The organism is Acinetobacter sp. LipI_23 (assembly GCF_058243045.1).
The window spans coordinates 2,305,680-2,419,209 of the sequence record NZ_JBZAYJ010000001.1 but is presented as its reverse complement, the minus strand read 5'-3'; the positions used below and the strand labels follow the sequence as shown (position 1 = coordinate 2,419,209).

The following is a 113,530-nucleotide window of genomic DNA, read 5'->3' as shown; positions in this document are numbered from 1 at the left end:
TAATGGTGGCAAATTCGCCTTCGGCATCAATATTCTTAATATTAAAGTTGGTATGTAGATTTAAGGCTGGAATAAAGCCTTCAATTTGTTTTGCCTGATAGATGTTGGCGTATTGGTCTTCACGAATATTCAGTGATACCCAAAGCTCGCGATCTTGAATAATACTGACAATCGGTACCCCCATCGCTACCAATTCAGAGGGTTTGCCATAGGTTTTAGACACGGTACCGTCAATAGGTGAGAGTAGTTTGGTTTCAGCTTCAAGTGCATTGACTTCAGCAACAGCTGCTTTTGCAATTTGCACTTGCGCATCTGCTGAACTTTTTTGCTGTGGAGTGCTGCCACGTTCAGCCCGAGCATATTGTTGATATGCGGCTTCTGTCATTTGAGCAGCTGATTGCGCCGCAGCATGCATTTCATCGCGGCGTTGGCGTGAGATGACACCTTGTTGGTACAAGTTTGCACCACGTTGATAGGTGGTTTGTGCCAAAGTTTGCTGTGCTTTCAGTGCTTGCCAGTTGGCGTATAAACTCGCAATATTTTCTTCCTGAGAGCCACGATCAGCGGTGGACTGGAGTGCTAAAGCAGCTTGTAAGCTGGCTAATGCTTGCTGTTTTTTGGCATCGACTTCAGGGCTATACAGTCGAACGAGTTCTTGGTTTTTACTGATCTTCTGTCCGTCATGGACATAAATTTCATCAATTCGACTTGGCACTTTGGTACTGACATGGATCGTTTCTGCCTCAACCCGACCTTGGATTTCAACCGTTTTCGGTTGATAGGCCTTCCACAGTCCAAAAGCAATCACGATGAATAGAATAATAAGAGCAAGGCCCCCAATCAGCTTGATCGCTTTGGACTTTTGCTCGGTGTTCGTATTGACTGATGCTGGCTCAATCTGTTCGCTCTCAGTCTGTGCCTGCTCTTGAGTATCATTTGTGGTTAATTCCTCTGTTGATGGCACCGCTTGATCTTCTTGTTTTTCAGGTTTTTGCGGACCAGATTGGTTTTGATCTTGATTCATTAAATGGCTCTCATCAAAGAATTAACGAATAAATCGCGTATTAGGTTGCAGAAGATAAGTTTGGAACTGATGGATCGAACCATGACTTTGTAGAAGCGTCGCCAGTGACATGACATATTTATAGGCATTCAGTGCGGTTTCTGCTTTTAAAGCACTGAGCATATTTTGTGCATCGATCACTTGGGTCGCTGTTCCCATATCTTCTTTAAAGGACAGTTCTTGTATACGTAAATTTTCTTGTGCTGCTTTTATATTTTGCTGTAATAACAGATCACTTTGCTGCGCTGTGGTGGCTTCGCTATACGATTTATAAATCACATTTTCAATTTCTTGTTTAGTCCGTGCTGTCATCAGTTCAGAAGCGTAGCGTTGTAACTCTGCTGCTTGGACATTTTTGTTTTTATCAATGCCTGAGAACAGATTGTACTGTGCGGCTAAGCCAACGATCCAGTTATTTTTATCGTCTAGACTGTATTCACCAAAGGCAAAAATATGTGGTTTCTTGGCGGCGTTTTGTGCCGTGACATTGGCTTGTGCCAGTTGAGTGTCCATTTGCAGTTTTTGTACTAAGGCCGATTGATCTGCATATGACCTGAGTAGAGTATTTAAATCTTGGTTTTGGGTACTGTTAATAAAGAGTGGTGTGGTTAGCTCAGTAATTTGGCTGCTTTGTAAAAGGTTATTCAGCTGAAATAAACTGGCTTTTAAATTGGCCTGACTGGCTTGTTCACTCCGCTGTGCATTGTTTTTTGCCACTTCAAATTGCATGCGCTGGCCTTTACTAATAAAGCCCTGTTGTTCAAGTTTAAGTGCATTGTCATAGTGTTTTTGCATTGCATGCCAATTATATTGGCTAGACGCGAGCAACTGTTTTTGCAGTTGAACATTGAAATAGGCTTGAATCAGTTCAAAGCGTTGTAGGTCTTGCTGTTGTTTTGTATTGAGTTCGCTACGTTTTGCTTTGATATTGGCGACTTGTTTCACACTTGAGGTTAACCCACCTGTATAAAGCGGCATCATTGCAGAAATGGTCGGGCGTATGACTTGATCTTCTAAGGTAATTTGCGAGCTATTCGGAATAAGCCCGACACCTTTGTGAATGGTTTGATCAATACCTTGCTCTAAACCACTTAAATCGCCCAAATTTGGATAGGCGTTTTGCCACTCATCAATTTTCGTGGCTACACCATCAGTCAGTGTTTGTTCTAAATTATTTTTGAGTGCACCAAGAGGCACATCAAGCTCATTATGAAAAGCATAAGCACGTACGTTCAGATCGATACGGGGTAGCCCCAAACCTTTGACCGCTTCAGCCTCTAGTTTTGAGGCTTGTTGTAAGGCTTGTGTGGCCTGTGTGCTAAACGAGTCTTGTAAAACACTTTGCTCAGCTTGTTGATAGCTGATAGATGCAGCAAAAGTTGTCGAGCTGATTCCGAGACTGAGACCGAACATGCTTAATGACAAGATTGATGGCAGTGATGTACGCAATAGGAATTTGTTGGCTGGTGTATTAAGCATGTTGAATAGTCTTTGTGGCATGAACACGACTCTTTTCTATGTTTTTGCACATTATACGCATAATCTAGCTGTGCTGAATGCTGACTCAGTTACTGAATTGTTTAATTTGCAAATGTATATCAATAGATTAGCGACATTTTTAAGCAAAGGAAATGCTTACGTTTGAGCTTAGATGAATGGGAAAGCGCCACTGTAATTGATTGAGCAGTGCTGAGTTAAAACTGGATCATTGATCTTGATTGAGTTTTTGACTGTAAAGGTGAGATTACATTGAAATATTTTCAGTTGAATTTACTGCAAGCACTGGCTATCTGTGGTTAAATGCCATCATTTTATTGTGTTTCACTTTGAAAGGAAAAATCATGCGCGCGTACAACTTCTGTGCTGGTCCTGCTGCATTACCTACTGCCGTTTTAGAAAAAGCACAAGCTGAAATGCTTGATTGGCAAGGCAAGGGTCTTTCCATCATGGAAATGAGTCACCGTAGTAAAGACTATGTTGCTGTGGCTGAAAAAGCAGAAGCAGATTTACGTAAACTCATGAACATTCCAGAGAACTATAAAGTCTTGTTCCTTCAAGGTGGTGCTTCACTTCAGTTCTCCGCGATTCCTTTAAACTTGTTGGGTAAAAACAGCAAAGCGGACTATATCCATACTGGAATTTGGTCTGAGAAAGCACTGAAAGAGGCGCAGCGCTATGGCGATATCAACGTCATTGAAGCGGGTACGCAAATTGATGGAAAACTTGCCATTACAGACTCAAGCACTTGGAACTTATCTCAAGATGCGGCTTATGTGCATTATGTAGACAATGAAACGATTGGTGGTCTTCAGTTTGCGGCTATTCCAGAAACCAATGCGCCATTGGTTGCAGACCTGTCTTCGAGTATTTTGTCTGCACCTGTTGATGTAACTAAATTTGGTATCATTTATGCAGGTGCACAAAAGAACATTGGCCCAGCGGGTTTAACCTTGGTTATTGTTCGTGAAGATCTGTTAGATCAAGCCAAACCTGAAATTCCAAGCATCTTGAAATATGCTTCACAAGCGAAGAATGATTCGATGGTCAATACACCATCGACCTATGCATGGTACTTGTCCGGTCTGGTGTTTGAATGGTTGCTTGAACAAGGCGGTGTTGAAGCGATTCATAAAGTGAACCTTGAAAAGGCGAAACTACTTTATGGTTATATCGATGCAAGCGATTTTTATGCAAATCCAATTGCTGTTCAAAACCGTTCAATTATGAATGTGCCGTTTACTTTGGCGAATCCAGATTTAGAAAAACTTTTCCTGAAAGAAGCTGAAGAAAACCATTTGTTGAATCTTGCGGGTCACCGCTCAGTTGGTGGGATGCGCGCAAGTATTTATAATGCTGTTCCACTAGAAGGCGTTCAAGCCCTAGTGAATTTTATGGATGACTTTGCGAAACGCAATGCTTAAGTCATAGCGCCAGAAAAGCCAACTTGAAAGTTGTAATGCCAGTTAGTTAAGAAACTGACTGGCATTTTCTTTTAGACTTTATCTGATCCGCGGAAGCGTCATCCGCAACCTGCCTAACTTTTGGCTTGGGCTGTGTTCTAACAAAAGTTGTTTAAACGAAGCAAGTGAACAGGTTTTGCGGATGACAAATATTTTCTTTGCGAAGCTTCGCTTCTCATTTGGCTAAACAAAAGAACAGAACGAACTCCATAAGTTTGATTTAAAACAGTAAGTCTCCGTTGAGAAGAGCCCAACAGTTAATGCATTCTTTTGAAATGCATTAACTGATCAGTCGTACATTGTTTGATGGGCTTTTTTTATTGGTTTTTTAACAGATTATCTAAAACAATCGTGACATTTTGGTGTCATGCCCATGAATTATTCATTTTATTTGTTGCCTAGTACGGACGCCCACCTGCAAGACTAATACGTTTGAGTAAGCGACGTTGATCGACAGGAAAGGGGCGACGTGAATGTAGTGTCACCTGATTATCCCAAAAGACAATATCTCCAGTTTCCCAGTGATGTTCATAGCGAAACTCAGGTTTGAGGATGTGCGTACGAAGTGCAGCAATCAGTTCACTGCCTTCGGTATCATCGACATTGAGTAATTCAACTTCCGAACGGGTATTGAGCCAAAGCGCTTTACGCCCAGATTCTGGATGTGTGCGGACTAAGGGATGCGGATAGGCATGACCTAAAATGGGTTGATCTTTAAAGCGATAATAAGGGCTGTCTCCATAACCCGTATTGCCAGTATTACTTTGCGCACGGACGAATGGGTTATAAGTAATCAGCTGTAGCTGGTCGATCTGCTTTTTGACGTCATCGGGAAGCGCATCATAGGCTTTGATGGTATTGAACCAAGAGGTTTGTCCGCCGTCTTGAGGAAGCTCAAGGGCATAGAGCAGAGAGCCAAAAGAGGGAAGAGGTGTCCACTGGTGATCGGCATGTGGGGTGAGTTCGCCATGACCAGTATAGTCGCCTTGACCGACCGCATTGGAAACAGGAACCACATCGGGTGGAACACCAGTGTCAGTCTGGCTAGCCAGCACAGGATTGTCTGCACTTGGGCGGAAAATAGAACCAAAATAGCTGGCAAAGGCTAAATATTGCAGATCATCCAAAGTTTGGTTTTTAAAAATTAAAATCAGATGTTCAGCCAAAGCTTGTTTTAAGCGATAGATGGTCTCTCCTGCTTGGGCTTTACGGGCATCTAAACCAAAAACCACAGCACCTAAGGCTTCTTCCGCCAGTGGGATAATTTGTATTTCTTCTGGATTTTGAAATTGTTCAGGTTGATGCCAACGCGGGGCATCATGAATCGCTTGTGAAAGTTGAGTTAATGCGGTCATTTTGATTATTTTCTCTAGATATGCGGTCTAGAGAAAATGTAATCAAAATATGTGTAATCTTAAAATTAAAAGAAGTTCTAAACTTATGAAAAAATTTAAAAAATACTAAGCTGATGATTATATTGCTTTTCTTTTATAATGAAATATTGAGCTCAAAATATGCAGATTTAATGAGCGCAAAATGCCTGATTAAAATACTCAAACAGGTCAGGCGTATTCAGCCAAAGGCTAATAGCCAGAGCAAACAACGCAATAATGCTAATGCCGATACCGCATTTGAGCCATAAAAATGAATTAGTCATGGACAACCGCCTTTTCATCGACAAAGAAATGTACCAGTACGCCAAAAACACTCAGAATAATAGAAAACAGCCAAATCAAGTCATAATTACCTGTCACGTCATGGTTCACACCACCCAGCCATCCACCGAAAAATGAACCGACTTGATGAGTAAAGAACACGATGCCGCTCAGCATGCTCAGATATTTAATACCAAACATATTGGCCACAATACCGTTGGTCAAAGGCACTGTAGATAACCATAATAAACCCATCACTACACCAAAGCTATAGATGGTGACTGTGCTGAGTGGGAGCATCAAAAAGGCAATAATGGCAATGCCTCTGAGTCCATATAAGCCCATCAGTAACTTTGGTTTAGAATACTTCCCACCTAGCCAGCCCGCAGTGTAGGTGCCAACGATATTAAATAAACCGACCAGCGCTAAGAAAACAGTTCCTGTAGTTGCATTAAAACCATGGTCAATCAAATAGCCAGGTAAATGGATACCTATAAAGACCACTTGGAAGCCACAGACCAAAAAACCAAGTGATAGGAACCAAAATGGTTTATGGTTTTTCGCAATGACTAAAATATCTTTAAAACTGAGCTGAACTTGATTGGTTGACGCATTCGGTACAACAAAGGCGGGAGCTTTGAGCATCCAAGCCAGTGGAATAATCATCGCAATTAAAAGTGCACTAACGACCAACGCCGCAGACCAGCCAAAGTTTTGTAACAGCAGTAAGGTTGACGGCAGCATAATGAACTGCCCAAAAGAACCCGCTGCACTGGCAATGCCCATAGCAAGGCTACGTTTTTCAGGCGGTGCAGCACGACCCACCGCGGATAACAATACAGAAAAAGAGGTCGCAGATAATGCTAGGCCCAAAATAAGACCGACACTTAAGTTGAGTAACCAACCCGTAGAGCTGACTGCCATGAGCAGCAAACCGATGGTATACAACACACCACCGACGGCAACCACGATTTTAGAGCCATATTTATCTGCTAATGCACCTGTAAAGGGCTGTGCAGCGCCCCAAATCAGGTTTTGCATCGCAATCGCTAGACTAAAAACATTATGTCCCCAGCCAAACTCATCACTCATAGGCACAAGGTAGAGTCCAAAGCCATGTCGGACACCCAGTGATAATGCCAGAATTATTGCACTTCCAATGAGCATATAAATCAGCGGTTTGGAAAAACGAGTTTCTGACATATTTCAACCAAAAAATGAGCTTAGAGTTCGCTATATTAAGTGAATTATTTGCTGAAAGCGATGATAAAAAATTGACTATTTGATCAATAAAAACAATGAATATTCATGAAAAAAGACGACTTGGTGTCGTCTTTTTGGTAGTTGTTTGAAGCTTAGAATCGGTAGCCGACACCTGCATACGCCAGAATGGGGTTAATTTCAATATCGGCTGTGGATTTGATCAGTTCACCGTGCGTAGCATCTTTGACGGTAATCGTGGTTTCATTTTTAAGATGAGCATAGGACACCGAGCCGACAGCAAACCATTTATCATTAAAGTCATAGGTGAAACCGACGGTTGCAATAGGGGCGAAGGCATCAGTTGCTTCTAGCTTAACTTTGGGATTGGCTGAACTTTTTTTCCCTTCAAGTGATGCGCCAGCATTTCCTTCTTTAATATTGGCAATCATATGACCTGCTGCAATCAAGTCTTTTTCAGTTTGTGGGTTAATTTCCAACTCATTAAAGTAGGCATACATCATTCCAACACCGACATAAGGGCGGAATTTATTCACACCTGTTTTACCAAAGTGATATTGGAACTCGAAAGCAGGTGTCCACGCGCGTGCAGATGCCGCAGGGCCATATGCTTCTAAGTCAGTAATGAAAATATCATTTTCAAGTTCTAAATTTCCTCTCTGTACACGACAAATTTCACAGAACCCTTATCCTATCAGGATTCTGCCTTCTTAAAATTGCCAAAATTTCCTTAAACTCTTCTTTTTTCCCAAAACCAATTAAACGCTGAATCGCCATTTGAACATAGTCTAAACCATAGCGAAATAAACTCATTGAGAGTCGTCCATGCTTCTTTATTTTTATCGCTTTTTTTTGATCATGTTGCCATTCACCCGTTAAGTAACACCAACAGAAGCTTATAGCTAACACCGCAATCAATTTTTTCACTCGTCTAGGGTCTGTCAAGCGCGTATTTTCAAGATTAAACCCGCGTCCTTTGAGACAACTGAATAAGGTTTCAATTTCCCAGCGTAATGCATAATCCTGAATAGCATTGGCATTAAACTGAGGAGAAACGACGAGTAAAAGCTCTCCATTTTCTAACTGTAGTGCACTTATATATAGTTTCACCCGACCAACCAAAATCCGTCGTTTACGACATTCAATTTGACCAACTTTAAGATGGCGAAATAAATCACTAATTTTATGATTCTTTCCTAAATGATTGGTGACAATGAAGTTTTTTTAACACGAATGCAGAAGTTGATGTCTTGTTCAATTAACCATGTAAACCACTGCTCACCGATAAACTCTCTGTCTGCGAACACATTCACAATACGGTCTTTACCAAAAATGGCTATAAAGCGTTGAATCAAAGCAATGCGCTCTTTCGTATCTGAATTTCCACGTTTATTAAGCAATGTCCAAAGGATAGGTATCGCTATTCCACGATAAACGATTGCGAGCATCAGGATATTAATATTTCGTTTTCCCCATTTCCAATTGGTTCTATCTAAAGTCAGTTGCACTTGGTCGAATGAAAACATATTGAAAATCAACTGAGAAATTTGACGATAATCAAAATACTGACCTGCAAAGAAGCGCTGCATACGTCGATAAAATGATTGTGGTAAGCACTTGATGGGCAAGGCTTTAGATGCAGAAGAAAGATTACATGTTTGCTTTAAAATAATCACAAGCATGATGAGCGCAAAGCACTTTAAATGTGACTTGTTCCATTTTAGAGATTTGTTTAAGATAAGATATAACTCATTGAGATGTATCATAGTATTCGTCGTTAGAAAACAATTATTGTGACATTATTTCAATGAGTTATCTATTTTTGTCGTGTACAGAGAAATTTCCTAAAGCTCCGCCCATAGGTGTTGCAGTTGCTGAGAAAGGCGCATAAATTTTTCCTTTACCTTGTAAATCGACTTTTGGTGGAATCCCTGCTTTCATTTCAAAAGAAATATTGTCGGTAAAAAAGTAATTGGTCATGATGCCCAATGTAGTGACATCATCGGCTTCTAAACCCGTACCTGGATTATCCCATTGACTGAGTCCACGGATTTCAGCAGTTCCACTTAGTGCTGAGGGGACATCAGCATTAATTAAAGCTAGCCCATCAAGAGTAGCCTTTAAGAGAGGATTGACGCTACTTCCTGGCTTGATATTGTCGAGCACCGTTTGTGCTTTGATATCTCCAACTTTTGCAGTTTCGCTTTCTTTAACCGATGTGTTAACTCGGAAGGGTTGGGCTTTACCTTGTGGCATGACGTGTAAAGCACCGACCGATACAGAAAAGCGTTTAAATCCATCACCATCGTGTAGACTAAAATAAGGTGAATCTGCATGTGTGAGCATAGGCAAGGCAGCAATAGACGTTGCTACACAAAGCAATGTTTTTTTCATTCTGGGACTCCATGTCCAAATTAGCTATTCGTTTTTATAGTGCGTATTATTAAGGTTGCTGCTACGATAAAGCTGTTGTTTTTAAAGGATATGTGTTTTTGACATTTGTGAATGTCAAAACCCATTTTGTGTGATCGTGTTACTTGCTTGCAATCTTTGTTACAGGTGAATGAATGTAATAGAGCGCTACTGTTGAATATTTTTTGATTCTAGCTGTTTGTAAAATAAAGAATAAATTTCACATCTAATATTTGCTTAGTCATAAAAAAGACCACCAGTAGGTGGTCTTTTTGACAGATGGCATCATATTTTATGCCAATGACAGCATTTAAGACTGAAAACGTGATAAATCTTCTTCAGGACGTGCAGTTAAAACTTCAACCCCGTTTTTAGTGACCAATAACGTATGTTCATACTGTGCAGACAAGCTATGGTCTTTGGTCACTACCGTCCATTTATCCCCCAATAATTTAGTTTTCCAGTCACCACCATTGACCATTGGCTCAATGGTAAAGGTCATGCCTTCTTCTAAAATCATGCCTGAGTTTGGTTGACCATAGTGTAAGACTTGGGGTTCGTCATGGAACACAGTTCCAATACCGTGACCACAATATTCACGCACGACACCAAAACGTTCCGATTCGACATATTGTTGAATGGCATGACCAATGTCGCCAATGGTTGAACCCGGCTTCACTGTTGCTATTCCACGGTACATTGCTTCTTGTGCCACTTTACATAAACGATTCGCGAGAATAGAAGTTTCGCCACCCACGATGTACATCATGTTGGTATCGCCGTGGAAACCATCTTTAATGACCGTCACATCAATATTTAAAATATCGCCTTTTTTCAACACTTTTGCATCTGAAGGAATGCCGTGACAGACCACATGGTTTACAGAAGTACAAATCACATGTTGGAAAGCAGGGCGACCTGGTGCTGCACCGTAACCTAAACATGCTGGAATCGCGTCTTGTTTATTGACAATATAATCGTGACAAATCGTATCTAACTCAAGTGTAGTCACACCTGGTTTAATATGTGGCTTGATCATATCCAAGACTTCAGCCGCCAGTCGCCCAGCCACACGCATCTTTTCGATGTCTTCAGCGCTTTTGATGAGTCGACGGGGTGCTTCGTAAGTACTGTTCATGATCTCTAAAAACTTTTGGAAATTTGTGTGTGACTATGGTATAAATAGCCGCCCATTTTATCAAATGCTTTTTCGTGAATAAATTTCACGGGCTTTGTGCGATGGGGCAATAAAATCCGCACATATATCGACACATTTCTCTGGGTGCCCGTTAGGGTGGAGGATGCGGATATATGGAGGCCTAACCCAAACTTTAAGGTAAAGAAAATGGCAGATTACAACGTAAGCATGCGCGACCTTCTTCAAGCAGGCGCACACTTCGGTCACCAAACACGTTTCTGGAACCCAAAGATGCGTCAATACATCTTTGGTGCGCGTAACAAAATTCACATCATCAACCTTGAGCACACTGTTCCTGCGTTAAATGATGCTTTGAACTTTGTTAACAACCTTGCTAGCAAAAAGAATAAAGTATTGTTTGTTGGTACGAAACGTGCTGCTTCTAACATCATCCGTGAACAAGCACAACGTGCTGGTCAACCATATGTTGATCACCGTTGGTTAGGTGGTATGTTGACGAACTGGAAAACACTTCGCCAATCTATCAACCGTCTTAAAGACCTTCAAACTCAATCTCAAGATGGTACTTTCGCTAAGCTTACTAAACGTGAAGCTTTAGAGCGTACTCGTGAGATGGAAAAACTTGAACGCGCTTTAGGCGGCGTTAAGAACATGGGTGGTTTACCTGACGCATTATTCGTAATCGACGTTGATCACGAAGCAATTGCAATTAAAGAAGCTAAAAACCTTGGTATTCCTGTAATCGGTATCGTTGATACAAACTCTAACCCAGACAACGTAGACTACGTTATTCCGGGTAATGACGATGCGATCCGTGCAGTTACTTTGTATGCTTCTGCTATGGCTGATGCGATTCTTGCTGGTAAAGAATATGCTCAATCACAAGCAAATGCACAAGCTAAAGTTGAAGAAGCTAAAGAAGCTCCTGAGGCTTAATGCGTTTGACGTAAGCTTGTCATTTTTGCGACATGTGATGGTGGCAAAGTAAGCGTCATGTATGCAGACGGCCCAAGAGACAGCTCTGGGCCGTTTCTGTTCTAAAAAGAATTCATTTTCTACCGTATTTAGGAGATTGACATGACTGCAGTTACAGCAAGCATGGTTAAAGAATTGCGCGACCGTACTGGTCTTGCAATGATGGAATGTAAAAAAGCATTAACAGAAGCGAATGGTGACATCGAATTAGCGATTGATAACCTTCGTAAATCTGGTCAAGCTAAAGCGGCTAAAAAAGCGGGTAACATTGCAGCTGATGGCGCAATCACTATCGCTCAAGACGGTAACAAAGCGCTTCTTTTAGAAGTAAACTGCCAAACTGACTTCGTTGCTAAAGACGAAAACTTTGCTGGTTTCTCTGCTCAAGTTGCTGCTGCTGCTTTAGCTGCTGGCGAAACTGATGCTGCTAAAATTGCTGAATTGAAACTTGAAGATGGTGCAACTGTAGAAGAAGCGCGTATTGCTCTTGTTCAAAAAATCGGTGAAAACATCCAAGTTCGTCGTGCTCAAATCATTGAAGGCGAAAACCTTGCAGTTTACAAACACGGTTTAAAAATCGGTGTTGTTGTATCTTACACAGGTGATGCTGCGACTGGTAAAGGTATTGCAATGCACGTTGCTGCATTCAACCCAGTTGCTATCTCTGCTGAAGGTGTATCTGCTGAACTTATCGCTAAAGAGAAAGAAATTGCTGAAGCTAAAGCAATCGAATCTGGTAAGCCTGCAAACATCGTTGAGAAAATGGTCACTGGTTCAGTTGAGAAATACTTGAACGAAGTTGCTCTTGATCGTCAAATGTACGTAATCGACAACGACAAGAAAGTTGCTGACGTTCTTAAAGCAACTGGTACTACAGTTGTTCAATTTGCTCGCTTTGAAGTGGGTGAAGGTATTGAGAAAAAAGCTGAACTTTCTTTCGCTGAAGAAGTTGCTGCTGCTCAAGCTGCTGCAAAATAATTGAAAAATTATTTTGAGTAAAAAAAAGCCCCTTTGGGGCTTTTTTTATACAATTAATAAAAATAAAACGGGGAAGTAGATAAGTGGCCAACAAAACCAACCTGAGTATTGGTGCGGTGATCGTACTTTTGATTGCTGCGTATTTCGGAATCGATCTTCAAGAAAATCAATTACAAACATCGACACCATCAGTCGCGGTAGAGCCCTCTACACAGACCAGCCAACCGCAAAATCAAGTGCTTGATGGCACAGCAAAAATTGCCCAAGCGTTTCAAAGCCGGAAAAGTAATATTCAAGTTCAATCACAAGGGCGTGTTGTGGCAGTGCTTAAGGATGATAATGACGGTTCTCGTCATCAAAAATTTATTGTAGAACTCCCTAATACAATGACGGTTTTGGTTGCACATAACTGATGTGGTTCTAGGATTTTAGACCACGCCTATAAGTGATAATCTACTCCCCAATAAGCATGGGAAATGCTTGTTTTTGGAGTCAACCATGACACGAAGAAAACGTCGTAATCATTCAGCAGAGTTTAAAGTTAAAGTTGCTCTCGCAGCAATTAAAGGCGACCACACACTCGCTGAACTTTCTACTCAATTCGATTTACATCAAAACCAAATCATCGATTGGAAAAATCAACTGCTTGAGCAATCAGTCAATATTTTTTCACGACCAACAGCACAACAAGAACCAGAGATTGACCTCAAAGCTCTACATGCCAAGATAGGACATCAGGCATTGCAAATTGATTTTTTAGAAGGTGCGCTCAGAAAAATAGGGCAGCTGAGCGGCAAAAAATGATCGATAAGACCCATCAACTTTCGGTACGACAACAATCGCAATTGATTCAAATCAATCGCAGTACGTTGTATTACAAGCCCAAAGAGATTTCATCAACTGATTTGAGTTGGATGCGTCTAATCGATGAAATTCATCTCGACTACCCCTTTATGGGCAGTCGAATGATACGAGATATGCTACAGCGTCAAGGACATCAAATAGGTCGGCGTAAAGTCCGACGTTTAATGCGCTTGATGGGAATACATGCCTTGTATCCAAAACCCAATACCAGTAAGCCTAATCTTGCACACCGTATTTTCCCATATCTGTTGAAAAACATGGTCATCGATCACTCTAATCAAGTCTGGTGTACAGATATCACGTACATTCCTATGGCTAAAGGCTTTGTCTATCTGTGTGCAATTATAGATTGGCATAGTCGTAAAGTACTGGCTCATCGAGTATCGATCAGTATGGAAACAGACTTTTGCATAGATGCGTTGCAAGAAGCAATTGTGAAATATGGTTGTCCTGAGGTGTTTAATACAGACCAAGGCAGTCAATTCACAAGCGAGGCATTTTTGAATGAGTTAAAATTGCGAAATATCCGTATCAGTATGGATGGGAAAGGACGATGGATGGATAATGTGATGATTGAGCGTTTATGGCGCAGCGTGAAGCATGAGGAAGTCTATTTGAAGGCTTACGATACGGTTAAACAAGCGAAACAATCAATTGCTGAATATTTGGATTTTTATAACATGATACGTCCTCATTCAAGTTTGAATAAGGCAACACCGGATGAATTTTATGATCAACATTTACTAAAAGTAATGGCAGCATAATTTAAATATTTAGAGCGGATTTATCATTTATAAAACTGAATTGAGTGGTCTAATTAACGGAACCATGTCATAATATTGATTTAGCACCCCGTATTGAACGCTTACAAAAAGGGGATACCGTTGGCTTCAATGGTGAATACGAATATAGTGAAAAAGGTGGGGTGATCCACTGGACACATCACGATCCACAACAGCGCCATGAAGGTGGTTGGTTAAAACACCAAGGAAAAACCTATCAGTAGTAGAGCAATTTTGTTCTATACGTTTTGCTGAATCGCAGTATGCTGAGTGTTCAGGAGAGGCCAACTCATGCACGAAATCAGACCCAGTGAATTTGTAAATTACCATCATGTTCAAGAACTTGATGGTCTTGAAATGTTAAAAGCCTCCTATCAACATACGCAGTTTTCAAAACATACCCATGAAGGCTACTGTATTGGTTTAATTGATGAAGGTGCACAGTCTTTTTTACGCACAGGAAATCAGCATATTGCGCCGCAAGGCGATATTATTTTAGTGAATGCTGATGAGGTGCATACGGGTTCTTCTGCTGTTGAAACTGGGTGGTGTTATCGAGCAATTTATCCGACTCCTGAAATGATCCAAGAGGTGAGTCAAGATTTTTTTCATGAAGCCGGCACTATGCCGTGGTTTCCGCAAGCTGTGGTTCATGATGAAGGACTAGCCGAACAATTGAATTTGCTCTTCGATTTGTTGTTACAGCCAAAAAACACACTGTTTAAGCAGAGTTTATATATTTCAACTTTGGCTTATTTATTAAGCCGTTATAATCAATCTAAGAAAATATTAAAAGACTTACCCGAAGCACAGCGTAAAGTGGTCTTGGTACAAGAACTACTTGCTGCGGAACCTGAAAGAGAGCATCAACTGGCCGAGCTCGCCGCTGTCGTCGGGATGAGCCCATGGCATTTATTACGTCAATTTAAAAAGTTTACTGGACTTCCACCTCATGCATGGTTGGTACAGTTTCGATTACGTAAATCTTTATATTTACTTAAACAAGGTTGCGAGATTGCGACAGTCGCACAACTCTGTGGTTTCTCTGATCAAAGCCATTACACTCGTCATTTTAAAAAGTCTTTGGGCTGTACGCCTGCGCAATATCTGGCACATAAAATTTAAAATAACAGCAATTTCATACAAGAAAGCCATCTAAGGTATGCCGCATATTGACTCCAATGAATTGAAAAATGGAGTCTGCTGTGCAGTCGCAATTGATCCAACATAAAAGTTTAGGTTTTTTCCGTGGTGTACAAGATATGTTGCCGCTTTCTGTTGCGGTTATTCCATGGGGAATATTGGCTGGCTCAGCGGCGATTAATGCGGGCCTGAGTGTGATGCAAGCTGTAGGCATGTCAGCGTTAGTGTTTGCAGGTGCGGCACAATTAGTCAGTTTGAGTATGCTTATGACGGGTGCATCTTTACTGAGTATTCTGATCACCGTGTTTTTCCTAACCAGCCAGCACTTTATTTATGCACTGAGTCTAAGAGAGGAAGTGAAGCCGTGGTCGCTCAAAAGAAGACTGAGCATCGGTTTTTTGCTAACCGATGAACTCTACGCCACCGCGATGCTGAAGGAAAAGCCGTCTTATGCCTATATGTTGGGTGCAGGATTCAGCTTTTATGTCAGTTGGGTGTTGTTTAGTCTAATGGGTATTTTGCTTGCAAATAAAGTACCTGATCTTTCAACTCTCCACTTAGAATTTTCAATTGTGGTGGTGTTCTTGGTTATGGCGGTGATGTTGATTCAAAATAAGGCCGCAATTTATGGCGTGGTGAGTTCATCGATCATGGTGCTGATTTTGAGTTGGTTCGAGCTTGGATCAGCTATTTTGCTGGCTGGATTTAGTGGCATGTGGGTTGCTGCGCTCTTTGATCAAGCAGAGGACTAAAACATGACCTGGTTATTTGTTTTGAGTTTGACCTGTGTGACCTTTTTTAATCGGTATTTATTTTTAGAGCCTAAAACTCAAATTCGACTGCCTAAATTTGCGACACGCATGCTGAAATATGCGGCGCCTTGTCTGATGGTTTCGATTTGTTTGCCACTGGTTTTTTTCGAAGACGGGCACTGGAAAGGGATACTTCAAAATAGTTATTTTTATGGGGCAATTTTTACGTTGTTAATCACTCTTTTGACGAGAAAATTATTGCTTAGTATTTTGCTGAGTTTAGGATTTTTTTATGGTCTGAATCTATTATTCGATTTCTAGCATTTCATCAGCAAATAGGCCCATCAAAGACCGAAAAAAGGATAAAAAAGTGTGCGAGCCCGATCTTTTTCATTGCTTTTAAATTTGTGTTGCTCTAAATGCTCACCATTTGCGATTTTTTCTATGTCTATCAAATTGGCGTAGCTTTGATTGGGTAACTAAAAAAGTTGAAAATAGAGCAAATGAGGCGGGGTTTGAGAACTTTGAAGAAATAACAAGGTTTTCTTTTGAGTTTTGGTTCATAAAACTGCCCTAATTATACAAAAACAAGCAGGGCAATAGTGAATCTAATATCGCAAAAATGGCGCTTAATTTACTAGGTAATTCATAAAATCATTCTAATTTGACGAATGCATAAAACTACAGTTCAGGGTAGGCAGAAAAATTGGCTTTGATCAGATAAGAATGAGCTGAGAAAATATTTAATTTTGCTAGTCTTCCACCGCTGTAAAAATGTGAGCGCACTCACTTCAAAAAATCGGATCGATTAGATTTCGCATCTTATTCAAACTAAGCATCTGGGAGGGATCAAATGATGGAGATCGAGCTGTTTACGATTGTGTAAAACATTAGGCAAAGATAGGACAATAAAAAAGCCACATTACTGTGGCTTTGCTGTCAAATGCATGCTGTAGGAAAGAATCTTAAGAGTTGGGTCCATCAATACGTTCAATGCTAACTTTAGCAGTACCTGCATTGGTGATACCCAGTTGCTTAGCAGCGCCATAAGAAAGATCGAGTACACGGTTACCATGGAATGGGCCGCGGTCATTTACTTTAACCACAACACTTTTACCATTGGTTTTATTCGTTACACGAATAAAGCAGTTTAGTGGCAAGCTACGATGAGCTGCAGTTAATGCATTCATATCGAATGTTTCACCACTTGCTGTTTTACGACCGTGGAACTGACGACCATACCAAGACGCCATACCCGTTTGACTAAACTTACGGACTGTATTTGATGCAACAGTATTTAACTTTTCAATCACTGAAGGCTCTTCTTCAGGGATCTCAATTTTTGCAGCGATTGTTTCGCGACGAATTTTATCACCTGAACGTTCAGTGATTGAAAGGCTATTTAAATTTGAGAAGTGTGAGTTGAAGCCTTGAGCATCTTTATTCAAGACACGCGCAGCTAGGCGAGAGTTATCGTTATCATTGGTAAATGATGACTGAACCATCTCTGCTTGCGATTGGCTCAGCGCGATGGTCGAGGCAATGGCCAGTATATATTTAAGTGAAGACTGCATTTATAAACTCCAAAAGACAATACTTTTTTCTTTAAACTAAGTGGTTGAAAGATAAAAAAACTTGCCTGTTAATTCACTTTTGCAACAACATTTGACGAAATGGATAATATTCATGCAGTCATAAGCATGTCTAGTGTTTAATTAAAATAATGATAAAAACTACATAAACCGAACAATTTTTGATTAAAAAATAACCAATATTGTAACAAGGTGTGAAAAATGCCGAAATTTGCATCATTTTTAAATATTTTTTTATTGACATCTCAAGGTTGAGTAAAAAGCTAGCCTTATCGGCTAGCAATTTCAGCCCCTAATTGCCAGACTGCAGTCGCATACATACGGCTCTTGTTATAGGTCGTAATCACTTGAAAGTTAGGGTAAGTGATGTAATAACTTTGCCCATAATTTTCCTGTAGTTGGATCACATTCACCATATCTAAATCATCGATTTTGACAATCGGATTGGTCGGTTGAATGCCCTGATTTTTTAAAACGCCATAAGGTGTCGGTAAAGTTAAATCTTTAGCAATGACCGCTTCAGGATTTGAGCCACTATAGCGTGCTGCGAATCCAATTGGCTGATTACGTTGCCAGCCATGATTTGCTAAATAGTTGGCAATTGAACCAATCGCATCGACTGCTGAATTTCGTAAATCGACATGACCATTGCCGTCATAATCGACACCAAACTTTGGAATATTGCTAGGCATAAATTGTGGGTAGCCCACCGCACCTGCATACGAACCTACAACCGAGTTGGTTGGCACGCCATCTTTATAGCTCCACGCAATTAAGGCGCCGAGTTCATCTTGGAAATATTGCTTACGACGTTCGTAACCAAAACCTAAAGTGGCTAAGGCATCACGGGTGACAAAATTACCTTTGTTCGTCCCAAAACCTGTTTCTACCCCTAAAATGCCGAGAATGACTGATTGCGATACACCAAATTGTTGTTCGGCGCGGTTTAAAGTATCTGCGTACTGTGCTTTAAAACGGACACCACGTTGAATGGTGCTTTCTGCCATAAAGTTGGTTTTATATTCGTACCACGGTTTACTTTCACCAGGGCGGTTCATAATGTTGATGATGTTGGGTACATTTTTAGAACCACTCATCGCCCAATCGACTTGTTCAGCAGACAGACCATAATTTTGCATGGTTTTTTGTTTAAAGCTAAAATAGTCAGGATGAGAAGCGAAATCGTTGGCTTGGCAAAAACTGGTGATCGACAAAGCGCCAATCAATAAAGGTAAACGTTTAACTTTGTTATAAAAGTTTAAATTTAACATAGAAGTCTAATTTCCAGAGTCGTTATTGGCAGTGGAGCAAAGCGAATAGGGTAAAGCCCATAGTTCGCGTTTCTGTTATGTCGAAATTCTTGTGAACGGAGTCTATCGTGAATAGGCTTTAAGATAACATTGTCTGTACTGAAGCGGGCAAATAGGTATACAAAAAAAGACAAACTCAGCCTATATAAAGGACAGATTATTCAAAATGGCACAGTTTTTCAGGCAGAATATTTACGTGACTATATAAGTCAAGTTTTACTGACTGATATAAAAAGTCTTCCTTATATAGAGGCAATTAAAATTGTAGTGTTTAGGGTCTAGTGACAATGACAAAAAGATCTGGTCTCAGCTTATATATGGACTTTATATATGGCTTTATATAAAGACTAAGAAATTACAGCTTAGAAACCAAAATGACCCTACACAAGTAGAGTCATTTTGATCTGAAAAGTCTCGAAGACTTTTAGTACTTAAGCATGAAATAAGGTGTCGTGATATTCAGCCAGAGCTAAAAGTTCATCTTTGGTTAAATTGGGGATGATTTTATTGGCAGCAATATGCACTGCTTTAATGACAGCTGCAGAACCGATATCGGCTGCTTTACGCTTAATCATGCCCAAATCGAGGGTTTTATTAAAGTCATTCATGAAGTGGCGTACAGTCGCTTCAGCAAACTGTTTATACAGTTCGGTTAACGCGGCTTTATCTACTTCATTGCCTGCTTTAATTTCAGCATAGTTATATTTGAGGCTGGTCACTAAGCTTGCATCTAACGCTTCACCCACACGGAACTGACCTTCAGCATCTTTAAACAAGCTTTTTTCAGAAAACTGAATCGATGCTTGAACCACATCATTCGATGATTTGCCTAAAAGCTGCTTCAACAAAACCGCAACTGTTGACTTAATATAGCCAGCCAGTTTCTCGGCTGTGTCACGTTTATCACTCGGTGGAAAACGGCGAACTAACTCAGTCAAAATGGCATCAATAATTTCATCATTGATGAGGAGTGCTGTTTTATCTCGAAGTGGATATAAAGGTTCACTTGAGTCTTTCTTCTGCTGAGCAGTTTGAATAGTCTGTAAAAGTTCAGTCGATGGAATAAAACCAAAAAATGGCATCGTGTATTAACCTCAATGTTCTTTATTTTATTGTCGCGCCAATCGAATTGGGCGGGGCATCCATGACACATCTGACACACGACAAGGGTTAATGTCTAAACCACCACGGCGTGTATAAGCTGCGTACACCATCAGCTTTTCAGGTTTCAAATTTTGCCAAATATCGGCAAATATTTGTTCCACACATTGTTCGTGAAAACCGTTGTGCTGACGATAAGAGATAATATAAGCCAGTATGCTGTTATAACAAGGCTTTTTACCTTTATATCGGATAAATACCGTGCCCCAATCAGGTTGTCCAGTGACTGGGCAGTTACTTCTGAGTAAATGTGAGTAAATCTGTACTTCAACATCTTCCGCAGTATCATCTAATGCCAATAGATTTGCATTGGGATGATTTTCCAATTGGGTCGGAGTCAGTTCATCAATACAGATACCTTCAGGTTGACTAATTTCCACATCATCGACATGAAAAAGATCAATATTCACATCTGCGCCAGCCGCTGCCGATAAATCCTGTTCGACTGTTTCTTTAAACGTAGCTTTAGACTCAAACTGAGTAAAGTTCATGCTATTAAAGTAAAGTTTTAATGACTTTGACTCAATGAGGTTGGGCGAGGTGGCAGGCAGATTGATGCGACCAATGGCAACTTGCGGAACACCATGGTTATTTAACCAAGAAATTTCAAAAACATGCCACCAGTCTTTACCTTGTTGAATACCTTCAACATGTGCATAGTGCTCACGTGCTGTAGCACGGGCTATAGGAAAAAGAATATCGGGTTGATAAGTTGTAGGGTAATTGGTGTCTTTACCCAAAAGAGAATGTTCTACACTCATTATTCACGCATTCCTGAACCACGAGAAAGTAAATAGTAAGCAATGCCATAAAGCACTGCACAGCATATGGTCATAACAGACAGGGAGACGACGACGTTAACATCGCTATGACCTAAGATGCCGAAACGAAAAGCATTGACCATATATACAATTGGATTGATCAACGATAAATTTTGCCAAAAAGGGCTGAGTGCTGAAATGGCATAAAATACGCCACCTAAATAAGTTAAAGGCGTCAGCACAAAGGTTGGGATGATGGAGATGTCATCAAAAGATTTCGCATACACCGCATTGATAAAACCACCCAGTGAAAATAAGAACGAGGTGACCAAGACGGTGTAAATCGTAACAAACCAATTGGTAATATAAAGGTCAGTAAAAAATAAACTCATAGCTGTCACAATAATACCGACCAAGACCCCGCGACAGACACCACCTAAGACAAAGCCCCATAAAATGGCATGCAAAGGTACAGGACTCATGATTAGCTCTTCAATACTTTTTTGAAATTTGGCACTAAAAAAGCTCGAAGAAACGTTAGCATAACTGTTGGTAATCACCGCCATCATAATCAGTCCAGGTACGATGAACTGCATATAGCTAAAACCGCCCATCTCGCCAATACGAGAACCGACCAAATTGCCAAATATCACAAAGTACAAACTCATGGTAATGGCAGGTGGAAGCAAGGTTTGCGGCCAGATGCGCATAAAGCGGCGAATTTCTTTATGTACTAGAGTATATAAAGCTACGCTAAGTTGATTTAAGTTCATGGCGTAGTTCCTTCGAGATTTTTTTCGACCATCTTCACAAACAGTTCTTCTAAACGGTTGGATTTGTTTCGCATACTGCGGACTTGGATTCCTTGCGATTCGAGCAATTGAAATAAGTCATTGAGGGTATGTGCTCTATCCATAGTCACTTCTAAAGTCACGGCATCGACTAAATGGAAACGAACCCCAATGATGTCGATATGAATCGGTTCAATCGGTGCGGCCAAATCAAAAATAAAGGTTTCTTCATTGAGCTGATTGAGGAAATTTTTCATGCTGGTGTCTTCTTTAATGACACCACGGTCAATAATGGCAATTCGACGACACAGCATTTCCGCTTCTTCTAAATAGTGTGTGGTTAAAATGATCGATGTGCCTTTATTGTTCATTTCTGTGAGGAAGTCCCACATTGAACGCCGCAGCTCAATATCAACCCCTGCTGTGGGTTCATCTAAAATAAGGAGTTTCGGTTCATGCATCATGGCACGGGCAATCATCAGGCGACGTTTCATACCACCTGAAAGCATACGGGCTTGAACACCGCGTTTTTCCCATAAGCCGAGTTTTTCTAAATATTCTTCGGCACGAACTTCCGCAATTTTTTTAGGAATACCATAATAGCCCGCTTGTGTGACTAAGATATCGAAGGTTTTTTCAAACTGACCGAAGTTAAACTCTTGAGGTACAACTCCTAAGCACTGCTTGGCTTGAGAGGGGTGTGTATCGAGATTATGTCCAAAAATTTCGACAGTGCCTGAGGTTTTCTTGGTCAATGAGCTGATAATACCAATCGTTGTAGATTTGCCTGCACCATTTGGTCCAAGAAGGGCATAGAATTCGCCTTCAGGAACAGTTAAATCGATGCCTTTTAAAGCCTGAAACCCATTTTTATAGGTTTTGGACAAATCTCTTAACGTCAATGCATCAGTCATGAAATTCTCGAATGATTAATAGTGGCACTATTGTGAGCGATTATGTCTAATAAACCAAGTAATCTACTCGCAATTCTGTGTTGCAGATATGGAACATTGTATAAAGCATAAGCAGGAAAATCACTCTAAGCTATATAGATGCTTTACCTTGTGATTTTTTTTGATATGATGTGCTCGCGCGCTCATAGCTCAACTGGATAGAGTACAGGTCTCCGAAGCCTGTGGCGTGGGTTCGAGTCCCGCTGAGCGCACCAATATTTTATTATTTATCAATGGTTTATATTTTTATACGCATGTATTTAAATATGCTTTTGAGGGGAGAAATTCCCAATTCATTCCCATGAAAATAAAGAGAAGCAAGTAAAAAACATAAAAAACCCTATATTTAGGTAATTAAAAAATATTTGGGGACTAGCGTTTTTTTGAGGTAATAAAGTAATATTTTTCTATAATCATATTTAATACAATAACTTATAGTGTTTTTAAAAAGTGATTTAGAGGTAATATTTAAGTAATAAATTACTGTGTAAAAAAGTGATTTTTATTTATTTATGTATCTAATAAAATCAATGACTTATAAAATATTACTTCAAGAATTACAAAAAATTACCTTTAAAAGTAATGTATTTTTATTTTTAAATTCAATAGCTTAAAAATACTTATTACTTTATTACTTCAATAAAAGTCCATTACGTAGAAAATACATTTTTATGTGCTCAAAAGATGGGAGTAGATTAAATAACGTGCTTTAGATATGTACGGTGAAATATTTGTTTCTGCTTTTTGGGGACTTGATTACATTTGAAATGCGAGCCTTTTAGATTTGAAATCCCAATGGGTGCTTTTGTAGTGAAATGCAGTATTACAAAATTAGCCTAAGCCTTCAAATACCCTAATAACGGTACACCTTTCCTTAAATTTTTCTTTTGCTTGTCCCTGCAGTAAATCAGCCACCTTTAGAGTGGGCAGGTGGGGTGGGGCAACTGCGCTGCTCAATAGGGAACAGAGCTAGGAGGCAAAAATCTTGCTTATCATTAAATTAATTTGAATATAGGCTCGACTGTACACAAGTTTTTTTACGGTGTTTTTATATTGTGGATAGTGTGCTGCTATGTCAAGATAGCAGCGCACTATTTTTATATTAAAACTAGAGGGTTAAGTATGTCGGGAAATATCGTAGTGACTTTTTATAATATGATGGCGAGTGTTAGACCAATCTCTAATAAGGCCTCATTACCTAAAGTCAAATTTGATATTCTCAAATACTTTGAACAGTTAAAAACTTGGGGTTATGAGAACTTTCATTACCGTTTCTTGAATGAAAAATTCTGTGGAATTTTATCGAATATTGAAATTGATAAATCGGCTTATGTGGTGCGTCTAGTTTTCATCGTTGCCGATGCTGAAGCAGATGATCCGTGCGTTCGAGATCTAAAAACAAATAAACCAAGATTACTGAAAAGAGCCAATACGGAAGCTGCCGAAAAAAGAGTGCATATTGTGATAAAGGTGGATAAACAGAATCCGACCTTAGCTCAATTTGCCGCAGAATATGAGAGAGGCGTAACTGCAAGAATTTTCATTAATACGCTGAATTATTTTACTAGTCATGCAAGAAGTGATACTGCCAAAAAACCTTTTTTTGTGGGTGAGCACCCAACTAAAAGAGATGAAAATGGTAATCCTGAACCATTGGGCTATCGTTTAATGTTTGAATATCAGTCGGAATTTAGCGAAGAAATTATCGAGGCATTTGCGAATGGTAATATTAAACATGTAGACTTTTATCGACCTGCCAAAATTAACCCACAATTTGATAGTCAGGGTAAATTTCAACAAGATGCGCTCAAAATTAGTCTTAAAGTTGGGGTGAATGTAGTACCAAGTACCGCAACAACACTTAAACAGAAAACAGATGCAATTATCCAATCATTCAATAATTTAATTGGTCAGCATACTGATTTGAAAGGCACCGTATTTAAAATCAATTTTACTGATTCAAATGGGACAAATCGCTTTGCTGAGTATGATTCTGATGTTCAAGAATTTACATTAGTGAAGAAAAAATTCTTAGATGAAAAATTGCGAAAACCCATGACGGATAAGGTGATTTTGAACCGTCCTCTATGTGATAGAATGCAAGCTAATATTTAAGAATAATTCATCGCAAATGAGGGGGTAAGGGCATGTTTGAATTAGTATTTAAACCTTTAAATTACCTTGCGATAAAATGGGAAGTTGAAGGGAAAATTTCAAAAAAAACATTTGATTATTTTATACCTTTAATTATCTCTGTTCTTATTAGTTTATTGTTGGTGGGAATGGAGTGTTATTTTAGTTCAAGGATAACTGAAGATGTAGATGTAAATATTTTTGCTTCTGATATTTCATCGTTACTTGCAGGATTCTTACAAACCATCCCTGGCTTTTATATTGCTGCCTTGGCGGCAATTGCTACATTGACAAGTCCAACAATGGATAGAGATATGGATGGAGTTGCACCCACTTATGAGATTGATAGTATTGATGTGGATGGAAATCCTATCAAAAAGGATGAACCGCTTAAGAGACGAGGATTTCTTGCGAGATTATTTGCATATTTATCATTTATAAGTTTAATTGCATATTTCTCTATTCTTATTCTTAGGTATATATATAAACTGGATATTTTAGCTGTAGAACAATTAACTTATTCGATAGTTTATTTTATATGTCTGACCGCATTTAATTTTTTGCTAGTGCAATTGATGTTATTAACCTTTTTAGGTTTGTATTATTTGGGTCAAAGAATACATGAGAACTAAAAAATCCCCGAAAATTTTCGGGGATTTTTTGAATTACTTCGACTGAATCAGACCATATTCTTTAAACTTAATCACCTCATCACCCGCCCATTCATTGAACTGAAGTAATCGTGATTGAAGAGGAACAATTTCATTGTGATAAAAAACTTCTGTTGCAGATTTAATATCACCAAAACCACCAGCATTACTTGGCACAATACCCATGAGCTGAGGTGGAACCCGCAATGCAGCAAGTATGTCATCCCTAGTAATAGATTTGATATTTGTAAAATCATCCTTTGCTGCAATTTCAGAAGTTGGAATGATTTGAATACCATCTTTTTTCCCATTTGGGCTGTAATAGAATAAGTTCCTAAAGTTCCCTGGTCCTTTACTTTCTTTCAATGCAGTTCGTAAAGCATCAATATCTTTTGGATCACTGGCTGGATCGTTCACATATAAGATAAAACCGGCATGAGATCCATTGTTGTAATATTTGCGACGGAATAGAGTGGCCGATTCATTCAGCCATGCACTTTGTAATGCAGACATATATTCGGGTGTGCCATAAATTTCCTGATTAATATCCGTTTCTCGAATGTGACAAATGCGGTCTTGAGCAAATTCATATTCTTCATACCCACGATTACCATGGTTTAAATAAAAGTATTGACCTGAATGTTCTCCAGCACGAGTGTACTTTGCCAATGCCGGCTTAAACTCGATTGTATTTTTTAGTCTGGATTTAATATCCTCAACATAAGTATTCCCACACCAAATAAAGTCTAAAGCAATTTGTTCAAACGCTTTACGATTCAAACGAGGATGTGGAATAAATAAGTTGGCTAAAAAGTTTCGTTTAAAAATAATTCCACTACTCAAATATGGAGTAGATTTCCAACTTTTAGATAATCCTTCAAGACTTACCTGTGGTTCATACCAACGACCATTGAACCAACATTCCATATAATTAGATAAGTCATTTCCATCAAGTACTGGTACTGCATCACCAAATGAAAACGCTTCAGTCTTTTGAGGAAATGATTGTTGTGCCGATTGTGGTAAATAGCTTAAAGCCGAGTTCATCAAATTTTTAGCTGTTGAAAAAGGGTTCATGAATAAATCTCCAATACAGATGTATTTGTTTCTGTTATGCCAGCCAATGGTTCGTTATAAATTGCATGCATAAGTGCCCATGCCAGATCTGCATGACCAATTTCTTCTGAACGTCCGGCAGTGAAAGTAATTTGTTTTTGGCTTGCAGTAATTGTTTTCTTAATACTCATTAATGATTGAGTCAGGTCTTTATCGCCAGCATCATATTCAAGTCGCCCATTGCGGATAACATCTAAAGTTTTATATACGAGCTGTGATTTAACTTCTGGCGAATATTTGAATGAATGAACGGCAGGGAAGAATTGACGTACTAATTCTGCTACACCAACCCCCATACCTGTTGTATCAATACCGATATAAGTCACGTTGTACCGTTTAGTAATACTTCTGATATGCTCGGCTTGTTGAGCAAAGTCATCACCTTTGAATTGATGACGTTCAAGTACACGGAATTTACCTCCGGCTACACCTGGAGGTGCAAGTACTACAAGCCCGGCATTGTCACCGCTTAAAGCCGGATCATATCCAACCCAGACTGGTTTGTTGGCAAATGGTCGGGTATGCCAAACTTTAAAATCAGACCAAATTTCTAAGCTGTCCACCATACAATGCATGAGCATATTGAGTGGGAACATGGACTGGCCATCATCCACAAACTCACACATCAACAGGTTTTCAAAGTCATCGGCAGAATATTCAAATCGAAGGTCATCAATATTAAATAAATCACATCCGCCTTCTTCAGCATCTAGAATCGTGACAATCTGTCGCCAAATTTTATCTTCACAAATTCGTCCTTTTTTTAGCGATTTATGAGTGACATCAATCTTAACTTGCTTGTCTTTTGGACGACCTTTATTGAATCGTGCACCAGTCCAGAAACCATAGGCTTCATGAGTAATGGTGGAAGGAGTGGAAAAGTAGGTTTTACGCCACTTCTTATGCAAGGCCATTGCCGATGCAACTTTTTCCAACTCATTGAAACCATGAGTCCAAAAGAATTCATCGAAATAAAAATTGCCGTGATGACCTTGCGCTGTACGGTAATTTGTACCCAGGAATAAAAGTTCTGCACCATTGGATAGAACAATTGGATCTCCGGTAAGTTCGACCCCACATACATCCGCTGCAAAGGCTTTTATATAGTGTTTAAAAATATGTGCCTGGGCTTTTGATGCAGACAAGAAAACCTGATTTCGTCCTGTCTTTAAGGCATCAATCAATGCTTCCCGTGCAAAATAATATGTCGCACCAATCTGACGGCTTTTTAATATTGCTCGTGAACGTTGGTCACCAGCTCGGTACCAGGTCCACTGGTAATCAAACAAGTTTTCTTCAAATGCCAGAGTCAGTTCTTCAACCTGTTCTTCGGTAAAGTGATTCGGAACTTTTTTCCGTGGGGCAGAGTTACGCTTACGGATTTCTGGATTCAGATCTGCTTCGGTACCATCATTACGATACTTTTCAATCCGGGCAAATTCTTTATATGCCCGCATCAACATATCAATTTCTTTAATATCGCCCGATGTCTTTTTATTTTTAAGAATGAGCACCATCAAACGGACTGTTAGGGCATTTTCGACACGGTTTTCGGGTTTTTCTTTTTCCCAATCTTCACGTGTTTTCCAGGCTTGAACAGTCCGTTCATTTTCATTAAGAACTTCTGCAATATCGACAATTTTCCACCCAAGCCAGTACAGAAACTTAGCCTTGAGTTTGTTGTCCATAATGAGGTGCAAATTTGCTATAGGGGATAAGTCATTCATTGCCATTTGCTGTTTGCTTTAATGTGCAAACATTGGCAGTACAAGACTTAATTATCAGTCGAGCCAAGTTGTAAAAAGCCTTAATACAACAGCATCTAATTGCCTGTATTGCTCATCATTGCCCATTCTGCACATATTCAAAATCGTGATTTATATCCGTTCATAATTAACGAATAGGTTTGCAAATGAGCAAAGAAGACAAAGATAAAAAATACAAATCTAAATGGTTTCGTATTGCTGTAGCTGGTGACACTACCGATGGTCGTGAGATCCAATCCGATTGGATTCTCCAAATGGCGCAAAACTATAATACAGACACTTATGGTGCCCGCATCAATATCGAACATATTCGTGGCGTGATGCCAGATAGTGTTTTTGGTATGTATGGCGATGTATTGGCATTAAAAACTGAAAAAGTCACCATTGATGGTGAAGAAAAAGATGCACTGTTTGCTCAGATTGAGCCAACCCAAAGTCTGATTGAACTGAATAAGAAAAAGCAAAAAGTTTATACATCGATTGAAATTGATGAAAACTTTGCAAATAAAGGTTCAGCATATTTAATCGGCTTGGCTGTAACTGATAGCCCAGCATCACTTGGTACCGAAATGCTGCAATTTGCTGCCGGTGCGAAAGTGAATCCATTTGCTGACAAAAAACAGCGTCCAGAAAATCTGTTTACTGCAGCTCAAGAAGTGGCTCTTGAATTTGAAGAAATCAAAGAGCCGCAATCCTATTCCGCAGGCTTACTCGATAAAGTCAAAAAACTATTCTCAAAACAAGTACAAACAGAGAAGAAGTCTGCGGAATCTTTTTCTGAACAAGAACAAGCCATTGTTGAAATCGCTCAAGAAACAGCAAACCAAGGTCAGGCTGTTTCAAAACTTGAGAATGATTTTAATACCTTAAATACCGAGCATGAGCAGCTCAAACAAGACTTTAACGAATTGAAAAGCAAGCTGGACAGTGAACCGGGTACCGAACCTCGTCCTAAGTCTGGTAATTCAAATTTCAATGAAGTGGTCGATTGCTAATCCAGTTCGCTAATCCATTCCAGAATTAAAAAGAGTACCCATCATGCGTAACGAAACACGTTTTAAATATAATGCTGCAATGAAGCAATTGGCTAAATTAAATAACGTTGAAAAAGTTTCACAAAAGTTCAATGTTGAGCCATCCATTCAGCAAAAATTGGAAGATAAAATTCAGTTATCTTCTGCATTCTTGCAAAAAATTAATGTGTTTTTGGTAGAAGAACAGTCTGGTTCTGCTGTTGGTCTTGGTATTTCTCGTCCAATCGCATCACGTACCAATACCGGTACCACTGACCGTCAGGCAACAGATCCATCATCAATGGATGAACGTTTCTATTTCTGTCGTAAAACAGATTTTGATACAGCCATCAAATATCAAAAATTAGATCAGTGGGCGAAGTTCAAAGATTTCTATGCACGTTTTTCTGGTCAAATCCAAAAACGTCAAGGTCTTGACCGCATCATGATCGGCTTTAACGGCACATCAATTGCAACAACAACAGACATTGTGGCCAACCCTAAATTGCAGGATGTCAACAAAGGCTGGCTGCAAAAAATGCGTGAAGAAAATCCTGCACGTGTTTTGTCTTCTGGTACAACAGTTGGAAAAATCACAATCGGTGCAGCTGGGGACTATAAAAACGTTGATGCATTGGTGATGGAATTGACCAATGAAATGATCGATGAAGTTCACCAGGACAATCCGGATCTGGTTGTACTGTGTAACCGAAAAACGGTTGCAGACAAGTATTTCCCATTGGTCAACAAAGACCAGGACAATTCTGAAAAATTGGCTGCTGACATTATTATCAGCCAAAAACGCATGGGTAACTTACCTGTCTATGCGGTACCGTTCTTCCCTGAAGATGCCATCTTTGTAACGACTTTCGATAACTTATCGATTTACGTACAAGAAGGTGCTCGTCGTCGTACTGTAATTGACAATCCAAAACGTGACCAAATCGAAAATTATGAATCATCAAATGAAGATTACTACATTGAAGATTTGGGCCTTGCTGCATTAGCAGAAAAAATCGAATTGGTATAAGCCTATGTCATTAGCACGTCAACATTTCCAAAAATACAGTGCTAAAGCAGCAGCCGAAACGGCTGCTGAATTCGGCACTATGCAAGATCAATCATTTTATGAATTGCAACTTGCCCAGCTTAACAATGACCGTCATCGCTTAAAGCAGATCCAGTCTACTGAAGCGAAAATCCAGCTTAAAAAAGCATTGTTACCAACATACCTACCATATGTAGACGGAATTATTGAAGCCAATAAATCGGTTCAAGATGTCGTTTTCATGACGGTTCTGGTGTGGTGTATCGATGTTGAAAATTATGTCAAAGCATTAGAAATGGCTGAGTTTGCACTTGTGCATAAGATGATTATGCCTGACCGCTTTGAACGTAAAACGACGACCTTGGTGACTGAAGAAATTGCAAATGCATTTTTGAAGCAGCTTAAAACCAATGCTGAAGTTGAAATTGAAGTGCTACAGCAACTTGAACAACTTGTTAATCGAACTGATATCGAAAAAGAAATTTTAGATATGCCAGACCAAGTTAAAGCAAAACTTCAGGTTGCACTAGGCAAAGCAACAATCAAGCAGATCCAAAGCAAAGATGAACCAAGTCAGTCAGACATTGTTTTCGCTCAAGATGCTCAAGCCTATCTTGAACGAGCCATTGAACTGGATGACAAATGTGGTGGCAAACAGGACTTAAAAACAGTCGAAACATTGTTGAAAAAGTTCCCCCCACCAGCACCAAAACAAGCTGAACCTTTGCTTAATGCAGATGGTTCACAAGTCGTAGATGACCAGGGTGACCTGCAGTTTAAAGCGACCTAACCGAGTGCCCACGCACCGCATGGGCGAACAATGGTGATGTCATTACAATGTAATACTCATTAAAACCATTGTTCCCACCCATGCACCAAATATTCAATAAAAACAACGGCAGGGGACATCATGGGATTCGTTGCAAATGGCAATAACACACCAAGTCAAATCAACATCAAAAGTGACCCGTTTTATCCGTCTATTTCTTTGGATCACATCCGAGAAATCGTCCGTATCGATGGATCTGTCACCAACGCTCGACTCCAGCAAGCCATCATTGAAGAAGTCATCGATGTCAACAGACTGCTAAAAGTTTTGAAAGACACGGCAACAGTACTTTCAGATTTATCAACCACAGAAATTAATGATCAGCCCGAAACTGATTATTTATATCTGTCTGCCGTGGCCAATGGTGTTGCAGCTAAAGTTAATGAAAATTATCGAAATTATGACAGTTCTAATTCAGGTGCCAAAAAAGCAGAAGAAGCGGAATACACAGTCGATGATTATCGTCGAAATAAGCAGTGGGCGATTCTGCAATTGTTGGGTGAAAACCATACCGTGGTGGAATTGATATGAGAGTTTTCCCAATAAATAAAAGAGATGAGTTTAAACAGACAATAGCGGTTTTAGACTCTCTTGAGTTGCGAAGTCTTATTGCAGAGGCTATTGCAGAAAAATTAGGAATAGATCTCAAAGATCAAAAGAATAGTTTCTATTACACCAATTTAGAAAACTTAAAACATCTTATATCTCCTGAATTTGAAGCAAATGCAGTCGCTATTCATTTTATTGAGAAGAAAGACGAGAATTTTTAAATATGAAAATGAATATTTCTTCAATTGAAAAACATCAGCGTTCGCATAGTTATACCTTCGAACAAAAGGAATTAGAGCGATTAGCATTATCAAAAGTGGCTAAAGAATTGGGTTTAGATTTAGAGCAGAACAATTTGGAAGTCGAATCCAGAATTATTTCGAATTCAAATGGAATAAACCCAACGACATATTCCTGTCGAATTCTAATTACTGAAACTTTGGATTGTAAGGAATAAGAAGCAATGGCCAAAACCATTAACGCCTTGCAATACGACACAGTGGATGCGATTTGCTGGCGAGAATACGGCAGAAGCTCTGGAATAGTTGAAAAAGTTCTAGAAGCCAATCCAAGACTTGCCGAATTCGGTGTTTTTCTTCCCATGGGAACCGAAGTCATTCTGCCGGATATTGAAGTACCGCAACAAATTAAACAAACCATCCAGCTATGGGATTAATAAAAAATGGCAGAACCAGCAACCGCAACTACAGCAACAGTCGGAACCCTAAGTGCAATGTCATTTCTTCCGTTTATCAACGGAAATGCATTACTCGGGGCGGTGCTTGGTGCAGCTTTCATTGCAACGACTGAAAAAGATTTAACAGCCTGGCAACGTTTACGCAGCATGCTTTTATCTACCGGCATTGGCTATTTGCTTGCACCTGAAATTACGAGCCGAACCATGATCACCAGTGACGCAACTGCAGCACTGTTAGCAGCAATATTTTCATTATTTATTCTAGTAAAAGCCGTGGACTGGATTAAAAAAGCGAAGTTATCAGAAATCTGGAAAGCGATTAAAAATGGGGGAACATCATGATTGAACATTTATTTCAGGCTATTGCCCTAGTCGCATACCTGTTCTGTGCATTTCGCATCATTTGCTATAACCGCAATGGTGCCGACTTTCATCGCGGCTACGCATGGCTTGCAGCTATGCTGATTGCTGCGTGTCTTGGCCAAGCAGTCCACATCCTGTTCTTTAAAGACCCTGTCACCGTTTGGGATGCATTCTTTGCTGTGCTGCTTGCAGTAATTTTCTATAAAACAAAAGGCAATGTGGCCAAACTTCTCTGGAGTCCGACATGATTATTAAATTTGGTGCACGTGGCGATGCTGTAGTCATTATACAAAAACAATTAAAAAACATTGGCTTAAAAAGTAAAAGTGGCAAGGCTTTAAGTACAGATGGAATTTTTGGAGAAAGTACGGAATATGCAGTACTTCAGTTCCAGAAAAGTGTAGGCATTTTAGCCGACGGTAAAGTGGGCGACAAAACACGTGCAGCACTGGCTGGCCAAAGCGTTTCCAAGTTTTTAAAAGACAGCGACTATATTGCTGCAGCTAAACGCCTAAAAGTATCTGAACTGGCCATCCGTGTGTTCGGTGCAACTGAAGGCCGTGGGGTGGGGTTCCTTAAAAATGGCAAGGCTAAAATCCTGTTTGAACGTCACCGCATGTATTTCTACCTGGTGCAATTAAAAGGCAAAGCATTTGCAAATGCCCAGATGAAGCAATATCCAAATCTGGTAAACACCGCAACTGGTGGCTACAAAGGTGATGAAGCTGAATATGTCCGTTTAAGTCTGGCAAAGAATATTTGTGCTGAAGCAGCACTTATGTCTTGCAGCTGGGGCCAGTTCCAGATTATGGGTGAAAACTGGAAAGAGCTAGGTTATAGCTCAGTATTTGATTTTGAAACTCAAATGCAAACCAGTGAATCTTTACAGCTAGAAGCATTTATTCGTTTTATTGAATGGAAAACTGGCACTGCGAATGGCAAAAAAATTACTCTAATCGATGTATTACGTGCAGGCGATTGGGGATCAGTATTCACCTTATACAACGGGCCAAGCTATAAAAAACTCGGGTACCAGGCAAAGTTCCAAAAAGAATGGGATCATTTGGAACCGATCTATGGGGAGCAAAAGGCTGCATGAATGCTTTAATTCTGGATCCAATAGCAAAGTTAATCCTAGCTTTGCTAATTGCCTTAGGTGTTTTTCTGGGAATCAAACATTACAACGGTTTGAATCAAAAAGTTGGCAGACTAGAAACCCAGCTCACCGAAAAGCAACAGCTGATCGATACCCAAAACACCAACATTGCCTATATTCAAAAGCAGATCACTAGCCAGAATCAGGCCATTGCTGACTTGCAAAAAGCTCAGGATGAGCTGCAGGCAAATTCAGAACAACGAAAAATCACGATTAAAGAGATTTTAACTCATGATCAAGATGCTAAAACTTGGGCTCGTCAGCCTGTTCCCGATTCTATTCGTAGCTTGTTCAACAACGCCAGATCGACAGACGTTGTCAACACAGCTTTATCCAGTTCTAACCCCGTGCAATAAGCCTTTATTAAATATTCAAACCAATGAAGATTTAATCTTTGGATTAGAAACCACTGAACTGGCGAGAGCATTGTGTGCTGCAAAAGTTGATTCAGTTATCAAGATCCAGGAACAAACGAAATGAAAAAGCCCGATAGTCTTAGAACACATATTCTTGCTGCAGTAAGAGAATTACAGCGAGATCCAGAACGGATGCTGATTTTTACAGATAAAGGCAATGTCCGTTGCACCGGTGCAAGTGGACTTTCATTTGAATACGTCTATGACCTTAATTTTATTCTGACTGAATATGCTGGGGAACTAGATGCAGTCATGATTCCATTGCTGGACTGGGTGCGCGTCAATCAGTCTGAACTGCTCATGAATCTGGACAAAAACAAAGAAGCATTTAAGTTTGAAACCGTTATTTTAAATAATAACACTGTCGATCTATCGCTTACTTTTCCTTTAACTGAACGCGTTATTGTAAAACGCCAGGATGACGGCACACTGAAAACCAGTTTTCCGGATGAGCCTCAGTATGAAACGGCATTAGATGCACAGCAAATGCAACTCATTGACCAACAGACAGGCGAAGTACTTGCAGAATGGATGTCTGCGGAACCGAACCAATAATTTTTGGATAACGTATGGCCGATCTAGAAGTACTGACCGATTATTTGGGAACCATGCTTTCACAGTTAAGTGATGCTGAACGACGTAAGCTTGAAATGAATATTGCCCGAAAACTCCGGGCATCCCAAAAAAAACGAATTACAAGTCAGCAAAATTCAGACGGCAGTGCCTACGTCCCACGAAAAAACCGGCTACGTGATAAAAAAAACAAAATCAAAAACAAGATGTTCAATGTCATCAAAAATGCCAAATATATGCGAGTGCAAAGAACACCGCAGGGGGTCGCAGTCGGCTTTACTGGACGTATTGCATTTATTGCCAGGGTTCACCAGTTCGGTTTAAGGGATAAAGTCGATCGTGATGGCCCAACTGTAAAATATGACAGCCGTGAATTACTCGGTTTTACCGAAGAAGAAATCAAAATGATTGAAAATGATGTTTTAGATTATCTGTCAGTCAAATCCTAAAATGAGTTGTAAAAACCCTTAATACAACAGCAACCACATGCAATAAATAAATGACTGCAACACGATTGCAGCATGAGCGCAGACCTACATCGACGTCTTGAAAACATCATTCGTTTCGGAACGATCAAGACCATACATCCGGCTAAACCATTTACGACAGTCACCGTCAATATAGGCGCGATTACGACTGCCGAACTTCGTTTTCTTACATTAAGGGCAGGAAAAACCAAGACTTGGGATCCGCCAACGATTGGTGAAGAAGTAATGGTGCTTAGTCCATCAGGTGTACTGGAAATGGGCGTGGCCATTGCCGGATTTAACAATATAGATAATCCATCACCTTCAGATGACCTGAATCAAACCATCCGTGTTTTTGAAGACGGCTGCATTTTTACCTATGACATTTCATCTCACATGTTGTCAGCCATTTTACCACCCGGTGGTAAAGCCATTATTACTGCAGATGGTGGAGTAACCGTAAACGGAGACACCACCATCAATGGCAATGTCCAGGTCAACGGCAGTATTGCCATGACTGGAAATAATACCGTTGGTGGCAGTCAGCTTGTCCAGGGCAGCAGTCATTCAACCGGTAACTTTAGTACTGAAGCCGATGTTAAAGCAGGTTCTATCAGTTTAACCGAACACACACATTCAGGTGTTCAATCAGGTCCAAGTCCGACTGGAGGACCACAATAATGATATCGCGGGAAAATGGAAAACCTCTAAATGAGATTGAACATATCAAACAGTCGCTTGCTGACCTAATTAGTACCCCGATTGGCTCAAGAATCATGCGTCGGGATTATGGAACACAACTGGCCAACCTCATCGATCAGCCAACCAGTGAAGCATTGTATTTAAAGTGCTATAGCACCATTTACATGGCAGTTTTACGTTGGGAACCCCGCATTGAAATTAGCAAGATTTTTATCAGTAGCCAGGAACAAGGAAAACAGGTGCTGGACATTGAAGCCGTTCTTATTCAATCAGGCCAAAATCTAAATATGAGCATTCCTATTTCTATCGGAGCTTTAACATGAGTGTTAATACTTATACTGCTATTGATCTTTCATTACTTTCGCCACCCGACGTAATTAAACAAATTGATTTTGAAACTATATTAAAAGAAGGTCTGGAAGACTTTTATCAACGGATTCGTGAAGTACAGCCAGACTTCCCAGATCTGCTTGAATCGGATCCGGCAATGAAGCTTGCAGAAGCTTTTGCCTATCGTGAAATAATAGTACGGCAAGATTCGAATAATCAGGCTCTCTCAGTTTTACTTGCATATTCAGCTGATAAAGATCTAGACCACAAAGCAGCTGAACGTAATTTGCAACGACGCATTATTAGTGAAGCAACTGATAAGACTCCAGAAGTGAAAGAGTCTAACGAGTCTTTGCGTAAACGTGTGCAACTTGCACCCGAAGGTCAGACCACAGCTGGAAGCGAAGGTTCATATATTTTTCATGGCTTAAATGCTGACCCACGTGTCAAAGATATTTACCCTTATGCGCCTTTAGATGAAACCGGCAATCCAACTGGCATTTGCAATATTTATGTACTTTCAAATGAAAGTGATGGTACAGCTCCAGAAGACTTACTTAATGTTGTTAGTGCTGCTTTAAATGCAAAATCAGTAAGACCTTTGACAGATAAACCCATCATTTATTCAGCATCAATTTTAAATTACAGCATCAATGCTGAAATATTTATTGATGAAGGTCCAGATGAAAATATTGTCTTGGACAGTTGCTATAAGGCAGCACAAGAATATACGAAAAAAAGCCATTCATTTAATGATGGAATTTCTCTATCGGGGATTTATCAAGCATTGCATCAGCCTGGTGTCAGTCGAGTCAATCTAATTTCACCTGCAGGTAATATCGATACATCAATTGGCCAAGTGGCTTTCTGCACTGGTATCAATATTGTGAGGGCAACTGTATGAATAAGCTTTTGCCCCCAAACTCCACCAAGTTTGAACAGAATTTTGAAGCAGCCTTTGCACGTGTTTCAAATGTTGAAATCAATATTCGCAGTTTCAATGACCCAATGAATGCCCCAGTTGAAGTTCTGCCTTGGTTAGCATGGGAACGTTCAGTTGATGTGTGGAATAAAAACTGGTCGGATGCACAGAAACGTCAAGTGATTAAAACTTCACTTTATAACCATTCTATTAAAGGCACAGTCGAATCACTTGAAGTCGCTTTGAATTCTTTAGGCTTTCCAGTGATCGTCCAGGAATGGTTCAACATGGTGCCAGTTGGTAAGCCATACACATTCAAACTTTATATTCAGACTAGCCAAGACAGCGTATCCATTACTGATTACAAAGAATTATTTAAAGTCGTGCGTGCATATAAAAACTTACGTTCGCACTTAGTTGATACCACGGTCTTATTAGAAAGCCCATCAAATTTGCAAGTCAATGCTGTGACTCAAGCTGGCCATGAATCTGAGTTTGTGAAATCTGCAGGTGGCTTGCATTTGGATGGCACTTGGGCACTCGACGGTACAAAAAAATTGAATGGAGTAGATATGTAATGGCAAATTTAGAATCGAAAGTAGATTGGTCACCAGTGCGTCAGCTTGAAACAATTGAACTTGCACGTGGTGGATTAAATGGAAATATGAATGAGCAAGCTAAATCACTTGCTAATAGAACAGAATTTCTTAAACAAAGATTTCTTTTCTTGTCAGATCTTAATGAAGTTGATGATACGAATAAGTTATCAACAGCATTAAAAAAATATAAACGCATTTTTATTAATACAAAAAGTAGCATTATTAATCAAGTTCCAATCAGTGATGACAATACAGAACTAGTCGGTGATAATGACACATCATTATATCAACCGAATCAGAATAAACACACTCTGTTTGTTGGTTGGTATAAAGGTGATCCAAACAATACATTAACAAATCTTGTAAAACACGTTAAAGCGAGATTTTTAAAGTTTGGTTCAATGCCTATTGCCACATCAGATGATTTTGCTGCTTTTAATGTTGGATCAGGTGAAAATACCCACATCATTGAATGTGAATTTGATGATACTGAAAACAGTGTAACTTTCGGAGCATCTGAAGTTACATATGGCAAAGATGGCTATGGCTCTAAAGATAACCTTGCCGCATTCAACTACTTTAGAAAATCTAAACGTTTCGTTATTCAAAATCTGCAAGCAAGTTATTCACGTATCATTGGTAATATTGCACATTCAGATGGTGATAACACTTTTACACCGGATGAAACAACAATTAATAATGGTGGTCAAAATTCAGGTATTCGTCTTGCAGGTTTATCTAAAGGTAATATTGCTGCACTAAATATTATTCGTGACAAATGGACTTCTTTTAGTTTTCAGCGTGGTAATAAAAATAATATTGTTACAGCAAACTATTCAGAAAATACATGGCATGACGGGTTTAATGCATCAACAAGTAATCTTGGAGCTGGAGGTAAGCATATCATCTCAGATATGATGATTGTTGATTCCGGTGGTGTCGGTGCAAAACTGAACTACCTAGGTTTAACTCGCTTCTCAGGGTCTATATTTAAAACTGGTTTAAATCCAACACTATCAAAATACGGTGTAGATACATATCCAGCTGAAACTAATGATACGCAATATATTATTAGATTTAATTCTGCATCCGGTATTGTTCCACCTACTAATTCAATACTTACACAAGGTACAGTCACATTTAAACTTATTCAGGTACGAAATGAGGCACTATCAATAATTAGTGAAGGCAATCCGATGCCTGAAAATGGAACGATAATTGTTAAAAGTGTTTCAGGTGGAATTCTTTCAAATTCAAACATTACAGAGTTATCATTATCAATAGTCAGTATTGATCGGGGTGAAGGTGCTAATCGCATTGATTCAATAGTTAGTGAAGCTGGTGGTTCATCAGCACGAATAGGCACAAATTCAAACTTAGTTACTCTAATTTCAAATTTTTGCCCTGAAGCTGATATAAATTTATCAGGAAATAATAACTTAGCTTTGCTTTCAGTATCAGATAGAAAAGCGAATAAATATAGTGTTGTTTCTGGTAACTATAATATTTTAGTACTTACTGATGACGATATTTTAGATTTGAATGTTGGATTACTTGTTTCTGGCAACAATAATATTATCATCTACAATTCAAAAGCCAGATTATCTGTTAATGGTAATAGAAACACTATTATTTGCAATAATAGTCGAGTTAGTATCGGTAATGGTGCAATAGGAAACAAACTTTCAGGTCATATACTTGTTATTAATGACTTGGGCAGTAATACAGATTTATCAGATGTTTATCGTGCTAAAAACATTTCAACATGGACGGGAACAACAAATTCTTTAGGAAATCTTGTCATATCTCATGGTTTGATTTCAGCACCAAAATCTTTAATCGTTAATCTTATAAATAGCCCAGAATATTACTGTGATATTTCCGCTGTGGCAAATGGCGGATCTCAGTCATTAATAACAGTAAAAAAGCGAGCAGATAATTCACTTGTAATAAACACGCAAATCACTGTTTCTTTTATAGCTTCTATTTAAGAAACTAAATTTCTTCCATATTAAATATAGAAAAATTTTTTTATGTATAAAACAATCTACACAGCCCTTGGCCTTGCACTCGTTTCACAAGCCGTCAGCCAACAGCGAACTATCGAACTCACTCACTTTGCCGTGGGTGATGGCGGTGGAAATTCAATTGAACCGATTGAGTCTATGACTCAATTGGTGCGTGAACGATACCGTGCAACCATCAACCGCATTTATCAAGACCCAGAAAACGAAAACAAATACACTGCTGAAATGATCATTCCAGTGACTGTTGAAGGCTTTGTGGTTCGTGAAATCGCGCTATTTGACCGCAATGGAAACATGGTGCTAGTCGGCAATACACCTGAGGTTCATAAACCAACATTGGCAGAAGGTGTCACACAAGATTCTGTTTATCGAATTCCATTTGTGATTTCAAATCCTGAAGTACTTGAATTAAACTTCGACCCCAATGTGATTATCGCAACGCATCAATGGATCCTGAATACACTGACCCCTGCAAATATGTTTCCAGGTGGTACCATTGGCCAAGTACTCAAGAAAAAAACCAATGCCGATGGTGACACAGAATGGGGAGATGCTGGATCTGCAGAAGTATTCGTCAACACGATTGAAGAAGAACAGTCACTGGTCGCGGATCAACTGATTGTCGATCTCAGTGAAACCACCACCACTGGTGCAGCGGTATATATCAATGGCGACCGTATTACCAATAAAGCTGGGGCTGACGGTTGGTTTGCAACTACTGCCACACGTATCACTTTAGGCAAGGCTTATCCAGGTGCAAAAATCCTGATTGTTCAAAATGAACCATTAGGCGCAGCGCCTTATCCACTTGCACAAAATAAGAATCTTGCAGATGTACCAGACAAGCCGTTGGCACGTCAGAACTTGGGTGTCATGAGTGCTGAAGAGGCCAAGTTTAATGATTGCTCTCCAGGTACTGTTGTAACACTCGCATCAAAGAATATACCGACTGGATATCGTTTGCTTAAATGTAATGGGGCAGCCGTATCACGTAGCGCCTATGCTGAGTTATTTTCAGCTGTTGGTACTTATTTTGGCGCTGGTGATGGCGTGAATACCTTTAACTTACCAGATGCACGTGGTGAATTTCCACGTTATGCCGATGATGGTCGCGGTATTGATGCTGGGCGTGTAGTCGGTAGTAAGCAAACTCAACAAGTGCTTAAACATAAACATTTAAGTTTTGGTGAAGCCACTGGTGGTTGGATTTTCGGAAATTCATCAACGCGTGGGCATATGGGTACAAATGGTGGTATCGATTGGGATAACTATTTATATTTTACAAATGATGGTGCCGAATACCTTGATCAAAATCCAAACCCAGCTGGCACAGTCGGAAATGAAAACCGTCCACGTAATATTGCTTGGCTTGCCTGCATCCGTTATTAGGAATAAACCATGAATCAGATCACCGTTTATCAAACCAATTATTCTGGGCTTTTTGTTGGTGAAACCATTGCGGATGAATCACCACTTGAACCTGGTGTTTTTCTATTGCCTGCAGGCTGTGTTGAAGTTGCACCACCTGAAAATTGGCCAGAAGACCAATGGCCACGTTGGAATGGCTTTAAATGGGAACTCATCCAAAAGCCTGAAGTTCAGCAAATCACATCGCCAGAAGAAAAACTGGCTGAGTTTCTGGCACAAAATCCAGATGTACTAAAGCTGATCAATCAAAACGGGTAGTGTTGTAAAAAGCCTAAATACAACAGCATCTCATCGCAATTAAAATGCCATTTTGTAAGCCTGTGATCTGAATATAAAACAACAGATCACAGGCTAATTTTATGGCTACAGATTCATATCATCACGGTGTCCGGGTTTACGAACTCAATGAAGGCACACGTCCCATTCGGACCGTTTCAACTGCTGTCATTGGCTTATTAGCAACTGCAGAAGATGCAGATCCTTTTGTTTTTCCATTAGACACCGCAGTACTTTTAACCAACGTACAAGGTTCAATCGAAAAAGCAGGGACTAAAGGAACGCTAGCACGTTCACTTCAGGCCATTGCAGACCAGACCAATGCTGTCATTGTCGTTGTTCGTGTAGAACAAAAAGCCGATGAAGCAGAGCAAACCACTGCAGTCATTGGTGGTCAGGTCAACGGCAAATATACAGGCATGAAAGCTTTGCTGACTGCTGAACAGAACCTTAAAGTAAAACCACGCATTTTAGGTGCACCTGGACTAGATTCTGCTCCGGTAGCATCAGCATTTGGTGGTATTGCAGAAAAGCTTCGTGCCTTCGTTTATGTGTCTGCTTATGGCTGTGAAACAAAAGAAGAAGCAGCTGCTTATCGTGATGCAATCGGCTCACGTGAAACCATGATCATCTGGCCAGACTTCCTGGGCTGGGACACGGTTAAGTCAGAAACCACGACTTTTGAAGCAACTGCTCGAGCATTAGGGCTACGCGCAAAAATCGACAATGACATTGGCTGGCATAAAACCCTATCAAACGTTCCTGTGAATGGCGTAACTGGTATTTCCAAAGATGTGTACTGGCAATTGCAAAGCATGGATACCGATGCCGGTTATCTCAACTCAAACGAAATCACCACTTTAATTCAGCGCGATGGCTTCCGTTTCTGGGGTTCACGTACCTGTTCTGCAGATCCGCTGTTCCAGTTTGAAAACTATACCCGTACCGCACAAATCATTGCCGATACCATGGCTGAAGGGCATATGTGGGCAGTAGACAAACCACTTCACCCAAGCCTGGCACGTGACATCGTAGAAGGCATCAATGCCAAATTCCGAGATTTAAAAACGGCTGGCTACATTATCGATGCATCGTGCTGGTTTGACCCAAATGCGAACAGCAAAGAGCAACTTAAAAATGGTCAGCTAATTTTGGATTATGACTACACACCTGTACCGCCTTTAGAAGACTTAACCCTTCGTCAGCGCATTACAGATAAGTACTTGGCTGATTTTGCTTCACGTATGACTGCATAAAAAAGGAATATGAGCGATGGCTTTACCCAAAAAATTAAAAATGATGAACCTGTTTAACGAAGGTAATTCTTACCTTGGCCTGACAGGAGAGGTCACCATTCCAAAACTGTCCCGCAAGCTGGAAGACTGGCGTGGCGGTGGCATGCAGGGCAACGTCAAGATTGATCTTGGTCTGGGCGATGACGCGACAGAATTCAACTGGAAATTGGGCGGACTTGATGCACTGGTGATTAAACAGTTTGGTGCAGCCACAGTCGGCGCACACATGCTGCGTTTTGCCGGTTCATATCAGCGTGATGATACAGGTGATACCTCGGCTGTCGAAATCGTGGTTCGTGGTCGTCATGAAGAAATTGATTTCGGCAACCAAAAAGCAGGGGATGACACTGAAACATCCATCAAAACTATTTGGTCATATTACAAACTCAGTATCGATAACGTTGTCATCATTGAAATCGATATTGTGAACAATATTTTCATTGTTGATGGTGTGGATCTAAATGCAAAACACCTTGCCAACATTGGTCTCTAGTTTTCCTACCCTTCTGTAGTTTTCAAACTGCAGAAGGTTTTTTTATTTAAATTTTCTTCAAGGAACATGCAATGCAAAATCAAGAACAAACACCAGAGCAAATTGAAAATCTAAAACTTATTAGCCTAAATCCAGACATTCAAACTGTAGACCTGGAGGAGCCAATTACAATTGGATCGGCAACATATACCCAAATTGAAGTCCGTAAGCCAAGTGTACCGGCACTTCGAAAAATCCGTATTTCTGAAATCTTAAATGGTGACGTGAACTCCATTTGCACCATCTTGCCGCTATGTACTACTCCAACCTTAAACCAGTCACAACTGAATACCTTGGTTGATCCAGTGGACATTATCCAGTTGGGTGCAGCAGTTATCTATTTTTTGCAACCGAAATCAGTGCGTGCGGAACTGTCACTCCCACAGTAGAAGACGCGATCGCCGATATTGCGGTGGTCTTTAACTGGACCCCGCAAACCTATGATGACATGTCTCTTACAGAACTGATGCAATGGCATCAAAAAGCCATTGAACGAAATGGATCCGATGCCGAATGAAAGCGTTAAAACTTGAAGTAATTTTTGGGGCAAAAAACAGCTTAAGCCCCGCTTTAAAGGTCATTGTGGGCAGCAGTAATGCTGCCAGCAAGGCTTTAAAAAAAACCAACGACCAATTAAAAGACCTGGAACGCCAGCAAAATAAAATCTCGACGTTTAGAAAGCTAAAAGATGAGGTTAAGCAGGCTACTCAGGAACTCGATAAAACCAATAAAAAGATTTCTTCGCTGAAAGACCAGTTATCCCGCAATCCGAATTCGCAATTATCGGCTGCACTTAAAAAAGCCGAGACTGAAGCCCGTCGTTTGAATAAGGTCGTCACCGAAGGCAGGCCAAAGCTGCTAGCCATGCGTCGGGAGTTGGATCAGACGGGTTTAAGGTCAACCGATCTAGCAAAACACCAGGAGAATTTAAAAAACAAAATTACTGGTACAAACGCATCTATAGATAAGCAAAAAGCACAGCTTAAAAGTCTGAATCAAATGCAGCAGAACTATCAGCGTACATCAGGGCATTTACGCTCTGCTGCAATGTATGGTGCCGGTGCAGCAGCAACTGGCGTCGGGGCCATGTATTCAATGCGTAAACCGATTGACGAAACCAAGCGCATGGATGTGGAAGAAAACCGGATTGCATCTCTAGGTTTGGGTAAAGAAGCGACCAAAGAAGCGATTCAATATGCCAGAGCCATGAAAACTTTTGGTACCTCTACGTTAGATAATTTGGGATTGGTACGCGATGGTGTCACCGCATTTGCAGACGTTCACCATGCAAAAATGGTGGCACCAACCCTGGCTAAAATGAAATTTGCCAATGAAGCGATGTATGGTGACTCTGGAGCAGAAAATGAAAAGAAATTCATGGATATGCTTAAAGTCATCGAAATGCGTAACGGCTTAAAAAGTGAAAAAGCCTTCCATGAACAGGCCAATATCATTCAGCAGGTCATTACTGCAACCGGAGGACGTGTTCAGGCTGAAGAATGGCTCAACGTGATCAAGACCGGTGGTATTGCAGCCAAAGGCATCGATAACAAAGCGTTCTACTACAAATTGGAACCTCTGGTTCAGGAAATGGGGGGCTTCCGTGTCGGTACCGCCATGATGTCAGCGTATCAAAACGTATACCAAGGCCGAACCACCAAGCGGGCAGCAAATAACTTAATGAATCTCGGATTAATCGAAGATCCAAGTAAATTAAAACACGATAAAAGTGGCCAGATTTCTTTCTTGGATGTCGGTGCAATCAAAGGCGCAGCGCTGTTTAAGAAAGACCAGTTTGCATGGATGGAACAGGTGCTGGTACCGCAATTGAAATCCAAAGGTATTACCAAAGAAGGCGATATTATTGATGCAATGGGCAGTATCTTCACCAACCGAACTGCATCTAACCTGTTTGCTCAAATGTATATGCAACGTGAACAGATTCACAAGAACGCTAAACTCAATGCTGGTGCAGATGACATTGACCAGTTGAGCTCAAAAGCAATGGGAACAACGACGGGTAAAGAAGTTGAAGCCAAGGCAAAACTGCATGATGCTTACCTCAAGTTCGGTACCACAATTTTACCCATTTATACCAAAGCCATCGAAACTGCCACCAGTGCGCTTCAAGGCTTTAATGGCTGGATGGAACGTAATCCAACTCTGGCTAAAATGCTTGGCGTCGGTTTGCTGGGTATTGCAGCCAGTCTCATCGTCATTGGTGGCGCACTTGCAGTCTTTTCACCGCTTATTCTGGGCATGTTAAGTTTCCGGCTGGTCATGGCAACGTTCACTGGATCAACGGCCGTATTCGCTCGGGCATTTTCGATATTACCCGCCATATTCAATGTCGTAAAAATGGCATTTATGGGCTTGGGCAATGTGTTTATGTGGGTGGGGCGTTTATTCCTGACCAACCCAATTCTATTGGCCATCACAGCCATTGCAGTCGCTGCTTATCTTATCTACAAGAACTGGGGACCTATTTCCGCATTCTTTAGTGATCTATGGACCAAAATCACAGCCATTTTTGCACCGATTGGAACATGGTTCGGAGCACGCATTACCGAAGCCAAGACGGCCTTTTCAGGCGGTATTCAAGGCATGAGTGCACTTATCCTGAACTGGTCGCCTATGGGGCTGTTTTACAGCGTATTTGCCAAGGTTTTAAGCTGGTTCGGCATTGAACTTCCCGGCAAGTTTACCGGCTTTGGCGGAATGATCATTGACGGTTTGGTTAATGGTATTAAATCAGGTTTCAACAAACTCAAATCAATCTGGTCAGAAGTGACAAGCTATATACCTTCTTATTTCAAAGAAAAACAAAAAATTAGAAGTCCATCGCGTGTTATGGCAGGGCTGGGCGGTCACATCATGGGAGGCTTGGGCTTAGGTCTGCAACAGGGCTTTCCAGAACTAAAAACCAAGTTTGCAGACGTGCTCGGTATTTTTAGTCCCAATATGTCCGGAGTAATGCAAAAAATTAATGTTGCACCGGCTCTGGCAAAAATCAGAACTTCACATGCTCAGCCAGTCGGCAGCAATAGTGGTGCCATCACGGTTCAGGGCGACACCATCACTATGCATATTCATGCACAGCCGGGGCAGTCAGTACAGCAGATCGCTCAAATGGTCGGACAAATGCTGGATCAGCGCGAACGTCAGAAAATGCAGCGTGTACGCGACCGTTATCAAGACTCAGAATAAGGAAAATACAAATGATGATGATCTTTGGCATGTTCGTATTTTCAATACCAACCGCCACCTACCAAAGCCTGCAACGTAGCACCAGCTGGAGACACGCGAGTAATTCTCGCGTAGGTGTTGCACCGGCATATCAATATTGCGGTCCAGGAGAGGACACTATCACTCTGGAAGGCTCTATCGTTCCAGAATTTGGCATGCAGATGTCCATTACTGCTTTGCGACTTATGGGAGATACGGGAATGTCGTTCCCTCTCATTGCCGGCAACGGGAAAATCTATGGCATGTGGAAAATTGATTCACTTGATGAAACCCAGACCTATTTTTTTCCAAACGGCAAACCACGCAAAGTCGAATTTAGCTTGAAAATCAGTAAAAATAAATCTGCAGGTTCACTTATTTCTGGGGTATTGGGTGCAGTAGCAGGGAGCTTATTCTAATGAGCATTGTATCTACCATCATCAATAAACTGGATGACAGCTACCCTCAAGCCATTTTTAAGCTGAAAATTGAAGGCAAAGATATTCGTCAAGAAGCTGTTGAACGCTTCCAGAGTATGGTGATTACAGACAATCGTGGTCTGGAATCAGACTCACTTGAATTAAAGTTTTCAGACCATGACGGTCTACTTCACATTACGCCAAAAGGCGTTTCAATACAGGTCTGGATCGGTTGGAGCAATGAAGGGCTGGTCTATAAAGGCCAGTATATCGTGAAGGAACTGGAACATAGCGGTGCACCAGATGTGCTGACTATACGCGCTACCAGTGCAGACTTAAAAGCTGGTCTCAAGCAGAAAAAAGAACGCAGTTTTAACAACGTCATACTTTCAGAAATTATGCAGATCATTGCATTTGAACATGAGCTGGATGTAATCGTGCATCCATCACTGGCTTCACGAAAAATTATCAATCTGGTACAAAACGAATCAAATGCAAATTTGCTGACCCGATTAGCAGATGAGCATGATGCAATTGCATCGGTTAAAAATGGCACCTTGTTGTTTATGCCTAAAGGGGCAGCTCAGACCGTTTCAGGACAAAGCTTGCCAACATTTCTCATTACCCGTAATCAGGGTGACAATCATAGCTATCGCGATACCGATGGCGGTGAGGAAATTACAGCTGTCCGGGCTTGGTATTACGATGTAATTATGGCAAAAAAACTGGAAGTCGTTTATGGCGATGCAAGTAACCAGAATATTAAAGAACTTCGCCATATTTACCAGGACAAACAGTCCGCAACTTTGGCGGCTAAAGCTAAACTGGCAGACTTAAAACGTACCGCAGTCACATTCAATTATAACCTTGCTCTGGGTAAACCTGAACTTATCCCGGAAATGACCTATTTGTTTGATGGTTTAAAAGAACAGATAGATGATATTTACTGGTTGGGCACCAGAATTATCCATACCTTGGATGCAGACAATGGCTATACCACCGGTCTTGAACTTGAAGTTTTTTGTCCGGATGCAGACGATGTAGCTGAATTGTTTGAAGACCAGTTTGAAGCGGAAAAAGACAAAAAATGGACAGGAGTGGTCGTCTATTATCAGTCTGGAAGTGAAGCTATACCACTGAAAAAAGGTGATCAGTCCAATCCTAAACATTTCACACGCTTATATGTAACTAAAGATGCCGCACAATCGCGTCTTGAACGTGAATATGCTTTGTTAGATACGGAAACAGGTAAATTTTCAGCGCATAATGAATTGGATATTAAGCCCTATACAGGCTTAAAAACCTTTTACACAACAAATCCTAAAACAAGGCAGCCACGGTTTGTAGTGACAAAAGGAGATCAGTCGAATCCCAAAATACTTGATCATTTGTACCATTCGAAACTGGCAGCGGAAAAGGCATTAAACCGTGAAATGCCACGGCTTAATGCGAAAAAGGACATGCTGCAACAAGTTAAAGCTGACAATTAGAAATTGGTGATAATCAGTTCATTACCATTGTGAGCTTCATGCGCTGCTTTGTTATTTACAGACCAGCGTATTTTTTTCTGCTCAAATTTATAATCTTTAAACAGTTCACGAACTTCAGGCGTATCGTTCAGGCTTAAAATAAACTTGCCTTGAATGTTGTCCAGCTGCTCTTTTAAGTTATAAAAATCCTGTTTAGACCAGATTCCCTCCCCATAATCATTTTCACAGTCCCAATAGGGCGGATCCAGATAGAACAATGTCTCCGGTGCATCCATTCGTTTAATTACATAGTCATAACTGGCATTTTCAATGACCACATTTTGCAGCCGGTCATGAATAGAACTCAAGTGTTCTCGTAATTCCTTACCCAGCTTTAAACTGGTTTTACGGTCACGACTATAAGAAAAGCTGCCATCTAGCTGGCAACTAAAAGCGGATCGAAGCAAATAATAGAAATTGGCAGCACGTTGAATATCAGTTTGGCCACGTTCATTTTTCCGAATGTCATTAAAAATAGTTCGTGAAAATAATTGGTGCTCAAATTCAGCTAGGAAGGCATCAAAATGAAATTTTAAAATACGGTATAGATTTACCAGGTCATCATTCACATCGTTTATGACTTCAGCGCGAGAGGGCGTTTTTTTAAACAGTACCCAGCCCGCACCTCCAAACACTTCAACATACGTTTTATGTTCAGGCATCATTTCCACAATAGTGCGTGAAAGTCGGGATTTCCCACCTAGCCAGCCAGAAAAGCTATGCCCTTTAGGATTGTATTGCGGTATTGCAGAAGAGTTGTTCATCAATCTTACCTGTGGTTAAAGGACGCTCTGGGCGTTCAGGTAAGGCACTCAGGGTGCTCGAAAAAGTATTAAGGGTTTTACAGCGGGGACATTTAATCTCGATTTGATCAAATTTACTGGACTTTGCTAGCAACTTATAACAGCAGCAACATTTCAAATTCTTCATTTAATTTTCTAAATCAGAAAAACGAAGAGAATAGTATAAAATTTAAAATAAAATAACAAATATTTAACCTAAGATAATATAATGGTTAAATATTTATTCTTTTGGGTTTTTTTATGGGAAGAAAAGCAAGCTATCAATGTCCTCATTGCACTGCTGGTATGACAATAAAAAGCAGCAGGTCCGTTCATGCATTGCTTAGAAATATTTATCTCCAGTGCAGCAATTATCAGTGTAGTTTTGCGGCAGGTGGAATATTGGAAATAACCCATGAAATATCACCAAGCGCGAAGCCAAATCTGGAAATCAGATTACAGACAATTCAAGAGTTAACAGAACGTAAAGCAGCAAATGACGAAAATATAAAGAATGATGGAAATGGCTGAATATTCTATTTGCAATCGGTGCCTAGGGGGATGCTCCGATAAAGTGGTTGGCTACGTATAACGAAAATAAAAAAGGCCACGGTGAGTGACCTTCTTTTGTAATTTAGTTAAAAAATATCAGTCAATAATTAATGTTTTATATTCAACATTATCAAAGTTAGCAAGGTAATCTAAATGGATTGGTGAAATGACGTATGTCATACCATTATTGTATTGCTTAAAAACAAAACCGTAGTCTATAGCCATACTAGCTGGATCTGGTAAGTAAAAAACTCTAGGTTCACCTACAAAGTCACCTTCCCAGCCCAATTCATCAGCTAACTGTTGTGCATATTTCCATTTAGCGGTTGCTGTAAACAACATGCTTTGAAATTCATCTACATTTTCTTTAGCCGGATAAAGATCGACTAAATTTTTAAAGAATTGATCGACAGTAGGAGCAAGTTCCCAAAAGTGGTCAATTACGAAAAATTGGTAACCATACAAGATCATAATTTTTATCAACTTATTAAAAAAGTGTGGCTATATTGTCATAGCGACAGGTTATTCATCAAGTTAGGAAGAATGGGGTTGTTAGGCCAGCTGTTCAACTTCTGAAAATATCCGATTCAGATGTACGCCACGTCCTGTAATCGCAGTTTCTTCCATTATGGCTTTTGTATTATATTTAGCTCCACCTGAACGTTGACCTAAAGACCGAACAGCTAAAGGCAATAAGCATTTTCCTCTAAATTTTAATGCATAATTTATCAATAAATCATCATAAGTTTGCTGAGGAAAAACTTCTCCATTTTTTAACGCAAGATGTGTATCTATTGAAATCTGATTTTCAAAAAAATTAGTGGGATGAATATCTAACTTTTCACCACATGCATTATTATCTGTGCAGAATCGAGTGATTGCTAAAGCAAACCAGTTTAAATAAATCTGTAAATCTGTTTGAAATGATGCATAAACGCCTGTGCCTTGCATAAGAGTTTCAAGTTGCTTATCAAGATATACATCATTTTCAATCGAGTAACCGCCAGTACAGATAATTCTATGGTGTTGGTATTCAGATGGAATTCCTGAAAAAATCCAGGAATCTTGATCGACAATAAAAATCGCTTTATCTAGATGTAGAGTCCCATTAAGAGCCTCAAAAACTTCTAATACCTTGGTTATTCCTCCAGCTGCTAAGACTTTAATCCCTTTAGCTCGATAAAGTGTTATTAAATTTCTATAAACAACAATGTCATCTACACCTTCAACTACAACATATTTTCCCGATTTTGCTTTTTGTATAGTGGAAATAATCACTGGAACAGTAAAGGGATTTGGTTTACTCATGATTAGAATTCCGAACAACCTTTATCCGAGTCAATAATGAGTTCTTTATCTGGGAAAAGACTATATATAAAAGGAGAGTGTGTGCTGATAATAAATTGATTTGTAGGGTTTTGCTCTTTTAATAAACTAAAGAGTTTACTTTGCCAGTCAACATGAAGGCTTAATTCTGGCTCATCAATAAAGAAAATCGTGTCGTTATGGAAAATATTATAAGCAACAAAAGTTAATAGTTGCTTTTCTCCAGCAGAGAGATTATTAATCGTTAAACTATTTTCTCTATCTTCATCAAGATCATCAAAATCAAAATCAAAATCAAAATCATCAAAATCAATATCAAAATCTGGCTTTACATCTGTATCGATTTTATATTCAAATATATTTTCTGCATTATTAATATTATCGGAAATGGAATTTTTAAGTCTGAAATAAATTTTCTCATCAAACTCAATATCAAAAGATGGCATGAAATCCGTAATAGCAGACTTTATTTTATCTAATGGCTTATTTAATGTATTGATTTCAGCTTCTAGCAATTCAATTTTTTTATTCAAAGTTTTAAAAACTTCTTGATTTTCTGGATTCATTAAATCTTGCTTTGACATCAAAGTAAGTTTTTTAGTATAAAGATTTAGACTTTCATTCTGAAGGAAACTTACCTTTTTCATTATTTCTGCATATTTTTTTACTAAAAAAGTATCAATATCCTTAGCTGATATACTGATAAGAAACTTATGCTTTTGTTTTGATAGGTTGTTTGATATTTTTTTTAACGCAAACTCTGTATCCGTATAATTGTTATCCTTATTAATATCTAAATAAAATTCTTTTATCAGATCATGTTTGATATCATATTTTTCAGTTGTAAATCCACCTTCAATCATTCTGAAAGTAGGCATAAAAAATGATGATTCAATATATTGTGTAAGATACCAAGTAATATCAGAGGTTTTTTTAGTTCTAATTAAATTTGTAAGCTCTTCATCAGCTTCAAAATTTTTTAAAACATTCGATTTTTTAAGTTTTAAATTGCTCTTAAACGGGGTATTTTTATTACTAAAATCAATATCTATAATTAATGTATAAATATCAGTTTCTAATTCAACAGAATCAAACTTAATTTCTGCAACTGCTTTATCAAAGTTACCACTGATGAGATACCACATGAGTTTTAAAATAGTGGTTTTTCCAGCACCATTACGCCCAGAAAGAATATTTAAATCATCATTAAAGTCTAAAATAAGCGGTTCTTGATTTCCATGAAGACCCTTAATTTCTAATTTTTTAATTTTCATAATACGTCGAGGAGACCTATAAACATTAGTGAATTATATACATAAACAAGAATCAGTAAAAATTTAGGATGACCAATGATGTCGCAGCATGAAAGTATTTCTAGAATTTGATGAAAAGGTATATTGACATAACAGCACACTATCGACAAGCTGAAAAATAGGAAAGTAAGCACCAACTTAGCTTTCCTAAGAATTTAATTAAACTTGTGGTTTAGTTTCAGTAGCGGGATTATCAACAACTCTTGGATCTTTCTTATTCTGACCAAAATTTGACAGCTTATCCATGAAAGTGAACATCATGGCCATGTCCACTTCATCACCTTTAGCTGCAAACTTACCATCTAAACCTTGATTGAAATAACTCGGAATAAGCCCTTTACGAATTTCCTTTTGCTCATCATGCGACATTCGAGTCATAAATGGTTCAAGTGCAGCGAGTTGTAAAAAAGTACGATGGTTTTCTTGGTAACATTCATAATGCTTTGCTGCTTGTTTAGAAGTGTACAGAGCCAGAACAAAGAACATAATTGAAATAGATAATCTGGCAAACAGTGTAAAGTAATCCATAGCTACTGGGGGGCTAGCTTTCCAGTGCTCAACTATAGGAATAGTAATAACTGCAATTGTAGCTATGATAGCAAGAGCTATGGCTCCAATGGTAAGCCACATATTGAGTTTGTAATCTTTCTTTTCTTCGTCGGCTTTAGTTTTATAGTTTTGAGTTAATTCATAGATTCCTGCTTTTTCCACTAAATTAATAAAGTCAGTATGTGCAGTATTTATTGAATTTAACTTTGTATTTGCCTCGATATTTACCGTATTTAATTTCGTAGATGCCTCTACTTTAACGTCATCAATAACTTTCATTAGTTCGGTTCTAGAACTATTTAAATCATTTTTAACTTTTTCAGTTTCAGTTCCGAGGATTTTAGAAAACTCTAATTCAATATTTTGTGTACGCTCATTTAATTCTGCTAAATTTTTTAATCCATCATTGACACTTTTTGATAATAAGTTAGTACTTTTAATAGCTTTATCTTGATCTAAAATAAAGTTTTGAAACTGATTTTCATACTTTTCAGTAATATTTGAAACTGAATTTTGATATTTCTTTAGGATGAGTGAAGTGTCTTGTTCAAATTTTTTTAAATAGTAATTGTTAAAAGATTGCGAATTTAATAAAATTTTATTGTTTGCAGTGTTATATAAATTGGATAAAAATTCAGTGTAGTTTTTTATAATATCAGTAATTTTTTCTTTAATTAAATTCAGTTCATTTAAATCATTTTCTAATATTTGTAATTCATTTTCTGATTCAGATAAGATTTCATTAATTTTATCTATTGCTAAAGCCGTTTTTGAATCGATGCTACTTATTATTTCGATGAAATTTACAGATTTTATTCTGTTTAATTCTTCGTCATTATTAATCAGATCCATTTCATCAGCTGTAATATTATTTAAACTATATAATGTTGAGTTGATGAGAGATAAACAAGTTTCAAATTTTTGTTTAATAATTTTATCTATATTTTTACTTAAAATATTTATTCTAGAATCTTTTAATTTTTCATTAAAATTATCTTGTTTAACTGTTAGGTGATTATAGTGATTGTTAATATTTTCAGTAAGATATTTCAATTCCGTAATGAAATTATAAACATTATCGATTTTATAATGAGTCTCCATTCCCATTTTTTTTTCAATCATAAATCACCCCAAAAACAAAAACTTATAAAAATAAAGTGACGGTATCTTGACATAACAGCACACTATCGGCAATATAGATTTACGCAGCAAAATCTGCGTACAGGCGTGGAAACCTGTTAAACATACTCAAAGGGCAAATGAATACCGCTCTATGCGGCTTTTTTTTGCTTAAAAAAATGTCTGATCTAATATAGACTTCTCTATGGTAGATCGGCAGGGCAGCTTCGCGCTGGCCGTTTCTTTGAGTACGGTATTTCCACCCCTGTCGGTCTGCCACCATTCCGTGGAAAGAATGGCGGTAGGTTTTGTTAAAACTTACTCAAAGGAATTCTAGTCATGAAAAGACAGATTCAAGCCCGTGCACATTCAAATTTTGCTCAAGTTCGCGAGCACACTCCAATCTACGACCTAGACGCCTATCTCCAACGTCAAAAAAAGCAAAAACATTCAAAACTTCGCATCAACATCTTTCAAACCTTCACGTTTTTCTGCGCAGTACTGCTGATCTCACCTATTCTTTTTATGGTGGGCTAAATCATGAATATTAACGACAACATTATTCCATACGTACCTATTGCACCGCGTGTTCAGGCAACCAACCCTAAAAGCCAACTTCTGTGTGAAAAACTTTTTGAGTTAATCGACCAGTGTGTTTCAGCGCAGTTTTCATTTAATCATGACACGGCTAAAGGACATTTATCGGTATGTCCAGACCAGGTAAATGACTTAATTGCAGAACTGTCAAAAAGTGAACATTCAACTAAAAATATAGATGTTGATATCCTGAAACAGTCGCTAAATGATCTTATTTATCCTAAGTTTAAGGGAGAACATATCGTAACAAGCCCCATCTGGAACAACTCGGAAGTCCGTGTTTGGCAATTTCAATTAAATCAAATTGCCACAGGTGTAGATATGAAACCTTTAGATCATGACGCAGAGTTAAATTTAGATATGGCGTTAGCATCAATCCGTCTTTGGAGAAATTCTTTAGAAGCATCAAATGGAGAAAAAGATGTCATTTATAACAACAATGACCTCATGTATAAACTCATGGATATCGAACAAAAGTTACTTATTGTTCAGCAAAAATTAGAGGATTAATCAAAAAAAGCCCACAATGTAATGTGGGCTTTTTTGTGTCCGAAAGGTCATCATTTTTCGGATTCTTTTGCATAAACCTTACTTAAACCGAGGAGTGCACTCTGTGCTTCAGGACTCAATTGTCTATACGCTTTGAGTAAGACACTTTCTTCACTGGTAAGGCCACTAAAATCTGGGTCAATCCCAAGCAACACATAACGAATATCTATACCTTGCTCATGCAATTTAGCCAAATACACCCATTGGTCTGGCACTTTTCCATTTCGAACATAATTCCCCAGCGTATTTTCATGCGCGCCAATATCTCGACTTAGTGATTTTGCACGAAATTTATTCTTTTCAAGTTCCGATTTAAAACGATCAGAAATAACGGCTGACAGCTCGTCATAGTTTTCGGACATATATTTCACCGTTAAATATTGTAAGACTAAATATTTATGCTATAGTGGGCTATAGCATACCACTATGTTCTAAGGATACTGTATGAGCACATCAATTTCACCTACTACTGGAAGCCGTTCTAAAAAATTAGAAGGCGGCAGAGTCCGTTTTGTTGTCTATCTTCCCAAACAGGAAGCAAAAAATATTGAGCAGCTTGCCGAAAAAACCCAACTCAGCCAATCCAGCATTATCGCCAAATTTTATTTTCAGGGCAAAAACCACACCAACTGTTTAAATGCAAAAAAAGAGGACTAAATTCGATGAACATTAAAAAACAAAAACGCGATAACCGTTACAACGTCAACTTAACAGACAGCGAAGCCGATTTATTTATTGCTGTATCCAATTTAACAGGCATCAATGTGGGCGTCATTCTTAGACAAATGATTATGAAACAAGCCCTAACCACACTGATCGCTGAAGATACTCGCGAAGAATTTAATTTAGAAACTTATCTAAAACAAGGCGCATCAGATCACCTTTCACGGAGCTGAACTATGCCGAATCAGGATATTTCTCTTACAGATCAAGAGAAACAAATCGTACAGGAAGTACAAGCCTTACTTGGCTTAGAAAGTATTGAAGAAACAATTGAATTCTTGGCCCGACAGCGCATTCAGGAAATGCTTGCAAAACTGGCGGGGCAAGAACTGAAAAGTAAACGGCATTTGTTTTAGGAAGTTTATGTAAATGATGTTCCCAGAAACTCAGACTCTAGTGGTCGATCGTTTAAAACAAGAGTTTGAATTTAAAGAACGTGGCGATAAGTTGCGTTTAGGCAAATGCCCAACCTGTTCTCAAAAAGAAGCATGGACCAGCCTTGAATCACCTTGGGTGATTCATTGCCCACGTAACAACAAATGTGGCGAAACAACTTATATTCGTGACCTTTATCCAGACCTATTTGAAAAATGGGAAAAACGTTTCACCCCAACTGCAGAAAATCCAACAAAAACGGTGGATGCATATTTAGTTGAAGGCCGTGGTTTACCAATCGATAAGCTGAAGGGGCTTTATTCTCAGGAATATTATAAAGACTACGACACACAGATTGGATCCATCACTTTACGTTTCTCTATTAAAGATGAAGAAGGTAACCATGGCTGGTGGCAACGCATTCTGGATGAACAGGGTGTATTGCCTAAAACCACCTACCAAAAAGGCTGGAAGTCACAAGGGCATTCTTGGCTTACACCAAATACCAACTACATCGAATCTAAAGAAATCTGGATTACCGAAGGTATATTCGACTCGATTGCCTTATGGCTATCAGGGATTACCAGTTTTAGCTGTTTATCAGCAGGTTCAGGTTATTACCCTTTCATATTTTTAAATCACATTGCACAGAAATGTGCTGAACGTAATTTGCCTTTACCAAAACTCGTTTGGGCCTTTGACAACGACAAGGCAGGGCACGACGGTATTTTTAAAAATATCGAAAGGGCAATTGCTGACGGTTTTGAATGTGAAGCTGCACTGCCCCCATCTTCAGGACGTAAAACAGACTGGAATGATCTTTATAAACAGGATCGCCTAAAATTTTCCGACCTTGAAACCTATAAGTACTATGGTGCCTTGCTTATAGCCGAAAAACCTGTGGATAAAGCAATACTTATCTACAAGCGCAGTGGCAATAAAACCTTTCCTTTCGATTTTAACAATCAGGTTTATTGGTTCAAATTAGATAATGACAAGTACGACCAGTACTTAAAAGATATCGATTTTGAAGGCGACAATGAAGACTGGCTGGAAGAAGAAAAAGAAAAGGAACAGGCAGATCGTCGTGACAAAGCACTGCATGCAGCAGCCAACGTCACCAAAATCGTGAACTGTAAACCGACAGCTTTGTATTACCAGTACAGTGATGAAACCGACGAAGCTTGGTATTACTTCAATATCGACTTTCCACGCAATCAGAACTCTGTAAAAAACACCTTCACCGGTTCACAGCTTGCTGCAGCATCAGAGTTTAAAAAACGCTTGCTGGCGGTTGCACCGGGTGTAGTTTACACAGGTAGTGGTACACAGCTCGACCGTTTATTGGAAAAATGGATTGAGGACATTAAACGTGTCCAGCTCATTAACTATGTGGGCTATCACAACGAACTGAAAACCTATGTTTTGGGTGAACTGGCATACCAAAATGGCAAACAGTTCAAAATGAACAATGAAGACTATTTTGAATTACCTAAAAACATCAATTTAAAAAGTCGTGCACCATTTACCCTAGATATCAATGCAAATCAGGCTGAATACCAAAATGCATGGACCAAGGACTTAATTGAAGCCTACGGAATTAAAGGACTCATTGCGCTGACGACATTTTTCGGCAGCCTGTATGCACAGCAGATTCGTAAAACACATAAATCTTTCCCCTTTGTAGAAATTGTCGGAGAACCAGGTACCGGTAAATCAACATTACTGCAGTTTTTATGGAAATTGTTTGGTCGTATCAATTATGAAGGGGTCGATCCAACCAAAACATCAAAAGCCGGCTTAACACGTACTTTTAGACAGGTTTCAAACTTGCCAGTCATTTTGATTGAGTCAGATCGTCAAGGGGAAAGCGCCTCTAAACAGTTTAACTGGGATATGTGCAAAACCTTGTATGACGGTGGTTCACTGGGTGCGCAAGGCGTAAAAAATGGCGGGAATGAAACTTATGAACCTCCATTTATGGGAACTTTGGTCATCAGTCAAAATGCACCGGTTCTAGCATCTGAAGCCATCATGGGACGTATTGTTCATGTGGGATTTGTTAAGGATCAACTGACTAAAAACAGCCTTTATGCATCACGCAGACTTTCAAAATACGAACATGAAAATGTCAGTCAGTTTATTTTGCAGTGTTTAAACAAAGAAAAAGCAGTACTGGAAACCTACAACCTTAGTCTGCAAAAGCACGATGTATTTTTGCATCAGGAACAGCACAACATCCAAAGTTCACGTGTGGTTCATAACCATGCCCAGCTTATGGCGCTATTCGATGCAATGTGTCAGCACATTATTGAAGTCCCGGAGCAGATCCAGAAACAGGTACATGCCGAATTACTGGCAATGGCTCAAAACCGCGACAAGATCCTTAAATCTGATTCAGTCATTGTTCAGAACTTTTGGAACACTGTGGAAGAAATGGAAGATGCCATTACAAATCCGCAGCATGCAGAAAGTGTGGTCAATCACTCGGCAAAATCGGATTTATTCGCCATCAATTTTGCTCATTTGTACAAGGTCGCAGCGGATTATCGCTATTCATTACCAGACGTAAATGAACTTCAAAATGCCCTACGACACAGCTTCCACTACCGCTTTATTGAAGCCAATAAAGCCATTCAAAGCAAAATTACCAGCTCAACCAAACGCTGCTGGATTTTTGAAAAACCAATCTCAAACAAAGATTAATTTTTTAAGTCGCACAGCCTAGAGCGCCAACTCAAAGCTGTGCTTAACACCACCTCGTCGGAGAACGAACCAATGCAACACGATTCTAACCTACAAAATGCTCAACCTGAAACTTCTGTTTCGAATGCAGTACTTTCACCGGATCAGATCCATCCAAACTTTTTCAAAATGAAAAAAGTGCTCTGCCATGTCAATCGCAAAAGAATCCCAACGTTTGAAAACATGGAATCGCTTTCGACATATGAAATTGAACACCGTAAACGCTAGGTAATCCGTCAGCTTTCTGTATTGGCCCATATCCCAAGTACTGCCGTTTTAGGAGATTGATCATGTCTGAGCAAACGAATTTGTCTAAAGTTATGGCCATTCATGCAGAAATGCTTCAAACCAATCATTACTGCTACTTTGAGTTGGCTTATACACGTTACACAGAATGGATGATTTGGATCTGCAACAATTCCCGGGAACAAGATCTGAACCGAAAAGTTTTATTGCGAGGACAAGGCTCAACACCAGAAGAAGCCTGTACAGATGCTTTAAGTAATTATGAGCAGAAGCAAACCTCATGAGCTTTAATTTTAAAAATGCCTTGTTTTTGAATCTGGTCTTTTCTTGTTTGATGACTTTCCTAATTTTGATGCTTGGAGAGCAAGCATGAGTGATTTTCACGCCGGTCAACAAGTGGTTTACATTGATGATTTCATGCCAGACATAGTCGAAACCATCACAAGCATCGAAGATGGATGGGTAACTTTTAATAAGGGTTCGCGTGGTTGTATCGCGGCAATGATTCGTCTAGCTTCTGTAGCTGAACAAAATTCAGGAGTCAGAAATATTGCTTTAAATATAGATTTAACGAAACCACATAAACCTGAAGACCTTCCTTTTATCTAATTATGCGCCTCTAATGCACCTCCGCTCGGGGGTGCAGTTCTCTACAATATTCCTCAATACTTCTAAATATCAAAATATAGGTATCACTATGTCTGCAGGACTTGAGATCCGTGGTAAAAGCATGCGGATTTGGATGAAACCCATCTCCACAGAACCACCTATAAAAGAAACTTTGGACTGGCCATTTACCCCAGAAAATGCAGAAAAAGCCAAGAAACTGGCGGGTCTGATTAAACTGGAAATTGAACTCGACCAATTTAACATGGCTAAACATTTCCCCCAGTCAAAACATTTGAAAAAGAACCAAATGTCCTACTACATCACCCAATACAAAGAAATGATCCGCTGGGAAGTTGCACCCAGTACTTTCGATGGTTATTACAGCCACATCAAAAAACACGTCACACCACGCTGGGGGAAAACTCATCCTAAAGACATCGACACAGCTGCTGTTAAAAAATGGATTAATGAATTAAAAGAATATCTTGCACCCAAAACCATTCGTGAGGTCGTTACACGGCTGGCATCCATTCACGACCTTTGGAGACAGGAAAACAAAATCCCTTATAACCCATTTGAAACGATTGTCATTAAGCAGTTGGACAACCTTGAACCGGATCCATTTACCAAAACAGAAATATCTATCATTCTGGCCACAATATCTTCCTCAGATATTCAAAATTTACTGCCATGTGTATTCTGGACCGGTCTTTCTATTTCAGAACAGATAGCCATTGCCTGGGAAGATATAGATCTCGAAAAGGGCACAATTCAGATTAATCGGAACCACGTGAAAGGATTGTATAAGGTCACCAAGAATCGACGCAGAAAGCGCGAAATTAAGCTATTACAGCCAGCCATTCAGGCTTTACGCAAAGAATATACAGTTTGAACCGTACCGGGTTTGTCGGAGAGTCAATATTCTGAGAAACTATCCCGATGACAAAATTAAAATATACCCCTGAAATCAGAGAAAGAGCGGTTCAATTACTAATTGAATCTGAAAAAGATTATCCTTCTACTTGGGCAGCAATCACAGCTATTGCTCCTAAAATCGGTTGTACTCCTGAAACATTGCGTGTTTGGTATTTAAAGCATCTGGATCAACTAAATCCTGCCAAAGTACAACAGATATCTGACCAAGAAAAAATGAAGCAAATGGAACGTGAAATTAAAGAATTAAAACGTGCCAATGAAATTCTACGCAAAGCAGCCGCTTTTTTCGCCCAGGCGGAGCTCGACCGCCCACACAAATAATGGTGGATTTTATCCATAACAATAAAGATCGATATGGTGTTGAAGCGATTTGTAGAATTTTACCTATCGCACCTTCAACCTATTACCGGACTTTAGATCTCGCGGACAATCCAGAACATCGAGCGAAACGAGATTTACATGACTTGCATCATGCTGAACAAATTAAACGAATTTGGAAGGAAAGTTCAGGTCGATATGGTGTACGTAAAGTCTGGCAAAAATTAAAACGTGAAGGCTATATTATTGCACGCTGTACAGTTGCTCGATTGATGCAAAAGCTAGGTATACAAGGTGTTTGGCGTGGTAAGAATAAACAAACTACTCGTAACCGAGATGACCAAAAACGGGCAGATGATTTAGTGAAACGTAATTTTAATGCTGATCATCCAAACCAACTATGGGTGGGTGACTTTACGTATATTCAAACTCATTCAGGCTGGGTATATACCGCATTTGTTATTGATGTGTTCTCACGAGCAATTGTTGGATGGAAAGTATCTACACGGATGAATACAGATATGGTGCTCGATGCATTGGAGCAAGCATTGCACGATCGAGGTATGCCTAAGAATGTGATTCATCATTCAGATAGAGGTGTTCAATATCTTTCTATTCGCTATACCAATCGTTTAGAAGCTGCAAATTTACGAGCATCAGTCGGTACAACTGGTGATTCATACGATAATGCTCTGGCTGAAACGGTGAATGGCTTATACAAAACAGAGGTGATTGAATATTTAAAAGCAGATTGGCAAGGTTTAGCAGATGTACAACTTGCGACACTAAACTGGGTATATTGGTTCAATAAAAAGCGTGTACACAGTGCACTGGGTTATGTATCGCCTTTTGAGTTTGAAGCAATGTACTATGATAAGATTAACCCGTTAGGTCAGGTGGCCTAACTTAAATAAAAAAATCTCCGACAAACCCGGTACGGTTCAGTTACTGGTAATCGCTACAGCCAGGTGGTGAATGTATTGCAACGTGATAATCGAACCTATAAACAGGAACGGCTGCATTTTGTATGGATTAATAAAGAGTATGACCGACCATTTAACTATTACGAACTGCGATACATCTGGAGAAGGCATTTAAAGAAAGCAAATGTTAGATACCGTGGAATTAACCAGGGCAGACATACCTTTGCAAGCCAGTTATTGTCATCTGGCCAAGTGCCACCGGAGTGGATCGCAGACCAGCTTGGCCATAGTGATACTTCAATGATTTATAAACATTATGGAAAACTGATTGCAGAGGACATCCCAGACTATCTAACCAAGATCAATAATTACATTAACCAGTAATTTAAATTACTTTATTATTACTCTATTTATTACATTCAGTTAATTATCTAAGTGCCTAATTCTCTAGGCACTTTTTTTTGTTCCTTACTTTATTACTCCATACCAACTTATAGGTCTAATTAGCCAGTTTTCCTTAAAAGACCAGCTTTAAATCCCCTGGCCAAAATATGCGAGAAAGCGTGATTCTATGCATTCCATTCCCATATTAAGCGAATTTCAAGGGGTGCTGTTTGCTAAGTCACTAAATTATATGATCAAAACAATAAAATTATCTTGGGTTCGAGTCCCGCTGAGCGCACCATTTTTTTTATTTTCCTTTCTGAAGCTATATTAAAAATACAGTTTTAAGCTCTATTTTCATTTCACTCAAAGCTACCTTCGTTATATTTCTTGCAACAATTTAAATGTTTATTGTTGCTCTATGACGACACTAGCTATTTGCAATAAATCTAAGTGTTGTAACTAATCATGGCGACTCTGTTACCGTATATGACGTAAATTGATCGAATTTATATAGAACAAGTAATTGGTTTGAATCAGTTTTTGTACGCTTAAAGCTTAGAAAATTTTATTTTCCAAGGCAAAATATTAAAAATTTAGTGCATGCGTTAGCATATGGAAGCCCGTGTATTTTTAGATATGGGCAAAATTTTAGTATCGATTGATGCAATTACATGAACTGATAAGACAATGTGCTTAGTACTGGTCTAGCTATAACAAATCGTGTTCGGCGCAGCATTTGATTATCATAAAAAATGACAAAATGATTAAAGTATTCCATCCAGTCACTTACGCGGGTTGATGTGTATTAAATTGTGATTTATGTCACTAATGTGATTTTATTTTGAGATAAATACTATAAAAATTAATATATTGGCTTATGTTTTATTCTTGATTATTCATGTAAATGTAATGTGCTCTAACAATAATACGACTTCCGTAAATCAGATGTGTAAAAGACCATGGACGTCAGTACTAAACAAAGCCTTTTAGTTTCTTGTCTTAAAAAAAGTTTATTTATCCCATTACTTGTAGGAACGCTTATCCTTACAGGATGTGGTGAGGAAAGTCGTTATTCAAACTCATCAAACAATGCTAATAACACCGTCGTTGATAATCCGGCAAATACTACGGATGATCCGAGTTTATATTTGGCAGATACACCTACAATTGAAACAGCAGACAACTTTCGTGATATTGCAGGAAATAGCATTTCAAGCAATTATGTTAACGCTGATGGTTTGAAATTAAGACGAGGCGTGATTTATCGATCGAACTATTTGCCATTAAATGAAACAGACTTAGAAACCTTTAAAACATTGGAAATTAAGACCGTCTATGATCTGAGAACCAATTCTGAAAGAGAAAAAAGCCCAGATATTTTAAGTCCCGATACTAATATTATGATGGTAAATATTGCTGGTTCAAAAGAGAGTGATGTACCGAAAGGAATTGCTACAGCTGAAGATATGATCAATTTTTTTAATAGCTCAATGGCGAATATGGCTGCGCATGATAAAGGCACTCAATTACGTTTCGGAGTAGTGATTAATAGTTTAATTTATACAGATGGTGTTCAGCTTTATCATTGCACAGCAGGCAAGGATCGTACGGGATGGGTTACCGCTGTGATTCAGTTATTGGTCGGTATGAAGTATGACGATGTCTTACAAGATTATCTTTTAACAAATGCGTATACCGCAGACCGTGTCAATGCGACGTATCAATATATGGTCAACACCCAAGGTGAAGCAGCCGCTAATATATATCGACCAGTTCTTGATGTGCGTGAAGAATTCTTTAAAGCACAATTCGATGAAGTCATCAAAGTGTATGGCAGTATTGATAAGTATGCGACAGAAGGTTTGGGCTTATCGGATGAAGATATTGAAAAGTTGAAAGAAAAGATGCTCGTCGGCTATAAATCAAAAAGTGCTTCATAATATCAAGCCGTAATAACGCCATCCGAGTTCAAAGCCCAAAGTAGAAGAGGGCTTTGGACTGACTGGGAAAACTAAACTTGAAGATTGCGATAGATGATTTCCCATTATTTTCGTTTAAAGAGTTTCATTGCTTTTTAGCATCAATGGATGCAAGTATTTCTAGTGATGATGGTGTTGTTCATGCTTTTCATCATAGTCTTGGCGAATACAGCAGCCTGCAACATATTGGCTGCTTCCATCGGTATAAAACTCTTCTTTCCAAACTGGCACTTCATGTTTAACACGCTCAACCGCTTCTTCACAGGCCTGAAATGCTTCTCAGCGATGTGGAGCATACGCAATGGCAATAATAGCTTTATCACCAATGTCTAATGTACCAATCCGATGTACAACCCGAACATAGCGAAGCGCATATTTTTCTTGTATCTCTTGTTCAATCGTTCTTATCATCTTTTCGGCAACAGGTGCATAAGATGTATATTTCAGTGCCTGAACCGTGCGTCCTTCATGATGGTTTCGAACCGTACCAATAAAAATACCTGTTCCGCCGCATTCAGGAAATGCTTGAATGCCGTCAAAATCCTCTAAATTGAGAGCAGTATCTTGAATACGAGCAAACTCTAACATCTTAGCCTCCGGCAACGGGTGAAAGTAATACCAAGGTGCTATCTTGTACTAATCGACTTTGACGCGCCACAATATCTTCACCAATCGCACAAACACAGCGTTCCAGCAGGTCAGAAGCAGATGGATAACGTATTTTTATTTGATCAAGTACATCAGCAATTAAACTGTTCGGCACACAACTCAGGCTAAGTTCGACAGGAAGATGCTTTTCAATTGCACCATAAGCCTCGATTTTGATATGAATGTCCTGCATGTTGCCTCTGTCAAAACGGGTTTAAAAATAGTTTGTTGTCTTCAGTTTATTGAATATTTATTAATTCACTTTAGCATTATTTAATTTGATCATCAAAATGGAAAAGTCAGTTTGTACAGACAAATAAAACACTATTTTTCTTATAGATGTGGCTATTTCTATCTATGACAGAACGGTTTGAATGATATGACTGGACTAAGAGTCTAATGAATTTTGGTAATCGTGCACTTCTTCAAATGAATTGAGGCTGTGGTAAGTCAAATGTGCATTTTGAATATCTAAAGTTTGTGGCGACAGATCGTTGAAACAGTGTTTTAAGCTGAACTGTTGTTGGTGCAAATGTTTATTTAAGGTTTCTAGGCTACTGCGTTTTAACAAACAAAAAGGGTAGAGCGCTTGTCCATTGATATTCAGGTAGACAACAGAAGAGCGAGGATGTTGTTCTAATGTGTGATGTAGGCGCGGCAATATATCCTGTGGAATGTTGGTAATATCGCACGGGATAAATAAAATATAATCAGCCTGCACATATGACCATGCCGTTTGTATACCGATTAAAGGCCCTAAAAAACCAGCGCTATTATCTTTGAAACAGCGAATATCAGGAATCAACTCACTATATTGTGCATAATCGCGATGACTATTGATCCATATGTCCTGAACTTTTCCATCAAAAGCTGAATATATTTTTAACAACTGGATTTCATGGTCAAATCTTTGCAAAAGCTTATTGACTCCATTCATTCGTGTGGCTTTCCCACCCGCTAAAATCACCAGTGCTGTTGCTGGGTAGTTTTGCATGATCTTGACCTAACATCCGTGTGTAAGGATATCAATAATGATCGTTCAATATTGAGATGTACGGTCTAAGACAAAGCTGTCCAAGCCTTAGACCGTGTGCAAAAAAGTATTTGGTTGATATCACTATCCAATCTATGTTCTTAGATCGAGATGAAATCGACATAGTCCAATGTTACAGGGGCATCAGATCGAGCAGGGATTCGAACTATACTATTGGCTCGATTTAAATTACTGAGCATGTGGGATTGTTGTTTGCCGAGTTTGGAAACGGTTAATTGTCCAAATTCGTTGACGTCTAATACCATGCGAACCAGTTGCTCACGGCTGTCTTGTTTAATGCTGTCGTTGAAGCGAGCTTTTTTCCACGCGGGTGCAGGACACGTAACCCCCTGTAAAGCCGCCAATAATGTCGATACATGTACAGCAAGACAGGTGAGCACAGCAGCAGGGTTCCCAGGCAAACCAATCAAATAACAATGATGATGGTCTGTTTGATATTCAGCAAAATACAGTGGTTTACCCGGTTTTTGTGCAACTTGCCAGAAAATCTCTGTTGCACCTAAAGCCATTGAAACAGGTCGAATCAAGTCATAATCTCCAACCGAAACACCGCCTGTAGTAATAACTACATCATAATGATTCATGGCATTCGAGAGCGCTTGTGTGAGTAACTTCTCATCATCAATCACATGCTCTAAATGAACTTTAGCAAAACCGTGTTCTTTAAGCCAAGTAAGGATCATTGGGGCATTGGCATCGAATACTTTAGATTGATTGTCCAGTTGTGTACTGACTTCATCACCAGTAATAAGCACTGCAATTTTAGGTTGGCGATAAACCTCGACATGCTGAACACCCGCCATACTGAGTGCCGCAATTAAACCGCTGCCTAAATGCTGGCCTTGTTGCGCAAGTGTTGTCCCGATGGATAACTCCTCACCTTGATAACGAATGTCTGCGCCTTTGTCCAAAGCTTGAGTTAGAGTCGCTTGTTTATGGCCACGCGTAATAATTTCCTGTCGAGCCACAGTATCTGCTGAGTTTGGCAGTTTGCCCCCAGTAAAAATACGAACGGTTTGTCCTGTTTGAATCTCAATATGTTCTTCAATACCTGCACGAATTTCACCAACTAATTCAAAGCTGGTAATTCCAGCTTGCAAGTCTTCAGAGCGCAGCGCATAGCCATCAACTGCACTTTGGGTAAATAGAGGCAAGGCAACTGTTGATGCAACATCTGCCCCTAAAACATGTTGATGCGCCTGTACTAAAGGCAAAGTAATGACAGGCAATGTTTGGACGGCGCTATAGTGTTCAAGAGCTTGATCGAGTGTAATTAAACCAACGCCAGAGCAACTCATTCATAACCTCCCGGATGCGGTAGATCACGGCAGACATCAAAAATATGAACCAAAGCCGGTAAAATGGCTGCCATAGATTCACTTGCACCACCACGGCTGCCCGGAAGGGTAATCACCAATGAACGGTCGATAAAACCTGCAACGCCACGTGACATAGCAGCATAAGGGGTACGTTTTTGTCCGAAAGCACGTGCGGCTTCCATCAGGCCATTGAGTTCACGTTCAAGTAAAGGCTCAAGTGTGTCTACTGTAATGTCACGCTTGCCGATGCCTGTTCCGCCTACAGTAATAATGCAAGCATAAGATTGAGTGAGCTCTAAGACCAATGCTTTTAACTGATCGGCTTCGTCAGGTAAAATTTGATAGTGAATTGGATCAAAACCAGCTTCGGTTAAGGTCTCGACGACGGAGCGGCCAGCAGTATCTGGTTTACGCCCTGCGGCAACGGTATCTGATAGAACCAATACTGCCGCAGAAACAGGCTGACGCAAATGACGTTTAAAGTGTGATTTTCCGCCTTTTTTCAGATCGAGTTTACATTGCTGAATGATCAACTCATGCGGTTCGCAATGGGGTTTGAGCATGTCGTAAATGGTGAGAGCCGCAATACTGGCAGCGGTCAACGCTTCCATTTCTACACCTGTTGGCCCAATCGTTTCAACGGTTGCACGAATAATCACACGGTCGACAAGTAGTTCAAAATCGACATCGGCACGATAAATAGGTAGCGGATGGCACAGCGGAATCAGTTCATCGGTGCGTTTTGCGGCTAAAATCCCAGCAATGCGGGCTGTTTTGAGAGCATCACCTTTTTCGGTATTGCCGTCGGCAAGAAGTTGTAAACAATGTGCAGGGGCAAGCAGTTCGGAGCTTGCAGTTGCAACGCGATAGCTTTCTGGCTTCATGCCAACGTTTTTCATAAAGTATTCCGAAACATTGAAGTGTTGATTTAACGTGAAACTGTTCGATCAAGAGAAAAAGTTTATGACGTATTTAGATAACACAAAAATAAAAGCGGATACAGTCGAATGACTGACAAACTCAAAATTAACCCGTGAATTAACCCCCTATGGCATGCATACTGATTTTGCGCGTTGGGGCGTGCTGATGTTCAATAAACCCTGCTTTTTTATGCCATACCGCGTTCAGAATCTGGGCTTGTAATAAAGCGGGATCTTTTTGTTGAAGTAAATGACGCAGCGGTGTTCCCTTATTGGCAAATAAACAGGTAAAAAGCTCTCCCGTTGCAGTGATACGTAAACGGTTACAGCTTTGACAGAATGGTTTGCTGATGGTGGAAATAATGCCTAATGTGTACTGATCATTAAGCAGATAAATGGTTGCAGGGTCATGTTGTCTGGCTTGTTTCTGAATCTGAAAATGAGGCTTAAGAGTTTGGATAATGTCATCTTCAGTGATGACTTTTTGAGGCTGCCAGTGCTCAGGTTGATCTAAGGGCATATATTCAATAAAGCGTAATGCGATCTTCTGTTGATAAGCCCATTGAGTCAGTTCAAGCACTTCATGATCATTTTGTCCTGCGACTAAAACACAGTTCAATTTTATCGGCAGATTGGCTTGTTGAGCTGCTGCGATGCCTTCGAGCACTGGTGCTATCGGACGTTTAGTCATGTTCATAAACGTGTCTGCATGAATGCTATCGAGGCTGATATTAAGATCATCTAGTCCTGTTTCTTTTAGTGCTCGTGCATACTTGTTTAAATAGAACGCATTACTGGTCATGGAAATACGTTCTAAACCGTGTGGCTTGAGCCGATTCAAAGCATCAATAAAATTGACTACGCCTTGACGCATCAAAGGCTCTCCACCTGTTAAGCGAATGTGCCGAATGCCTAACTGACCATCATTTCACAAAAGGTTAAAAGCTCTTCAAAGCTTAAGATGTCTTTTTTGGCCAACCATTCCGGCCTATCGGGCATGCAATAACTACAACGAAAGTTACAACGATCTGTCAGTGAGATTCGGAGTTTATGTTTATGACGGCCAAATTGATCGATCAGTTGTGCTGACCTATGTTCTAAGCGTGTAGTCATCGAACCGTCCATAGTCGCTCCACCTCGTATTTACATACGATTTAGTTTTTATAAACGAGAGTATGAAATGTTTTATTTTAAAGATCAAAGGGAGTATTGAAGTCGCTTAGTTCATTCATTTTCAAAAAATGAGTTGGTGTTCCTCGAACACGATCCATCAAGTCTTTGCCTTTTGTAATAATTCATCTATTGAAATTGCATATCAAAAGGGTGATATTTTTGATCAGAAGTGTTTTTGGAATTTTGCCAAGAAACGTAGACATGATGAATAAGAAAAGAGCAATAAAAAAGGGATGAGCAATCCAAATCGCTTGCAAGAATGAGCAAAGCGAACAGTGAATTGATCATTGCAGAACTTTTTACCGAAGATAAATATTGAGGGCGGTGAGATGGAAAACACTGAAGATAAAAAGCATGACGATGAAGAAACCAGCTATGCACGAATAGAGCCTTATAACAATCCTGCGGGTGGTTGGGGCGCATTATTAAGTGTTGCAAGAAACTTGAAAAGACAGGAAGTTTTCAAAAAAGGTGCGATTACGCTTCTCAATATTAACCAACCCACGGGTTTTGACTGCCCAGGATGTGCATGGCCTGAAAAGAAAGATGCACATGCCTTTAACTTTTGTGAAAACGGTGCAAAAGCCGTTGCCTTTGAAGCCACTTCAAAACGTGTTACACCTGAATTTTTTGCGACCCATACGGTCAGTTGGCTGTCTAAACAAAGTGATTTCTTGCTTGAAGATTCAGGTCGTCTAACTGACCCAATGCGCTATGACAGCGCGACCGATAAATATGTGCCTATCTCGTGGGACGATGCTTTTGCCTTAATTGCAAAACATTTACATGCCTTGGATCATCCAGATCAAGCAGCATTTTATACTTCGGGTCGTGCAAGTAATGAAGCGGCATTTCTATATCAACTCTTTGTCCGTGCTTTTGGTACCAATAACTTCCCAGACTGTTCCAATATGTGCCATGAGACCACCAGTGTTGGCTTACGTGACTCAATTGGTTTGGGTAAGGGAACGGTGACTTTAGAAGATTTTGATATCGCCGATGAGATTTTCAGTTTTGGGCATAATCCGGGCACCAACCATCCGCGGATGTTGGGGACTTTACGTGAAGTTTCACGGCGTGGTGGCAATATCGTTGCCATTAATCCACTCAAAGAGCGTGGATTGGAGCGCTTCCAAGATCCGCAAGCAGCTGTTGAGATGATGACCAATGGCAGTACACCTATTAGTCGTTATTATTTCCAACCCAACGTGGGTGGCGATTATGCGCTCATGTTTGGGATGCTGAAACATTTACGTGAATGGGACATTCAAGCACTGGCAGCTGGGAAAAAGAGCGTTTTTGACCGATCTTTTATCGAAATGAATACGGTCGGTTTCGATGCCATGATGGAAGAAATAGATCGTACTGCATGGTCCGATATTCATGCACATACGGGACTTAGCCCTGAGCATTTAGAATCTTTAGCTAAAATGTATTTGGATGCCAAAACGGCCATTTTCTGTTGGGGTATGGGGATTACACAGCATCGACACGGGACTGCGAATGTACATATGCTCGCGAACTTAATGTTGGCAAGAGGGCATATTGGTCGTCCAGGGGCAGGTTTAGCTCCGATTCGTGGGCACAGTAATGTGCAAGGCGACCGAACTATGGGGATCAATGAACGACCAAGCCCAAAATTGCTGGATAGTCTGGACCGAGTATTCGGCATTAAGTCGCCACGTGAACATGGTTTTGGCGTGGTGGATACCATTAAGGCGATGTATGAAGGTGATGTAAAAGTTTTTATTGGTTTAGGTGGTAACTTTGCTGTTGCCACTCCAGATACACCGTATACACAAGAAGGCTTACGTCGTTGTGATTTAACAGTACAGATTGCAACCAAGCTGAATCGTAGCCATTTGGTTTGTGGTAAAGAGGCATTACTTTTACCCTGTTTGGGCCGTACCGAAGTTGATATGCAACAGCATGGGCCGCAGGCAGTCAGTGTTGAAGATTCCATGAGTAATGTACATCTTTCAGCAGGGCGTAATGAGCCTGCTTCTAAGAATCTACTTTCAGAGCCTGACATTGTGGCGCGTATGGCGGCAGCCGTCTTACCAGACAGTGATATCAAGTGGAAATGGTATGTAGAAAGTTATGACCGTATTCGCGATTCGATTGAAGATGTGTTTGATGAATTCCATGATTTCAATGCACGTGTCTATCAGCCGGGTGGCTTTCACTTAGAGCATCCAGCCAATCAGCATGTATGGAATACGCCTGCAGGCAAGGCACAGTTTTTAATTACGCCGTTGGCTGAAGTGTATGCCGATAAAGAGAATAAATACGCTGAACAATATACAGGGGCCAAAGTCTATACCCTAATGACCACACGCTCTCATGACCAATACAACACAACCTTGTATGGACTCGATGACCGTTATCGTGGGGTATTTGGTCAGCGCCGTGTCTTGTTTATGAATGCAGAAGATATCGCTGCGGCTGGTTTTGTTGCAGATCAATGGGTGGATATCGAAAGTATTTATTCGGATGGTGTTAAACGTGTGGTTCAAAGCTTCCGTATCGTACCGTATAACATTCCACGGGGTAGCCTTGCAGCCTATTATCCGGAGACCAATCCATTGGTTGCACTTAGTAGCCATGATAAATACGCCAAAATACCAGCTTCGAAAAGCGTGCCTGTGATTTTGCATGCAGGCCAAGCGCCTGAACATTTCAACTTGGCACAAGCGGTTGATCCTGAAGATGCCAATCAGATCGTGAATCGAGCAGGCTAGGTGATTCAATACTGAAATGGCACCTGATTTAGAGGTGTCATTTTTTTCATGATTGAAGGGTTTAGTGTTTAGGGAAGATTGGAAAATTATTATGGATATTCGAGCGTCTAAGTTGAGTTCTCTGGGGTATGAAGCTGTTGATATTCAGCGTTTAAGTGAAAATAGAGCTGTTGAACAATCTGATTTTGTAGTGCAAGAACACCCTATTGCCTTGGTTTATAATGGGATTTCCCATGCGGTAATGATGGCGACGCCAGCAGATATTGAAGTCTTTGCCAAAGGTTTTAGCTTGTCTGAAGGTATTTTGACGAGTTTGAAAGAGCTTTACTCTTTAGACATATACGAAACGGAATTTGGGATCCAAGTCGAAATGACGATTTCTACTCGGGCCTTTATGGCGCTCAAACAACATCGACGGATGATGGTTGGACGCACGGGTTGTGGGCTCTGTGGAATTGAAAGCTTGCAGCAGCTTCATTTGGATTTACCTCAAATTACCACAGCCCTTTGTGAGGGATGGTTGGCTCAAATTCCCCAAGCCATTGCTCAACTCAATACCCGACAGAAAATCACCCAAATGACGGGCGGTGCACATGCGGCTGCGTGGGTTGAAGCGGGAGAAATAGTGGCTTTATTTGAGGATGTAGGCCGACACAATGCTTTAGATAAACTATTGGGTTATATTGCAGAACATCATTATGATGTAAATCAAGGTTTTGTCGTGATGACCAGCCGCGCCAGTTATGAGTTGATTCGTAAGTGTGCTCAACTGAATATCGCCTTGCTGGCGTGTATTTCAGCTCCAACCAGTATGGCGATTAATATGGCAAAGCAGTCAGGTTTGACCTTAGCGAGTTTTTGCCGCGGTAATGGTTTTGTTTTATATACTTGATATTCAAAATTTTGCTGTATAAAAAGTAAAAGGTTTTTCTTTAGGTCATCTGCTTTGATGACCAGTCTTTATTTGAGTGAATGTATGCAGGACGTCAAATTAAAATTACAGCTCAGAATACTTCTTAATCAAGACATTGCCTTTGGGCCAGGTAAGGCCGAGTTATTGGAAGAAATTCGCCGTACAGGCTCAATTTCTCAAGCTGCAAAAAGTATGAATATGAGCTACCGCCGTGCATGGCAGTTGGTTGAAACCATGAATCATAGCTTTCAGTCAGGATTGGTCGAAACTCAAAAAGGTGGAACGCATGGGGGTGGGGCAAAACTCACAGACTTGGGCGAAAGTATTTTAAGTCAATTTAGACAGATGGAAATAAAAGTACGCGTTGCGATTGAGCAGGATTTTGAAGAAATAGCTCAACACCTGAAACAATAATCTATTCAGTTCAACTAGATGCTTCTCGTAGTAAGTCATTACATACACGAATAAGCTTCCTCTATTTGATAAAAGCTCTTATCTATTCACTCGATTGCAAGAGCAGTATCAGTCACGTGATTAGGATACAAACACTTTAACTTGAACGATAAATAATCTGTTTCTAGAATTGACGTTGCTTGTGTATCCATATATTTTTGAAAACATATCGATCAATTTATAACGCTTAAGGGGAATATGGTGCTGCTTAATTTTAAGAATAAGTGCATGCAATATGCGATGTTGTGTTGTGGTTTGACTCTTGGGGCACAGGTACATGCAGAGCAAGCCATTACTGTTTATGCAGCGGCCAGCTTGACCAATGCTATAGCAGATGTCGATGCAATGTTTGAACAACAAAAAAGAGTACGTGTGAAAACCTCTTACGCAGGATCGTCGACTTTGGCCAAGCAAATTGAAGCGGGTGCACCTGCGGATGTTTTTATTTCGGCAGATGAACAGTGGATGAATTATCTGCAAAATAAAAAGTTAATTGTGCCGAATAAACGTGTGAATTTATTGGGCAATCGTCTTGTATTGATTTCGCCAAAAGCTAAGCCCGTCAAAATAAAAATGGATAAAAGTTTTGATCCTTCTACCGCTTTTCAAGGCAAGCTTTGTACAGGTGACACCAAAAGTGTCCCAGTCGGAAAATATGGGAAACAGGCGCTGACCGCACTGGGATGGTGGTCAAAACTTGAACCAAGATTGGTTGAAACTGAAGATGTCAGAGCTGCGCTCAACTTTGTAGCACGTGGTGAATGTCAGCTTGGTATTGTCTATGCAACCGATGCTGCTATTAGTAAAGATGTCACTGTCGTTGGCGTTTTCCCTATCAGCAGCCATACCCCGATTGTTTATCCTTTAGGCCTTGTCAAGAATAATCCCGATGCGCTAGCTTTTTATCAGTTTGTACAAAGTAAACAAGCACATGCAGTCTTTAAAAAATATGGCTTTACCGTTTTATCTGCTGCTAAGTGATGATGTTTTCTTTAACGGCTGAAGAAATAGAGGTACTCAAGTTATCCTGCCAAGTGGCTGCAACCTGTTTGGCATTTAGCCTGATCCCTGCGTTGGTAGTGGGTTGGGTTTTGGCACGTAAAGAGTTTTTTGGCAAATCCTTATTTGAAACCTTTATTTTCTTACCTTTGGTGCTGCCGCCTGTGGTGCCGGGATATTTGCTGTTACAGGTTTTTGGAGGAAACGGAATACTGGGTAAGTATCTTGAGCCCTTTGGACTCAATTTTGCATTTAATTGGAAAGGCGCAGTTTTGGCCTCAGCAGTGATGGGCTTTCCACTCTTGGTTCAATCGATTCGTTTGGCCATAGAGCTGGTGGATCAACGGCTAGAAATGGCGGCGAAAACGCTCGGTGCTTCCTCCTTGGGCACTTTTTTTTATGTCACTTTGCCTTTAGCCAGCAGTGGCATATTGGTGGGGGCAATTTTATGTTTTTGTCGCAGTCTGGGCGAGTTTGGCGCAACTATTACCTTTGTCGGTAATATTGCAGGGGAGACCAGAACTTTGCCCTTGGCCATGTATAGCCTGATGCAGCAACCCGACACTGAACAGGCGGTCTGGCGACTGATTATTCTGTCATTAACTGTGGCATTTTTGGCTTTATGGTTTGCCCAGTGGTTTCATCGTTATCAGAAAAACAAACGGGGGCATTAAGACGATGATTGACTGTCATATTCAGTTAAATTTAGGCAAATTTAAACTCGATCAGACATTTTCATCTGAACATCCTGTCGTTGGTTTATTTGGAGCGTCAGGCTCAGGAAAAACCAGTATTTTGCATGCCATTGCAGGACTCAATATCCCAGAAAATGGCTGGATTAGAATCAATCATCAGACATGGTTCGATGCGAAAAATAAGATTAATTTAAATGTACAGCAACGTCATGTAGGTTTGGTTTTTCAGGATGCGCAACTGTTTCCACATATGACGGTGATGCAAAATTTATTGTTTGGCTATAAGCGCATTCGGCCTGAAAGCCGACGTTTTGATCCCGATTATATTATTGAACTGCTTAAACTTAATCATTTACTCAGTCGTATGCCGATGAAGCTTTCAGGTGGTGAAAAGCAGCGTGTTGCATTGGGTCGGGCACTGTTGTATTCGCCAAATTTATTATTATTAGATGAACCATTGTCTGCGTTAGACGCTGCACATAAACAGGAAATTCTTCCTTTTTTTCAAACCGTCCAACATGAAACCCATATCCCGATGTTGTATGTCAGCCATGATATGAATGAAATTAAGCAGCTGACCGAAGCAGTTTGGTTGCTTTAATTGAACACATTTCAGCTTCAACTTTTAAAGAGAGAACGAATAAAAACAGAAAAAGGCTTCTGTATCAGCTTAGGATTATTCGGTGCCATTTTTATAAACAGACGGCGCTTGGCCTGTCCAGCGTTTAAATGCCCGACGAAATTCACGTACTTCACTAAAACCTAAAGCTTGGCTAATGTCCCCAATGGAGAGATTATTTTCAAGCATCTGTTTCGCTTTTCGTTCTAATACGGTTTGTCGAATTTGCTGAAAACTAATACCTTCTAGCAATAAGTAGCGTCGAAGATGACGCTCACTCATTTGTAAATAGTCTGATGCGAGTTGCATAGGCTTTGTTGCACAAAGATTTGAAATGCAAAGCACCCCTAATTGAGCCAAATTTAAGGCGTAACTTGGGTAAGTGGTCGACCTAATTCCGTAAATCTGTTAAGGACTGCTACACGTGCATGGATCTCATTCACTTGGCTATCAAAACTCCTTGCACTGAGTTTATCTCCTAATAATTTGATGCAATGCATCTTAGTTTCAACCAAACTTCGCCGATGATAGCCTGACCATTTTTTCCATAGTGTCCTGCCTAAACGTTTAATTGTTCGAAGTAATTCATTTCGCTCTAGCGAGCTACTCTTTGTATCTTTCCATGGTTTCGCATTTTTTCTAGGTGGAATCACCGCATGCCCTTGCCGATCTGCAATGACCTGACGGCATTGCTTGGTGTCATAAGCTCCATCGGTATAAACAGAGTCAATCCGCTCATCTTGTGGAATCTGATTAAGTAAATCACCAAGCACCTGTGAATCACTGACATTATTGGTTGTAAGCTGAACTGCTCGTATTTGTAGGGTTTTAGCATCTATACCAATATGAAGTTTACGCCATTGGCGACGATATTCAGGTCCATGTTTCTTGCGTTTCCATTCGCCCTCACCTAGAAACTTCATGCCTGTAGAGTCCATGAGTAGATGCAGCCCATCGCTACTTTTTTGGTAGCTGATTACAATATCAATATGCTTTTGTCTTCTACAAAGCGTGGTGTAATCTGGAGCTATCCAATTTAATCCGCAAAGTTTAATCAGACTTTGCACAAAGCCAGTAACCATACGTAAAGACAGACGAAATAAGGATTTAATCATTAAGCAGCATTGGATGGCTGCGTCGGAGTAGGTTTGATTTCGCCCTTGTTTGCCTTTTGATGGCGCATACCATTGCGTAGCAGGATCAAACCAAATGGCAATATTTCCGCGACTCATGAGTGCTCGGTTATATGCGGGCCAATTGGTTGTGCGGTAGATTTTGTGTGTAGGCTTCTTCATTTGAAAATTATATCGCTAAAAAAGCCTTTACAGATAGGTTTGTGCAACAAAGCCGTTTTTTGAGTCTATGCTTCAATCCAATTATCTTTAATTTCTTGGGCATCTTTGCTTAACATGACCTGATCCTCTCGAATTTCTCTTACCCATGCACTTGAGATAATATGGTGTTTCCCATCGCCATGTTTGGTGAGTTTGATCTCGTTACCTTCTATGTGGTCAACATCTCCAATCTTCGTTCCACATACGGCAATTACACTAGAATGTTCTTTAATGTCTGAAATATTAATCGTGGTCATGATATACCTCTATCTTATTCATCGAACAAAAACGAAGATTTACCCTAACCTAATTTATCCTATTCATGAGCTTTTGAAATACAACACTAACATATTATGTCTTAAAATTTACGAAGTATAAAAATTGTCAGTCTGTGTTTTATTCATAGAGTGCTAAGTTGATTAAATTATGCTGGTGTTATTTTTTTTTCAATTCAGCCAGCATCTATTTACTGAATTTCCAGCATTATTATAGTGAATGAATTTTGCATAATTACCTACGGCTATTGCATTATCAGGAATATCTTTGGTGACCACACTACCTGCACCGATGGTGGCATTATTGCCAATTTTAACATGGTCGATAATACAGACATTTGGGCCAATATATACATTGTCGCCAATTACAGCAGTCTGACGACCGCCATTGGCATCAATCGTTGTAAATTGTTATAGGTTGACATTGTTTCCAATCACAGTCGTTGGATTGACAATCAAAGGTCCCCCATGACCGATGAACAAGCCATAGTCAACTTTTGTGGTGCAGTGGATATCGATCCCGTATTTTTTCTTCTTATAATAAAAAATAGGGTAGGCCAGTTTGCCGATCCATGATTTTGAAGTCGAAAGACGTAACCAAACGCTAAAGTTAAAACCACGATTAAACAAATAAGTTTTGAGGAATGAACTTAGTTTTGTATTTATAAATGACTCAAAATCAATTGAACTAACATGGAAAAGAACTCATAGGTTGAATGCGCGATTTTACTTGATTTGACGCTGAGATGTTATCTCGATTTTGCCTTTCAGTATGGTCTCTTATTTTTAAAAAATATCAATTGGCTTTTATTTGTACAGTTGTTTCGAAATGTCATAGGCTCTTGTCGAGAGCAAAAAATGTTTTTATATTGTACTTACAGTAGGTCGATAACTAAGACGCTACGATGTAGTTGGACGGATCAATGACAGCTCGTTGAGTTTGAAACGAAGTGTTCAAACAATAAATCAGCACTAGCCTTCCAACATAGAAAAGCTCGCAGCAATGCGAGCTTTTTTTATGTGAAAAAATATGACTATGTATCTCGGTTGTTAAGCATATTTGATTTAAGTTTATGATTTATAGTTATGATTTTGAAAATATTTATATAAATTAACATTGCGATAAATTCTAACAACTCTAAGGGCAGTATTGGAAAAAACTTGTGCTATAAGATTAAACAGAGCTAAAAAAAGAAAAGGAAAATGACCATGACTCAGCTTGTAGATGTAAAGGTAAAAGACCAATACAGCCAAACGTATAATGTAAAGGCCCGGTTAAGGCAAGTACCTGAAAACTCCGAAGCAGAACGTTTGGATTTGTTTAAACGAATTGAACATATCGTTGTTGATGGTGAAGTGATTCTGCCTAGTATTGAACTGTTATTTGAAAGTCGGCAAACGGAAAATATATACCGAGTTGTTGATTAACACTTTTGAAAAAAAAGCTCATGTTTACATGGGCTTTTTTATGGGCGATAAATGTCGAGTTAAGTTATCCCATTGCAGTATAAGAGATAAATTTTTTTGAGCGACTATTTTTAACGTCATAAAATAAAATCAGGATATCACTTCACACATAGTTATTATTTATCAAGCTGTTTGATAAATGGTTCGAGTAACCATTGTGCCAAAGTCTGAAAAGTCGATGAAAGACATTAGGATTTTTTGCCTGAATAATAAAACAATAGATTGCTAATCAAACTCGTAGTCTTTAAATCTTAACTAAGACCGAAAAAGACTCAATTATCCATTGAATTTATTTCTTTAAGCTGCTTGCAAACGCAACAGTGAATGATTGATCTGTTGTAAGTGTTGATTGAGTGCTGTGGGTTCTATTCGACTTTCCTGTAACGTCGTAATCCATTGCATTTGGCAGCGTTTGAGACTGTGTAAGTCTGTCGCCGATTGAATTTGAAGAATGAGTTGTTTTGCCATTAAGCCACAATAACGTTGTAATAAGCTCATCATCAAATCGCGTGTTTCTTCAAAGCTATAAGCTTTAAGTGGTGGGGCTGGGCTTTGTGTAGGAGCGGGTGGTGCAGGAGTCTGCGCTTTGCTGTCTAAATCTATTGGATTGACGCTATTTTGACTATTTTCTAGTAGTGAGGCAGGTGGTTGAGATTCGGATAGAGGCTCTATTGGGCTAGAGACGTGAGCTGTTTGTGTGGAATGAATTAAACCCAATTCAATTAATTGTCCGAGGATTTCAGGCGTTGCGATGCGTTGTTTGAACTGGTCAGCCAATTGTTCAAAATCTTCTGTACCAATTAAAACCAATAGTCGTCTTTGACGCGCATTGAGTGGGATATGACGTTGTTGTAAAGCATCTAAACCCAATGCTGTCTTTTGATAATGATTCATACCTTAATTTACTCCCCCGAACAAATAAATTAAGGCTGAACATACAGGGTGAAAATTACAACAATATTAAGAATTTATGACAATACATTTTAGAGCGTTTTAATGCTCGTATTTTCTAAAGCTTTTCGTAAGTAAGGATCGAGTTCATCTTGACGCATTAACCACTGAATATAGTCAGCAGGGAGTTCAGCAATCGCTGTGCCGCGATGCTTGCCAAAATTAATGACACGCGGAATACGAGCATCTTCAGAGACAGCAAATAATTGCTCCATGCTGTTTATTTTTAATTGATGAACCACATGCATTAAAATATTGGCCGTTAAAATAATATCCATATCGGCACGATGAGCTTTTTTAATCATTTCACGGGCTTTTTCACTGCCTTTTGAAATCATATAAATGAGTGCCGAAATATTGTTCGCTTCAGCATCAGGCCAGACCAAACGTGCAAGGGCGAGTGTACAAATCGCTTTAATATGAGAAGTATCGACACCACATTTTTCGATAGCCCGAATATCATAATCAATATTATGACCAATGATGTACTGTGTTTCAGCAGGTAGTTTAAAGGTCGTATAGTGAGGCTTCCCAACGAGGTCTGACTCTAAAATATGATGCACAGCCATCGCTGCGAATGAGATTGGTTCATCGACGGTATAGAGCTGATCAAATACTTGGCTTTTGTCTAGGCTTAATTTGCCATTTGTAATTTCAATCGGTGCATATGCAATCTCAATGGGTTGACCATTTAGGGTATGGGTTTCTGTGTCGAGAATAATGGCTTGCATGTGCATATCCGAAAATTAAAAGCTGAATAAATTTATCATTTTCAAGACTATCAAGACAGCCTATGACTGCCAGATTTGTGGTTTATTCGCTGATTTTGTGCAGTGATGTTGTTTAAATCATCTGGTGAACCTAGGTGATTAGAGATCAGACTTTATTGAGCAAGGAAAAAGTTGGAAGTTACTTGTTGATTTATTTAGGCAGATTACAAGGAAAATTTTTGCTTAAAATTAAAATAATTCTTTGGGATTCGGTTCAAACAAAGACTAGAGAAGAGCTTAATGCCTGAATTCAGTTGTGGGATCAGGATTTATTTTAAGTTCCAATGACCAGTTTTTATAACAATGGTAAGTGCTCACTTGCAGACAATGTTCACTTTGTATCATTCTCGTAACTGGTCTTGCCATGTGTCATTTTGAGGCGTAAATCATTAATGTATTCAAGTGATTTGAATCGTTACAACAAGAAAAAATGTCATTAAGGAATTTTAAGATGAAAAAACATATATTGGCCGTGTTCGTCAGTAGTTCTGTGCTTGTTTTAACAGCCTGTGGAGGAGGGGATGGCGATTCAACTTCTGTTATCGTAGATGATGGGGTGCCTAAAAATAATATTGTTAATCCAGTGGTTAGAGTCGAGGCTTATACAGATGTAGATATTAATGCTAATGTTGTGTTGGATAGTGTTAGTAGTTCTAAAACATTGATGACCTATTTAATGCGTGGGGTCAATGGAAGTGAAACGCAAGCAACAGCTTTAGTCTTTAAACCAAAAGGGCCAATGCCAGCAGGCGGTTGGCCGATCGTTGCATGGGCACATGGAACTACAGGTGTTGCTGATCAATGTGCCCCGAGTCAGCAAGGTTTAGGTGGAAACGAATTCTTAATTGCAAAGTTACTTGTAGCAGGTTATGCCGTGGTTGCTCCAGATTATGAAGGCTTAGGTGAACCTGGAGGTCGTGAGTTACATCCATTTTTAAATCTGAAAAGTGAGGCTTATTCGATCACAGATGCAGTTGTTGCCGCGAGTAAAAATTTGGGGAATACAACGGAGAAGCGCTGGACTGTTATTGGTCATTCTCAAGGGGGACATGCCGCATTAGGTGCTGCTGAGAATGCATCAAGAGCACAGCTCGATTACAAAGGCGCTATTGCCATTGCACCAGCATCCAACCTGAGTTTAATCCTCGCAGGTGGTGAGCAGCAAGCTGCTACGGAAACGGATCTAACGAAAAAAATTAATATTCTTGCGCCATTAGATACTTTTACTGCTTTAATTACAGCAGGATTAAGAAATCCTTACCCAGCATTACGCTATAGTGAAGTCTTTGAAATTCCAACAGATGATATTGCGAGACAAGCTGAGTCTCTATGTTATACGCTATTAGGAGGTACTTTTCGTGCCCCAATGGTCGATTACGCAGACATTTTTGGAACAATAGAGGGATATCCACGTACCCAAACTGGGTTTATGACCAATATTCCGGAAGTGAAAGATTTTCTAGCAAATGGTTCTCAGCCTTTGAAAAAGAAGATAAGTACTCCAATCATTATTTATCAAGGATCATTTGATGAGACTGTGCCTAGAAAGGTTACGGATTTTTTAGTGAATACTGCACCAGCAGGGACAGTCATTACTTACAAAAATGATGGATTACTTGCTCCAGTTGATAAATGGAATCATACGACTGTTTATACTCGTAATTTGGATAATTTTGTGACCGATGTAAAAACTCTCATGCCAATTCAGTAATTTGCTTTGACTCAAATCGCTCAAGGAGTTCTGCTTCATGAGCGATTTTTTATTTAAAACTGCGTAAAGTTCGTTCTCGAAATTTATAAACTTCATGCTACAATACGCGCCAATCTTAGCACGGCTTAAAAGCCCTAATTTCATAGGACCTCGCTAATGTTTGCCAATATCTCAATTGCTGAATTTGATCCAGAAATCGCGCAAGCAATCACAAATGAAGATGCTCGCCAAGAAGCGCACATCGAACTGATTGCTTCTGAAAACTATTGCTCTCCAGCAGTAATGGAAGCACAAGGTTCAAAACTTACAAACAAATATGCTGAAGGCTACCCAGGCAAACGCTACTACGGCGGTTGTGAATATGTAGACGTGATTGAACAATTAGCGATTGACCGTGCTAAAGAACTTTTCGGTGCAGATTACGCAAACGTTCAACCACATGCAGGTTCACAAGCAAACTCTGCTGTTTACTTAGCGCTTCTTAACCCGGGCGACACTGTTTTGGGTATGAGTTTGGCTCACGGTGGTCACTTGACTCACGGTGCTAAAGTAAGTTTTTCTGGTAAAACATATAACGCAATTCAGTACGGTTTAAACCCTGAAACTGGCGAAATTGATTACGAAGAAGTTGAACGTTTAGCAATTGAGCACAAGCCACGTATGATCGTAGCTGGTTTCTCTGCTTATAGCCAAATTGTAGATTGGCAGCGTTTCCGTGACATCGCGGATAAAGTTGGCGCTTACCTATTTGTAGATATGGCTCACGTTGCTGGTCTAGTTGCTGCTGGTGTTTACCCAAGCCCAGTTCAGATTGCTGACGTAACAACAACCACTACACACAAAACACTTCGTGGCCCACGTTCAGGTTTAATCCTTGCAAAAGCAAACGAAGAAATTGAGAAAAAATTACAATCAGCTGTATTCCCTGGTAACCAAGGCGGTCCATTGGTTCATGCGGTAGCGGCTAAAGCAATTTGCTTTAAAGAAGCAATGGCTCCTGAATACAAAGTTTACCAACAACAAGTAGTGAAGAACGCTCAAGCAATGGCTGAAGTTCTCATTGGTCGTGGTTATGACATCGTTTCTGGCGGTACAGAAAACCACTTGTTCTTGTTATCTCTTATTAAGCAAGATGTAACAGGTAAAGAAGCAGATGCATGGTTAGGTGCAGCTCACATTACTGTGAACAAAAATGCAGTACCAAATGACCCACGCTCACCATTTGTGACTTCTGGTATCCGTATTGGTACACCAGCTGTGACGACTCGTGGTTTCGGCGAAGCTGAAGTGCGTGAACTTGCTGGCTGGATCGCTGATATCCTAGACAGCAAAGGTGACGAAGCTGTGATTAACGCTGTTAAAGCGAAAGTTGAAGCTGTTTGTGCGAAATTTCCTGTTTACGCAAACTAAGTTCTGACTTGAGAAAGCCCCCTCAAGGGGGCTTTTTTTATAGCATTAAAAAATCAAAATCAGTTGAAATATAATTTAGACTGCATTTCTGATATAACAGAAGTTATAGGCTAATAAATTATTTTTAATAAGAATTTTATTCATACCGTATTCAAATAGGAATGCAGCACATGGCAAACCCAGCAATTATCATTTCTGAGCAGGATCTTCATCGTTTAGAAACGATGTTAGAACATCAGCCTAAACTTACACCGACCATGCAGTTGCTTGAAGAAGAATTGGCACGCGCCGATGTTGTTGCTCCACAAGATATGCCTGCCAATGTGGTAACGATGAATGCAAAAGTTTTACTGACTATTGCACCATCTACAGAAGCATCTGAAATTACCTTGGTTTATCCGCATGATTTTAAAGGCGAGAAGGGACAGGTCAATGTTGTAGCCCCTATTGGTGCAGCAATTCTTGGCTTAGCTGAAGGTCAAGAAATTGAATGGCCACAGCCAGACGGGCAAATGATGAAAGTCAAAATTGAAAAAGTGGTTTATCAACCTGAGCGTGAAGGCAATTATTTATAATATCGAAACACCCCATTTTAAAGCCATGTTGATCATGGCTTTTTTATGATTTCAAATATGCGTTTTGTTTCATAAAGGATTGTAACTCCATAGAAGATAAAAACAGAGTATGTATTGATTGGATCTTTTACTTCTACTCAATAGGTTTGGGTCTAGTATGAATAGAGTACTGAATAACTGATATAACCTTCATGATAATTTTTACGGCACAAAAGATGTCACAGCATTTTTGCAAAAATCTACATGTTATGTGACATAAAAGCTGTACTATAAAAATGATTTTATTCAATTTCTTTATTGGGTTAAAGCGCTATGGCACAAATTGACGTTCTTGTTCCTTTAAGGGATATACCAGTCAATTCAGATGAACTTTTAAGTATCCAGCGTAATGATTTGGTTCCTTTGCTGAACGATCAATATCGTCTCAATCATTATGCAGATGGTGTCATTCAAGCGCAGTCTGTGCTGTTAAATGGAGTGGACCCGCAGCTCACTTTACAGTTGAGTCAGACCATTGAGCAACTGATCCAGTCACTGGCTGACTCAAAAAAATACCTGAAGAAGCGCAAATTTAATGGGCTACAAAAGTGGCTCGGAATTGATATTGAATATGGTTCAACCCAAGTTGAATACTATAAAAAACTGGATCAGCTGTTGGATCGAGCCAATCATCTCAGCCAAAAATTACAAATTGAAATTCAAAAGTCACAGGCGCGCTATCAGCAGTTAACAGGCTTACGTGAGCAAATGGCCAAATATATATCTGCGGCTGAAGCATTTTTAATGGAATATCCTAAATTTGTGAAGAATGCACATCCTTTAGATAATTTTGCAGAACGTTTATCCAAGAAAATAAACAGCTTGCAGACTTTGCAAAGCAGTAATGATATTGCGATTACGCAAATGCAGTTGTCACAGCAGCTTTCATTGAGTTTGTTAGACCGATATAAAGAGGCACAGCAGGTTTTGATCCCGGCATGGCAATATCATGTCAAACAATCGCAGCAATCAAGCTCGACAATTGAACTAGAAAAGCTCGATAATAGCCGTGAAAAATTGATTCATACCTTAAAAAAATCACTACAGAAACCAACACTTTAAGAAATAGATTAGGTGAATTATGACCAACTCAGAACAAAACAGTCTTGTGGTAGAGCCAACCACCGAAGTGATTGAACATAAGTTTCAACAGTTAAATTTGCAAGAAATTGGCTTGCAACAAGATGACTTCAATGCGGTCTTGGCAGCACGGAAAGAGTTGGCAGAAATCAACCATAACGCCGTAGCGGAGTATGGTAAAAATATTGCGACACAAACCTCAGGATATACCGATGAGTTGTTAAATTTGGTTCAAAATAAGGACTTGGATGAAACTGGGCAAAAGCTAAATCAGGTGGTACAAGTTGCACAACAACTGAATACCTCAAGTATCTTAAATAAAAAGAAAAATTCAGGTTTCTTCGGTGGCTTGATAAGCAAAATTAAAGGCGCAAAGAATAATATTGATATGCACTTTAATACCACCAAAGAACAGATTGATACTTTAGTGAAAGAAATTGAAAAATCACAGTCTGGTTTAAAAGCACGTGTTGATACGCTAGATCGGATGTTTCATGGTGTGCAAAGTGAATATAAACAGCTCGGTGTGTATATCGCAGCGGGTAAGTTGAAACAGGATGAAATTCAGCAGGAAATCTCAACACTGACTGCACAGGGGCAAGACCAAACCACGACACAGAGAGTTTACGACCTCAATCATTTAGCCAATAATTTGGAAAAACGTGTGAGTGATTTGCAGGTTTTACAACAATCAGCCATGCAAACATTACCGATGATTCGTATTATCCAGTCTAATAATTTGATGTTGGTCGATAAGTTTTATGCGATTAAAAACATTACATTGCCTGCATGGAAAAACCAAATTAGTTTGGCGATTTCTTTAAATGAGCAGACGAATAGTGTGCAGTTGGCCAATACCATTGATGATGCGACCAATGACTTGTTGAAGCGCAATGCTGATTTGTTACATCAAAACTCAGTAGATACAGCAAAAGCCAATCAACGTTCAGTGATTGATATTGAGACGCTTGAACATGTACAAAACACCCTCATTAAAACAGTAAATGATGTGATTCAAATACAAAAGGAAGGTATGCAGAAACGTGCTGAAGCAACCACACGGTTGCGTAGTTTGCAGGACAATTTGAATCAATTGGTTTTAGATTCAAGTTCTAATCGTACGACACCATCTTAATGCCGAGGTGGATGGTCAATAGAGGAGAAGCGTTTGCCTTCCTTAGATGAGTATGTTGTTCAGCCTCAGCACATTGAACAAGGCGTGGTTGCACTTAAACAACGTCAACGTAAACTGAGTTTATGGTGTATGTTGAGTGCTGCCTTGTTTATTGCCTCCAGCATTAGTTATTTTCTACAACCTGATTTTGTCTATAGCTTTTTTGGGCTGAGCACTGAAATACAGCAACTGCATATGCCCATGAGTGTCGATGAAAATCTCGCATCACTAGGACATCAGCCAGATTATTTTCTGAATTTGCTGTCGTGGTTTGGTTGGCTTGTGCTCAAGATCATGGTGTCTTTTATTGGGGCATTCATACTGGTGCACTATACACGGAAAATTCATTTTTTCTATGTACGTTTTCAGTCTTTTATACTGAAGTTTGTGGCATGGCTGATTGCCTTTATTCTGCTTTGGTCAGGACTGACTTATGTGCAATATGATTTAAAAGATGATGAAAGCGAGGCTTTTCAGCAAATCGTACACTACGATAAAAACATTCAGCAAAGTGAAATAGCACAGTATTTGCAGCAGTCGCAAATTCAAATGCCTGTAAAACATTATTTGCTTGCGCAGACGGCATTGTTACACCAACCTGTCGATAAAAATGCAGCCATTCCGCATGTGCTTGCTCTGGTCCAAGCAGAAAAAACCGATTCACATTTTATTGAATATGGGTTTAAGCCTGAACAGTTATGGACGATGCAGCATCAACTCTATGGCAAAACACTCACGCCGATGGCTGCAAGTGTAGAAAAGCAAGTTCAGCAAGCAGCGCAGTTCACTAAGGTCATGCAATTCTTCTCACTTATCTTGATGTTACTGATGGCAGTGCTAAGTCTTTTGTTGTTTGGTTTGACACGTCAGTTAAAGGCCAGAACGCTAAGAATTGAACAGCGGATGCAGAGTGAATCTTAAGCTTTGACTTCGTAAAAAGTCCTGCGGGGTAGTGGGACTTTTTATGATGAATATCTTTAAATCTATAAAACCGATTATTAAAATAAAAACAAACTGTTTTATCTATTTCTAGATTTGCTCTATGATTCTTCTATCAAATAAATTTATAGACTGCTTTGGAGAGCTTAACAATGTTAGATCAAAATACTTCAGCTCAATTAAAAACACTTCTTGAACGCCTAGAAGGTCCGATTGAATTGGTTGCGACTTTGAATGGTTCTGAGAAATCAGACAAAATCAAAGAATTGGTTGAAGAAGTTGCAGCACTGTCTCCACTGGTGACTGCACGTTTTGATGGTCAAAACTCACGTGCACCTAGCTTTGGTGTGGCAAAAGCCGGTGAAGAGCCGCGTGTCTTCTTTGCGGGTTTGCCGATGGGACATGAGTTTACCTCTTTGATTTTGGCATTGTTACAAACCTCAGGTTATGCACCCAAAGTATCAGATGAAGTTTTAGCTTCAATCAAAGGTTTAGGTATCCAGTCTGACTTTGACGTCTTTGTCTCTTTAAGCTGTCATAACTGTCCAGACGTGGTGCAAGCGTTGAACCTGATTGCTATTTACAACCCAGGCACGACAGCAACTATGATTGATGGTGCATTCTTCCAAGATGAAGTTGAAGAACGCAAAATCATGGCTGTACCGATGGTGTTCCAAGACAATAACCATATCGGTCAAGGCCGTATGACCTTGGAAGAAATTATTGCCAAACTGGATACCAATTCAGCAGTCAAAGAAGCTGAAAAACTCAATGCCAAAGATGCTTTTGATGTTTTAGTGATTGGTGGTGGCCCTGCGGGAAATACCTCTGCCATCTACGCAGCACGTAAAGGTATTAAAACAGGGATCGTGGCTGAACGGATGGGTGGTCAAGTCATGGATACCATGGACATTGAAAACTATACCTCGATTCAAAAGACTCAAGGGCCGAAGTTTGCTGCTGAAATGGAAGCACATGTACGTGAGTACGGTGTAGACATCATGAACTTACAACGTGTCTCTAACATCAAAGGTGCAGATGAGACAGCGAATGGCTTGGTTGAAGTCACTTTAGAAAATGGTGCAAAGCTTGAATCTAAAACAGTAATCCTTTCAACAGGGGCACGTTGGAGAGAAATGAATGTGCCGGGCGAAGCAGAATACCGTACTCGTGGTGTTGCCTACTGCCCACACTGTGATGGTCCACTGTTTAAAGGCAAACGTGTTGCAGTGATTGGTGGGGGGAACTCAGGTGTCGAAGCCGCGATTGATCTTGCTGGGATTGTTGAACATGTGACCTTGGTAGAGTTTGATACCAAATTACGTGCAGACCAAGTGTTGCAAGATAAGTTACATAGCTTGCCTAATACCACAGTGATCCTGAATGCACTCTCAACTGAAGTTGTGGGTGATGGTTCACAAGTAACAGCATTGAAATATAAAGACCGTACAACCGATGTAGAACATACGGTTGAGCTTGCAGGAATCTTTGTGCAAATTGGTTTATTGCCAAACACCGATTTCCTCAAAGAAACAGCGGTTGAGCTTTCAAATCGTGGTGAGATTGTGATTAATGATCGCAATGAAACCAATGTCAAAGGTGTATTTGCCGCAGGTGACTGTACGACTGTGCCTTACAAGCAAATCATCATTGCCACAGGTGAAGGCGCGAAAGCAGCTCTGTCTGCTTTTGATTATATTATTCGTTCTGGGCTGTAAGTGTGAAATGAAAAAGCCAACGCTCTCCCAAAATATACGTTGGCTTTTCCCCTTTATGCTGTATTGTTGATCTTTGGTTTTACCCTTGATAGGAACTGAGTCGCTAACAGCTCAGTTCCTTTTTTTTTCGTTTAAAGCAAATATCTTGTACAAAGAAAAAGCCAAAGTGCTCCCCAGTCACTTTGGCTTTTTCATTTAGTTTTTGTTTATTGTTATTCTTTGCCCAGTTTTTGTTTTGAAACTCTGAGTGTGGTCAGTACTCGGTTTCTTTTCTACTTTCCCCAAGGTTAGACGCTAAATAAGTTCAATCCTTTAAATTTTTCTAACAGTTGTTGTTGTGTTTCAACGTATTCTGGATGTGGCTCGATACAGGCAATTGGGCAAACATCGACACAGGTTTGGGTATCATAAAAACCAACACACTCGGTGCAGCGGTTGACGTCTATTTCATAAATTTTATCACCTTCAAAAATAGCGGTATTGGGACATTCAGGAAGACACATATCACAGTTAATACAAGCATCCGTTATTTGTAGTGCCATAGCATTATCCCCAGTCAGCTTGTAACATAAGCCAATGCAGGCGCTGAAATGTCAGTGCTTGAATGCGGTAAGTTACGAATGAGCAGGGCATAGCGCATGTCTACATCAGCAGGAACGGGTATTTCAACCACATGTCCTGAGCCTTTCGCTTCAAGTATTGGATTGCCTTTTTTATCGAGGATTTCTGTTAGTTTAAATATGATGTTGCCTGAAGTGGTCATGAGTTCGAGCACATCGCCCACTACAAAACGGTTTTTGACATCGACTTTCAAATAATCGCCATTGCGTTCCAAAATTTCACCGCAGTATTGTTGATGGTCAAAACTGGATGAACCATTTTCATAGTTTTGATATTCGCTATGCACGTGGCGGCGTAAAAAACCTTCGGTATAACCACGGTTGGCCAGACCTTCGAGTTGTGTCATGAGTGAGGAATCGAAAGGTTTACCTGCGAGCGCATCATCTATGGCTTTGCGATAAATTTGTGCTGTACGGGCACAGTAAAAATAAGACTTGGTGCGTCCTTCAATTTTTAAAGAATGAATCCCCATTTGGGTTAAGCGCTCAACATGTTGCACCGCGCGTAAGTCTTTTGAGTTCATAAAGTAAGTACCATGTTCGTCTTCTTCAGCAGCAAACATGTCTTCATCATGACGTTGTAGTAATACGGGTTCATCAAACTGATGCTGTGCTTGCATATGCAGTTCATCAGCATTAGAGCTTGAACAGCAGTTGGAGCCTGTATTCAGATTTTGGACTGGGATCACATCGCCATTTTCATCTTGCTGAGTCTCGTGTACTTTGTATTCCCAACGGCATGCATTGGTACATGCCCCCTGATTGGCATCACGTTTATTCATATAGCCGGAAAGCATACAACGTCCAGAGTACGCCATGCATAGCGCACCATGCACAAAAACTTCAATTTCCATGTCTGGTACTTGTTGCTTAATTTCTTCAATTTCATCAATAGATAATTCACGGGACAAAATGACCCGAGTCAGTCCCATGTTCTTCCAAAACTTCACAGTAGCCCAGTTAATGGCATTGGCTTGAACCGAAAGATGCACATCCATGTCTGGAAAATGTTCGCGTACCATCATAATCAGGCCTGGATCCGACATGATCAGGGCATCGGGTTGCATTGCAACCACAGGTGTGAGGTCACGAATAAAGTTTTTGAGTTTTGAGTTATGTGGTTGAATGTTGACGACCACATAAAACTTTTTACCTAAGTCATGCGCTTCTTGAATGCCGATAGCCAGATTGTCATGGTCAAATTCATTATTGCGCACACGTAAACTGTAACGAGGTTGTCCGGCATAGACTGCATCTGCACCATAGGCAAATGCATAACGCATATTTTTAAGCGAACCTGCAGGAGAAAGAAGTTCAGTAACGTGATGAATGCTCATGATTAAACTAAGGCATAGAAAAAATATGGGTTTATTGTAGGGCTTTAAAAAATAGATTCAACCTAGTAAACAACTCGGAATTTAAACGGTTATAGACGCGAAAATTACATGTTCAAATGCTGGATGTGAGTGCTCCATTATAAATGTTTGAATATATGGTTTTATGTGGCTAAGGATAAAAATGAATTTAAATCCCCTTGTTTTATAAAGTAAAAGATCTGTTATATAAAACTTATTCGAGGTTCTAATCATCAAAAAATTGGAGTTCTTTGCGGCCTTTTATCCGAAATAATTAGGGATCATTTTTATTAGATTTGAGGTTAGGCTAGATTTTTTATTTCTGAAATTATTAAAAAATTAAAGAAAATAAGGATAAAAATCCTGCATTGCCCACGAATGGTTTGAGTAAATAGGTAGCAAAACTGAGTAATACCCATATTCTAAATTCTGCGTTGATGTGTTTTATACATCTAGCCCTGCTTCAAGATGTCTTAAAATTTGACAATCATCAATGGTTGATTGAGTTGAGCAAGACTGCCGAAGCTGTTGTAGCTGTATCTGAAATTTTTGCAATTCAATGATTTTTTGTTCGACTTGTTTTAAATGCTCATCGATCAGTTGATTGACAGCACTACAGTCTTGTTGAGGTTTTTGTTCCAGTTCAATCAGGTATTCAATTTCTTTGAGTGAGATATCCAGCGCGCGGCAACGTTTAATAAAGATGAGTCGTTTAAGTGCATTATCTTGATAATAGCGATAATTATTGTCCCCGCGAAAAGAAGGTTCTAATAAATGCTTTTTTTCATAGAAACGAATGGTATCGGCACTTAATCCTGTTTTATGGACTAAGTCTTTCATCAAATAAATAGCAGATGAGTTTTGTTGATTCATTTTGCTTGACCTTAGAGCGACTCCATAGTTTTTAATCATAATAGAAAATGATTACGTCTGAATAGAGGTTGTGTATATGGCATGTTCTTCTTGCAGTTGTGCACCTGCACCGCAAAAGCCAAATAGTAAGTTTAGAACGGCATTGTGGATAGCCTTATTGATCAATTTAGCTATGTTCGTGGTGGAGCTCATTGGTGGGGCTTATGCGCATTCGTCATCTTTATGGGCCGATTCTTTAGATTTCTTTGGTGATGCAGTCAACTATGGTATTTCCCTAGCGGTGCTTGGTGCGAGCTTGTATTGGCGGGCGACAGTGGCATTGCTTAAAGGTATAACCATGGCGCTGTTTGGCTTAGTCGTGATAGGTAAAGTGATTTATGCCTATGTTTTGGGAATTCCGCCTGAAGCCATGACCATGGGGGTGATTGGTGTGATTGCTTTGCTTGCGAATGTGGTTTGTGCCGTCATTTTATATGCCTTTAGAGAAGGTGACTCTAATATGCAATCGGTCTGGCTTTGTAGCCGAAATGATGCGATTGGGAATGTGGCGGTTATTTTTGCTGCAATAGGTGTGTTTGGTACAGGCAGTTTGTGGCCAGACATAATCGTGGCAGGAATTATGGCGACTTTAGGTATGACGGCGGGTTATCAAGTGGTGAGCAAAGCGTTATCTGAGCGCAAAAAAAGTATATTAGAAAATTCGACTGCACAATAAAAGTGAGAGTGCTTCTACGGTTTAATTCTAGATTTAATACTACTGCTGGAAATTAATGCTTGGCATTCATAAGATGTGAATTCACTCCATATTCAAGAGTTGGATACGTGAGTGTACAAGGACGTTTAGCTACTGAGGTGAATTAATGAGTTCGTAAACTCATCTTGCTCCAAAAGTTATTCCATAGACTTAAATATTCAGTTTGAAGTTGCTGGAAATACAGAGCCTGTTCAGGTTTATAGCATTGTGTGAATAGCACCCAAACGTCGTCTTCATGATTGTCATCGTTAGCAAGGGTTGTATCACATGTTTCTGCAAGGCCATGACATGCATAGTATCCTTGGGTAAATAAAGGATCATAGGCTGCGAGATTAGTTCTGAGTGCTTCACTAAACTTAATCACTTGTAATTCAGTACAAGCCAAAATGAGCAGCAAGTCTGCATAAGAATGAATATGTTCTTGAATAAATTGTGCGATTGCAAATGCTTCAGGCTCGGTCTGTTTTTGATCGGTGACATTGAGTTCAAGTTGCTGCATCAGTTGAAGGAAATAGACCAAATGCGATTTAGAGGGTGAGCTTTTCTCAAGTTGATGGGTATTAAAACCCAATTCATCTAGAAGATTTAGTGACAACAAATAACGTGCATATATCTTGGCTGCAATGCGGTCTTGCTCCACGATATTACTGTCGTGCTCAAGTTGCAGTGCTTGATACATAGCCATACTCAAAGCATCAGTGAAAATTTTGACAATGGCGGTAAAATAATTCAGATGAATAAATTTCAGCTGTTCAAGGCTCAGTTGGCATTGATGCAGCCGTGTCAGTATCGGATGTTGAAATAAAATATGTTCGGCTGTCGTTTGTTTCAAGCGGATGATCGCTTGAGTATTGGTTGCCCATGACGCTGAGCTTAAGGATCGTTCAATAAAGCGCAAAACTTCTGCGCGGGTATGTTCAGACTGGGTGAAGGAGAGAGCATTCATATACGAAGTAAATTTTAATTGTCATCATTTTTATCATAGTGAAAAAGATCCGACTCTTCTAGTGTTTTATTTATTTTAAAAACTATATATTTCAAATGGTTATTTTAATATTGATATTGTTTCTTATAAAAAAACGGTGTTGATCTAAATTTGATATATAATATCGTCTTCAATCGATGTATTTCGTTTTCATGTGCTGTTCTTTTGGGTTAATGGCTTAATTTTAAAGTTTTGTGCATCAGGTAAAATAAATGTCAAAAAAAGAAGACATCATTAACACAGCGCTTAATCTCTTTAACTCACATAGTTATAATTCTATCGGTGTGGATCGGATTATTAGCGAGTCTGGCGTTGCTAAAATGACGTTTTACAAATACTTCCCATCTAAAGCTAAATTAATTGAAGAATGCTTAGTGACCAGAAACCAAAATTTACAGCAGTCGCTTGAAGCGACGATTGCTGCATGTGACCCAAGTGATTATCTCTCCCATATTCGTGCAATTTTTGAATGGTACCATGCTTGGTTTCATAGCGCGGATTTTAATGGCTGTATGTTCCAAAAGGCAGTTGAAGAAATTTCAAAAATTTATCCTTCTTCGCTACAGCCTGCAATTGATTATAAAGAATGGTTAAAAGGCAAGTTATGTCAGGCTTTGAATCGTCTAGGTGTGAAGCAGTATGAACAGTTGGCGGCTTTTTTATCCAGTATTTTGGATGGCATGACCATACAAGCGCAAATCGATCCGAAGCAAGTACATTTGGAAGATTATTGGAAGCGTGTGAATACTTTAATTCAAATGGAACTTTCAGCTGCCTAATATATAAATTTTGATTTTAAGGTTAACCTAATACACTCATTATATTGCTGGCTTAAATGCGCTTAAAATAAATCACGTACAAATAAATAAGCGCGATAACGGTTAAGTTATCGCGCTTTGCTGATAATGATTATGTTCCATATCGCACATTATTTGACAATAATGCATGATATGAATATGAGCAACTTAATGTGCCTTCTTATATTTTTTGTACCCTCTGAATGTTTTCGGTCATTCAGTATTTCAGCAAAAATAGACAGACTTGTCTGTTTTGTTGAATTATAGAGACTTTGTGGAGAAAAACAACCAATCTCTCATTATTTTGGCTGAAATTTATTCATCATGCTTAATATCCCTTAAAATATGTAGGGTATTCATTATTTATTGTGTTATTCAGCCGAATGATTAAGGCACCTTGGGGGTAAATAAATGGTAAATTCATTGATTGGTTCAATCAGAACACTATAGGGTTTGAGCTGATCTTCATAGCATACAAGATTGAGCCTTGCTAAAAGTTCAAAGCGAGCATAATGCAGCGTTGCAGGTTTTGGATTTAAGCAACCATGCCACACACGATAGCTGCCGAGTTTTCCATCGCGGCGATGGTAAAATCCTGCCAAAGGATGAGTCAAGAAGACCTGATAACTTTCTAAATTGGGAAAGCCTTCAAAAAGCCATGGGTCATGTTCGGACTGAGACAAATGCACATCTGAAGTGGCCCATGCCGATTGAGTCCGCATTTTATATTGTGTATATCGACCCTCTGCATCTTGCTGACAATCAAACTCAATCTGTGCAGGATGCCACGGTAGTTGCCAGACATAACGAGGAACGATTAGCGTCCAAGAGTCCAAAGTCGTTCCTAAAAACCAAACACAACGTTCCTGTGTTTCCTGATCAATCACGTAGACCCGATAATTAGTTTGCCCCATAGTGAATTTTGGAAAAGGATAAACCGCAGAGCTGAAATCGACATCGATGAAGGGCACTACCGACATCAGTGCATGTTGTTTGCCTTGGTACTGGACCGTGTCTAACTTAAATCGTGCTGGAATGATCTCTTTAAAACGAGCTGGGTCAACGGCATAAGTAATGAGGGCAAAATGCTGGAGTTTACACTGTACATCGAGGCCGCTGGGCTTGGGTTTTGGATGTAAATAGTCTTTAAATTTGAGTTCTGGAAAGGTCATGGGTTTAAATTCTAGATTTGTTATTTTTTTAATATTAGATAAAACTATGCGTAGAGTAAATAAAAAACCGAAGCCTAAGCTTCGGTTTTTTAATATCTTTATACGATCTTATTTTTCAACGAATGCACGTTCAATCACGTAGTCACCAAGTACACCCATACGTGGCGACTCTTTTAAACCATGTTGGTCTAGAAGTGCAGCAACGTCATCGAGGAATGCAGGGCTACCGCAAAGCATTGCACGGTCCGTTTCTGGGTTGAAACGTGGTAAACCGATCTTCTCAAAAATCTCACCAGTTTCAATTACAGTTGTGACACGACCTTGGTTTGGATACTCTTCACGAGTAACCGTTGGGTAGTAAACCAATTTATCTTTAATGCCTAGCTCTTCAAAGAACTCATTGTTCGGAAGTTCGTCTAAAATGAGGTCTTGGTAAGCCAATTCAGAAATGAAGCGTGTACCATGAACCACAATCACTTTCTCAAAACGTTCATAGGTTTCAGGGTCACGAATGGTCGCCAAGAACGGTGCAAGACCTGTACCAGAAGAAAGCAGGTATAGGTTTTTACCTGGGTTTAAGTCATCAAGTACTAAAGTTCCAGTTGGTTTTTTAGATACCAAAATTTCGTCGCCCACTTTAACTTTTTGTAAAATAGAGGTTAACGGGCCATCTGGAACTTTAATTGAGAAAAACTCAAGTTCTTCTTCGTAGTTTGCACTAGCAATAGAATAAGCACGCATTAACGGTTTGCCATTTACTTCAAGGCCGATCATCACAAATTGACCGTTTTTAAAACGTAGAGCAGTGTCGCGCGTCGTTTTAAAAGAGAATAAAGTATCATTCCAATGGTGGACGTGAGTAATCTTTTCGACGTTGAAAGCAGCCATTAAAGGTCTCAATAAATTATCAAATTAGAACAGGTTGCTATTCTAATCTAAAATCATTCTCGATAAACTGAATATATTTAATTGAGCTTATTAGAAAAAGTGATGATGACTGAGTTAACCTTGCCAATTATTGGCTATATGCACTCTTCTTATAAGGAAAAGTTTGGTATTCCTCGTCAGCCTAATTTGGTTCAAGTGGAATCGTATATTGAAATGCTAGCACCCTATAATGATGTTCTGGCCTTTGAAGGAATTGAGGCATTTAGTCATGTATGGTTGGTGTGGCAGTTTCATGACAATAAAAATCCAGAAAAAAACCAGTTTCGCTCACAAGTTCGTCCGCCACGCTTAGGGGGCAATAAAAAAATAGGAGTATTTGCTACGCGTAGTATGTATCGTCCTTCACCGATTGGTCTATCGGTGGTAAAGCTCAAGTACGTTAAAAAAGAAGGGAAATCGGTTCGAGTGTATGTCACAGGAAGTGATTTGCTAGATGGCACCCCGATTGTCGATATTAAACCCTATATTCACTACTCAGATGCCGTTATAGAAGCGGAAAGTGGCTATGCGCAAGATGAACCTAAACGTAAATCGGTGATATGGTCGAATCGGGCGATCGAACAGAAGCAGCAGCTTTTGACGAGTGGGAAATTGTCTGTACAGACCCTACAAGAGCTTGAAGCCATTTTATCTTTAGATCCCAGACCGGCGTATCAGGATGATGAAGCACGGGTATATAAAATGAAATTTGCTGCTGTTGATATCGCTTTTACAGTGGGTGAAACTACAGTGAATATCACGGCCGTAGAATGAGAGATTTAAAGAGAGAAGCTCCAATACAACAGCCCAATCAAAACCACCATATGCAAAATCTGAATCGGGGCAAAAGCTATAAAGTATTGCTTACCACCTGTTAAGGCGGCATTAATGGACTTGGCAACAGCGTGTGCAGTCAAACCTAATATAAATGCAGACATTGCTGCCGTGTCTGTCGGTGCCCCTTGCATGACCACTGTTGCCATCGCTGCATGAATTTCAAATAAAGAGGCCAGCAAAGTCCCAGCGATTAAACCTGCATCTCCCAGCCAAAGGTTAAGTCCATACACACCCGCTTGGATGAACGTCAAAGTCAGGGCAATAATGCCAGCCTCTTTTAAGCTAAACATGCGTGAATCAGTGGGTTGATGTTGTTCTTGTGCAGGGGCAGATCGTACCAACGCATAAGCACAGATCCCTAAAAGGACACTTGCCACAAGCGTCGGCAGCAGTATAGTTTTGAGCCAAAGTATACTCACACCTGCGACTATAATTAGTAGTTGCAACAAAGTCGCAATACAGGACATGAGCGCTGCACCGGCATTTGGTTTGGCGAGTGCTCGACCTGCACGTACTTCCATCCCTAAGCTGGCAACTGTCGCTGTACTCGATACAAAACCTGAAGCGATTGCCGATAAAATCATGGCATTTTTAGTGCTCAGCAGTCGTTTGGCGATATGTGCAAGCGCTTGAACAGCAAGAATGAGCGTGACTAATTTTAAAATAATATAGGGATTCAACACAGCACCCCATAAAGGCGTATTCGGCGTTAAGGGCAGGGCAATTAAAATCAGCGCTAGGAGAAAGATACCGTCTTTAAACTCAGCCTCAGTAATCCATTTCCCCGCAATGCTGTGCATCGGATGTTTGGTCATTAAAATAATAGTCAGGAGCACCGCTAAACCTGCTGCTAGAGGTGTATTCCATAAGCACATCGCCCCGATAAAATAAGTCATGACAAAGGCAAGTTCAGTGGTTGAACCCAAATCTTCTGTTTGGTTTTTCATTGAGAATATAACGATGCCGCCGATGATCAACGCACCGACTATGCCAATACTGACACCAAATAAAAAACAAATAGCACCGAGGAGTGCACAAATGGCAAAGGAGCGTAGTCCTGCAAAGCTCTGTTGGTTTTCACGTTGCTTGCTTCGTTCGCGCTCTAGACCAATCAACAGTCCACAGCCTAATGCTGAAGCCAAGGTGATGATGACTTCAGATAACGCTAAACTGTTGATGGAAATTGCGCTGAAGTCCAAGCCTACCTCACAAGAGCTAATGATCTGTCTAAAATATAGGCTAATGCTGAAGGTGGATTCAAGTTAAAAGAGCAAGATTTGTGAGTAAATTCGTGATTATATTGATGAGCTTGGCTACTCCTGATATTTGTAGGATTTGCTTATGCTTTGTGCGAATGAATACAGAAAATCTTGCTATAGTGGGGTTATGTTTGGGGACGTATAACAATGAATTTTAATTTTGAAATTGATACCACTTGGTGCTTAGATCAACTGTTTAAAGATGGGCGAATTACTGAAAAAGAAAAAAATCTAGTACACACCTCGCACCGTCAACGCGATCAATTGAAGTGGCATCCATTACAGTGGATTGCTCATTTTAATCTGGTGGATCAGTCGCATCCACAGTCGAGACTGACATTAAATCGGCTCTGTCAGTGGTTAGCCGAAAAGACCCAATTACCGTTTTATGTGATTGATCCGCTCAAAGCCGATGTGCAAGCTTTGACTTCGGTGATGTCTCAAGAATTCGCCTTCCGCAATAAAATCTTGGCTGTTGAAGTTCAGGCCAATCAAGTGTTGATTGCAACAGATCAGCCGTATATGAAAGATTGGATCGCAAATTTGGAGCACAATGTTGCACCAAAAAAAATCCAGCGTGTATTACTCAGCCCTGAACAATTACAGCGGTATATGGTCGAGTATTATCAAGTGAGTCGCGCCGTCAGTAATTCACAGAAGTCTGGGAGTTACGAGCGTGATAATAAAGGCGTTGAAGCACTTTTACAGTTGGGCGATAGTCAAAACCCTGATGCCAATGATCAACACATTGTTAAATTAGTCGACTGGGTTTTACAGTTTGCTTTTGAGCAAGGTGCCAGTGATATTCACTTAGAACCACGTAAAGACAACGGCAAAGTTCGTTTCCGTATTGATGGAGTGCTGCATACGATTTATAACATGCCAGCCAATACTTTAACCGCGGTGATTTCGCGGATTAAAATTTTAGGTCGAATGAATGTGGCAGAGAAACGTAAACCACAAGATGGACGTTTAAAAACACGGACACCGAAAGGACAAGAAACAGAACTGCGTCTTTCGACTTTACCGACCGCTTTTGGTGAAAAGTTGGTGATGCGTATTTTTGACCCTGAAGTTTTAGTACGCAGTTTTCAGCAGTTGGGTTTTGAAGGGCATTTGCTCAGTGATTGGCAAGCACTGACTTCGCATAGTCACGGCATTATTTTAGTGACAGGGCCAACGGGTTCAGGTAAAACCACCACGCTTTATTCTTCTTTGAAACAATTAGCTACCGAACAGGTGAACGTCTGTACCATTGAAGACCCAATTGAGATGTTAGAGCCGAGTTTTAACCAAATGCAGGTGAATACAGGCATTGATCTTGGGTTTGCTGATGGTGTTCGCGCGCTGATGCGTCAAGACCCTGACATTATTATGGTCGGTGAGATTCGTGACCATGATACGGCCAATATGGCGATTCAGGCCGCACTTACAGGGCATTTGGTGCTGTCCACTCTGCATACTAATGATGCACCTTCCAGTCTAACGCGTTTGCATGATTTAGGCGTACAACCGTTCTTAACCGCGGCAACCATTTTAGGGGTATTGGCACAGCGTCTCGTACGTCGTTTATGTCCACATTGTAAAGTTGAAAAGGAAATCAATAGCCAAGAATGGGAGCATCTGACTTTTGATTACATTATGGAAATGCCTGAAAAAGTCTTTACCGCAGTCGGATGTGACGAGTGTCGTCAAACGGGCTACAAAGGACGAGTCGGCATCTATGAGTTTATGCCTGTGAGTTTAGAGGCGAAGCAACTGATTGGCGCCAATGGTGACTTGACCGCACTGCGTCAACAAGCCAAAAAAGAAGGCATTGAGCCTTTAAGAATTGCAGGGGCTCGTAAAGTTTTAGAAGGCGTCACCACGCTAGAAGAAGTGTTACGTGTCGTCCCACTCAACTAAGCGTTTAATACGTTACTTGAAGTTTTCTTAAGATTCAGCTCATCTAGCTTTGGTTTAATGACTTCATCGAATAGGTGAACAATTAAATAGAGGTACTGGATATGAATATGATGATGAAAGCGTTATTGGTTGCTGGTGTTATTGGCTCAACAACTGTCGCTGTAGCAAACACCGCAGTGAACCAAGCGGCTGTTGCTGCTTCAACACCAACCACGGTTAAGCATGCGTTAACATTAAAAGATGACAGCCACGTCCAGTTAAAAGGTTATGTGGTCAAAGCCATTGGGGATGAGAAGTATGAATTCCGTGACCAAACGGGTTCAATCACTGTTGACATAGATGATGAATTATGGGGTGGTAAAGCAATTTCGGCTAAAACACCTGTAACCATTATCGGTGAAGTAGATATTGACTACAAACCAGCAAAACGCGTTGAAATTGACGTAGATCAAGTGAAATTCTAAACACACTTGCCCAAGCTCAATTCAATTTTGATTGGGCTTTCTTAAAAAACCACAGGGCTTTGATTGGATATTAGCCCTGTGGTTTTTTGTATTTTGAGCCATTTCACGGCATGATCTAAACAATAGTGATTAGGCAGGTTAAGCAGTGCGGATATTATTAGCAGAAGATGACGTCTCACAAGCTGAGAGTATTAAAACTTGGCTTGAAATGGATGGCTACAGTGTCGATTGGGTGGAACGGGGCGACCATGCCATTTTAGCCATTGAACAGCATCAGTATGACTGTGTGCTTTTAGATCGTGGATTGCCGCATGCCACAGGCGATGACATTTTGCTGAAAGTCCGTGGCAAGAACCTATCGACTCCTGTGATTTTTTTAACAGCGCGTGACAGTATTCGAGATCGGGTTGAAGGACTAGACTTGGGCGCCAATGATTATTTGGTCAAACCTTTTAGTCTAGAGGAATTATCCGCTCGAATTCGCTTACAACTTCGACAGCAACAGCATAGCAGTTCGCATGTATTGAGCTATGCCAATATCCAACTCGACCCACAAGCCAAAAGTGTGACTCAAAATGGTCAAGCTGTTAATTTAACTGCCAAAGAGTTTCAAATTTTGCATAAATTGATGCTCAAGCCCGAATATGTCGTTACGCGGGAACAACTCGAAGAAAGTCTTTATGCATGGGGTGATGAAATCGAAAGCAATGCGATCGAGGTTTTTATTTATCAATTGAGAAAAAAGCTCGGTAGCCACTGTATTAAAACCATACGTGGTTTGGGCTACAGAATGAATCAGGACACATAATGGCTCAGCCAATTTCATTACAGCGTCAGCTTGTTAAAAGTTCGCTCCTCAGTTCGATACTGGCGGGGCTTTTGGCATTGCTGATGTTCATTGGGGTGTCGGTTTATCAGACTATGTCTATGCAAGATGAAATCATGGATGAAATGGCCGATATGTTGCTGGCAGATGATTTAACGGTCAGCAATGGTCAAGCCTTGGCAGAGCTTAGTGATGAGTTTGATATTCGCTATCGACTCGATAATGCGCAGCAACTTTTGACTGCATCCGAAGATGTACCTGAAAAAATAACTGTGGATCATTTGAGTTTGGTTTCCGATGAACCTTATGGTTTTTATTGGTCAGAGCAGAAACTGTGGCGTATTTATACTGCGCAGGATAATCACGGTTTACAGGTTCAAGTGACCCAGTCGATGTCCGAACGTTTCCATGCATTTTGGCAAAGCATCCTAGTTTTCAGCGGTGTGTTGTTTTTAGTCTGGTGTGTACAGTGGTTGTTGATGCATTTTGCCATTCGACGTAAATTTCGGGTGATACACCAAGTTTCAGAGCAAATTTCAAATAAATCGGTCAATGATTTAGCACCTATTTCTATGCCAGAACCTGAGCTGATTGAGTTGCAACCGATGCTATCTCAGCTGAATGCCTTGTTGGCGCGTTTAGACCAAGCTTTAGTGGCAGAGCAGCGCTTTACCGCGGATGCTTCACATGAGTTACGTTCTCCACTGTCTGCGATACAAATGCGACTTCAGGTGCTCAAGCGCAAGTTCCCTGAACTTGAAAGTGAGTTCAAACCGATCCAGCAAGATGTCAGTCGTGGGGTACAGGTGTTGGATAATTTGTTATTGCTGGCGCGTCTAGACCCTGAGCAAAAGGAGGGCTTGGCGAAGACTAAGTTTGACTTCAGTCTACTAATGCAGGACGTGATTAAAGCTTTACAGCCGTTTGCTGACTCAAAACAGATTAAAATTAACGTGGTGCTTGCAGAGCAAGCCTGTGTCTTGGCCAATGAGCAGCTCTTATTTAGCGCACTTCGCAATTTGCTCGACAATGCCATTCGCTATAGCCCCGAGCAGGCACAAGTTTTTGTCAATCTCACGATTGAAAAACAGCAGCTCAGACTGAGGATTGAAAATAGCGGAAATGGGGTCGATGCAGCAGTTATCCAGCGCTTGGGTGAACGCTTCTATCGGGCTTTAGGTACAAAAACACAAGGTTCAGGCTTGGGCTTATCGATTTGTCAGAAAATTGTCGATTTACACGCAGGGCAGTTGTTATTTATTTCATCCGACTTAGGCGGTTTAAAAGTGGAGCTGCTGTTAAATAGGGTTGAGGCTTAGATGTGCAGATTTGTGATAAAAACAGCATAAATGATCAAACTTAAAGACATTAAAAAGCAGTACGCGCTGACATACTGCTTGTTTCCACGATTATTGTTATTGGGTTTTTATAGTTCTTATTTGGTAAGAATGAGTCGATTATTGCGAGTGAGTCGTAGACGATACTCTTCTCCAGCATGCATAATGCGAATTTCACGGCCTAGGGCAAATAAGTTGTTTGAGTGTAGCATTGGTAGTGAATGGGTTGTTTCGTTACGAGTAAATAAGCTAAATGGTGCGTTCATTCTGGCGACTCCGTGGTATATGTTGAACGATTTAAATGATAATCATTATCGAATGAGGCTGTCAACATTTTCTCGCTGAAAATATAAAAAACTTCAATATCGTTACATGCAATCACTCAATACACTACACATCTGAAATGGAATCTGATTATGTCAAAACCTTTGGTTCAAGTTGCTATAGCCATCCTTTTACATCAATGCAAAGTTTTGGTGGGCTGGCGTCAGGCGGAACAGCATCAGGGCAATAAGCACGAATTTCCTGGAGGGAAGGTGGAAGCAGGTGAAACGCCTGAGCAAGCTTGTCGCCGTGAAGTGTTAGAAGAGGTCGGAATTGATATACAAGATTGGCATGCTTTTGACTGTATTCAGTTTGAATATGACGATGTGATTGTCAATTTGCATTTATTTCATGCCGTAGTATCAAATCATCTATTGGCAGACATTCACTCACCATGGGCGTGGTTCAAGCGTGCCGAATTACAAGATCTTAACTTTCCAAAAGCCAATCAGGCCATTTTGAAGCGACTTTATGCTGCACCCGTGATTAAAATTTCAGATCAAATCGATGTGTTGAAGGATTTGCCTGAACAACAAGTGCTGTATTGGCGAGTGTCTGCCAGTCCTGAACATATTTTAAAAATTGCAGAACTGAGTGTAGAACAATTGGCACGGGTGATTGTCAATATAGAACTATGGAAAGGTTTAAATCCACTACAACAGCAGGCAGTTGCGGCCATACACCTGAAACAATCTCAACTGATGCAATTGAGTAAAGGGGAGCTGAATGTTGGGCAGCGTTATATTGCGGCCTGTCATGACCGTAGCAGTGCTGAACATGCACAAGAAATTGGCTGTGATGCTCTTTTACTCAGTCCCGTACTTGATACACTCAGCCACCCAAATAGTGAAACTTTGGGTTGGGAGCAATTGAGTTTGATTGCAGAAGAGATTCATATCCCAATTTTTGCTCTAGGCGGCTTACAGTTAGCCGATTTAGCCAAAGCGCAAAGTTATGGCGCTTATGGTATAGCAGGGCAGCGCTCCATCTAACGGAGCGTGCTTTTAAGACAGACTTTTGATTGCTGTTTGGGCTTGTTGAATGGTTTTCTGATTCTTCTGCATTTGACCTGCTTTTAAGATAACGCTCCAAAGCTGCTTTTTCATGGCATTGCTTTGGGCATAACTCAAGCCGCGACGTGCAAGCGATTCCGCATTTGCAGGTTGTTTTTGTTGATTGGCAATTAAAGCCAAATACAAAAAGGTCTCACTCGACTGTGGCGCTAAACGCTGTGCTTGCATGGCGTAGCTTTGTGCTTGACTCCACTGGCCTTGGCGATAGGCCGTTTGTGTTTTTTGCATCAGACTTTTAAAAGCAGGCAGCTGTCGCCCATCATCAAACTGTTGTTTGCTTTTCTGCTCAGGAATCACAATCTTCTGACGTTGAATTTCTTCGCGATCATAAGGATGAATTGTTACCCCTGAAGGTGTTTTCTGCTCTTTATCCGACTGTGTCGGCTTTTCAGGTATCTTTTTTTCAGCTAGCTGTGGGAGACTTTGACAGCCTGCCACAGTCACGATGGTTACTAAGATACTTAAACGTTTAAACCACATCAAAATTTAAATCCGTCCTATTTATTCAGGTTGATAGCTACCACTCGAAATGACTTGCGTCTCATCTTCTAAGTTTCGCTGCATGTTCGATTCACTTTCACGAATATAGTTGTCTATGCTGTCGCCTTGTTCAGGTGTAGCTTGGTAACCATCTGTTTCAGGATTGTAAGTGGGTTCAACTTGATAATGCGGTAAGCCGCATGCAGTTGCTTTGCGTGGTATGGTGTTTCGCAAGAGGGGAATATACATTGCGCCCTCACAACCTTGAGCAGCAAGATAACCCGTGCCACGATCAATCCAGTGCCATTGCACATCATCGGGTTGGCGTAAGTTGACTGGTTTTTGACGTAGCTGGCTCATCACATTGGTCCACACTGGCAACGCACCTGAAGAACCTGTTAAGCCAGTTTGTTTGTTGTCATCTAAACCTAGCCAAACCACAGAAACATAATTGCCCGAGTAACCTGCAAACCATGAGTCACGGGTGTCATTGGTGGTTCCAGATTTGCCTGCAAGCTGAAGCGAGTTCGGTAGAGTGTTATAAGCTGAACGACCTGTACCTGAGGTCATCACTTGTTGTAGACCATAGTTCAGGACATAGGCAGAAGCAGGGTCAATGGTTTGTTGGACATTTAAACCATAACGGGTCAGCAAGCGACCATTTTGATCGACAACAGTACGAATGGATTTAGTCGGATACTTAAAACCGCCTGTGGCAAAGTTGCCATAAATGCTAAGCATTTCCATCGGAGACATGTCTACCGCACCCAAGAAAATGGATGGATAGGTTGGAATATTACTGGTCACACCAAAACGTTTTAGGTGATTGCTAAACGTCGATAAACCAAACTCTTGACCAAGGCGAACAGCTGATAAGTTATATGAATTAGACAGTGCTTGTACCATTGGCACAACGCCATGTTCACCACCACTATAGTTCTTAGGTGTCCATGCTTTACCATTGGCTTGAATACTAATGCTACTGTCTTCAATTGGGCTGGCCCAGTTGTAACGTCCCGACTGAATCGCACTGAGGTAAATCACAGGTTTAAGTAATGAACCAACTTGACGTTTGGCATCGAGTGCACGGTTAAAACCAGTAAAGTCTTGGGTTGAACCAACAGCTGCGACCAATTCACCATTTTCAGGATGTGCAACCAATACTGCACCTTGCAGCTCTTTTAGACGGCTTGAACCACGGCTTAAGCGACTAACAGTCGATTTAAACGCATCTTGAATTTTGGTTTGGGCAATCGGATCGAGCGTTGTAAAGATGCGTAGACCTTGGTTGGTCAAATCACCTTCTTGGTATTCGGTACGTAACTGACGGCGTACAATGTCTAAGAAATCTGGGAAACGTGAAGGGCCGAGAGTCGGTTTGGCTATCACATTTAAAGGGCGAGCTGTTTCAGTTTCGTATTGTTCTTGGGTTAGATAGCCCATGACCAACATGTTGTTTAAAACAATATTACGACGCTTTTTTGCAGCTTCTGGGTTACGCCAAGGGTTATATAAGGTTGGACCTTGTACCAAACCCACCAAATAAGCTTGTTGCGCAATATTTAGCTCACGCAAAGGCATGCCGAAGTAAAACTGCGAAGCCAAACCATAGCCATTAATAGAATAGTTGCCGTTTTGCCCGAGGTTCACTTCATTGAGATAGGCTTCTAAGATTTCATCTTTGTCATAGTGAAACTCGACCAATAAAGCCATAAATGCTTCATTGACTTTACGCTTAATGGTTTTTTCAGGGGTGAGGTAGAAGTTTTTCACCAACTGTTGGGTCAGTGTTGAACCACCTTGACGTTTTCCACCCGTGACATTACTCACAATCGCACGTGCCGTACCACGAATTGAAACGCCGTGGTGACTATAGAAATTACGATCTTCTGTTGCAATTAAAGCCTCAATTAAAGGCTTAGGGACTTTGTCGAGTTTAATCAGGACACGGTCTTCATTATGCTGCGGATAAATCCCGCCAATCAGCATCGGCTCTAAACGTGCAATCCCTGTAGATGAGGGTTTAGTTGCACTGACTTCAGCCACTTGCTCATTGGCAAAGGTGACTTTAAGCACTTGTTCAGGCTCGATACTATCACCGAAGTCAAAGCCACGAGTGTGTACATATAGCTCATTGCCAGAACTGACAAAGTTCCCTGATTTGGTATAGTTTTCCGAGGACTTATAGCCCAAAAGTTTTAACTCTTGAGTGAAGTCAGCCTGACTGACAGGGGCATTGGTATACACTTCGAGTGGGCGTGCGAATACCTTCGCAGGAATGTCCCAGCGCTTGCCTTCAAACTTGTCACGTACAACGGAGTCGAGTCTTATTAAATAAATACTAAACACCAAGAATGCTGCAATGACTAAGATGCAGAAGATCAGTGCAATTAAACCTATGCCACGTTCTGACTTCATAAATACGAATAAGATCCTGAGAAATTGTGCTAATCATGCGAAGCTTTTCGCTAATTTGCAATAATTAAACTGTGAACGAACTGAAATATAGAGACAATTCCGTGTGTAGCAGCAGTCACTTTAGTTTTTGAATCAATTTAAATAAATAATGTTATGATAGGCGGGAATCGTAGCGGAGCGATGTTGCAGGTGCAAATTTCACATAAAACATTTCGAAACATAGGCTTAATTGGACGTCCAGATAAGTCTTCAGTTGTCGAAACCTTATGTCTTATTCATGATCATCTACTCAGCTTAGGGTTACATCCCGTTTTTGATGCGCAAACCGCTGAACTGGTTCCTTATAAAAACACGCAAACGGTGAGTCGTGCGCTTCTGGGTGAAGTGGTCGATTTGGTGATTGTGGTGGGCGGAGATGGCTCACTTCTGCATGCTGCACGTGCCTTGGTTAAATTTAATACCCCTGTAATGGGTGTAAACCGAGGGCGTTTGGGTTTTTTAACCGACATCAAGCCGACTGAAGTGATTTTTAAGCTCGATCAAGTCTTAAAAGGTGAGTTTCAGTTAGATCGTCGTTTCTTATTGGAAATGGAAATTCGCTCAAAGGGCGAGACGATTTATGATGCTATTGCGCTAAACGATGTGGTATTACACTCGGGCAAGTCGGTGCATATGATTGACTTCGAACTCAATATCGATGGTCAATATGTCTACCGTCAACACAGTGATGGTTTGATTGTATCGACGCCTACGGGTTCAACCGCTTATTCGTTGTCAGGTGGTGGCCCAATCGTGCATCCGGGGATGGATGCGATTGCTTTGGTACCGATGCATCCACATACTTTGTCTTCACGCCCGATTGTGGTGGGTGGTCATAGTGAAATTAAGCTTCTGATTCGTGAAAACCGTGTCTTGCCGATGGTCAGTGCCGATGGTCAACACAGTGTTTCACTCAATGTGGGTGATAGCTTACATATTCGTAAGCACCCCTTTAAACTGAATTTATTACATCCACCGGGTTATGATTTTTATATGTCATGCCGTACTAAACTCGGTTGGAACCAAGATTTTGACTCTTTTCAACAGGATTAAATCATGAATATTGAACAGATGCTTTCTATTTTAGATGCCGATATTGTTGAGCGTTTAAAAACAGCTGTAGAAATTGGTAAATGGCCGAATGGCGTTGCGTTGACTGCTGAACAACGTCAAACTTGTATGCAAGCCGTTATTGCTTGGGAGCATCAGAATACTCCTGAAAAAGAACGTACGGGTTATATTGATAAAGGGCATAAAGAAGAAGGTGAGGAGTGTGATTCTCATGTGCCTGAACCAGAATTTAAACCTATTCGGTTTATTTAATTGATTAAAAATACGTTGAATCGCTCAGCAACAGATGCTTGGTGATTCAACAACTCAATCTAACAAGAATACCTTCAAACTGTTTCAATCATTATGCTTATAAAAATAATAAAGCTCACTCGACTCAGTTTATTCTTCATTACTGTAATTTCGACCAATGTATTTGCTGAGCGAACAAGTGATGCAAGAAAAATTGAATGTTTATTAGATGTTTCTGTGTTACCGAGTCAAAATTTTCAAAATCCCGTCACACAATACACATCAATGAAAAATGATGGTTATCCGATGTTATTGATTGGAATAAAGATCCATAACGCCCATGCAGGTGAAGCATCGAAAAAGATAAAAAGCCATCAGCTCTATTGTTCAAACCTCATTGGACAACAAAAAGATGTTTATTTATCTGGCCCTTATGAATCTCAAAAAATTGAGATCCATATTGGTGATCAGTTGATACTCAGAAATATTCATTCTTCAGGAAAGCATTATCCTTACTGGGCCGACTTTTACTGGGTCGAAAAGCGTAACGAATAACGTTCACGCTTTTGCTTGTCCCTTATGCTTAGAAACGAGTGTGCCAAAGCTGGTTGGCCTGTTGCATGGCATCGCTATATGTATCGCACACTCCCATGGTATAGAGCGCAATGCCAATGGTTTCAGTCACTGCCATTTCACCATATTCATGCTGTTTTTCACCCAGCCAAACTGCTTTAAACTCAGCCAAATCTAACTCTTCTTCAATTGGGCTTCGGTTGTCGGTGAGTTTAGGTAGCTCATGTTCGTAGAGTTCACCATTTTTGATGCCGCAGATCAGTGTTTTGGCATCTGGGTTACGTTCAAATTCGCCGCCTTCACCTTTAATGACCGCGCTATTTTTATAGCCCAGTTTAAATGCTGCTTGCTGATGCGAACCACGATAGGCAGGGTGGAAAATAGCTTGCAAGGTTGCTTTGGCATTAAATGGATTGATCAAGCGTGCAAGAGTATGAATGGGTGAACGAAGACCCATAACATTTCGTAGGGAAATTAAGTCACTTAAAATCGGGGAGATGGCGTGCAGCGGTAAATATGCAAAATTACGCGTCGCTAATTCCTGTTCCACATCTGCTTGAGTTTGGCAAATATTAAAATCGAGATACTCTAATACCTGCTCAGTATAAATACGGTTAATGGTATGACCTGATGCTCCGTGCATCACGACCTTATAACCTGCTTTAGCTAAAGTCAGTGCCGCTAAGAGAAACCATGGATAGTGTTTACGCTTGCCTGCATAAGAAGACCAGTCTAAATCGACCTCTAAAGCCGTGAACGGCAGTTGATCTCGTGTGGCTTGAACAAAGCCTACCAGTTCATCTACAGACTCTTCCTTAACTCGTAGTAGCATCAGAAATGCACCGAGCTGTACATCTAACACTTGATTTTTCAAGATCATATCAAAGGCTTGGTAAGCTTCTTCATAACTGAGTGAGCGCGCACCATTTTTCCCTTTGCCAATAATGCGAACAAACTGGGCAAAAGGGTGCTCAGCATCTTTATAAATATTTCTTTTGTTGTTCATGGAAAAACCAAAGTAAGTGAAGGCTGTGTTGTGCTATTTTAGTGGAACAATCAAAAAAAACAGCACTTTTAATTTTAAATAAATTTTTCACCATTAGACTAAAGTATGAGTCATATTGTTTAGATTTTATACATTATGATTGAAATCAGTTTACTTTGATTAAAGAATGTTAGGTAAAATTTACCCAATAATTGTGACTCGCTAGTTTTTAGTCTCTCCCATTGCAGTAAATATGAATGAACTGTGATTTTTGTCACATTGCTGTTGTTTGTACACCATGAGTTTTTTACCCGGTGTTTGGATGCGGTCCAAACTGTGGGCTTTTTTGTGTTTATCAGAAAGCCCACTACCTATGAGGAAGTATAGGTATGCCGATTTTTTCAGTCTTTTGATTTACAGAAGTATTCGTTATGACTAAGAAACCAATCTATAAGTCACTATATTTTCAAGTTATTGTCGCGATTATTGCGGGTATCTTAGTAGGACATTTTTTCCCTAGTGGTACGCAAGTTATCAATGGCGTTGAAAAATATGTACCCGGCTGGGGTGAGCTTTTTTATCCTCTAGGTCAAGGCTTTATTAAGCTGATCAAGATGATTATTGCACCAGTAATTTTCTGTACCGTCGTGAGTGGTATCGCGGGTATGGAAAGTATGAAGTCTGTGGGTAAAACAGGCGGTGTTGCGCTACTTTACTTTGAAATTGTATCGACGATTGCACTGTTGATCGGTTTACTGGTCATTAACATCTGGAAGCCAGGTGTGGGCATGAACGTTGACCCTTCAACACTAGATACTTCAGGTATCTCAAAGTTTGTTGAATCTGGTCAGCAGCAAACAACTGTCGACTTCCTCATGCATATTATTCCAAACACCGTGGTTGGCGCATTTGCTGAAGGTGAAATCCTGCAAGTGCTACTCTTTGCCTTGATGTTTGGTTTTGCATTACATAAGTTGGGTGATGCAGGTAAACCTGTACTGAAGTTCATCGATCAAATTTCGCATGTGTTCTTTAACATTGTAAATATGATCATGAAACTTGCTCCAATTGGTGCTTTTGGTGCAATGGCATATACCATCGGTAAATATGGTATTGGTAGCTTGGCACAGCTTGCTCAGTTGATTATCTGTTTCTACATTACCTGTTTACTTTTCATTTTCTTGGTTTTAGGCACAATTTCACGTCTTTGTGGCTTCAGTATTTTGAAAATGATTCGTATGATTCGCGAAGAGTTGTTGATTGTACTGGGTACATCATCTTCAGAGTCTGTTTTACCGCGTATGCTGAAAAAGCTTGAAATTGCAGGTTGTGAAAAGTCAGTGGTTGGTTTGGTTATTCCAACGGGTTATTCATTTAACTTAGACGGTACCTCAATCTATTTAACGATGGCTGCGATCTTCATTGCACAAGCGACCAATACTCAGCTCGATCTTATGCACCAAGTGACTTTATTGGGCGTGCTATTGATTTCATCGAAAGGTGCTGCGGGTGTAACGGGTTCTGGTTTTATTGTGATGGCAGCGACTTTGTCAGCCGTTGGTCATATTCCAGTGGCGGGCCTTGCGCTCATCTTAGGTATTGACCGTTTCATGTCTGAAGCACGTGCTTTAACCAACTTGGTGGGTAACTCATTGGCAACGATTGTTGTTGCGAAATGGGTCGGTCAGTTAGACCAAGAAAAATTAAACTTCGCACTTGCAAATCCAGAAGAAGTAGACCGCTTGATGGCTGTTGAAGAAAATGCTCACGCATAATTTCAGTTCATCTTAAAAAGGAAGCCCAAGGGCTTCCTTTTTTATTGGAATATAAAATGGCCTGATGCGTTCATGACAGTTGCATTAAAAATGGCTAGCATGTGAGCTGAATAATAAAATAACGTCACTACAAGGAAGAAACATGTTGAATTACGATGCAGACCTAGAACTATTTCGCGATAACTTTCGCCGTTTTATGAATGAACACATTGCGCCACACTATGAACAGTGGGAACGAGAAGGCTTAATGCCGCGCTCAGTCTGGAATGTCTTGGGTGAAAATGGTTTCTTATGTGTCGATGTACCTGAGGAATATGGCGGTTATGGTGTTCCAACGCATTATTCACTGATGTTGGTGGAAGAGTCAGCACGTGCAGGTTTTAGTGCTTTATCGACAGGGATTTCTTGTCACTCTGAAATTGCTGCGCCTTATATTTTGCACATTGGAACGGAAGTGCAGAAGCAGTATTGGTTGCCGAAAATGGTGTCAGGTGAAGTGGTCGGTGCGATTGGAATGACGGAATCGGGTGCGGGTTCAGACTTACAAGCCATGCGAAGTAATGCCATTTTGCAAGGGGAGCATTATATTTTAAATGGCTCTAAAACCTTTATTTCCAATGGGCAGCATGCCGACCTTGTGGTATTGGCGGTGAAAACTGATCCGCAAGCCCGCGCAAAGGGTGTTTCACTGATGTTGGTCGATACTCACTTAGACGGGTTTAAAAAAGGCACCAACCTCGACAAAATTGGGCTGCATTCACAAGACACTTCTGAGTTGTTTTATGACAATGTAAAAGTCCCGAAAGATCAATTGTTGGGGCAGGCAGGGCAAGGTTTTGCTTATTTGATGCAA

The 113,530-nt window shown here is 40.1% G+C and carries 117 protein-coding genes, 1 tRNA gene, 10 pseudogenes and 1 other annotated feature (2 of these 129 only partly in view); of the genes and pseudogenes, 81 read left to right on the top strand and 47 right to left on the bottom strand.

Annotated features, from left to right (window positions below):
• Both AC4CVD_RS11945 and AC4CVD_RS11940 read right to left on the bottom strand, forming a co-directional pair.
• On the bottom strand, positions 1–1,024 hold the 5' portion of the coding sequence (locus tag AC4CVD_RS11945; protein WP_490753192.1) for an HlyD family secretion protein. 125 nt of this gene lie to the left of the window's left edge; the window shows 1,024 of its 1,149 coding nt (coding positions 1–1,024); its start codon is at positions 1,022–1,024; the stop codon falls past the left edge of the window.
• A 21-nt stretch (positions 1,025–1,045) separates the two neighbouring features.
• Complete coding sequence (locus AC4CVD_RS11940) at positions 1,046–2,563, bottom strand: TolC family protein (protein WP_490753191.1); 1,518 nt, start codon at positions 2,561–2,563, stop codon at positions 1,046–1,048.
• 341 nt (positions 2,564–2,904) lie between these two features.
• On the opposite strand from AC4CVD_RS11940, the gene serC reads away from it, so the two are divergent.
• Positions 2,905–3,984, top strand: coding sequence for a 3-phosphoserine/phosphohydroxythreonine transaminase (serC, locus tag AC4CVD_RS11935; protein ID WP_325086462.1), 1,080 nt, complete (start codon positions 2,905–2,907; stop codon positions 3,982–3,984).
• A 437-nt stretch (positions 3,985–4,421) separates the two neighbouring features.
• Here the strand turns inward: serC and AC4CVD_RS11930 are convergent, their stop codons facing one another.
• The 7 genes and pseudogenes from AC4CVD_RS11930 to map form a co-directional block, all read right to left on the bottom strand.
• Complete coding sequence (locus tag AC4CVD_RS11930; RefSeq protein ID WP_419276828.1) at positions 4,422–5,378, bottom strand: TauD/TfdA dioxygenase family protein; 957 nt, start codon at positions 5,376–5,378, stop codon at positions 4,422–4,424.
• A 167-nt stretch (positions 5,379–5,545) separates the two neighbouring features.
• The gene (locus AC4CVD_RS11925) at positions 5,546–5,680 is read right to left on the bottom strand and encodes a hypothetical protein (RefSeq protein ID WP_004982541.1); all 135 of its coding nucleotides are present in this window, start codon (positions 5,678–5,680) and stop codon (positions 5,546–5,548) included.
• Positions 5,673–6,881: an MFS transporter gene (locus AC4CVD_RS11920; RefSeq protein ID WP_201952004.1), complete on the bottom strand. Its 1,209-nt coding sequence runs from the start codon at positions 6,879–6,881 to the stop codon at positions 5,673–5,675. Before AC4CVD_RS11920 ends, AC4CVD_RS11925 begins: the two co-directional genes overlap by 8 nt.
• 152 nt (positions 6,882–7,033) lie before the next feature.
• A pseudogene (locus AC4CVD_RS11915) lies at positions 7,034–7,555 on the bottom strand (OmpW/AlkL family protein); the annotation flags it as partial.
• Positions 7,556–7,574: 19 nt separating this feature from the next.
• Positions 7,575–8,665 (bottom strand): IS4-like element ISAba1 family transposase gene (locus AC4CVD_RS11910; protein WP_100607965.1). Its coding sequence is split into 2 segments (ribosomal slippage): positions 7,575–8,125 and positions 8,125–8,665, totalling 1,092 coding nucleotides; the frame shifts between segments, so codons are not numbered across the junction.
• A gap of 58 nt (positions 8,666–8,723) precedes the next feature.
• A pseudogene (locus AC4CVD_RS11905) lies at positions 8,724–9,293 on the bottom strand (OmpW family protein); the annotation flags it as partial.
• 328 nt (positions 9,294–9,621) lie between these two features.
• Complete coding sequence (gene map / locus AC4CVD_RS11900) at positions 9,622–10,449, bottom strand: type I methionyl aminopeptidase (RefSeq protein ID WP_004695821.1); 828 nt, start codon at positions 10,447–10,449, stop codon at positions 9,622–9,624.
• A gap of 207 nt (positions 10,450–10,656) precedes the next feature.
• Here map and rpsB point away from each other — a divergent pair, with 207 nt between their 5' ends.
• From rpsB to AC4CVD_RS11860, 8 genes and pseudogenes are all read left to right on the top strand, one after another.
• Positions 10,657–11,406 (top strand): 30S ribosomal protein S2, encoded by a 750-nt coding sequence (gene rpsB / locus AC4CVD_RS11895; protein WP_004982536.1) that lies wholly within the window; start codon positions 10,657–10,659, stop codon positions 11,404–11,406.
• Positions 11,407–11,547: 141 nt separating this feature from the next.
• Positions 11,548–12,423, top strand: a complete 876-nt coding sequence (gene tsf / locus AC4CVD_RS11890) for a translation elongation factor Ts (RefSeq protein WP_004695824.1) — start codon at positions 11,548–11,550, stop codon at positions 12,421–12,423.
• 83 nt (positions 12,424–12,506) lie between these two features.
• A pseudogene (locus AC4CVD_RS11885) lies at positions 12,507–12,833 on the top strand (DUF3465 domain-containing protein); the annotation flags it as partial.
• Positions 12,834–12,921: 88 nt separating this feature from the next.
• Positions 12,922–14,051, top strand: a protein-coding gene (locus tag AC4CVD_RS11880; RefSeq protein ID WP_100607972.1) for an IS3-like element ISAcsp5 family transposase whose coding sequence is annotated in 2 segments (ribosomal slippage) — positions 12,922–13,174 and positions 13,174–14,051 — 1,131 coding nt in all. Because the reading frame shifts where the segments join, the coding sequence is not laid out codon by codon here.
• 68 nt (positions 14,052–14,119) lie between these two features.
• Positions 14,120–14,293: pseudogene (locus AC4CVD_RS11875) on the top strand (DUF3465 domain-containing protein); the annotation flags it as partial.
• Positions 14,294–14,360: 67 nt separating this feature from the next.
• Positions 14,361–15,194 (top strand): AraC family transcriptional regulator, encoded by an 834-nt coding sequence (locus tag AC4CVD_RS11870; protein WP_078426468.1) that lies wholly within the window; start codon positions 14,361–14,363, stop codon positions 15,192–15,194.
• A gap of 68 nt (positions 15,195–15,262) precedes the next feature.
• Positions 15,263–15,964, top strand: coding sequence for an AzlC family ABC transporter permease (locus tag AC4CVD_RS11865; protein ID WP_490753190.1), 702 nt, complete (start codon positions 15,263–15,265; stop codon positions 15,962–15,964).
• A gap of 3 nt (positions 15,965–15,967) precedes the next feature.
• A complete protein-coding gene (locus tag AC4CVD_RS11860; protein WP_490753189.1) occupies positions 15,968–16,285 on the top strand; it encodes an AzlD domain-containing protein in 318 nt (105 codons plus the stop codon).
• A 644-nt stretch (positions 16,286–16,929) separates the two neighbouring features.
• Here the strand turns inward: AC4CVD_RS11860 and AC4CVD_RS11855 are convergent.
• The 6 genes from AC4CVD_RS11855 to AC4CVD_RS11830 form a co-directional block, all read right to left on the bottom strand.
• Complete coding sequence (locus tag AC4CVD_RS11855; protein ID WP_004695839.1) at positions 16,930–17,538, bottom strand: septal ring lytic transglycosylase RlpA family protein; 609 nt, start codon at positions 17,536–17,538, stop codon at positions 16,930–16,932.
• Positions 17,539–17,825: 287 nt separating this feature from the next.
• The gene (gene mltB, locus AC4CVD_RS11850; protein WP_490753188.1) at positions 17,826–18,827 is read right to left on the bottom strand and encodes a lytic murein transglycosylase B; all 1,002 of its coding nucleotides are present in this window, start codon (positions 18,825–18,827) and stop codon (positions 17,826–17,828) included.
• A gap of 470 nt (positions 18,828–19,297) precedes the next feature.
• Positions 19,298–19,948 carry a hypothetical protein gene (locus AC4CVD_RS11845; RefSeq protein WP_004695843.1) on the bottom strand — a complete coding sequence of 217 codons (651 nt, stop codon included), beginning with the start codon at positions 19,946–19,948 and terminating at the stop codon, positions 19,298–19,300.
• A gap of 27 nt (positions 19,949–19,975) precedes the next feature.
• Positions 19,976–20,788, bottom strand: a complete 813-nt coding sequence (gene queF / locus AC4CVD_RS11840) for an NADPH-dependent 7-cyano-7-deazaguanine reductase QueF (protein WP_168158078.1) — start codon at positions 20,786–20,788, stop codon at positions 19,976–19,978.
• Positions 20,788–21,561 (bottom strand): ABC transporter permease, encoded by a 774-nt coding sequence (locus AC4CVD_RS11835; protein WP_004982514.1) that lies wholly within the window; start codon positions 21,559–21,561, stop codon positions 20,788–20,790. Before AC4CVD_RS11835 ends, queF begins: the two co-directional genes overlap by 1 nt.
• Positions 21,558–22,493 carry an ABC transporter ATP-binding protein gene (locus AC4CVD_RS11830; RefSeq protein WP_004695849.1) on the bottom strand — a complete coding sequence of 312 codons (936 nt, stop codon included), beginning with the start codon at positions 22,491–22,493 and terminating at the stop codon, positions 21,558–21,560. The genes AC4CVD_RS11835 and AC4CVD_RS11830 overlap by 4 nt, the downstream gene beginning before the upstream one ends.
• Positions 22,494–22,671: 178 nt before the next feature.
• Between AC4CVD_RS11830 and AC4CVD_RS11825 the strand changes: the two genes are divergently transcribed.
• From AC4CVD_RS11825 to AC4CVD_RS11815, 3 genes are all read left to right on the top strand, one after another.
• Positions 22,672–22,747: transfer RNA gene (locus tag AC4CVD_RS11825), tRNA-Arg, on the top strand.
• A gap of 907 nt (positions 22,748–23,654) precedes the next feature.
• Positions 23,655–24,647: a hypothetical protein gene (locus tag AC4CVD_RS11820; protein ID WP_490753187.1), complete on the top strand. Its 993-nt coding sequence runs from the start codon at positions 23,655–23,657 to the stop codon at positions 24,645–24,647.
• Between the two features lie 32 nt (positions 24,648–24,679).
• Complete coding sequence (locus AC4CVD_RS11815) at positions 24,680–25,297, top strand: hypothetical protein (RefSeq protein ID WP_490753186.1); 618 nt, start codon at positions 24,680–24,682, stop codon at positions 25,295–25,297.
• Between the two features lie 33 nt (positions 25,298–25,330).
• Here AC4CVD_RS11815 and AC4CVD_RS11810 read toward each other — a convergent pair whose 3' ends face one another.
• Together AC4CVD_RS11810 and AC4CVD_RS11805 are read right to left on the bottom strand one after the other, a co-directional pair.
• Positions 25,331–26,392 (bottom strand): phage portal protein, encoded by a 1,062-nt coding sequence (locus AC4CVD_RS11810; protein ID WP_490753185.1) that lies wholly within the window; start codon positions 26,390–26,392, stop codon positions 25,331–25,333.
• Entirely contained in the window at positions 26,389–28,158 is a 1,770-nt protein-coding gene (locus AC4CVD_RS11805) for a terminase large subunit domain-containing protein (RefSeq protein ID WP_490753184.1), read from the bottom strand. The genes AC4CVD_RS11810 and AC4CVD_RS11805 overlap by 4 nt, the downstream gene beginning before the upstream one ends.
• A 185-nt stretch (positions 28,159–28,343) precedes the next feature.
• Between AC4CVD_RS11805 and AC4CVD_RS11800 the strand changes: the two genes are divergently transcribed.
• The 28 genes from AC4CVD_RS11800 to AC4CVD_RS11665 all read left to right on the top strand — a co-directional run bounded on the left by AC4CVD_RS11800 (position 28,344) and on the right by AC4CVD_RS11665 (position 48,553).
• Entirely contained in the window at positions 28,344–29,192 is an 849-nt protein-coding gene (locus AC4CVD_RS11800) for a GPO family capsid scaffolding protein (protein ID WP_490753183.1), read from the top strand.
• Positions 29,193–29,235: 43 nt separating this feature from the next.
• On the top strand, positions 29,236–30,240 hold the full coding sequence (locus AC4CVD_RS11795) for a phage major capsid protein, P2 family (RefSeq protein WP_490753182.1): 1,005 nt from the start codon (positions 29,236–29,238) through the stop codon (positions 30,238–30,240).
• 4 nt (positions 30,241–30,244) lie between these two features.
• Positions 30,245–31,048 carry a phage terminase small subunit gene (gene gpM, locus AC4CVD_RS11790; RefSeq protein WP_490753181.1) on the top strand — a complete coding sequence of 268 codons (804 nt, stop codon included), beginning with the start codon at positions 30,245–30,247 and terminating at the stop codon, positions 31,046–31,048.
• A gap of 120 nt (positions 31,049–31,168) precedes the next feature.
• Entirely contained in the window at positions 31,169–31,618 is a 450-nt protein-coding gene (locus AC4CVD_RS11785) for a head completion/stabilization protein (RefSeq protein ID WP_490753180.1), read from the top strand.
• On the top strand, positions 31,615–31,857 hold the full coding sequence (locus AC4CVD_RS11780; protein WP_490753179.1) for a hypothetical protein: 243 nt from the start codon (positions 31,615–31,617) through the stop codon (positions 31,855–31,857). Before AC4CVD_RS11785 ends, AC4CVD_RS11780 begins: the two co-directional genes overlap by 4 nt.
• 2 nt (positions 31,858–31,859) lie before the next feature.
• Positions 31,860–32,093 (top strand): hypothetical protein, encoded by a 234-nt coding sequence (locus AC4CVD_RS11775; RefSeq protein WP_490753178.1) that lies wholly within the window; start codon positions 31,860–31,862, stop codon positions 32,091–32,093.
• 6 nt (positions 32,094–32,099) lie between these two features.
• Entirely contained in the window at positions 32,100–32,312 is a 213-nt protein-coding gene (locus AC4CVD_RS11770; protein ID WP_490753177.1) for a tail protein X, read from the top strand.
• Positions 32,313–32,318: 6 nt separating this feature from the next.
• Positions 32,319–32,675 carry a putative holin gene (locus AC4CVD_RS11765; RefSeq protein WP_490753176.1) on the top strand — a complete coding sequence of 119 codons (357 nt, stop codon included), beginning with the start codon at positions 32,319–32,321 and terminating at the stop codon, positions 32,673–32,675.
• Positions 32,672–32,944 (top strand): phage holin family protein, encoded by a 273-nt coding sequence (locus AC4CVD_RS11760; protein ID WP_490753175.1) that lies wholly within the window; start codon positions 32,672–32,674, stop codon positions 32,942–32,944. The genes AC4CVD_RS11765 and AC4CVD_RS11760 overlap by 4 nt, the downstream gene beginning before the upstream one ends.
• On the top strand, positions 32,941–33,795 hold the full coding sequence (locus AC4CVD_RS11755) for an N-acetylmuramidase domain-containing protein (RefSeq protein WP_490753174.1): 855 nt from the start codon (positions 32,941–32,943) through the stop codon (positions 33,793–33,795). Before AC4CVD_RS11760 ends, AC4CVD_RS11755 begins: the two co-directional genes overlap by 4 nt.
• Positions 33,792–34,208 carry a DUF2570 family protein gene (locus AC4CVD_RS11750; RefSeq protein WP_490753173.1) on the top strand — a complete coding sequence of 139 codons (417 nt, stop codon included), beginning with the start codon at positions 33,792–33,794 and terminating at the stop codon, positions 34,206–34,208. Before AC4CVD_RS11755 ends, AC4CVD_RS11750 begins: the two co-directional genes overlap by 4 nt.
• A complete protein-coding gene (lysC, locus tag AC4CVD_RS11745; RefSeq protein ID WP_490753518.1) occupies positions 34,093–34,332 on the top strand; it encodes an Rz1-like lysis system protein LysC in 240 nt (79 codons plus the stop codon). Before AC4CVD_RS11750 ends, lysC begins: the two co-directional genes overlap by 116 nt.
• Entirely contained in the window at positions 34,329–34,823 is a 495-nt protein-coding gene (locus AC4CVD_RS11740; RefSeq protein WP_490753172.1) for a phage tail protein, read from the top strand. Before lysC ends, AC4CVD_RS11740 begins: the two co-directional genes overlap by 4 nt.
• Positions 34,824–34,837: 14 nt before the next feature.
• Entirely contained in the window at positions 34,838–35,290 is a 453-nt protein-coding gene (locus tag AC4CVD_RS11735; RefSeq protein WP_490753171.1) for a phage virion morphogenesis protein, read from the top strand.
• A 72-nt stretch (positions 35,291–35,362) separates the two neighbouring features.
• The gene (locus AC4CVD_RS11730) at positions 35,363–35,989 is read left to right on the top strand and encodes a phage baseplate assembly protein V (RefSeq protein ID WP_490753170.1); all 627 of its coding nucleotides are present in this window, start codon (positions 35,363–35,365) and stop codon (positions 35,987–35,989) included.
• The gene (locus AC4CVD_RS11725) at positions 35,989–36,333 is read left to right on the top strand and encodes a GPW/gp25 family protein (protein WP_490753169.1); all 345 of its coding nucleotides are present in this window, start codon (positions 35,989–35,991) and stop codon (positions 36,331–36,333) included. The genes AC4CVD_RS11730 and AC4CVD_RS11725 overlap by 1 nt, the downstream gene beginning before the upstream one ends.
• Positions 36,330–37,244, top strand: coding sequence for a baseplate assembly protein (locus tag AC4CVD_RS11720; RefSeq protein ID WP_490753168.1), 915 nt, complete (start codon positions 36,330–36,332; stop codon positions 37,242–37,244). The genes AC4CVD_RS11725 and AC4CVD_RS11720 overlap by 4 nt, the downstream gene beginning before the upstream one ends.
• Positions 37,241–37,840, top strand: a complete 600-nt coding sequence (locus tag AC4CVD_RS11715) for a phage tail protein I (RefSeq protein ID WP_490753167.1) — start codon at positions 37,241–37,243, stop codon at positions 37,838–37,840. The genes AC4CVD_RS11720 and AC4CVD_RS11715 overlap by 4 nt, the downstream gene beginning before the upstream one ends.
• The gene (locus AC4CVD_RS11710) at positions 37,840–39,852 is read left to right on the top strand and encodes an autotransporter outer membrane beta-barrel domain-containing protein (protein ID WP_490753166.1); all 2,013 of its coding nucleotides are present in this window, start codon (positions 37,840–37,842) and stop codon (positions 39,850–39,852) included. Before AC4CVD_RS11715 ends, AC4CVD_RS11710 begins: the two co-directional genes overlap by 1 nt.
• Before the next feature lie 42 nt (positions 39,853–39,894).
• Positions 39,895–41,277, top strand: coding sequence for a phage tail-collar fiber domain-containing protein (locus AC4CVD_RS11705; protein ID WP_490753165.1), 1,383 nt, complete (start codon positions 39,895–39,897; stop codon positions 41,275–41,277).
• 9 nt (positions 41,278–41,286) lie between these two features.
• A complete protein-coding gene (locus AC4CVD_RS11700) occupies positions 41,287–41,574 on the top strand; it encodes a phage tail protein (RefSeq protein ID WP_490753164.1) in 288 nt (95 codons plus the stop codon).
• A 101-nt stretch (positions 41,575–41,675) separates the two neighbouring features.
• Positions 41,676–42,848, top strand: a complete 1,173-nt coding sequence (locus AC4CVD_RS11695; RefSeq protein WP_490753163.1) for a phage tail sheath protein — start codon at positions 41,676–41,678, stop codon at positions 42,846–42,848.
• 16 nt (positions 42,849–42,864) lie between these two features.
• Entirely contained in the window at positions 42,865–43,380 is a 516-nt protein-coding gene (locus AC4CVD_RS11690) for a phage major tail tube protein (RefSeq protein ID WP_490753162.1), read from the top strand.
• A gap of 71 nt (positions 43,381–43,451) precedes the next feature.
• Entirely contained in the window at positions 43,452–43,808 is a 357-nt protein-coding gene (locus AC4CVD_RS11685) for a phage tail assembly protein (RefSeq protein WP_490753161.1), read from the top strand.
• Complete coding sequence (locus AC4CVD_RS11680) at positions 43,775–43,936, top strand: GpE family phage tail protein (RefSeq protein WP_490753517.1); 162 nt, start codon at positions 43,775–43,777, stop codon at positions 43,934–43,936. The genes AC4CVD_RS11685 and AC4CVD_RS11680 overlap by 34 nt, the downstream gene beginning before the upstream one ends.
• The gene (locus AC4CVD_RS11675; RefSeq protein ID WP_490753160.1) at positions 43,933–46,626 is read left to right on the top strand and encodes a phage tail tape measure protein; all 2,694 of its coding nucleotides are present in this window, start codon (positions 43,933–43,935) and stop codon (positions 46,624–46,626) included. Before AC4CVD_RS11680 ends, AC4CVD_RS11675 begins: the two co-directional genes overlap by 4 nt.
• 11 nt (positions 46,627–46,637) lie before the next feature.
• On the top strand, positions 46,638–47,063 hold the full coding sequence (locus tag AC4CVD_RS11670) for a phage tail protein (protein ID WP_490753159.1): 426 nt from the start codon (positions 46,638–46,640) through the stop codon (positions 47,061–47,063).
• Positions 47,063–48,553 carry a contractile injection system protein, VgrG/Pvc8 family gene (locus tag AC4CVD_RS11665; RefSeq protein WP_490753158.1) on the top strand — a complete coding sequence of 497 codons (1,491 nt, stop codon included), beginning with the start codon at positions 47,063–47,065 and terminating at the stop codon, positions 48,551–48,553. The genes AC4CVD_RS11670 and AC4CVD_RS11665 overlap by 1 nt, the downstream gene beginning before the upstream one ends.
• Here AC4CVD_RS11665 and AC4CVD_RS11660 read toward each other — a convergent pair.
• Positions 48,550–49,356, bottom strand: coding sequence for a DNA adenine methylase (locus tag AC4CVD_RS11660; protein ID WP_490753157.1), 807 nt, complete (start codon positions 49,354–49,356; stop codon positions 48,550–48,552). The genes AC4CVD_RS11665 and AC4CVD_RS11660 overlap by 4 nt on opposite strands.
• The gene (locus tag AC4CVD_RS11655; protein WP_490753156.1) at positions 49,319–49,522 is read right to left on the bottom strand and encodes a Com family DNA-binding transcriptional regulator; all 204 of its coding nucleotides are present in this window, start codon (positions 49,520–49,522) and stop codon (positions 49,319–49,321) included. The genes AC4CVD_RS11660 and AC4CVD_RS11655 overlap by 38 nt, the downstream gene beginning before the upstream one ends.
• Before the next feature lie 113 nt (positions 49,523–49,635).
• On the opposite strand from AC4CVD_RS11655, the gene AC4CVD_RS11650 reads away from it, so the two are divergent.
• Complete coding sequence (locus tag AC4CVD_RS11650; RefSeq protein WP_490753155.1) at positions 49,636–49,905, top strand: Ogr/Delta-like zinc finger protein; 270 nt, start codon at positions 49,636–49,638, stop codon at positions 49,903–49,905.
• 117 nt (positions 49,906–50,022) lie between these two features.
• Here the strand turns inward: AC4CVD_RS11650 and AC4CVD_RS11645 are convergent, their stop codons facing one another.
• From AC4CVD_RS11645 to AC4CVD_RS11630, 4 genes are all read right to left on the bottom strand, one after another.
• Positions 50,023–50,397, bottom strand: coding sequence for a hypothetical protein (locus tag AC4CVD_RS11645; protein WP_490753154.1), 375 nt, complete (start codon positions 50,395–50,397; stop codon positions 50,023–50,025).
• Between the two features lie 81 nt (positions 50,398–50,478).
• A complete protein-coding gene (locus AC4CVD_RS11640) occupies positions 50,479–51,234 on the bottom strand; it encodes a DUF4435 domain-containing protein (protein ID WP_490753153.1) in 756 nt (251 codons plus the stop codon).
• 2 nt (positions 51,235–51,236) lie between these two features.
• The gene (locus AC4CVD_RS11635) at positions 51,237–52,526 is read right to left on the bottom strand and encodes an AAA family ATPase (RefSeq protein WP_490753152.1); all 1,290 of its coding nucleotides are present in this window, start codon (positions 52,524–52,526) and stop codon (positions 51,237–51,239) included.
• Positions 52,527–52,724: 198 nt separating this feature from the next.
• A complete protein-coding gene (locus tag AC4CVD_RS11630; protein WP_490753151.1) occupies positions 52,725–54,236 on the bottom strand; it encodes a hypothetical protein in 1,512 nt (503 codons plus the stop codon).
• A 336-nt stretch (positions 54,237–54,572) separates the two neighbouring features.
• Between AC4CVD_RS11630 and AC4CVD_RS11625 the strand changes: the two genes are divergently transcribed.
• Together AC4CVD_RS11625 and AC4CVD_RS11620 are read left to right on the top strand one after the other, a co-directional pair.
• The gene (locus AC4CVD_RS11625) at positions 54,573–54,770 is read left to right on the top strand and encodes a hypothetical protein (protein ID WP_490753150.1); all 198 of its coding nucleotides are present in this window, start codon (positions 54,573–54,575) and stop codon (positions 54,768–54,770) included.
• 3 nt (positions 54,771–54,773) lie between these two features.
• The gene (locus AC4CVD_RS11620) at positions 54,774–55,340 is read left to right on the top strand and encodes a hypothetical protein (protein WP_490753149.1); all 567 of its coding nucleotides are present in this window, start codon (positions 54,774–54,776) and stop codon (positions 55,338–55,340) included.
• Between the two features lie 50 nt (positions 55,341–55,390).
• On the opposite strand, the gene AC4CVD_RS11615 is transcribed toward AC4CVD_RS11620, so the two are convergent.
• A complete protein-coding gene (locus AC4CVD_RS11615; RefSeq protein WP_490753148.1) occupies positions 55,391–55,741 on the bottom strand; it encodes a hypothetical protein in 351 nt (116 codons plus the stop codon).
• Between the two features lie 82 nt (positions 55,742–55,823).
• Here AC4CVD_RS11615 and AC4CVD_RS11610 point away from each other — a divergent pair, with 82 nt between their 5' ends.
• From AC4CVD_RS11610 to AC4CVD_RS11560, 11 genes and pseudogenes are all read left to right on the top strand, one after another.
• Positions 55,824–56,036 carry a hypothetical protein gene (locus tag AC4CVD_RS11610; RefSeq protein WP_490753147.1) on the top strand — a complete coding sequence of 71 codons (213 nt, stop codon included), beginning with the start codon at positions 55,824–55,826 and terminating at the stop codon, positions 56,034–56,036.
• 5 nt (positions 56,037–56,041) lie between these two features.
• Positions 56,042–56,275 carry a hypothetical protein gene (locus AC4CVD_RS11605; protein ID WP_490753146.1) on the top strand — a complete coding sequence of 78 codons (234 nt, stop codon included), beginning with the start codon at positions 56,042–56,044 and terminating at the stop codon, positions 56,273–56,275.
• Positions 56,276–56,278: 3 nt separating this feature from the next.
• The gene (locus AC4CVD_RS11600) at positions 56,279–56,458 is read left to right on the top strand and encodes a hypothetical protein (protein ID WP_490753145.1); all 180 of its coding nucleotides are present in this window, start codon (positions 56,279–56,281) and stop codon (positions 56,456–56,458) included.
• Between the two features lie 13 nt (positions 56,459–56,471).
• Positions 56,472–59,183 carry a toprim domain-containing protein gene (locus AC4CVD_RS11595; protein ID WP_490753144.1) on the top strand — a complete coding sequence of 904 codons (2,712 nt, stop codon included), beginning with the start codon at positions 56,472–56,474 and terminating at the stop codon, positions 59,181–59,183.
• A gap of 72 nt (positions 59,184–59,255) precedes the next feature.
• Positions 59,256–59,450, top strand: a complete 195-nt coding sequence (locus tag AC4CVD_RS11590) for a hypothetical protein (RefSeq protein ID WP_490753143.1) — start codon at positions 59,256–59,258, stop codon at positions 59,448–59,450.
• Positions 59,451–59,512: 62 nt separating this feature from the next.
• Positions 59,513–59,752: a hypothetical protein gene (locus tag AC4CVD_RS11585; RefSeq protein WP_490753142.1), complete on the top strand. Its 240-nt coding sequence runs from the start codon at positions 59,513–59,515 to the stop codon at positions 59,750–59,752.
• An 85-nt stretch (positions 59,753–59,837) separates the two neighbouring features.
• On the top strand, positions 59,838–60,077 hold the full coding sequence (locus AC4CVD_RS11580; RefSeq protein WP_490753141.1) for a hypothetical protein: 240 nt from the start codon (positions 59,838–59,840) through the stop codon (positions 60,075–60,077).
• Between the two features lie 88 nt (positions 60,078–60,165).
• Positions 60,166–60,966, top strand: a pseudogene (locus AC4CVD_RS11575) (Arm DNA-binding domain-containing protein); the annotation flags it as partial.
• Positions 60,967–61,016: 50 nt separating this feature from the next.
• Positions 61,017–62,236, top strand: a protein-coding gene (locus AC4CVD_RS11570) for an IS3-like element ISAba19 family transposase (RefSeq protein ID WP_490752243.1) whose coding sequence is annotated in 2 segments (ribosomal slippage) — positions 61,017–61,293 and positions 61,293–62,236 — 1,221 coding nt in all. Because the reading frame shifts where the segments join, the coding sequence is not laid out codon by codon here.
• Positions 61,292–61,408 (top strand) — a sequence feature (AL1L pseudoknot). (Overlaps the previous gene by 117 nt.)
• A gap of 39 nt (positions 62,237–62,275) precedes the next feature.
• A pseudogene (locus AC4CVD_RS11565) lies at positions 62,276–62,638 on the top strand (tyrosine-type recombinase/integrase); the annotation flags it as partial.
• 962 nt (positions 62,639–63,600) lie between these two features.
• Complete coding sequence (locus AC4CVD_RS11560; RefSeq protein WP_490450461.1) at positions 63,601–64,581, top strand: tyrosine-protein phosphatase; 981 nt, start codon at positions 63,601–63,603, stop codon at positions 64,579–64,581.
• Between the two features lie 159 nt (positions 64,582–64,740).
• Here the strand turns inward: AC4CVD_RS11560 and AC4CVD_RS11555 are convergent.
• From AC4CVD_RS11555 to moaA, 6 genes and pseudogenes are all read right to left on the bottom strand, one after another.
• Positions 64,741–65,208: pseudogene (locus AC4CVD_RS11555) on the bottom strand (molybdenum cofactor biosynthesis protein MoaE).
• Between the two features lies 1 nt (position 65,209).
• On the bottom strand, positions 65,210–65,461 hold the full coding sequence (locus AC4CVD_RS11550) for a MoaD/ThiS family protein (RefSeq protein WP_078389601.1): 252 nt from the start codon (positions 65,459–65,461) through the stop codon (positions 65,210–65,212).
• A 195-nt stretch (positions 65,462–65,656) separates the two neighbouring features.
• Positions 65,657–66,262 carry a molybdenum cofactor guanylyltransferase gene (locus tag AC4CVD_RS11545; protein WP_126037326.1) on the bottom strand — a complete coding sequence of 202 codons (606 nt, stop codon included), beginning with the start codon at positions 66,260–66,262 and terminating at the stop codon, positions 65,657–65,659.
• 140 nt (positions 66,263–66,402) lie between these two features.
• On the bottom strand, positions 66,403–67,620 hold the full coding sequence (locus AC4CVD_RS11540) for a molybdopterin molybdotransferase MoeA (protein ID WP_490753140.1): 1,218 nt from the start codon (positions 67,618–67,620) through the stop codon (positions 66,403–66,405).
• Positions 67,617–68,540 (bottom strand): bifunctional molybdenum cofactor biosynthesis protein MoaC/MoaB, encoded by a 924-nt coding sequence (moaCB, locus tag AC4CVD_RS11535; RefSeq protein WP_004695990.1) that lies wholly within the window; start codon positions 68,538–68,540, stop codon positions 67,617–67,619. The genes AC4CVD_RS11540 and moaCB overlap by 4 nt, the downstream gene beginning before the upstream one ends.
• 139 nt (positions 68,541–68,679) lie before the next feature.
• A pseudogene (gene moaA / locus AC4CVD_RS11530) lies at positions 68,680–69,686 on the bottom strand (GTP 3',8-cyclase MoaA).
• Positions 69,687–70,063: 377 nt separating this feature from the next.
• On the opposite strand from moaA, the gene AC4CVD_RS11525 reads away from it, so the two are divergent.
• From AC4CVD_RS11525 to AC4CVD_RS11500, 6 genes are all read left to right on the top strand, one after another.
• Positions 70,064–72,475: an FdhF/YdeP family oxidoreductase gene (locus AC4CVD_RS11525; RefSeq protein ID WP_490753139.1), complete on the top strand. Its 2,412-nt coding sequence runs from the start codon at positions 70,064–70,066 to the stop codon at positions 72,473–72,475.
• 91 nt (positions 72,476–72,566) lie between these two features.
• Positions 72,567–73,367, top strand: coding sequence for a formate dehydrogenase accessory sulfurtransferase FdhD (gene fdhD, locus AC4CVD_RS11520; protein WP_490753138.1), 801 nt, complete (start codon positions 72,567–72,569; stop codon positions 73,365–73,367).
• Between the two features lie 84 nt (positions 73,368–73,451).
• Positions 73,452–73,802, top strand: a complete 351-nt coding sequence (locus tag AC4CVD_RS11515) for a winged helix-turn-helix domain-containing protein (protein ID WP_490753137.1) — start codon at positions 73,452–73,454, stop codon at positions 73,800–73,802.
• Positions 73,803–74,069: 267 nt separating this feature from the next.
• Complete coding sequence (gene modA / locus AC4CVD_RS11510; protein ID WP_339399648.1) at positions 74,070–74,822, top strand: molybdate ABC transporter substrate-binding protein; 753 nt, start codon at positions 74,070–74,072, stop codon at positions 74,820–74,822.
• Positions 74,822–75,514 carry a molybdate ABC transporter permease subunit gene (modB, locus tag AC4CVD_RS11505; RefSeq protein WP_490753136.1) on the top strand — a complete coding sequence of 231 codons (693 nt, stop codon included), beginning with the start codon at positions 74,822–74,824 and terminating at the stop codon, positions 75,512–75,514. The genes modA and modB overlap by 1 nt, the downstream gene beginning before the upstream one ends.
• Before the next feature lie 4 nt (positions 75,515–75,518).
• Complete coding sequence (locus AC4CVD_RS11500) at positions 75,519–76,136, top strand: ATP-binding cassette domain-containing protein (RefSeq protein WP_490753135.1); 618 nt, start codon at positions 75,519–75,521, stop codon at positions 76,134–76,136.
• A gap of 75 nt (positions 76,137–76,211) precedes the next feature.
• Here the strand turns inward: AC4CVD_RS11500 and AC4CVD_RS11495 are convergent.
• The 4 genes and pseudogenes from AC4CVD_RS11495 to AC4CVD_RS11480 all read right to left on the bottom strand — a co-directional run.
• A pseudogene (locus AC4CVD_RS11495) lies at positions 76,212–76,442 on the bottom strand (helix-turn-helix transcriptional regulator); the annotation flags it as partial.
• A 74-nt stretch (positions 76,443–76,516) separates the two neighbouring features.
• Positions 76,517–77,449, bottom strand: a complete 933-nt coding sequence (locus tag AC4CVD_RS11490; protein WP_081405714.1) for an IS5 family transposase — start codon at positions 77,447–77,449, stop codon at positions 76,517–76,519.
• Between the two features lie 65 nt (positions 77,450–77,514).
• Positions 77,515–77,745 (bottom strand): DUF2171 domain-containing protein, encoded by a 231-nt coding sequence (locus AC4CVD_RS11485; RefSeq protein ID WP_078389470.1) that lies wholly within the window; start codon positions 77,743–77,745, stop codon positions 77,515–77,517.
• A 189-nt stretch (positions 77,746–77,934) separates the two neighbouring features.
• A pseudogene (locus tag AC4CVD_RS11480) lies at positions 77,935–78,447 on the bottom strand (serine acetyltransferase).
• Positions 78,448–78,972: 525 nt separating this feature from the next.
• On the opposite strand from AC4CVD_RS11480, the gene AC4CVD_RS11475 reads away from it, so the two are divergent.
• A complete protein-coding gene (locus tag AC4CVD_RS11475; RefSeq protein ID WP_201951975.1) occupies positions 78,973–79,191 on the top strand; it encodes a hypothetical protein in 219 nt (72 codons plus the stop codon).
• A 336-nt stretch (positions 79,192–79,527) separates the two neighbouring features.
• Here the strand turns inward: AC4CVD_RS11475 and AC4CVD_RS11470 are convergent, their stop codons facing one another.
• Both AC4CVD_RS11470 and AC4CVD_RS11465 read right to left on the bottom strand, forming a co-directional pair.
• Complete coding sequence (locus AC4CVD_RS11470) at positions 79,528–80,124, bottom strand: hypothetical protein (protein ID WP_114837798.1); 597 nt, start codon at positions 80,122–80,124, stop codon at positions 79,528–79,530.
• A gap of 89 nt (positions 80,125–80,213) precedes the next feature.
• Positions 80,214–80,912, bottom strand: a complete 699-nt coding sequence (locus AC4CVD_RS11465) for an exonuclease domain-containing protein (RefSeq protein WP_114837799.1) — start codon at positions 80,910–80,912, stop codon at positions 80,214–80,216.
• Between the two features lie 490 nt (positions 80,913–81,402).
• Between AC4CVD_RS11465 and AC4CVD_RS11460 the strand changes: the two genes are divergently transcribed.
• The 7 genes from AC4CVD_RS11460 to ahpF all read left to right on the top strand — a co-directional run bounded on the left by AC4CVD_RS11460 (position 81,403) and on the right by ahpF (position 89,597).
• A complete protein-coding gene (locus tag AC4CVD_RS11460) occupies positions 81,403–82,662 on the top strand; it encodes an alpha/beta hydrolase (RefSeq protein ID WP_078389474.1) in 1,260 nt (419 codons plus the stop codon).
• A 156-nt stretch (positions 82,663–82,818) separates the two neighbouring features.
• Positions 82,819–84,072, top strand: coding sequence for a serine hydroxymethyltransferase (glyA, locus tag AC4CVD_RS11455; RefSeq protein ID WP_490753134.1), 1,254 nt, complete (start codon positions 82,819–82,821; stop codon positions 84,070–84,072).
• 170 nt (positions 84,073–84,242) lie between these two features.
• Positions 84,243–84,647, top strand: coding sequence for a nucleoside diphosphate kinase regulator (gene rnk / locus AC4CVD_RS11450; RefSeq protein WP_005400535.1), 405 nt, complete (start codon positions 84,243–84,245; stop codon positions 84,645–84,647).
• A 312-nt stretch (positions 84,648–84,959) separates the two neighbouring features.
• Positions 84,960–85,748, top strand: coding sequence for a tellurium resistance protein (locus tag AC4CVD_RS11445; RefSeq protein WP_205667766.1), 789 nt, complete (start codon positions 84,960–84,962; stop codon positions 85,746–85,748).
• Between the two features lie 19 nt (positions 85,749–85,767).
• A complete protein-coding gene (locus tag AC4CVD_RS11440) occupies positions 85,768–86,901 on the top strand; it encodes a toxic anion resistance protein (RefSeq protein WP_004696049.1) in 1,134 nt (377 codons plus the stop codon).
• Between the two features lie 33 nt (positions 86,902–86,934).
• Complete coding sequence (locus AC4CVD_RS11435) at positions 86,935–87,861, top strand: hypothetical protein (RefSeq protein ID WP_078426580.1); 927 nt, start codon at positions 86,935–86,937, stop codon at positions 87,859–87,861.
• A 170-nt stretch (positions 87,862–88,031) separates the two neighbouring features.
• Positions 88,032–89,597 carry an alkyl hydroperoxide reductase subunit F gene (gene ahpF / locus AC4CVD_RS11430; RefSeq protein ID WP_490753133.1) on the top strand — a complete coding sequence of 522 codons (1,566 nt, stop codon included), beginning with the start codon at positions 88,032–88,034 and terminating at the stop codon, positions 89,595–89,597.
• A 287-nt stretch (positions 89,598–89,884) separates the two neighbouring features.
• On the opposite strand, the gene AC4CVD_RS11425 is transcribed toward ahpF, so the two are convergent.
• From AC4CVD_RS11425 to AC4CVD_RS11415, 3 genes are all read right to left on the bottom strand, one after another.
• Positions 89,885–90,139, bottom strand: a complete 255-nt coding sequence (locus AC4CVD_RS11425) for a YfhL family 4Fe-4S dicluster ferredoxin (protein WP_078389479.1) — start codon at positions 90,137–90,139, stop codon at positions 89,885–89,887.
• 14 nt (positions 90,140–90,153) lie between these two features.
• A complete protein-coding gene (gene trhP, locus AC4CVD_RS11420; RefSeq protein ID WP_078389480.1) occupies positions 90,154–91,554 on the bottom strand; it encodes a prephenate-dependent tRNA uridine(34) hydroxylase TrhP in 1,401 nt (466 codons plus the stop codon).
• A gap of 462 nt (positions 91,555–92,016) precedes the next feature.
• Positions 92,017–92,445, bottom strand: coding sequence for a Cd(II)/Pb(II)-responsive transcriptional regulator (locus AC4CVD_RS11415; protein WP_005400541.1), 429 nt, complete (start codon positions 92,443–92,445; stop codon positions 92,017–92,019).
• 76 nt (positions 92,446–92,521) lie between these two features.
• Between AC4CVD_RS11415 and AC4CVD_RS11410 the strand changes: the two genes are divergently transcribed.
• Positions 92,522–93,160, top strand: coding sequence for a cation efflux transmembrane domain-containing protein (locus AC4CVD_RS11410; RefSeq protein ID WP_039890057.1), 639 nt, complete (start codon positions 92,522–92,524; stop codon positions 93,158–93,160).
• A 142-nt stretch (positions 93,161–93,302) separates the two neighbouring features.
• On the opposite strand, the gene AC4CVD_RS11405 is transcribed toward AC4CVD_RS11410, so the two are convergent.
• Entirely contained in the window at positions 93,303–94,145 is an 843-nt protein-coding gene (locus tag AC4CVD_RS11405) for a hypothetical protein (RefSeq protein ID WP_005400543.1), read from the bottom strand.
• Positions 94,146–94,396: 251 nt separating this feature from the next.
• Between AC4CVD_RS11405 and AC4CVD_RS11400 the strand changes: the two genes are divergently transcribed.
• Positions 94,397–94,963, top strand: a complete 567-nt coding sequence (locus AC4CVD_RS11400; protein WP_279737769.1) for a TetR/AcrR family transcriptional regulator — start codon at positions 94,397–94,399, stop codon at positions 94,961–94,963.
• Between the two features lie 389 nt (positions 94,964–95,352).
• On the opposite strand, the gene AC4CVD_RS11395 is transcribed toward AC4CVD_RS11400, so the two are convergent.
• The gene (locus tag AC4CVD_RS11395; RefSeq protein WP_201951969.1) at positions 95,353–96,153 is read right to left on the bottom strand and encodes a DUF2071 domain-containing protein; all 801 of its coding nucleotides are present in this window, start codon (positions 96,151–96,153) and stop codon (positions 95,353–95,355) included.
• A gap of 108 nt (positions 96,154–96,261) precedes the next feature.
• The gene (locus tag AC4CVD_RS11390) at positions 96,262–97,041 is read right to left on the bottom strand and encodes a ferredoxin--NADP reductase (protein WP_004696086.1); all 780 of its coding nucleotides are present in this window, start codon (positions 97,039–97,041) and stop codon (positions 96,262–96,264) included.
• A 102-nt stretch (positions 97,042–97,143) separates the two neighbouring features.
• Between AC4CVD_RS11390 and tsaA the strand changes: the two genes are divergently transcribed.
• The gene (tsaA, locus tag AC4CVD_RS11385) at positions 97,144–97,854 is read left to right on the top strand and encodes a tRNA (N6-threonylcarbamoyladenosine(37)-N6)-methyltransferase TrmO (protein ID WP_039890059.1); all 711 of its coding nucleotides are present in this window, start codon (positions 97,144–97,146) and stop codon (positions 97,852–97,854) included.
• A 5-nt stretch (positions 97,855–97,859) separates the two neighbouring features.
• On the opposite strand, the gene AC4CVD_RS11380 is transcribed toward tsaA, so the two are convergent.
• Positions 97,860–99,116, bottom strand: coding sequence for an MgtC/SapB family protein (locus AC4CVD_RS11380; RefSeq protein ID WP_490753132.1), 1,257 nt, complete (start codon positions 99,114–99,116; stop codon positions 97,860–97,862).
• 207 nt (positions 99,117–99,323) lie between these two features.
• Between AC4CVD_RS11380 and tfpB the strand changes: the two genes are divergently transcribed.
• The 4 genes from tfpB to AC4CVD_RS11360 all read left to right on the top strand — a co-directional run bounded on the left by tfpB (position 99,324) and on the right by AC4CVD_RS11360 (position 103,690).
• Positions 99,324–101,081 (top strand): type IV pilus assembly ATPase TfpB, encoded by a 1,758-nt coding sequence (tfpB, locus tag AC4CVD_RS11375; protein WP_490753131.1) that lies wholly within the window; start codon positions 99,324–99,326, stop codon positions 101,079–101,081.
• Between the two features lie 101 nt (positions 101,082–101,182).
• On the top strand, positions 101,183–101,545 hold the full coding sequence (locus AC4CVD_RS11370) for a NirD/YgiW/YdeI family stress tolerance protein (RefSeq protein WP_004696098.1): 363 nt from the start codon (positions 101,183–101,185) through the stop codon (positions 101,543–101,545).
• Positions 101,546–101,690: 145 nt separating this feature from the next.
• Positions 101,691–102,353 carry a response regulator transcription factor gene (locus AC4CVD_RS11365; protein WP_490753130.1) on the top strand — a complete coding sequence of 221 codons (663 nt, stop codon included), beginning with the start codon at positions 101,691–101,693 and terminating at the stop codon, positions 102,351–102,353.
• Positions 102,353–103,690, top strand: coding sequence for a sensor histidine kinase (locus AC4CVD_RS11360; protein ID WP_201951958.1), 1,338 nt, complete (start codon positions 102,353–102,355; stop codon positions 103,688–103,690). Before AC4CVD_RS11365 ends, AC4CVD_RS11360 begins: the two co-directional genes overlap by 1 nt.
• A 116-nt stretch (positions 103,691–103,806) precedes the next feature.
• Here AC4CVD_RS11360 and hemP read toward each other — a convergent pair whose 3' ends face one another.
• Positions 103,807–103,974 (bottom strand): hemin uptake protein HemP, encoded by a 168-nt coding sequence (gene hemP, locus AC4CVD_RS11355; protein WP_004982394.1) that lies wholly within the window; start codon positions 103,972–103,974, stop codon positions 103,807–103,809.
• Between the two features lie 150 nt (positions 103,975–104,124).
• Between hemP and AC4CVD_RS11350 the strand changes: the two genes are divergently transcribed.
• The gene (locus AC4CVD_RS11350; RefSeq protein ID WP_490753129.1) at positions 104,125–105,024 is read left to right on the top strand and encodes an NUDIX domain-containing protein; all 900 of its coding nucleotides are present in this window, start codon (positions 104,125–104,127) and stop codon (positions 105,022–105,024) included.
• 12 nt (positions 105,025–105,036) lie between these two features.
• Here AC4CVD_RS11350 and AC4CVD_RS11345 read toward each other — a convergent pair whose 3' ends face one another.
• Both AC4CVD_RS11345 and mrcB read right to left on the bottom strand, forming a co-directional pair.
• Positions 105,037–105,585, bottom strand: coding sequence for a tetratricopeptide repeat protein (locus AC4CVD_RS11345; protein ID WP_201951951.1), 549 nt, complete (start codon positions 105,583–105,585; stop codon positions 105,037–105,039).
• 21 nt (positions 105,586–105,606) lie between these two features.
• Positions 105,607–108,003 (bottom strand): penicillin-binding protein 1B, encoded by a 2,397-nt coding sequence (gene mrcB, locus AC4CVD_RS11340; RefSeq protein ID WP_490753128.1) that lies wholly within the window; start codon positions 108,001–108,003, stop codon positions 105,607–105,609.
• Between the two features lie 153 nt (positions 108,004–108,156).
• Between mrcB and AC4CVD_RS11335 the strand changes: the two genes are divergently transcribed.
• From AC4CVD_RS11335 to AC4CVD_RS11325, 3 genes are all read left to right on the top strand, one after another.
• A complete protein-coding gene (locus AC4CVD_RS11335) occupies positions 108,157–109,095 on the top strand; it encodes an NAD(+) kinase (RefSeq protein ID WP_004696112.1) in 939 nt (312 codons plus the stop codon).
• A gap of 3 nt (positions 109,096–109,098) precedes the next feature.
• A complete protein-coding gene (locus AC4CVD_RS11330) occupies positions 109,099–109,365 on the top strand; it encodes a YeaC family protein (protein WP_058869973.1) in 267 nt (88 codons plus the stop codon).
• Between the two features lie 93 nt (positions 109,366–109,458).
• Positions 109,459–109,899, top strand: a complete 441-nt coding sequence (locus AC4CVD_RS11325; protein WP_114837366.1) for a hypothetical protein — start codon at positions 109,459–109,461, stop codon at positions 109,897–109,899.
• Positions 109,900–109,927: 28 nt separating this feature from the next.
• Here the strand turns inward: AC4CVD_RS11325 and AC4CVD_RS11320 are convergent, their stop codons facing one another.
• On the bottom strand, positions 109,928–110,923 hold the full coding sequence (locus tag AC4CVD_RS11320; RefSeq protein ID WP_114837367.1) for a glycosyl transferase family protein: 996 nt from the start codon (positions 110,921–110,923) through the stop codon (positions 109,928–109,930).
• Between the two features lie 410 nt (positions 110,924–111,333).
• Between AC4CVD_RS11320 and AC4CVD_RS11315 the strand changes: the two genes are divergently transcribed.
• Both AC4CVD_RS11315 and AC4CVD_RS11310 read left to right on the top strand, forming a co-directional pair.
• The gene (locus tag AC4CVD_RS11315; protein ID WP_490753127.1) at positions 111,334–112,677 is read left to right on the top strand and encodes a dicarboxylate/amino acid:cation symporter; all 1,344 of its coding nucleotides are present in this window, start codon (positions 111,334–111,336) and stop codon (positions 112,675–112,677) included.
• Between the two features lie 142 nt (positions 112,678–112,819).
• Positions 112,820–113,530 carry the 5' portion of an acyl-CoA dehydrogenase family protein gene (locus AC4CVD_RS11310; RefSeq protein ID WP_490753126.1) on the top strand. It continues 432 nt past the right edge of the window, so 711 of the gene's 1,143 nt are visible here — the first part of the coding sequence; it begins with the start codon at positions 112,820–112,822; the stop codon falls past the right edge of the window.

What these genes read in the sequence shown, in the direction of transcription:
- AC4CVD_RS11845 (WP_004695843.1), bottom strand. Translation starts at nt 19,948, where the DNA reads ATGCCATTTTTTGGTTTTATTCCATCGACTGAACTTTTACAGACTATT.
- AC4CVD_RS11645 (WP_490753154.1), bottom strand. Translation starts at nt 50,397, where the DNA reads ATGATCTTGTATGGTTACCAATTTTTCGTAATTGACCACTTTTGGGAA.
- AC4CVD_RS11315 (WP_490753127.1), top strand. Translation starts at nt 111,334, where the DNA reads ATGACTAAGAAACCAATCTATAAGTCACTATATTTTCAAGTTATTGTC.
- hemP (WP_004982394.1), bottom strand. Translation starts at nt 103,974, where the DNA reads ATGAACGCACCATTTAGCTTATTTACTCGTAACGAAACAACCCATTCA.
- AC4CVD_RS11670 (WP_490753159.1), top strand. Translation starts at nt 46,638, where the DNA reads ATGATGATGATCTTTGGCATGTTCGTATTTTCAATACCAACCGCCACC.
- AC4CVD_RS11605 (WP_490753146.1), top strand. Translation starts at nt 56,042, where the DNA reads ATGAACATTAAAAAACAAAAACGCGATAACCGTTACAACGTCAACTTA.
- AC4CVD_RS11750 (WP_490753173.1), top strand. Translation starts at nt 33,792, where the DNA reads ATGAATGCTTTAATTCTGGATCCAATAGCAAAGTTAATCCTAGCTTTG.
- gpM (WP_490753181.1), top strand. Translation starts at nt 30,245, where the DNA reads ATGTCATTAGCACGTCAACATTTCCAAAAATACAGTGCTAAAGCAGCA.
- AC4CVD_RS11660 (WP_490753157.1), bottom strand. Translation starts at nt 49,356, where the DNA reads ATGAACAACTCTTCTGCAATACCGCAATACAATCCTAAAGGGCATAGC.
- AC4CVD_RS11395 (WP_201951969.1), bottom strand. Translation starts at nt 96,153, where the DNA reads ATGACCTTTCCAGAACTCAAATTTAAAGACTATTTACATCCAAAACCC.
- AC4CVD_RS11350 (WP_490753129.1), top strand. Translation starts at nt 104,125, where the DNA reads ATGTCAAAACCTTTGGTTCAAGTTGCTATAGCCATCCTTTTACATCAA.
- AC4CVD_RS11360 (WP_201951958.1), top strand. Translation starts at nt 102,353, where the DNA reads ATGGCTCAGCCAATTTCATTACAGCGTCAGCTTGTTAAAAGTTCGCTC.
- queF (WP_168158078.1), bottom strand. Translation starts at nt 20,788, where the DNA reads ATGAGTGTAGAACATTCTCTTTTGGGTAAAGACACCAATTACCCTACA.
- AC4CVD_RS11445 (WP_205667766.1), top strand. Translation starts at nt 84,960, where the DNA reads ATGGCACAAATTGACGTTCTTGTTCCTTTAAGGGATATACCAGTCAAT.
- AC4CVD_RS11920 (WP_201952004.1), bottom strand. Translation starts at nt 6,881, where the DNA reads ATGTCAGAAACTCGTTTTTCCAAACCGCTGATTTATATGCTCATTGGA.
- AC4CVD_RS11465 (WP_114837799.1), bottom strand. Translation starts at nt 80,912, where the DNA reads ATGCAAGCCATTATTCTCGACACAGAAACCCATACCCTAAATGGTCAA.
- AC4CVD_RS11525 (WP_490753139.1), top strand. Translation starts at nt 70,064, where the DNA reads ATGGAAAACACTGAAGATAAAAAGCATGACGATGAAGAAACCAGCTAT.
- AC4CVD_RS11700 (WP_490753164.1), top strand. Translation starts at nt 41,287, where the DNA reads ATGAATCAGATCACCGTTTATCAAACCAATTATTCTGGGCTTTTTGTT.
- AC4CVD_RS11815 (WP_490753186.1), top strand. Translation starts at nt 24,680, where the DNA reads ATGTTTGAATTAGTATTTAAACCTTTAAATTACCTTGCGATAAAATGG.
- AC4CVD_RS11415 (WP_005400541.1), bottom strand. Translation starts at nt 92,445, where the DNA reads ATGAATCAACAAAACTCATCTGCTATTTATTTGATGAAAGACTTAGTC.
- AC4CVD_RS11865 (WP_490753190.1), top strand. Translation starts at nt 15,263, where the DNA reads ATGGAGTCTGCTGTGCAGTCGCAATTGATCCAACATAAAAGTTTAGGT.
- AC4CVD_RS11705 (WP_490753165.1), top strand. Translation starts at nt 39,895, where the DNA reads ATGTATAAAACAATCTACACAGCCCTTGGCCTTGCACTCGTTTCACAA.
- AC4CVD_RS11690 (WP_490753162.1), top strand. Translation starts at nt 42,865, where the DNA reads ATGGCTTTACCCAAAAAATTAAAAATGATGAACCTGTTTAACGAAGGT.
- AC4CVD_RS11940 (WP_490753191.1), bottom strand. Translation starts at nt 2,563, where the DNA reads ATGCCACAAAGACTATTCAACATGCTTAATACACCAGCCAACAAATTC.
- moaCB (WP_004695990.1), bottom strand. Translation starts at nt 68,540, where the DNA reads ATGAAAAACGTTGGCATGAAGCCAGAAAGCTATCGCGTTGCAACTGCA.
- AC4CVD_RS11665 (WP_490753158.1), top strand. Translation starts at nt 47,063, where the DNA reads ATGAGCATTGTATCTACCATCATCAATAAACTGGATGACAGCTACCCT.
- serC (WP_325086462.1), top strand. Translation starts at nt 2,905, where the DNA reads ATGCGCGCGTACAACTTCTGTGCTGGTCCTGCTGCATTACCTACTGCC.
- AC4CVD_RS11545 (WP_126037326.1), bottom strand. Translation starts at nt 66,262, where the DNA reads ATGCAAAACTACCCAGCAACAGCACTGGTGATTTTAGCGGGTGGGAAA.
- modA (WP_339399648.1), top strand. Translation starts at nt 74,070, where the DNA reads ATGCAATATGCGATGTTGTGTTGTGGTTTGACTCTTGGGGCACAGGTA.
- AC4CVD_RS11730 (WP_490753170.1), top strand. Translation starts at nt 35,363, where the DNA reads ATGAGCGCAGACCTACATCGACGTCTTGAAAACATCATTCGTTTCGGA.
- AC4CVD_RS11405 (WP_005400543.1), bottom strand. Translation starts at nt 94,145, where the DNA reads ATGAATGCTCTCTCCTTCACCCAGTCTGAACATACCCGCGCAGAAGTT.
- AC4CVD_RS11390 (WP_004696086.1), bottom strand. Translation starts at nt 97,041, where the DNA reads ATGGCTGCTTTCAACGTCGAAAAGATTACTCACGTCCACCATTGGAAT.
- tsaA (WP_039890059.1), top strand. Translation starts at nt 97,144, where the DNA reads ATGATGACTGAGTTAACCTTGCCAATTATTGGCTATATGCACTCTTCT.
- AC4CVD_RS11870 (WP_078426468.1), top strand. Translation starts at nt 14,361, where the DNA reads ATGCACGAAATCAGACCCAGTGAATTTGTAAATTACCATCATGTTCAA.
- AC4CVD_RS11370 (WP_004696098.1), top strand. Translation starts at nt 101,183, where the DNA reads ATGAATATGATGATGAAAGCGTTATTGGTTGCTGGTGTTATTGGCTCA.
- AC4CVD_RS11585 (WP_490753142.1), top strand. Translation starts at nt 59,513, where the DNA reads ATGTCTGAGCAAACGAATTTGTCTAAAGTTATGGCCATTCATGCAGAA.
- AC4CVD_RS11655 (WP_490753156.1), bottom strand. Translation starts at nt 49,522, where the DNA reads ATGAAGAATTTGAAATGTTGCTGCTGTTATAAGTTGCTAGCAAAGTCC.
- map (WP_004695821.1), bottom strand. Translation starts at nt 10,449, where the DNA reads ATGAACAGTACTTACGAAGCACCCCGTCGACTCATCAAAAGCGCTGAA.
- AC4CVD_RS11755 (WP_490753174.1), top strand. Translation starts at nt 32,941, where the DNA reads ATGATTATTAAATTTGGTGCACGTGGCGATGCTGTAGTCATTATACAA.
- AC4CVD_RS11740 (WP_490753172.1), top strand. Translation starts at nt 34,329, where the DNA reads ATGAAAAAGCCCGATAGTCTTAGAACACATATTCTTGCTGCAGTAAGA.
- AC4CVD_RS11775 (WP_490753178.1), top strand. Translation starts at nt 31,860, where the DNA reads ATGAAAATGAATATTTCTTCAATTGAAAAACATCAGCGTTCGCATAGT.
- AC4CVD_RS11600 (WP_490753145.1), top strand. Translation starts at nt 56,279, where the DNA reads ATGCCGAATCAGGATATTTCTCTTACAGATCAAGAGAAACAAATCGTA.
- AC4CVD_RS11325 (WP_114837366.1), top strand. Translation starts at nt 109,459, where the DNA reads ATGCTTATAAAAATAATAAAGCTCACTCGACTCAGTTTATTCTTCATT.
- AC4CVD_RS11500 (WP_490753135.1), top strand. Translation starts at nt 75,519, where the DNA reads ATGATTGACTGTCATATTCAGTTAAATTTAGGCAAATTTAAACTCGAT.
- AC4CVD_RS11345 (WP_201951951.1), bottom strand. Translation starts at nt 105,585, where the DNA reads ATGTGGTTTAAACGTTTAAGTATCTTAGTAACCATCGTGACTGTGGCA.
- rpsB (WP_004982536.1), top strand. Translation starts at nt 10,657, where the DNA reads ATGGCAGATTACAACGTAAGCATGCGCGACCTTCTTCAAGCAGGCGCA.
- AC4CVD_RS11485 (WP_078389470.1), bottom strand. Translation starts at nt 77,745, where the DNA reads ATGACCACGATTAATATTTCAGACATTAAAGAACATTCTAGTGTAATT.
- AC4CVD_RS11335 (WP_004696112.1), top strand. Translation starts at nt 108,157, where the DNA reads ATGATAGGCGGGAATCGTAGCGGAGCGATGTTGCAGGTGCAAATTTCA.
- AC4CVD_RS11855 (WP_004695839.1), bottom strand. Translation starts at nt 17,538, where the DNA reads ATGCAGTCTTCACTTAAATATATACTGGCCATTGCCTCGACCATCGCG.
- AC4CVD_RS11330 (WP_058869973.1), top strand. Translation starts at nt 109,099, where the DNA reads ATGAATATTGAACAGATGCTTTCTATTTTAGATGCCGATATTGTTGAG.
- AC4CVD_RS11675 (WP_490753160.1), top strand. Translation starts at nt 43,933, where the DNA reads ATGAAAGCGTTAAAACTTGAAGTAATTTTTGGGGCAAAAAACAGCTTA.
- AC4CVD_RS11640 (WP_490753153.1), bottom strand. Translation starts at nt 51,234, where the DNA reads ATGAGTAAACCAAATCCCTTTACTGTTCCAGTGATTATTTCCACTATA.
- AC4CVD_RS11780 (WP_490753179.1), top strand. Translation starts at nt 31,615, where the DNA reads ATGAGAGTTTTCCCAATAAATAAAAGAGATGAGTTTAAACAGACAATA.
- glyA (WP_490753134.1), top strand. Translation starts at nt 82,819, where the DNA reads ATGTTTGCCAATATCTCAATTGCTGAATTTGATCCAGAAATCGCGCAA.
- AC4CVD_RS11620 (WP_490753149.1), top strand. Translation starts at nt 54,774, where the DNA reads ATGAATATTAACGACAACATTATTCCATACGTACCTATTGCACCGCGT.
- AC4CVD_RS11770 (WP_490753177.1), top strand. Translation starts at nt 32,100, where the DNA reads ATGGCCAAAACCATTAACGCCTTGCAATACGACACAGTGGATGCGATT.
- AC4CVD_RS11810 (WP_490753185.1), bottom strand. Translation starts at nt 26,392, where the DNA reads ATGAACCCTTTTTCAACAGCTAAAAATTTGATGAACTCGGCTTTAAGC.
- AC4CVD_RS11800 (WP_490753183.1), top strand. Translation starts at nt 28,344, where the DNA reads ATGAGCAAAGAAGACAAAGATAAAAAATACAAATCTAAATGGTTTCGT.
- AC4CVD_RS11615 (WP_490753148.1), bottom strand. Translation starts at nt 55,741, where the DNA reads ATGTCCGAAAACTATGACGAGCTGTCAGCCGTTATTTCTGATCGTTTT.
- AC4CVD_RS11835 (WP_004982514.1), bottom strand. Translation starts at nt 21,561, where the DNA reads ATGAACTTAAATCAACTTAGCGTAGCTTTATATACTCTAGTACATAAA.
- AC4CVD_RS11475 (WP_201951975.1), top strand. Translation starts at nt 78,973, where the DNA reads ATGACTCAGCTTGTAGATGTAAAGGTAAAAGACCAATACAGCCAAACG.
- AC4CVD_RS11410 (WP_039890057.1), top strand. Translation starts at nt 92,522, where the DNA reads ATGGCATGTTCTTCTTGCAGTTGTGCACCTGCACCGCAAAAGCCAAAT.
- AC4CVD_RS11595 (WP_490753144.1), top strand. Translation starts at nt 56,472, where the DNA reads ATGATGTTCCCAGAAACTCAGACTCTAGTGGTCGATCGTTTAAAACAA.
- AC4CVD_RS11610 (WP_490753147.1), top strand. Translation starts at nt 55,824, where the DNA reads ATGAGCACATCAATTTCACCTACTACTGGAAGCCGTTCTAAAAAATTA.
- tsf (WP_004695824.1), top strand. Translation starts at nt 11,548, where the DNA reads ATGACTGCAGTTACAGCAAGCATGGTTAAAGAATTGCGCGACCGTACT.
- AC4CVD_RS11540 (WP_490753140.1), bottom strand. Translation starts at nt 67,620, where the DNA reads ATGAGTTGCTCTGGCGTTGGTTTAATTACACTCGATCAAGCTCTTGAA.
- AC4CVD_RS11860 (WP_490753189.1), top strand. Translation starts at nt 15,968, where the DNA reads ATGACCTGGTTATTTGTTTTGAGTTTGACCTGTGTGACCTTTTTTAAT.
- AC4CVD_RS11930 (WP_419276828.1), bottom strand. Translation starts at nt 5,378, where the DNA reads ATGACCGCATTAACTCAACTTTCACAAGCGATTCATGATGCCCCGCGT.
- AC4CVD_RS11320 (WP_114837367.1), bottom strand. Translation starts at nt 110,923, where the DNA reads ATGAACAACAAAAGAAATATTTATAAAGATGCTGAGCACCCTTTTGCC.
- AC4CVD_RS11765 (WP_490753176.1), top strand. Translation starts at nt 32,319, where the DNA reads ATGGCAGAACCAGCAACCGCAACTACAGCAACAGTCGGAACCCTAAGT.
- AC4CVD_RS11735 (WP_490753171.1), top strand. Translation starts at nt 34,838, where the DNA reads ATGGCCGATCTAGAAGTACTGACCGATTATTTGGGAACCATGCTTTCA.
- AC4CVD_RS11785 (WP_490753180.1), top strand. Translation starts at nt 31,169, where the DNA reads ATGGGATTCGTTGCAAATGGCAATAACACACCAAGTCAAATCAACATC.
- mrcB (WP_490753128.1), bottom strand. Translation starts at nt 108,003, where the DNA reads ATGAAGTCAGAACGTGGCATAGGTTTAATTGCACTGATCTTCTGCATC.
- trhP (WP_078389480.1), bottom strand. Translation starts at nt 91,554, where the DNA reads ATGAGCATTCATCACGTTACTGAACTTCTTTCTCCTGCAGGTTCGCTT.
- AC4CVD_RS11560 (WP_490450461.1), top strand. Translation starts at nt 63,601, where the DNA reads ATGGACGTCAGTACTAAACAAAGCCTTTTAGTTTCTTGTCTTAAAAAA.
- AC4CVD_RS11820 (WP_490753187.1), top strand. Translation starts at nt 23,655, where the DNA reads ATGTCGGGAAATATCGTAGTGACTTTTTATAATATGATGGCGAGTGTT.
- AC4CVD_RS11515 (WP_490753137.1), top strand. Translation starts at nt 73,452, where the DNA reads ATGCAGGACGTCAAATTAAAATTACAGCTCAGAATACTTCTTAATCAA.
- AC4CVD_RS11720 (WP_490753168.1), top strand. Translation starts at nt 36,330, where the DNA reads ATGAGTGTTAATACTTATACTGCTATTGATCTTTCATTACTTTCGCCA.
- lysC (WP_490753518.1), top strand. Translation starts at nt 34,093, where the DNA reads ATGCTAAAACTTGGGCTCGTCAGCCTGTTCCCGATTCTATTCGTAGCT.
- ahpF (WP_490753133.1), top strand. Translation starts at nt 88,032, where the DNA reads ATGTTAGATCAAAATACTTCAGCTCAATTAAAAACACTTCTTGAACGC.
- mltB (WP_490753188.1), bottom strand. Translation starts at nt 18,827, where the DNA reads ATGTTAAATTTAAACTTTTATAACAAAGTTAAACGTTTACCTTTATTG.
- fdhD (WP_490753138.1), top strand. Translation starts at nt 72,567, where the DNA reads ATGGATATTCGAGCGTCTAAGTTGAGTTCTCTGGGGTATGAAGCTGTT.
- rnk (WP_005400535.1), top strand. Translation starts at nt 84,243, where the DNA reads ATGGCAAACCCAGCAATTATCATTTCTGAGCAGGATCTTCATCGTTTA.
- AC4CVD_RS11725 (WP_490753169.1), top strand. Translation starts at nt 35,989, where the DNA reads ATGATATCGCGGGAAAATGGAAAACCTCTAAATGAGATTGAACATATC.
- AC4CVD_RS11425 (WP_078389479.1), bottom strand. Translation starts at nt 90,139, where the DNA reads ATGGCACTACAAATAACGGATGCTTGTATTAACTGTGATATGTGTCTT.
- AC4CVD_RS11460 (WP_078389474.1), top strand. Translation starts at nt 81,403, where the DNA reads ATGAAAAAACATATATTGGCCGTGTTCGTCAGTAGTTCTGTGCTTGTT.
- AC4CVD_RS11650 (WP_490753155.1), top strand. Translation starts at nt 49,636, where the DNA reads ATGGGAAGAAAAGCAAGCTATCAATGTCCTCATTGCACTGCTGGTATG.
- AC4CVD_RS11550 (WP_078389601.1), bottom strand. Translation starts at nt 65,461, where the DNA reads ATGCAGGACATTCATATCAAAATCGAGGCTTATGGTGCAATTGAAAAG.
- AC4CVD_RS11805 (WP_490753184.1), bottom strand. Translation starts at nt 28,158, where the DNA reads ATGAATGACTTATCCCCTATAGCAAATTTGCACCTCATTATGGACAAC.
- AC4CVD_RS11715 (WP_490753167.1), top strand. Translation starts at nt 37,241, where the DNA reads ATGAATAAGCTTTTGCCCCCAAACTCCACCAAGTTTGAACAGAATTTT.
- AC4CVD_RS11760 (WP_490753175.1), top strand. Translation starts at nt 32,672, where the DNA reads ATGATTGAACATTTATTTCAGGCTATTGCCCTAGTCGCATACCTGTTC.
- AC4CVD_RS11440 (WP_004696049.1), top strand. Translation starts at nt 85,768, where the DNA reads ATGACCAACTCAGAACAAAACAGTCTTGTGGTAGAGCCAACCACCGAA.
- AC4CVD_RS11630 (WP_490753151.1), bottom strand. Translation starts at nt 54,236, where the DNA reads ATGATTGAAAAAAAAATGGGAATGGAGACTCATTATAAAATCGATAAT.
- modB (WP_490753136.1), top strand. Translation starts at nt 74,822, where the DNA reads ATGATGTTTTCTTTAACGGCTGAAGAAATAGAGGTACTCAAGTTATCC.
- AC4CVD_RS11625 (WP_490753150.1), top strand. Translation starts at nt 54,573, where the DNA reads ATGAAAAGACAGATTCAAGCCCGTGCACATTCAAATTTTGCTCAAGTT.
- AC4CVD_RS11795 (WP_490753182.1), top strand. Translation starts at nt 29,236, where the DNA reads ATGCGTAACGAAACACGTTTTAAATATAATGCTGCAATGAAGCAATTG.
- AC4CVD_RS11580 (WP_490753141.1), top strand. Translation starts at nt 59,838, where the DNA reads ATGAGTGATTTTCACGCCGGTCAACAAGTGGTTTACATTGATGATTTC.
- AC4CVD_RS11695 (WP_490753163.1), top strand. Translation starts at nt 41,676, where the DNA reads ATGGCTACAGATTCATATCATCACGGTGTCCGGGTTTACGAACTCAAT.
- AC4CVD_RS11710 (WP_490753166.1), top strand. Translation starts at nt 37,840, where the DNA reads ATGGCAAATTTAGAATCGAAAGTAGATTGGTCACCAGTGCGTCAGCTT.
- tfpB (WP_490753131.1), top strand. Translation starts at nt 99,324, where the DNA reads ATGAATTTTAATTTTGAAATTGATACCACTTGGTGCTTAGATCAACTG.
- AC4CVD_RS11685 (WP_490753161.1), top strand. Translation starts at nt 43,452, where the DNA reads ATGCAAAATCAAGAACAAACACCAGAGCAAATTGAAAATCTAAAACTT.
- AC4CVD_RS11925 (WP_004982541.1), bottom strand. Translation starts at nt 5,680, where the DNA reads ATGACTAATTCATTTTTATGGCTCAAATGCGGTATCGGCATTAGCATT.
- AC4CVD_RS11470 (WP_114837798.1), bottom strand. Translation starts at nt 80,124, where the DNA reads ATGAATCATTATCAAAAGACAGCATTGGGTTTAGATGCTTTACAACAA.
- AC4CVD_RS11830 (WP_004695849.1), bottom strand. Translation starts at nt 22,493, where the DNA reads ATGACTGATGCATTGACGTTAAGAGATTTGTCCAAAACCTATAAAAAT.
- AC4CVD_RS11635 (WP_490753152.1), bottom strand. Translation starts at nt 52,526, where the DNA reads ATGAAAATTAAAAAATTAGAAATTAAGGGTCTTCATGGAAATCAAGAA.
- AC4CVD_RS11490 (WP_081405714.1), bottom strand. Translation starts at nt 77,449, where the DNA reads ATGAAGAAGCCTACACACAAAATCTACCGCACAACCAATTGGCCCGCA.
- AC4CVD_RS11400 (WP_279737769.1), top strand. Translation starts at nt 94,397, where the DNA reads ATGTCAAAAAAAGAAGACATCATTAACACAGCGCTTAATCTCTTTAAC.
- AC4CVD_RS11590 (WP_490753143.1), top strand. Translation starts at nt 59,256, where the DNA reads ATGCAACACGATTCTAACCTACAAAATGCTCAACCTGAAACTTCTGTT.